The sequence below is a fragment of the Nocardioides sp. Root140 genome (genome assembly GCF_001426745.1).
Lineage (GTDB): Bacteria > Actinomycetota > Actinomycetes > Propionibacteriales > Nocardioidaceae > Nocardioides.
Window position 1 is genome coordinate 1 of the sequence record NZ_LMFI01000002.1, and the last position, 112,708, is coordinate 112,708.

Consider the following 112,708-nt stretch of genomic DNA (forward strand, 5'->3'; position numbering starts at 1 on the left):
GCATGCGAACAACCTGGAGTCGGTGTTGACCTATGAGGGCACCAGTGAGGTGCACCAGTTGATCATCGGCCAGGCCGTCACCGGCGAGTCGGCCTACCGCTGAGCCTCCCCCTTGAGCGTGACCGGACGCCTGGTGTCGACTCGTCGGGCTCCTGTGCCGGTGAGGGGGACACCCTCAGCGCACGACTTCGTCGAGCCACGCGTCGAGCCTGGCCAGCTCGGTCGCGGAGCCGAACATCGGCTCCCGCCCGGGCGGTGGGAGGAATCCGACAGCGTCCATCACCAGCCAGTGGGTGTCCGGAGTGCGGCCGGTCAGCCCGGCGTACGCCTTCATGAACCCACGGGCAGGGGAGGGCCCGAAGGCCATGGCCAGGTTGGTCGCGGCATGGGCCGCGTCGAGCCAGGCCGGGCCGGTCGAGGTCTCCACCCAGTCGACGACGCCCGAGATCGAGCCGTCGGTCCAGAGCAGGTTGCGGTGGCTGAAGTCCCGGTGGAGGAACGTCGGCTCGAACGGCGGTGAACCGGCGGTCAGCAGGTCGAAGGCTCGGCGCCACGAGTCGGGGTGCCGTGTCCACGGTGGGACCACCCACTTCGCCTCCCACGCCCACGACTGGAAGTCGCGGAACGGCTCGGCCGGCCGGAGGTCGTGGATCGTCGCCAGCATCGACGCCATGGCGTCCACCGCGGCAGCGTCGACGCGAGTCGTCGGTGTGCCCGGAACGCGCGTCATCAGGTGAGCCGCGACTCCGGCAGTGAATCCCACCGCGATGCTCGTCGGGGCCGGTACGACGCTCGAGGCGAGGGCGACCTGCGCCGCGCGTTCACGCAGGGTGAGGTCGCTGCCGTGCGTCCGCCACGGCTCCTCCGTCGTCAGGCGCAGGACCGACTCACGACCGGACGAGTCGGTCAGGGCCAGCATGGTCGACGTCATCCCGCCGGCGAGCTGCTCGGCGCGAGCCAGAGGGCACCCCAACGCGTCGGCCGCCCACGCCAGCGCCGCCTCGAGCACCGCCGATGACCTACCGCTGGGCCCGGAACGGGTGCGCGGGGTAGACCCCGAGGATGCGGATCTCGTTGGTGAAGAACTCCAGCTCCTCCAAGGCCCGCGCCAGTGCCGGCTGCTCGGGGTGCCCCTCGACGTCGGCCAGGAAGACGGTGGCGCTGAACTCGCCGTCGACCATGTAGGACTCGAGCTTGGTCATGTTCACCCCGTTCGTGGCGAACCCACCGAGCGCCTTGTAGAGCGCCGCAGGCAGGTTGCGGACCCGGAAGACGAAGGTGGTCACGGTCAGCTCGTCCGAGACCGGGGGTACGACGTACTCGCGCCCGAGCACCACGAAGCGGGTGGTGTTGTGCTCCTCGTCCTCGACGTCGGTGGCCAGCGTCTCGAGGCCGTAGATCTCGCCGGCGAGAGCCGTGGCCAGGGACGCGCGGGTCGGGTCGCCGCTCTCGGCCACCTCGCGTGCGGACCCGGCCGTGTCACCGGCCATCACCGGCTTCACGCCGAGCTCGTGGATGATCCGGCGGCACTGACCGAGTGCGTGGATGTGGCTGTGCACGGTCTTGATCGACTCGCGGGTGGCGCCGGGAACGGCGAGGAGCTGGAAGTGGATCGGCAGGAAGTACTCGCCGACGATGTGCAGCCCCGAGTCCGGGAGCGCGTGGTGGATGTCGGCCACCCGGCCGTTGCTGGAGTTGTCGATCGGGATCATCGCCAGGTCGGCGGCACCCTGCTGGACGGCGTCGAAGGCGTCCTCGAAAGACGCGCAGGGCAGGGGGTCGCCGTCAGGGAAGACGTCGCGTACGGCGATGTCGGAGTTGGCGCCGGGCTCGCCCTGGTAGGCGATCTTCTTCGCAGTCACGCAAGCATCTTCGCAGCCCCGCCCGGGTGAGCGCCTGGGCGTTCACCCTGTGCACCTCTCGTGGCGGCAGCGTCAGGGCCGCGTAACCTGACCCCCGGGTCCGGACGTCCGGATCGTCGTCGCGCAGAGAACGAGGAATCACCAGATGAGCTTTGAGGCACCCGTCGTCACCGTTGCCGGATCCACCGACGTCACCGCCCCCCTCGTGGTGCTGTTGCACGGCCGCGGAGCCGACGAGTCGTCGATCCTCGCGCTCTCCGAGCAGCTGCCCGAAGGCCCGGCGTACGCCGCGGTGCGTGCCCCGATCACCGAGGGCGGCGGCTACGCCTGGTTCGAGAACCGTGGCATCGGCCGGCCCGTCGAGGAGTCGCTGGCCGAGACCATTGCCTGGTTCCGCAAGTGGCTCGACGAGGTTGCTCCCGCCGGACGCCCGGTGATCCCGATCGGCTTCAGCGGTGGCGCGGCCTTCGCCGGCGGCCTCGTGCTCAGCGACCCCGCGCGTTTCGCCGGCGTGGCCGTGCTCAACGGCACGCTGCCGTGGGATGCCGGCCTGCCGGTCGACGTCGCACACCTGGCCGGCCTGCCGGTCTTCCTCGTGCACGGTGAGCAGGACTTCGTGATTCCCGCCGACCTGACCCGGCGCACGTGGGACTACCTGACCGGCGACTCCGGCTCGGCCACCCTGGCCCGCCGCGACCCCGGCGGCCACGTGATCTCCCACGAGACCGTCGCCGAGCTGGCTGACTGGCTGTCGCGCCGCCTGCACCACCTCGAGACCGTCGGCGCGGCACTCGTGGGCCGGGCGGAGACCGTGTCCTGGCCGACCCTGCCCGAGGGCCTTCCGGCGCGGGTCGGCGCGCGCCCGTTGGTGAGCTGGGCCTACCCGCAGCAGCAGTTCTCCGACCAGTCGCCGCACGAGCTCCAGACGGCACTGTTCGACCGGATCACGCGGGCCGAGGGTGTCAGCGTCGGCGAGTCCCAGGTCGCCGTACCCGGTTCGCGCGCCTTCTTCCTGGCCGACGCCGCCGGACCGGCCGAGGCCTTCGTGGTCGCCGAGGACAACGAGTTCGCGCACCTGCACCCGCTCTACGACACGTCCCTGCACCTGACCCTGCCGGCCGACCTCGCCGCCGACGCGATCGCCCAGGGCTGGGCCCAGCCGCACATGCATGCCGGCACCCGCAAGTCGCCCGGGTTCGTGCTGGTCTACGGGCCGCGCACCGAGGCCGAGGTCGAGGTCGTCGCCGGCATCGTCGAGGCCTCGCGCCGCTACGCGCTCGGCTGACCGACTATTCGGTCCGGCGCGCGATCTCCTCGCGCATCTGCTCGTTGACCGCGCGTTCGTACGCCGACACGAGCGCGGCGATGGAGAGCGGCTTGAGCAGCTCCACGGCCTCGGTCAGGTCCTCGTCGCTCGCACCCGACTTGCGGTACGCCGGCCAGAGCACGGTGCGGAAGTGCTCGAGCATGTCGGCCGCGACCGCCTGGGCGTGCCGGGCGTAGATGTCCCCCATGGCGGAGGCGGTTTCGGAGGGGTAGCCGAAGCGAATCAGCCGCAACCCCGCGTCGAGGTGCGCAAGTGCCACGTCGTAGCGCCCCTTGCCGACGGACGTGAGGACGCCGAGCGCACCCAGGCCCTCGAGGTCGTCCGCGGACAACGCGCGCCCGGCATGCTCCTCGAGCTCGGCCATCGTGACTCGCTCGGGATGCTCGGCCATCCATGGCGCGAGCAGAGCGCGATGCAGGCTGACCGTGGCCGGCGGTGCGTCGTCGGGGATCTTGGCGACGTACTTCTCGATCGCGGCGAGCGTGAAGCCGTGGGCCTGGAGCTCGGAGACCAGCTCGAGACGCGCCACGTGGTCGGCGGTGTAGTAGCCCGAACGGCCGCGACGGATCGGCGACGGAACGAGCCCGCGGGTCGTGTAGAAGCGCACGTTGCGCACGCTCATGCCGATGCGCTTGCACAGCTCGTCGAGCGTCATCAACTCCTTGAGGGAATCGACCGACTCGTCCATTCGACACCGTCCTGTTGCCCATGATCCGGATCACAGTGGTCTTCCTTGACCACCATGACAGTAATAGTGTCACAATCAAGGAGTGCGGTGGCTGACTCGCCGCGCACACCATCAGACATCACAGGAATCAGGGACGGTCATGGCTGAAGCATTCGTGTACGACCACATTCGTACGCCGCGCGGCAAGGGCAAGGCGAACGGCTCACTCCACGAGGTGAAGCCGGTCGACCTCGCTGCCGGGCTGCTCAAGGAGGTCCAGGAGCGCAACCCCAACCTGGACCCCAACCGCATCGACGACGTCGTGCTCGGCGTGGTCTCGCCGATCGGTGACCAGGGCGGCGACATCGCCAAGACCGCCGCGCTCAAGGCCGGTCTGCCCGACACCGTGGCCGGCGTACAGCTCAACCGCTTCTGCGCGTCGGGCCTCGAGGCCGTGAACCAGGCTGCCTCCCGCGTGCGCGGCGGTTTCGAAGACCTGATCCTGGCCGGCGGCGTCGAGGCGATGAGCCGGGTGCCGATGGGCTCCGACGGCGGCGCCTGGGCGATGGACCCGTCCACCGCACTCGCCACCGGCTTCGTGCCTCAGGGCATCGGCGCCGACCTGATCGCCACCCTCGAGGGCTGGAACCGCGAGGACGTCGACGCGTTCGCCGCCGAGTCTCAGGCCCGTGCGGCCAAGGCCCAGGCCAACGGCTACTTCGACGGTGCGGTCATCCCGGTCAAGGACATCAACGGCCTGACCGTCCTCGAGAAGGACGAGTTCATCCGCCCCGGCACCACGGTCGAGAGCCTGTCGGGCCTCAAGCCGAGCTTCGCCAGCATCGGTGCGGACGCCGGCTTCGACGACGTCGCGCTCGAGAAGTACCACTGGGTCGAGAAGATCAACCACGTCCACCACGCCGGCAACAGCTCCGGCATCGTCGACGGCGCCTCGCTGATCGCGATCGGCACCGAGCAGGTCGGCAAGGACCTCGGACTCACGCCGCGGGCCCGCATCATCTCCGCCGCCGTCTCGGGCGCAGACCCGACGATCATGCTCACCGGTCCGGCCCCCGCCGCCCGCAAGGCCCTGGCCAAGGCCGGCCTCGAGGCGAAGGACATCGACCTCTTCGAGATCAACGAGGCGTTCGCCGCGGTCGCCATGCGCTTCATGCGCGACATGGGCATCAGCCACGACATCACCAACGTCAACGGTGGCGCGATCGCGATGGGCCACCCGCTCGGTGCGACCGGCGCGATGATCCTCGGCACCCTGATCGACGAGCTCGAGCGCCGCGACAAGAAGCGCGGCCTCGCCACGCTCTGCGTCGGCGGCGGCATGGGCATCGCCACCATCGTCGAACTCGTCTGACCTCGCCACGACTTCCGGAACAGGACCTGAAATGACTGACACCCAGACCCAGAGCGCCGTGCGCTACGAGCGCGACTCAGACGGCATCGTCACGCTCACCCTGGACGACCCGACCGCGGGCGCCAACACGATGAACGACCTCTACAAGGACTCCATGGCCGCGGCCGTCGAGCGCCTGTACGCCGAGGTCGACGACGTCACCGGCGTCGTGATCGCCTCGGCGAAGAAGACCTTCTTCGCCGGTGGCAACCTGAAGAACATGGTCAAGACCACCAAGGACGACGCGGCCGAGATCTTCGCCGCCGCCGAGGAGATCAAGGCCGGTTTGCGCAAGCTCGAGACCTACCCCCGCCCCGTCGTCGCCGCCATCAACGGCGCCGCGCTCGGCGGTGGCCTCGAGATCTGCCTGGCCGCCAACCACCGCATCGCCGTCGACGGCTCCTACAAGATCGGGCTGCCCGAGGCCTCGCTCGGCCTGCTGCCCGGCGGCGGCGGCGTCACCCGCGTCGTCCGCATGCTCGGCATCCAGTCCGGCCTGATGGACGTGCTGCTCCAGGGCCCGCAGTTCAGCCCGGCCGCCGCGAAGGAGAAGGGCCTGGTCGACGAGGTCGTCGCCACCCAGGACGACCTGCTCCCCGCGGCCAGGGCGTGGATCCTGGACAACAAGGAAAACGCCGACGCCGCCTCGAACCCGTGGGACCGTGCCGGCTACAAGATGCCCGGCGGTACGCCGTCCAACCCGAAGCTGGCCGCGTTCCTCCCGGCCTTCCCGGCGCTGCTGCGCAAGCAGCTCAAGGGTGCCGACTACCCGGCCCAGAAGGCGATCCTCTCCGCGGCCGTCGAGGGCGCGCAGGTCGACTTCGAGACCGCGTCGCGCATCGAGTCCCGCTACCTGACGAACCTGATCGTCAACCAGGGCTCGAAGAACATGATCCAGGCCTTCTTCTTCGACCTGCAGGCGATCAACTCCGGTTCGCTGCGCCCCGACGGCTTCGAGCGCTTCAAGGCCACCAAGGTCGGCGTGCTCGGTGCCGGCATGATGGGCGCCGGCATCGCCTACTCCTGTGCCCGTGCCGGCATGGAGGTCGTGCTCAAGGACGTCTCCGACGAGAACGCCGCGAAGGGCAAGGCCTACTCCGAGAAGCTGCTCGACAAGGCGATCGCGCGCGGCAAGTCCACGGAGGAGAAGAAGGCCGAGCTGCTCGGTCGCATCACCGCCACCGCCGACCCGGCCGCGCTCAAGGGCTGCGACCTGGTCATCGAGGCCGTCTTCGAGGACCCGTCGCTCAAGGCCAAGGTGTTCGGCGAGATCATCGAGCACGTCAACCCCGACGCGCTGCTGTGCTCGAACACCTCGACCCTGCCGATCACTGAGCTGGCCGAGGGCATCAGCCGGCCCGCCGACTTCATCGGGCTGCACTTCTTCAGCCCCGTCGACAAGATGCCGCTCGTCGAGATCATCCGCGGCAAGGAGACCTCCGACGAGGCCCTGGCCAAGGCCTACGACGTCGTGCAGCAGATCAAGAAGACCCCGATCGTGGTCAACGACAGCCGTGGTTTCTACACCTCGCGCGTCATCGGCACCCAGATCAACGAGGGCCTGGCCATGCTCGGCGAGGGCGTGCACCCGGTCTCGCTGGAGCGCGCCGCCACGCAGGCCGGCTTCCCGGTCGGCCCGCTGCAGATCAGCGACGAGCTCAACATGGAGCTGATGGTCAAGATCCGCAAGGCGAACGTCGAGGCCGCCGAGAAGGCCGGCATCGACCCGGGCCCGGACCCCGCCGGTGCCGTCATCAACACGATGATCGAGGCCGGTCGTCCCTCGCGCCTCAAGGGTGCCGGCTTCTACGAGTACGTCGACGGCAAGCGCCAGGGCCTCTGGTCCGGTCTCGCCGAGACGTTCCCGGTGGCCGAGGAGCAGATCCCGCTCCAGGACATCAAGGACCGGATGCTCTTCATCGAGGCCCTCGAGACCGCGAAGACCTTCGAGGAGAACGTCATCACCTCGGCGGCCGCCGCCAACATCGGCTCGATCATGGGCATCGGCTTCCCGGCCAACACCGGCGGTGCCGCCCAGTTCATGACCGGCTACCAGGGCGCGGACGGCGAGATCGGCCTGTCCGCGTTCGTCAAGCGTGCCGAGGAGCTGGCCGCGGCGTACGGCGACAAGTTCGCGCCGACGCAGTACCTCAAGGACATGGTGGCGAAGGGCGAGTCCTTCCCCGCCTGACCCGACTGGTAGACCCGCTTGACGACGGCCCGCTGACCCTCGAGGTCGGCGGGCCGTCGTGCATCAGCGGGCCTTGGGTGGGCCCAGCTTCTTGGCGCAGGCGCGGGTCTGCTTGAGGTAGTCGGTGGCGACCGTGGAGTCGTCGCTCTTCAGGGCCGCTGCCACGATCGCGTTGCGCAGCACGTCGTCGTCGATCGCCTCGACGCAGTCGACGTACGCAGTGATGTCCTTGTCGGTCGCCTTCGGGTAGCGGTCGCGGCGGCTCTCGATCTCGCCACGGACGTCGCGGCAGGCGATCACCGCGTCGGCGTACCCACGGGCGACCTCGCGGTCGGTCAGGCCGCCCTGGGCGGTGTTGACGGTGAGGTTCCGCTTCAGCAGACCGCCCTTGATGAGCTTGGCGGTGCCGAGGTCGCTGACCATGCGCTTGCCGAGGCAGATGCCGGCGTCGCGGGCGAAGTCGGTGGGGTTCCTGCCCTGGAACTCGATCGCCAACGCCCGGGCCGCCTTCTCCTCGTCCTTGTCGAGGGTGGTCGGGTCGTCGCCGCCACACCCGGCCACGCCCATCAGGACGGGGCCGAGCAGGAGTACGGCGGCGAACCTGCCGACCGCGAGACGTGAGCGCATAGTGGACATGATGGCAGTCGCGGTACCTTCCCGGCATGGACTTCTCACCGACGCCCCGTGCCGCCGACCTGACCGCGCGAGTGGCCGCGTTCATGCGTGACGAGATCACGCCGATCGAGGGCGACTACCACCGAGAGCTCGCCGACCTGCGACGCACCGGCGACCCGTGGACGCCGCTGCCCGTGCTCAAGGAGCTGCAGGGCAAGGCCCGCGCGCAAGGTCTGTGGAACCTCTTCCTGCCCAAGGAGCACGCGGGGGAGTACGCCGCCCGCTTCGGCACTGACGGCGGCGAAGGGCTGACCAACGTCGACTACGCCCCGATCGCGGAGCTGACCGGGCGCTCCGCGATCGCGCCGCTCGTCTTCAACTGCAATGCGCCCGACACCGGGAACATGGAGGTGCTGCTGCGCTACGGCACCGGCGAGCAGCGTGAGCAGTGGCTCGAGCCGTTGCTCGACGGTCAGATCCGCAGCGCGTTCGGCATGACCGAGCCCGGAGTCGCGTCCTCCGACGCGACCAACATGGAGGCCACCGCGATCGTCGACGGCGACGAGGTCGTCATCAACGGCACCAAGTGGTTCACCACCGGCATCGGCAACCCCGAGTGCAAGATCATCGTGTTCATGGGGCTGACCGACCCCGACGCGGACCGCCACCACCGGCACACGATGGTGCTCGTGCCCCGTGACACCCCAGGCGTGAAGGTCGAGCGGATGCTCTCCACGATGGGCATCCAGGACGAGCCGCTGGGTCATGGCGAGGTGTCGTTCACCGACGTGCGCGTGCCGGTCGGGAACATCATCTCCGGGTCGGGGGAGGCCTTCGGCATCGCGCAGGGCCGGCTCGGCCCTGGCCGGGTGCACCACTGCATGCGCCTGATCGGCCTGGCCGAGGCGTGCCTCGAAGCCGCCTGCCGACGGGGTCTGGCGAGGACCGCGTTCGGCAAGCCGATCGCCAACCTGGGCGGCAACCGCGAGCGCATCGCCGATGCCCGCATCGCCATCGACCAGACCCGGCTGCTGGTGCTCGACGCGGCGTGGAAGCTCGACCAGGGCGGCCCGCTCAACGCGCTCTCGGAGGTCAGTCAGATCAAGGTGGCCGCGCCCAACATGGCGCAGCAGGTCATCGACTTCGCCATGCAGATCCACGGCGGTGCCGGTCTCTCGGACGACTTCATGCTGGCCGCGGCCTGGACCTCGGCCCGTTCGCTGCGCCTGGCCGACGGGCCCGATGAAGTGCACCGCGGCATGGTGGCCCGCCTCGAGCTGGGCAAGTACGCATGAGCGCCGGACCGGGCCGGCGGGTGCTGGTCACCGGGGCTGCTTCGGGGCTCGGCGCCGCGCTCGTCTCGGCGTTTTCCGCCCGGGGGGACCGGGTGCTGGCGACGGATCTCGACGTGCGGGGTCTCGATACAGGCGCAGAGCGCCTTACTCGACCAGCGGAGGGGGTGGAGCGCCTTCCTCGACCAGCGGAGGGGGTGGAGCGCCCTACTCGACCAGCGGAGTTGAAGCTCGACATCACGTCGGACGACGACTGGGCTGCCGCGCTGGCGTGGGTCGAGCGCGAGTGGGGCGGGCTCGACGTGCTGGTCAACAATGCAGGCGTCGCGGGTGGTGGCCGTCTCGACGTCGCCACGATGGACGAGTGGGAGTGGATCACCCGCATCAACCTCTTCGGTGTCGTGCGTGGCACGCGCACGTTCGTGCCGATGTTCAAGGCCCAGCGCTCGGGCCACATCGTCAACGTCGCCTCCCTCGCGGGCCTGGTCCACCCGGCCGGGATGGCGTCGTACAACGCGGTCAAGGCGGCCGTGGTGGCGCTCAGCGAGACCACCGGGCACGAGCTCGCGGCGTACGACGTGCGCTGCTCGGTCGTGTGCCCGTCCTACTTCCGGACCAACCTGATGGACGGCCTGCAGGGCGCCGACACCGCGCTCGGCGCGGTGATGTCACAGCTCGTGGAGAACTCGCCGTTCACCGCCGATGACATCGCGCGGGCCGTGCTCGAGGGGATGGATCGCGGAGAAGATGTCATCATTCCGGACAAAGCGGCCCGAGGTGCGGTGGACCTGAAGCAGAATGACCGCGCGGCGTACGACGCCGTCATGCGCAAGCAGGCCGCCCGACTCGACCAGATGGGATGACGTGACCGACAGCGACGCGGGCAATCCGGCCCGACCCGTTCGTGACGAGGACTCCTTCGACGTGGCAGCCGTCTCCGCATGGTTGCGCGCCCATGCCGCAGACGGGTTCCGCGAGACCGTTGCCGCCGACCCCGAGGTGCGCCAGTTCCCCGGTGGTGCCTCCAACCTCACCTACCTGTTGCGCTACCCCGACCGTGACCTGATCCTGCGGCGGCCCCCGGTCGGTCGCAAGGCGGCCGGCGCCCACGACATGGGCCGCGAGTTCCGGATCCAGTCGGCGCTCGCGCCCGTGTTCCCGCTGGTGCCGGCGATGGTCGGCTTATGCGACGACGAGTCCGTTCTCGGCTCCGACTTCTACGTGATGGACAGGCTCGACGGGACGATCCTGCGGCAGGACTTCCCCGACGACCTGACGCTGGCGCCCGACCAGGTCGCCACGTTGTGCCGGAACGCGGTCGACGTCCTCATCGACCTGCACCGGGTCGACGCCACCCGCCCCGACCTCGCCGCCTTCGGCAAGGGCGAGGGGTACGTCGCACGACAGGTGAGCGGCTGGTCAACGCGGTTCCGGGCAGCCCGCACTGAAGACGTCGGCGACTTCGAGGCCGTGATGGCCTGGCTCGACGAACACCAGCCCGCCGACGTCGGCACCTGCGTGATCCACAACGACTTCCGGTTCGACAACCTCGTGCTCGACGCCGACGACCCGCTCAAGGTGATCGGCATGCTCGACTGGGAGATGGCCACCCTCGGCGACCCGCTGATGGACCTCGGCGGTGCGACGGCGTACTGGGTGGAGGCCGGCGACGACGACTTCTTCCAGATGTTCCGCCGCCAGCCCACCACGGCCCCGGGCATGTGGACCCGCGCCGAGCTGGTCGAGCACTACTGCGCGCAGACGGGCATCGACATGACGCCCGAACGGTGGCGCTTCTACGAGGTGTTCGGGCTGTTCCGGCTCGCGGTGATCGCCCAGCAGATCTACTACCGCTACTTCCACGGCCAGACCACCAATGAGGCCTATGCCGTCTTCGGCGACGCGGCCAGATATCTCGAGCACCGTTGCCAGGAGGTCATGGCCTGATGGGTCAGTTGTTGCTGGTGCGCCACGGACAGGCCTCGTGGGGCACCGAGAACTACGACGTGCTCTCACCCCTGGGCTGGGAGCAGTCGCGGCTGCTCGGCCTCGAGCTCGGCCGGCGCGTCCCGACGCCCGACCTGGTCGTGCACGGTGACATGCGCCGGCACCGGGAGACTGCCGAAGCGGCCATCGAGGCGGCCGGTTGGGGCTCGGTCGAGACCTTCGAGGACGCCGACTGGAACGAGTTCGACCATCTCGGCTTGCTGGCCTCCGAGCCGAGCCCGTCCGGTGATCGTGAGCCCACCCGGGCCGAGTTCCAGGCGTGGTTCGAGATCGCGACCGCACGCTGGACCTCCGGCGAGTTCGACGCGGAGTACAAGGAGTCCTTCCCGGCCTTCGCCGCCCGGGTCGACGAGGCACTGCTGCGCACCATCGACCGGATCGGATCCGGGGGCACCGCCGTGGTCTTCACCTCCGGCGGTCCCGTCTCCCTCGCGGCTTCCGGCCTGCTCGCCGCGGCGGCGCCCGATCTTCCCGCCTCGTCGTACGCCGGCATCTGGGGCCAGCTGAACAAGGTCGTGGTGAACTCCTCGGTGACCAAGGTGGTGGTCGGTGGCCGGGGCGCGACCCTGGTCTCGTTCAACGAGCACTGTCACCTGGAGGGTGACGGGCTCACCTATCGCTGAATCGGTGGCCCTGGATCGGCCTCGCTGAATCGGTTGGGCCGGGCCTCGTCGGGTATAAAAGGCGGGTGTCAGGCGACGGGGAGAAGACGAAGGCCCACGCGAAGCGTGCCGACATCCAGGGACTCCGGGCCATCGCCGTCGGCCTCGTGGTGCTGGCCCACAGCCACTTCCCGTTCTTCGACGGCGGGTTCGTCGGGGTCGACGTATTCTTCGTCCTCTCCGGCTTCCTGATCACCGGCCTGCTGGTCAAGGAGTCCGAACGATCGGGCCGGATCAGCATCCCCGGGTTCTACGCCCGCCGGGCCCGCCGGATCCTGCCGGCCGCCACGATCGTGCTGGTCGCGATCACCGTCTTCACCGCCCTGACCGAGCCGCTGACCCGTCTCAAGGTGGTCGTCGACGACGCCCTCTGGTCGGCGGTCTTCCTGGCCAACTTCCACTTCGCCGACATCGGCACGGACTACTTCGCCAGCCAGGACCCGTCCCCGATGCAGCACTACTGGTCACTGGCGGTCGAGGAGCAGTTCTACCTGGTCTGGCCGCTGCTGCTGATGCTGCTGGTGTTCCTGCGCAGCTCGCGCCGCACCATCTTCGTGGTGCTCGCACTGATCTGGCTGGTGTCGCTGGTCTGGTCGGTCTGGCAGACCAACCAGGCGCCGGTCGACGCCTACTTCTCGTCCGTGGCCCGCGCGTTCGAGCTCGCCACCGGCGCCCTGGTCGCCGTACTCACGCCCGTGCTGAACCGGCTGCGCGACGGACACCGGGTGACGCTCTTCGTGGTCGGCCTGGGGCTCGTGCTGGTCGCCTCGCTGGCGTTCACCGACATCACCCCGTTCCCCGGCTGGCTGGCCCTCGTCCCGGTGCTCGGCACGGCGGCCCTGCTGGCCGCCGGCACCGGCAAGGAGGTCGGCCCGAGCAGGCTCCTCGGGCTGCAGCCGCTGCGCCACATCGGCGACCTGTCCTACTCGATCTACCTGTGGCACTGGCCGGTGCTGATCATCGGCGACAAGCACGTGCCCGAGGGCATCGCCGGCACGGCCGTCCTGCTCGTGCTCACCCTCGTGCTCTCGGAACTCAGCTACTTCTTCGTCGAGCAGCCGTTCCAGCACGGCAAGGTGCGCATGGTGCGGGGCCGCTGGTCGCTGGTGCTGTGGCCGGTCTCGCTGGCCCTGGTCGCCGGCACCGCGATGGCCTCCAACCAGTACAGCGAGGGCGAGCTGGCCAAGAGCCGCGAAGCGGCCCAGCGGTACTACCAGGAGCACCCCGAGGCGCTCCAGGAGGCGAAGCCGCGCAACATCACCAAGGCGCTGCGGCACTCGCTCAAGCTCGCCGACGACGGGGCCCCGCTGCCGCCCGAGCTGGTCAACGGGGACTTGCTCGGCCGCGACATCTGGCAGGAGCCGTTCCCCTGCTACGCCAGCTTCGACGACCCGACCACCAAGCTCTGCCCGGCCGGCGACCTCGACGCCGACAAGACAGTCGTGATGTACGGCGACTCGCACGCAGGCATGTGGATGCCCGCACTCGACGCGATGGGAAGGAAGCAGGGCTTCAAGGTCATCCCGTTGATCAAGGTCGGCTGCGCGCCGTACGACGTGCCCCAGTCCAACAAGGGGGAGGCGTTCCCGAGCTGCCCCGAGTTCCGGGACTGGGCGCGTGGCCAGATCGAGCAGATCCAGCCCGACGGGATCGTGCTGGCACACCGCGGCATGTTGTTCATGGACAGCTCGACGCCCGAGGAGGACTGGGAGTCGGGGGTCCGCGAGACAGTCGAGGACCTCTCCTCGATCACGCCGAACATCAAGGTGCTCGGCGACATCCCGAAGATCCCCTGGGAGCCGCAGGACTGCGTGACCGACGTCGACGCGACGATGGAGTCGTGCACGGCTCCGGCCAAGAGCCTCGAGATCACCTCCAACGCGCTCACCCGCGACGCCCTCGAGGGCACCACCGCCGACTACGTGCCGACCACCGACCTGATCTGCGTCGACGGGCGCTGCCCCTTGGTCGTCGGGGACGTCGTGACCTTCCGCGACAAGGCGCACCTGTCGCTGAGCTGGACCAAGATCATCTCCCCGCGGTTCGCCAAGATGGTCGGCCTGCGGTTCCCCCAGCGCTGATCTGGGGCCCCGTGCCGACTGCGGGTCGTGGCTTTCTGCACGAAATCGTCGGTCACAGGTGGACGGAGAGCGATTTCGTGCAGACTCGGAGCAGGGGAGCTCATCCCGGTCTCTGGGTCCATGGCTGCGCGGCGCGCATTTCGGCGTTGACCTCCGCGAGCACCTCCGCTCTGCGCAGCTCGGCCTCGGCACAGTCAGGCACGGGGCGGGCCTCCCAGCGGCGTTGTCCAGGTGGCAGGAACCTTGCGCGTGAGCGTGCCCGCTGCAGCCGGTCGACCACCAGCCCGGTGTCTCGAAGGTCGGTCCCGGTCACCCGGGTCACCTCGAGTTCCACGCCGCGCATGTCCTCGTCGCGCCGGGTGTCGCGAGTGTGCTGCCGCCGGGATCGGTGGTCGGCGCCGTCGAACTCGATGACCAGGCCGGCTTCCTCGTCGAGCAGGTCGGCCAACCCCAGCAGGCGGCCGGATCGATCGTGGACGGGGCAGTTGACGTGGAGGCGGGGCAGGCCGGCGTCGAGTTCGGCGATCAGGCGCAGCGCCGTCTCTGCCAGAGACCTGGCGCGCTCCCTGGCGTGAAGACACGCGAACCGGGCCCTGGCGATGCGCTTCCAGCCGGGATGCCTGTCGACGTACGTCGACACGCGCTCGATCGAGGTGATGCCGGCCGCGACACAGGTGTCGAGCACGGCCACCGCATCCCGATCAGTCCGCGCCAGGCGCACGGCGTCGAACACGGCCCGCTCGGCCCGTGTCACCGGAATGCCGACCACGCGGGTGACTTCATCAGGAGTGAGGCGTTCACGGCTGATCGTGACCCTCGCGTCGTCGCGGATGTTCCCGGTCGGGCCGATGGCCAGTGGGACCGGAACCTCCGCCAGGCCGTCGGCGCCCAAGCCGTCGAGGAAGTTCGCGCCGTGAAGTCGGCAGGCCGCCCAGCCGGTGGCGGCACCGCCGGGTGGCAGGCGTGCAGACTGTTCGATGATGCGCTGCTCGGGCACGCCGATAGGGGTGTTGGCCGGGACGTAGAGGCCATGAGAGGTGACCCGCCACCTGGGACCACGGGCGGCGCCGGGGGTGGGGCCGGTCAGTCCTTGCGGATCGACCGGGACGGGTGCCACCAAACCCCGCGGCGGGCTGCATCGGACGCTCCACCTGTGCGCGCTCATCCGGCAAGCCTGACGGCTTTGCCGGCCGGCGTGTGGTGCTCATCCACAGGCCCCGAGCAGGAAGGACGACGGTGAGCACCGACGTGTCGGGACAGCCGGATGGTTCTGCACGAAACGGTCGCCTTCCGTGCCGTCAGCAGCGATTTCGTGCAGACGCGGCGCTGACCCAGGTCAGATCATCCGCTTGAGCACCGGCAGGGGTGCGTGCTTCATGACCACGCTCATCGGGGCCCACGGCAGCGGCGGCACGCAGGCGGAGTCCTTCTCCTTCTCGATGGCGTGCACGATCGCCTTCACGCCCTTCTCGGTGGAGACCTGGAGGGGGTTCTTGTGCTCGGCCTTCTCGTTCATCTCCGAGGCGATGAACCCGGGGTAGATCACCGACACCTTGATCGGCTTGCCGTGCAGCTCGGTGCGGAGGCCCTCGGCAAGATGGGCCACCCCGGCCTTCGTGGCGGCGTACGTCGTCATCGCCTTGGGCATGCCGCGCATCGCGGACATCGACGAGATCATCACGAAGTGCCCGGCGTCCTGGGCGCGGAAGATCTCCATCGCCGCCTCGGACTGCGCCAGCGCGGCCACGAAGTTGGTCATCGCCGTCTCGCGGTTGGCGGCGTACCGGCCGGTGCCGAGGGGTGCGCCCTTCCCGAGGCCGGCGTTGATCACGATGCGGTCGATGGTGCCGAAGTCGGCGGCGAACCCACGGAAGACCTCGAAGACCTGGTCGTCGTCCGTCACGTCGAGCTGGCGGATCTCGACCCGGCGGTCCGGGTGCTTCGCGATGATGTCTGCGCGCAGGTCTTCCAGCTTCTCGAGGCGCCGGGCGCACAGGGCGAGGTCGTAGCCGAGGTGGCCGAACTGGCGGGCCATCTCGGCGCCCAGTCCGGAGCTGGCACCGGTGATCAGAATCGTCTTCGTCATGCTTCGAGTGTCGCGTACTGTCTGAAGACATGAGCGGACGCGTGGTGCATTTCGAGATTCCGTACGGCGAGGGCGACCGGGCGCGGGCCTTCTACGCGGAGGCATTCGGCTGGGAGCTGCTCGACATCCCGGAGATGTCCTACACGATGGCGACCACCGGGCCGTCCGGCGAGACCGGACCCACCGAGCCGGGCTTCATCAACGGCGGCATGATGCGCCGCGAGAGCCCGACCGAGGGCCCGGTCGTGGTCATCGACGTGCCCGACATCGAGGCGTCGCTGGCCAAGATCGAGTCCCTCGGCGGCAGCACGGTGCTGGGCAAGCAGGCCGTCGGTGAGATGGGCTTCGCGGCCTACTTCAAGGACGTCGAGGGCAACATCATGGGGCTCTGGCAGTCAGCCTGAGTTCGACCCCGGCGTGACTGTGCAGAGGGCAGTGCCGAACCGTCTCAGCAACTAAAAGTCAGGCTTGACTGTTTGTTGCTCAGGGGTGCATGGTGACTGCATGACCACCACCCGCGTGCCACAGGAGCAGCGAACGCGTGTCATGCGCCAGCGCCTGCTGGAGGCCACCGTCGAGTGCCTGGTCGAGGTCGGCTTCAGCGGCACCTCGACGACCTTGGTTTCTCGTCGGGCGGGCGTGAGTCGGGGTGCGCAGCTGCACCACTTCCCGACGAAGAACGACCTGGTCCTGGCCGCCGTCGAGCACCTCACCGAGAAGCGTGGGCTCGAGCTCGCCGCTGCGGCCGAGGGGCTGCCGCGTGGCGCCCGGCGTACCCGCGCGGTGCTCAGCATGCTGGGTGACCACTTCACCAGCCCCGTGTTCACCGCTGCCCTCGAGCTCTGGGTGGCCGCCCGCACCGACCCCGGCCTGCTCGAATCGGTCGGGCCGCTCGAGCAACGGGTCGGCCGCGAGACGCACCGGCTGACCGTCGAGCTGCTCGGCATCGACGAGTCGGTGCCCGGCAACCGCGAGCTGGTTCAGGCCACCCTCGACCTGGTCCGCGGCCTGGGCCTGGCCGACACGATCTCGGACGACGCCCGCCGGCGTGGTCGCATCCTCGACCGCTGGGCCGACCAGCTCGACACGATCCTCAAGGAGCAGAAGTGAGCGACGTACTTGACGGGGTCCTGGCCGATCTCGAGGCGCAGAGCGCCGAGCTCGACGACCACGTGGCCGGCCTGACCGAGGAGCAGTGGCGCATGCCGACCCCGGCCGCCGGCTGGGACGTCGCGACCCAGATCTCCCACCTGGCATGGACCGATGAGGCGTCCGTCGCTGCCGCGACCGACAAGGCGCGGTGGGACGAGCTCGTGCTCGAGGCCATCGCCGACCCGCAGAACGTGGTCGACAGCGCAGCCCTCGACGGTGCGAAGGTGCCGCCGTCCGAGCTGCTGGGCAGGTGGCGCGCGGGTCGCGCGGCCCTGGGCGCGGCCCTGCGCTCGGTGCCCGAGGGCGAGAAGATCCCCTGGTACGGCCCGCCGATGTCGCCGACCTCGATGGCGACGGCCCGCTTCATGGAGACCTGGGCGCACTCGCTCGACGTGTACGACGCCCTGATCTCGATCGGCTCCATCACCCGGCAGCCCGAGCCCACCGACCGCATCGTGCACGTGGCCCACATCGGCGTGCGCACCCGCAACTTCTCCTTCGCCGCGAACGACCTGACCCCGCCCGCCGAGGAGTTCCGCGTCGAGCTCACCTCGCCGAGCGGCCAGTCCTGGACCTACGGCCCGGCCGAGGCCGCCCAACGGGTCACCGGTTCGGCGATCGACTTCTGCCTGCTGGTCACCCAGCGGGTCAACCGCGCCGACACCGATCTCGTCGCGACCGGCACCGACGCCGACCAGTGGCTCGACGTCGCCCAGTGCTTCGCCGGCCAGCCCGGCGAGGGAAGGAAGGCACGATGATTCGCGTCGGCAACTGCTCCGGCTTCTACGGAGACCGCCTCTCCGCGATGCGGGAGATGCTGGAAGGCGCCGGGGCAGCTGAGAAGCGGCTGGACTACCTGACCGGCGACTACCTCGCCGAGCTGACCATGCTGATCCTCGGCAAGGACACCATGAAGGACCCGTCCCTCGGCTACGCGCGCACGTTCGTGCGCCAGGCCGAGGAGTGCATGGGACTGGCCCTCGAGAGTGGCGTGAAGATCGTCAGCAACGCCGGCGGCCTCAACCCCGCCGGGCTCGCCGCCCGGCTGCGCGAGGTCGCGAGCGGTCTCGGCCTCGACCCGAACATCGCCCACGTCGAGGGTGACGACCTTCGCGGCCGCGACATCGGGATCTCGGAGGGCGCCCTCACCGTCAACGCCTACCTCGGCGGCTTCGGCATCGCCCGCGCCCTCGAGCAGGGCGCCGACATCGTCGTCACCGGCCGGGTCACGGACGCCTCCGTGGTGGTCGGCCCCGGCATCGCGGCCTTCGGCTGGACGCCCGAGTCCTACGACGAGCTGGCCGGCGCGGTCGTCGCCGGACACGTCATCGAATGCGGCACCCAGGCCACCGGCGGCAACTTCTCGGGGTTCCGGTCGTTGCCCCACACCGGCACGCCGCTCGGCTTCCCGATCGCCGAGCTGGAGGCCGACGGCTCGTGCGTGATCACCAAGCACGACGGCACCGGTGGCGCGGTCACCGTCGACACCGTGACCGCGCAGCTGGTCTACGAGATCCAGTCGACGCGCTACCTCAACCCCGACGTGGCCGCCCTCCTCGACACGATCACCCTCACCCAGCAGGACACCGACCGTGTGGCGATCAGCGGCGTCCGCGGCGAGGCCCCTCCGTCGAAGCTGAAGGTCTGCGTCAACGAGCTCGGCGGCTTCCGCAACACCGTCGAGTTCGTGCTCACCGGCCTCGACATCGATGCCAAGGCCGACTGGGTGCGCGACCAGATGACCACCTCGCTCAAGGCGTCACCGCCGGCCGAGGTGGTGTGGTCGCGCACGTCCCACCCCCAGGCGGACGCCGAGACCGAGGAGAGCGCCTCCTGCCTGCTGCGCTGCACCGCCAAGGACCCCTCGGCCGGTCCGGTCGGCAAGCCGTTCACCTCCTCTGCCGTCGAGCTCGCGCTGGCGTCCTACCCCGGCTTCACCATGACCGGCCCTCCCGGTGCGCCCACGCCCTTCGGCGTCTACCGACCGGCGTACGTCGACCGCGCGCTGGTCGAGCACACGGTCGTGCACGCCGACGGCTCGCGTGAGGTGATCGCCGACCCGGTCAAGACCCACGACGTCGAGGTCGAGGGCGGCCAGCGACCCTCGCCGTACCCCGCGCCCTCGGACAACCTGACCCGCCGCATGCCGCTCGGCACCTTCGTCCATGCCCGCTCCGGAGACAAGGGCGGCGATGCCAACCTCGGGCTGTGGATCGCGAACGACGGCTCGCCGAAATATGCAGATCGCGTGACCTGGTTGACGAAACTCATCACCGCCAAGCGCCTGCGCGAGTTGGTGCCGGAGGCCGACGGCCTTGAGATCGAGGTCTTCATGCTGCCCAACCTCGGCGCGGTCAACGTGCTGGTCAAGGGGCTGCTCGGCGACGGCGTCGCCTCGTCCACCCGCTTCGACCCACAGGCCAAGGGGCTGGGCGAATGGGTGCGGTCACGGATGGTCAGCATCGAGGAGGCCCTGCTGTGATGTGGAGCGAGGAGCGCGCGGCGCTCAAGGAGTCGGCCGCCGAGTTCACCCGTCGCGAGATCATGCCGCACCTCCAGGAGTGGGAGGACGCCGGCGAGCTGCCGCGCGACCTGCACCTGGCCGCGGCCAAGCAGGGCGTGCTCGGCGTCGGCTATCCGGAGAGCGCCGGTGGCCAGGGCGGCGACCTGCTCGATGCGTGCGCCCTGCAGGAGGGCCTCATGGAGGCCGGTGCCTCGGGTGGGCTGATGGCCTCGCTGTTCACGCACGGCATCGCGCTGCCCCACATCATCGCCAACGGATCGCCCGACCTCATCGACCGCTTCGCCCGGCCCACCCTGGCCGGTGAGCTGATCGGGTCGCTCGCCGTCACCGAGCCCGGCGGTGGGTCCGACGTCGCCGGCATCACGACCAGGGCCGTGCGCGACGGGGACGACTACGTGATCAACGGCGCGAAGACCTTCATCACCTCGGGAGTGCGTGCCGACTTCGTGACCACCGCCGTACGCACCGGCGACGCGGGCCACGGCGGCATCTCGCTCATCGTCGTCGAGAAGGGCACGCCGGGCTTCACCGTCACCCGTGGCCTGAAGAAGATGGGCTGGCACTGCTCCGACACCGCCGAGTTGTCGTACGTCGACGTGCGCGTGCCGGCGGCCAACCTCGTCGGCGCGGAGAACCAGGGCTTCTACTACATCGCCGAGCAGTTCGTCGTCGAGCGCATCTTCCTGGCGTTGATGGGCTACGGCCACGCGGCACGTTCGCTGGCCCTCGCCGCGGCGTACTGCCGTGAGCGCGAGACCTTCGGCAAGCCGCTCATCTCGCGACAGGTGGTGCGGGCCAAGCTGGTCGAGATGCACCGCCAGGTCGAGGTGGCCCGCACCTACACGCTCGACGTCGCGGCCCGTCACGTCGCCGGAGAAGACGTCATCGCCCAAGCCTGCTTGGCGAAACAGACCGCGGTCGAGACCGCCGTGGACGTCACCAACGAAGCGGTGCAGCTCTTCGGCGGCACCGGCTACATGCACGGGACCGAGGTCGAGCGGCACTACCGCGACGCCAGGCTCCTGCCCATCGGAGGAGGAGCAACCGAAGTGTTGACCGACCTGGCCGCCCGTCTACTGGGCTACGCGTCATGACCGCGGACGTCGCACCGGACCGGCGCGAGACGATGCTGGCGAAGATCGCCGACCTGCACGCCGAGCAGACCAAGGCCGTCGAGGCAGGCGGCAAGTACATCGCCCGCCACAAGGAACGCGGCAAGCTCACCGCCCGCGAACGCGTCGACCTGCTGGTCGACGAGGGCTCGGCCTTCCTCGAGCTGATGCCGCTGGCCGGCTGGGGCAGTGACTTCGCGGTCGGCGCCTCACTGGTCACCGGCATCGGCGTGGTCGAGGGCGTCGAGTGCATGATCGTCGCCAACGACCCCACGGTGAAGGGCGGTGCGTTGAACCCGTGGTCGTTGCGGAAGTCGTTCCGGGCCGGCGAGATCGCCGAGCGCAACCGCCTCCCGATGATCAACCTGACCGAGTCGGGTGGTGCCGACCTGCCGACGCAGAAGGAGATCTTCATCCCCGGGGGCCGCGGCTTCCGCGACCTGACCCGGGCCTCGGCCCGCAAGCAGCCCACGATCTCGGTGGTCTTCGGCAACTCCACCGCCGGCGGTGCCTACGTGCCCGGCATGAGCGACTACGTGATCATGGTCAAGGAGCAGGCCAAGGTCTTCCTGGCCGGCCCGCCCCTGGTGAAGATGGCGACGGGGGAGGAGACCGACGACGAGTCCCTCGGTGGTGCCGAGATGCACTCGCGCATCTCCGGCTCCTCCGACTTCCTGGCCCTCGACGAGCACGACGCCCTGCGCATCGCACGACGCGTGGTGGCCCGGTTGAACTGGAGGAAGGCGGCGTACGCCGACACCGCGTACGCCGAGCCGGACCTCGACCCCGACGACCTGCTCGACCTGATCCCGACCGACCTGAAGGAGCCCTTCGACCCGCGCGAGGCGATCCTGCGCATCGTTGACGGCACGGGTGCCGACAACGCGGTGCCGTTCGACGAGTTCAAGCCGCTCTACGGCTCGTCGCTGTGCGTCGGCTGGGCCCGGCTGCACGGTCGCGAGATCGGCATCCTCGCCAACGCCCGCGGCGTGCTGATGAGCGAGGAGGCCCAGAAGGCAGCGCAGTTCATCCAGCTGGCGAACCAGAAGGACACCCCGCTGCTGTTCCTGCACAACACCACCGGCTACATGGTCGGCAAGGACTACGAGCAGGGCGGCATCATCAAGCACGGCGCCCAGATGATCAACGCGGTCTCGAACTCCAAGGTGCCGCACCTGACGGTGATCATGGGCGCGTCGTACGGCGCCGGGAACTACGGCATGAACGGTCGGGCCTACGACCCGCGGTTCCTCTTCACCTGGCCGAGTGCGAAGTCCGCGGTGATGGGACCCCAGCAGCTGGCCGGGGTGATGGAGATCGTGGCCCGCGAGTCCGCGGAGAAGAAGGGCCAGGTCTTCGACGCCGAAGGTTTCGTGGAGATCAAGAAGATGGTCGAGGGCATGATCGAGGAGCAGTCGATGCCCTACTTCCTCTCCGGCATGGTCTACGACGACGGAGTCATCGACCCCCGCGACACCCGCACCGTGCTGGGCATCTGCCTGTCCGTGATCGACAACCAGCCCATCGAGGGCGAGATGAACTTCGGGGTGTTCCGACTGTGATCAATCGACTGCTCGTGGCCAACCGGGGCGAGATCGCCCGACGCGTGTTCCGCACCTGCCGGGACCTCGGCATCGAGACCGTCGCCGTGCACTCGGACGCCGACGCCGACATGCCGTTCGTGCATGACGCGGATGCCGCCGTACGGCTGCCGGGCAACACGCCCGCCGAGACCTACCTGCGTGGCGACCTGGTCATCGAGGCCGCCCGCAGGGCCGGCGCGGACGCGATCCACCCCGGCTACGGCTTCCTCTCCGAGAACGCCGCCTTCGCCCGACAGGTGACCGAGGCCGGCCTGACCTGGGTCGGCCCCGACCCGTCGTCCATCGAGCAGATGGGCTCGAAGATCGAGTCCAAGAAGCTGATGGAGGCCGCCGGTGTCCCGGTCCTCGGCAACTTCACGCCCGAGACGGCGACCGAGGCTGACCTGCCCCTGCTGGTCAAGGCTTCCGCCGGCGGTGGCGGTCGCGGCATGAGGATCGTCCGCTCGCTCGACGCGCTTCCCGGCGAGATCGAGCGGGCGCAGAGCGAGGCACAGTCGGCGTTCGGCGACGGCACCGTGTTCGTCGAGCCGTACGTCGAGAACGGCCGCCACATCGAGGTCCAGGTGCTCGGCACCCCCGAGCGCGCCCTTGTCTTCGGCGAACGCGACTGCTCGGTGCAGCGTCGTCACCAGAAGGTGATCGAGGAGGCACCGGCCCCGGCGCTTCCCGACGCGACCCGCACCGCGCTGCACGACGCGGCCCGGGCCGCGGCCGAGGCGATCGACTACCGCGGCGCGGGAACCGTGGAGTTCCTCCACGACCCCGCGCGTGACCGGTTCTACTTCCTGGAGATGAACACCCGGCTCCAGGTCGAGCACCCGGTCACCGAAGCGGTCCACGGCGTCGACCTGGTGGCCCTGCAGATCGCGGTCGCCGAGGGCCACTCGCCGGACATCGAGGTCGGCCCGCCGAACGGCCACGCGGTCGAGGTTCGCCTCTACGCCGAGGACCCCGCCCACGACTACCAGCCCCAGAGCGGACGCATCGCCCGTTTCGAGGTGCCCGGGGTGGTGGCCGAGTTCGAGGGGCCGACGTCGTACGGCGTCCGGCTCGACTCGGGCGTCGGCTCGGGCGACGAGATCGGCACCTTCTACGACGCGATGATCGCCAAGGTGATCGTGCACGCGCCGACCCGCGAGCAGGCGTTGCGCCAGCTCGCCGGGACTCTCGCGAAGGCCCGCCTGCACGGGCTGGTCACCAACCGCGACCTGTTGGTCAACCTGCTCCGTGACCCGGTGTTCGCCGGTGCGGAGATGCACACCACCTGGCTGGACACGGCCGACCTGGCCTCCCTGGCGACGGCCTCGGGACGCCCGGGAGCGGTCGAGCTCAGCGGCTTCGCGGCCGCCATCGCGCTTGCGGAGCGGGATCGGGAGGCCCGCCCCGTGCAGCGGCGGATCCCGGCCGGGTTCCGCAACGTCGCGGCACATCCCCAGCGGGCCCTGTTCCACGTCGACGGCAGACCGTCGGACGACGTGTTGGAGATCCGTTGGTTCGGCGGCCGGAGCTATCTGTTCGCGGACCGTGACGACGTGTCCGTGCTCGAGGCGCGGCCCGACGTCGTCCGGCTCGAGGTCGACGGAGTCCAACGCAGGTTGACGATCCACACCGACGGCGACCGGGTCGACGTCGAGTCGTCACTGGGCCACGTGGGGCTCCGACGCAAGCCGCGCTTCACCGACCCGGCCGACCAGGTCGCCGAGGGATCGCTGCTGGCGCCGATGCCGGGCAGCGTGATCTCGCTGAGCGCAGCCATCGGCGACGAGGTCATCGAAGGCCAGACGATCCTCGTCATGGAAGCCATGAAGATGCAGCACACCATCGTCGCGCCGAGCGCCGGCACGATCACCGAGCTGGCCGCCACCACGGGGCAGCAGGTCGAGGCGGGCGCGGTGCTCGCCGTCGTCTCGACCGATGACGTCACCCAGGAGGAGAACGCATGAACCAGGCAGCCCCCACCCAGACCATGTTCAGCGAACCCGAGGAGCGCGTCGCGCTGCGCGAGGCGGTCGCGAAGCTGGCCGGGAAGTACGGTCGTGAGTTCGTCGAGAAGCAGGCCCGCGAGGGCGGCAAGATGACGGACATGTGGCTCGAGATGGGCCGCAACGGATTCCTCGGCGTCAACATCCCCGAGGAGTACGGCGGCGGTGGCGGCGGCATGTCCGACCTCGCGTCCGTGCTCGAGGAGTGCGCCGCGGCCGGTGCCCCCCTGTTGATGATGGTGGTCTCTCCCGCGATCTGCGGGTCGATCATCACCCGCTGCGGCACGGAGGACCAGAAGAAGCAGTGGCTGCCCGGGATCGCCGACGGCTCGCACCTGATGGCGTTCGGCATCACCGAGGCCGACGCCGGCTCCAACTCCCACCAGATCACCACGACGGCCACCCGTGACGGTGACCACTGGGTGATCAACGGACAGAAGACCTTCATCTCCGGGGTCGACGAGGCGCAGTCCGTCCTGATCGTCTCGCGCACGGAGGACGCGAAGACCGGCAAGCTCAAGCCCGCGCTGTTCGTCGTACCCACCGACGCCGAAGGCTTCGAGAAGCAGCCGATCCCGATGTCGTGGCAGGCACCGGAGAAGCAGTTCACGCTGTTCCTCGACAACGTGCGGGTGCCCGCAGACGCGCTGGTCGGTGACGAGGACGGCGGCCTGTGGCAGCTCTTCGCGGGCCTGAACCCCGAGCGGATCATGGGCGGCGCGTTCTCCTGCGGCATGGCCCGCTACGCCCTGGACAAGGCGGTGGCCTACGCCAAGGAGCGCTCGGTCTGGAAGGACCAGGCGATCGGCGCCCACCAGGGCATCGCGCACCCGCTGGCGAAGATCAAGATCGAGCTCGAGCAGGCCAGGCTGCTGTGGCAGAAGGCCGCGGCGCTCTACGACGCCGGCGACGACATGGCCGCCGGGGAGTACGCCAACATGGCCAAGTACGCCGGCGGCGAGGTGGCCTGCAATGCGACCGACGTCGCGGTGCACACCCACGGTGGCAACGGCCTCACCCAGGAGTACGGCCTCGGCAACATGCTGGTCGCTGCCCGGCTCGGGCGGATCGCCCCGGTCTCGCGGGAGATGATCCTCAACTTCGTGGCGATGCACTCCCTGGGCCTGCCGAAGTCCTACTGACCCCCAAAACCCCCACCGTTTCAGGAGAATCACCGTGCAGCGCAACATCTTCGACGCCGATCACGACGCGTTCCGCGACACCGTCCGAGCCTTCCTCGACAAGCACGTCGTCCCTCACCACGAGGAGTGGGAGACCGCCGGCATCGTGCCGCGTGAGCTGTGGGAGCAGGCCGGCGAGCTCGGCCTTCTCGGCTTCATGATGCCGGAGGAGTACGGCGGCGGCGGGGTGCAGGACTTCCGCTACAACGCCATCCTCCAGGAGGAGCTGACCAGGATCGGCGCCAGCGGTGTCGGCTTCGCACTGCACACCGACCTCGTCTCCGGCTACCTTCTCTCCTACGCCAACGACGAGCAGAAGGCGCGCTGGTTCCCGAAGTTCTGCACCGGCGAGACGATCACCGCGATCGCGATGACCGAGCCCGGCGCGGGCTCCGACCTGCAGGGCATGACGACCACCGCCAAGCTGGTCACCAATGACGGCGACCCCTACTACCTGGTCAACGGGTCCAAGACGTTCATCTCCAACGGCATCAACGCCGACCTCGTGGTGGTGGCCTGCAAGACCGACACCGAGGCCGGCGCCCAGGGCATCTCGCTGGTCGTGCTCGAACGCGGCATGGCGGGCTTCGAGCGCGGTCGCAACCTCGACAAGATCGGCCTCAAGGCGCAGGACACCGCCGAGCTGTTCTTCGACAACGTGAAGGTCCCGGTCGCGAACCTGCTGGGCGAAGAGGGCAAGGGCTTCATCTACCTGATGGAGAAGCTCCCGCAGGAGCGCCTCACCTTGTGCGTCGTCGCTGCCGCGGCCTGCCGCTCGGTGATCGACCAGACCGTCGCCTACGTGCAGGAGCGCAAGGCCTTCGGGAAGCCGATCTCGGCGTTCCAGAACACCCGCTTCACGCTGGCCGAGCTCGAGACCGAGGCACGCATCGCCCAGGTGTGGGTCGACCGCTGCATCACCGAGCTCAACGCCGGCACGCTCTCCATCGACGACGCCGCCGCCGGCAAGTGGTGGACCACCGAGCTGCAGAAGAAGACCGTCGACGCCTGCCTCCAGCTGCACGGCGGCTACGGCTACATGAGCGAGTACCCGATCGCCAAGGCGTACCTCGACACCCGCATCCAGACGATCTACGGAGGAACCACGGAGATCATGAAGGAGATCGTCGGCCGCATGATGGGCCTCTGATCGTCCTCCGATGACTCGGGACGTCTGATCGGCTGTCGGCGGCGCATGGCAGGCTTTGTGCCATGGCCAAGAAGGAGCGCCCGCTCGTCCCGACGTGGATGCTCGAACGCCTGCGCGCGATCCTCGACCCGCTCCCGCGGATCCACGAGGAGGACGCGTGGGTGGGCGTGCGCTGGCGGGTCGGCGGCAACACCGTGGTGCACGTCTTCGGCGGCGAGGACCAGCTCTTCCGCATCGTCTTCCGGGGCGAGCCCGACGAGGTCGCGGCGTTCGAGCACCTCGGTGCGCCGTACTTCCGGGCCGGCTGGGGCCGTGACGTGATCGGCATGATCATCGACGAGGACTCCGACTGGACCGAGGTGCGTGAGCTGCTGGTCGACTCCTTCTGCCTGATGGCACCCGACCACCTGGCCGCCCAGGTCGACCGTCCGGGCTGACCTACTTCAGCGGCACGAAACGGTAGTAGCCGTGCCTGGTCACGTCGACGTCGTCCGAGCGCTTCACGACGAGCAGCATCACGCCGGACACCGGGATGACCATGCGCCCGCCGTCGGCCAGCTGTGCGACCAGCTCGTCGGGCAGCGTGGCCGGCTCGGCCGAGACCAGGATGCAGTCGTACGGCGCGTGCCGGGGCAGGCCGAGGACGCCGGGCTCGGCAGGTTCGATGCTCGCCCACGGCTTTGCCGCCCCTTCGAGATTCCGCTGTCCCCATGCGGTGATCGAGGGCACCAGCTCGACTCCCCGCACCCGGCCGGTCGGCCCGGTCAGGTGCGCCAGCAGGGCAGTGGTCCAGCCCGACCCGGCGCCGACGTCGAGCACGTGCTGGCCGCGGCGTACGTCGAGCAGCTCGAGCATCGCCTCCACCGTGCGGGGTTGGGAGTTGGTCTGTCCCTCCCCGATCGGGATCGGTCCGTCGTACGACGCACGCCGGCGCGCCCGGGCCGGCAGGAATCCGGCTCGTGGCACCGCCTCGAACGCCGCAGCCACGGGCTCCATGCCCCGAGTCAACCACGCACTAGAACCGGAGCACCTCGAATGCCGCCCGCCCGGCCAGCGCAATGGCACGCTCTGCTTCGGGCTGCACCCTCGACGGCACCGTCGAGACAGTCAGCGCCGCCACCGCGATGCGGTCCCCGGCCGAGGAGCAGATCGTCCCGGCCTCGTGTCGGAGGTTGAGGAAGGTCCCGGTCTTGCTGTGCACCCGCACCAGGTCGGAGGACAGACCCGAGGCGAGCCTGGCTCCGTTGACCTGGCCTCCGAGGAGTTCGCGCAGTCGTGCGGTCGCGGGCGGCACGCTGACGCGGTCATTCCAGACCTTGTCCATCAGGTCGACCAGTCCACGCGAGGTGCCGCAGGTCGCGGTGCCGCTGTCGAGGGCGGGAAGGACGTGGCCGCCGCCGCCCGTGGTGGCGCGTATCGCGAGCTCGAGGGCCAGCACCGGGTCGTCGGACGAGGCCGCGCTGACCGCGTCGTACAAGGTCCGGATCGGGTGACGCACCTGGATCCCGGTGCAGCCCCACGCGGCCAGCCTGTCGGCGACCGCCGCCGGCGGCGTGATCTCGAAGAGCGCGTCGGCCGCGGCGTTGTCGCTCACGGTCAGCATGAGGAGCACGAGGTCCTCCACGGCCACCGACGTCGGGTGACGGAACGACGAGATCCCGGTGGGGCCGGGAGTCCGGTCCTTCGGGTCCAACGTCACCTGGCGTTCGGCGTCAAGCTCTCCGCAGGCGATCAGGTCGAGGACGACGAGGGCCAGCGGAACCTTGGAGACCGACGCCAGCGGGAACGGCAGGTCGGGCTCGAAGCCCAGCTCCTCACCAGTGTCGAGGTTGCGGGCACTGAACGCGCCCCGCAGTCCGGCTTCCGACCATGCCTGCCTGATCTCGTGGGCCACCTCGACGGCTTCGCCGGAGAACCCGTACGCCGAGCTCGCCGCGCCGCTCACGTGAGTCCCAGGGCATCAGCCAGCGGTTTCTCGAGCACCTCGATGCCGGCCGGCAACGTGGCGTCCGGCTGACTGGTGAACGCGTAGCTCCGCACCAGCTCGAGTCCGCCCAGGGACCGCCACCGCAGGTCGTGCCGGGCCGCCCAACCCGGCGTACAGACGATGACGTCGCCGAGGTCGAGGGCCGCGGTGACGCTCTCGGTCCGACCGGCTCCGATCCGGAGCTGGTGCGGTGCCAGACCGCTGGCCCGTGCCGCACGGACGACGCGGTCGCGGATCCATGGCACGTCGTCCTCGGCATGCAGGTGCAGGACGGGAGCCCGGTCGGCCGGTCCCTGCCGACGCAGCTGGTCGAGGTGCACGCGCCGTCCGCGGATGGCGCCGCCGCTGGTGGCGGCGCCGAGCTCGGCTGTCATCACTCCCTCCCCTGCGGGGCAGGCCGTGAGCGCGACGGTCACCTGGCCGCTCCTGGACGCCGCATGGCGTTCTGACGGATCGAGCTCGACGAAGTCGACGTCCACGCCGGCGCGCTCACCGGCCCTGCGGGCGGTGACCAGGCCGCGCGGATCGGCGTCGCGGGGGAGCCCCACGACCACCTGGGTGTCGTGCCGGCGAGCCAGGTCCTGGAGGTGGTCGGCGCGGGCGATCAGGTCCGCGGCATGGGGCAGGAGCCTGCGGCCCAACGGGGTCAGTTCGACCTCGCGCGACGTACGACGCAGCAGGGCACCGGCGAAGTGCTTCTCGAGCGCCGCGACCCGCCGGCTGACGACCGGTTGCGGGACGCCGCACGCGTCCGCCGCCCGGGTGAAGCTGCGCTCGTCGGCGACCGCCACGAACGCCCTGAGATGAGCCACGAGATCCACCCGGGAACCATAGCGACAACGCATGGATCAGTAGCCGAACCGTCTTGGACACGGGTGGCCGCCGTCCGGTTCCGTGGGGCCACACATCCATCCCGGGAGGCCGCCATGTCTGCATCGAACCCGTCTGCACCGAACCCGTCTGCCATGAATCCGCCACACCGCCGCACCCTGCTCAAGGCGGGTGCGGTTGCCCCCTTCGCCCTGGCCGCGTCGGGCTGGCTGCCCGCGAGTGGTGCCGCGCCTGCCACCACCGCCGGGCGCGGTGACCGGGTGAGCGAGGTGGCCGCCATCGAGCGGCGGTACGACGTGACGGTCGGCCTCTCTGCCACCCACCTCCCCAGCGGCAGGACGATGCAGCACCGGGCGGACGCGCCGGCAGCGATGTGCTCGGTGTTCAAGGCGCTGGCGGCAGCGGCCGTGCTGCGCGACCACGATCGCCGCGGGGAGACCCTGGACCGGCGGGTCTTCTACCCACCTGCCGACGTCCTGATCAGTCACACCCCGGAGACCGGCAGGCACGTCGACGACGGCATGACGATCCGCGAGCTCTGCGACGCCGCCCTGCGCTTCAGTGACAACGCGGCAGGCAACCTGCTGCTGCGTGAGATCGGCGGCCCGCGCGGGCTGACCGCGTTCCTGAGGTCGGTCGGCGACGGCGTCTCCCGGCTGGACCGGTGGGAGACCGAGCTCAACTCGGCCCTGCCCGGAGACCCGCGCGACACCACGACTCCGGCCGCGATCGCGCGGACGTACGCCGGCCTGCTCGTCGGCGACACCCTGTCGCGGCGGGACCGGGCGACCCTGCGCGACTGGATGCTGGCCAACCAGACCTCGGACAACAGGTTCCGGGCCGGACTGCCGGAGGGGTGGATCCTGGCCGACAAGACCGGTGGCGGCGACTACGGCAGCAACAACGACGTCGGTGTGGCCTGGAACCCTCGCGGCGAGCCCGTGGTGATCGCCGCACTGGTGCGCGGGAAGGTCGCCGACGCGGTCACGCCGGACATCGTCCACGCCGAGCTCGCAGCCCTCGTCGCCGACCGTCTCGGCTCCTCCGGCAGCTGATGACCTCGTGCAGCCGATCGTTGGTTGAGGAAGTCGCGCAGCGACTGTCTCGAAACCACCCCGCCCGGCACCCTTCGCTGGTTGGGGAGCCGCGCACCGCACGGTGATGCGCGTACGACGAACCCGCCAGCTCGTCCTCCGCCTGTCGCGAACCGTGTGTTCTTGATGCGCGAACCGTGTGCTTTTGATGCGCGAACACCGGGTCCTTGGTGGCTCGGTGGTTGAGGAAGTCGCTCAGCGTCCGTCTCGGAACCACCCCGCCCGGCACCCTTCGCTGGTTGAGGAAGTCGCTCTGCGACTGTCTCGAGACCACCCACAGAAAATGGTTCGAAGAATCTTCTCCGGGGCCTGTGGACAACGACTTTTTGGGGTGTCGGCTGTCGGTGGTGCCTGATGCAATGGACCCATGATCGAAACCGATGCAGGAGCCCAACCCTTCGAGGTCGACGACCTCGAAGGCGCGGTCCTGCTCGACCTGATCACCGACGCCAAGGACACCGCCTGGCGTGCCGAACGCCGCAAGCTCCGCCTCGCCTACCAGGCGGTCCTGCTCGACCTGATCACCGACGCCAAGGACACCGCCTGGCGTGCCGAACGCCGCAAGCTCCGCCTCGCCTACCAGTTGTGTGTCACCAACCCGGCCGGGCCCGGTGTGGATGCGGCGACGTGGGGTGACGGGATCCCCGGACTGGCCGACTACGACCAAGCGTTGGGTGGTGAAGGGACCCCGTTGGTGGCGGCGTTCGTGACCGAGTCCTGGGCCACCGCCACCGCCGTGTCCTCCTGGACCGCGAAACGGCTGCTGGCGAACACGTTGGACCTGCACCACCGCCTCCCGAAGACCTGGGCTGCGGTCGATGCGTTGGAGCTCGAAGCGTGGCGGGGCTGCAAGATCGCCGAAGACACCCATGACCTCTCCGCCGAGGCGGCCGAGTGGATCGACACCGAACTCGCCCGGTTGGGTAGGTATGGGATCCCGACCATCGAGAAGACGATCAGGTCGGCGATCGCGAAGTTCCACCCCGACAAACTCGACAACAATGAGCCCTCGCCGGTGCCCGGGAAGGACCAGTGGGACGTCACCATCGAGCACGGCGCGGGTGCAGGCAACGGCACCAGCCGGCTGGATGCGATGGGTGACTCGGTGGACCTGGCGAAGTTCCACGACCTCATCAGTGATGAGGCCACCACGATGGGCCGCCTGGGTGACACCGACACGTTGGGGCAACGCAGGGCCAAGGCCCTCGGCGTGATCGCGGATCGGCAGGCCAGCGCCGACCTCCTCGGCCTCATCGGCGACGACAACGGGACCGACGACCATGCCAACAGGAACCGTGACGGCGACGGCAACACGACGGTGCAGGAGCCGGCGAAGGCGACTGCGATGGGTGACTCGCTGGACCTGGCGAAGTTCCACGACCTCATCAGTGATGAGGCCACCACCCTCGGCAAGCTGGGTGACACCGACACCCTCGGGCAACGCAGGGCCAAGGCCCTCGGCGTGATCGCGGATCGGCAGGCCAGCGCCGACCTCCTCGGCCTCATCGGCGACGACAACGGGACCGACGACCATGCCAACAGGAACCGTGACGGCGACGGCAACGGCAACGGTGCAGGAGCCGGTGAAGGCGACGGCAACGGCGATGGAGCCAGTGAAGGCGACGACGCGGGCAGTCACGGTGCGGGCAAGCAGGTCACGCCGCGCAAGTCCTACCTCAAGACCCGGCTCTACATCCACGTGAACCTCGCCGACCTCGCCACCACCGGCACCCACGGCGCCTCCGCAGGCACCGGCGGCCACGAGCCGGCGCCGGGGATGGCGGAGACGAACCTGTTCGGAGCCGTCACCGTCGAGAAGATTCTCGACTGGATCCGTGACCTCGGCCCCGACGCCACGATGACCCCGGTCATCGACCTGAATCACGACTGGGCCGTCGATCAGCACGACCCGCCCGAAGCGATGCGTGAACAGGTCATCACCCGCGACCGGCATTGCGTCTTCCCGCACTGTTCGGTTGATTCACGCCGTTGCGACCTCGACCACATTGAGTCCTACGACGACACCGGGCCACCGGGGCAGACCAGCCCCGACAGGCTCGCCCCGTTGTGCCGGCGACATCACCTCGCCAAGACCCACGGCCGGTGGTCGTACGTCAGGAACAAGGACGGGACCTATACCTGGACCAACCAGTACCGCCGGACCTGGCTGGTCACCACCCACGGGACGATCGAGCTCCCCACCAACTGAACCCCGACACCGCGCGACAGCGGACCTGGCTGGTCACCACCCACGGGACGATCGAGCTCCCCACCAACTGAACCCCGACACCGCGCGACAGCGACTTCATCCGCAGCAACGTCGGGATCAGTACAAGCAGCACCGGCCCCACAGCACCACCAGCGCAAGCCCCGCCACCACAACACGGTGAACGGGGCTACCGCCACGCCCACACCGGCCCACCGCCGTCCTCACCGCCCGCTTGGCCCTATTGCCCTGACCGGGCCTGGTTTCGAGACGGCGCTGACGCGCCTTCTCAACCACCGAGGCGGGCAAGGTTTCGAGATGGTCCCTAGCGGGACCTCCTCAACCATCGAGAAGCGCACGGCGTCGCAAGCACGGCCTTCCGTGGTGGCTGACGGCTCCCGATCTTCGACTGGACGACCTTCAGCCACCATCGAAGCCTTCGCACGCACCAAGCAGGTTTCGAGACGGCGCTGGCGCGCCTCCTCAACCACCGAGATGGCGTTCAGCGGTAACCCCGGGCTCGACGCGTGGCTCATGCCTACGCGGGGCTACCACTGGAGCCGCGCCCGACGACGGGCGTGGTTTCGAGACGGTCCCTGGCGGGACCTCCTCAACCACCGAGGCCGCCCGACGACGGGCGTGGTTTCGAGACGGCGCTGGCGCGCCTCCTCAACCAACCGGGGGACGCGCTGCTGATTCAGGCGGAGGCGATGACGGCGGTGCCGCCGTCCCAGGTGGCCACCAGGGTTGACGATCCGGGCAGTTCGGCGCCGATCTGGGCGGCGAGGTGCACCTGGAGTCCGTCGGGCGAAGCAGCCGGGTTCTCCACCGCGAGGCGGACGGTCGGCTCGCGGGTCTCGACGAGGGTGTCGCCGTCCCAGACCTCGAGGGCGGCCTGTTCCTGCTGGCCGGCCAGTGCCCGCCGGAAGGCGGCAATCGCGACCGGATCGCCGGAGGCGTCGTACACCCAGCGCTGGCCGAGGACCGAGTGCTCCATCGTGGTGATCAGGTGCGCGTCGGCGCCGTCGAGCGGGGCGGCGCGGTAGGTCACGACGACGTGCCGCAGCGGACCGCCGCGGGTGATCAGCAGGCCCTCGATGCCGACCTCACCGTCGGGGTCGTCGAGGCGGTAGTTGCCGACCTGGCTCAACGCATCGGGGCCCTCGAGGCCACCGGAAGCGGGCGTGGCGAGCCATGCGTCGAGGAGCTCCAGCTTGGTCGGAGTGATGGTTGCCCGGTGGATGATCGCCATGGCGGCGAGCCTACCGAGCACGCCGGCCCGGCCGACGCGGCGGCAGGGGGACGAACATCGACGTGCGGGCGACGTAGTCGTCCCAGCTGGGCCGGCCGGCCATGTGCTTCTCGAGCAGGCGGGCGCCGGTCGCGAAGACCAGGAAGTAGGTCATCGCCACGGGGGAGAGGACGGTCAGCACGCCGGGCCATGCCGACGCGGCGACGAGGAAGATGCCCCACCACACGCAGGTGTCGCCGAAGTAGTTCGGGTGCCGGGTCCACGCCCACAGGCCGCGGTCCATCACCGGGCCACGCTCGGGATCACGCTTGTACGCCGCCAGCTGGGCGTCGCCGACCGATTCGAAGAAGACGCCGACCAGCCACAGGACTACGCCGACCGCCACGACCCACGTGACACCGGAGCCGGCGACGGCCGAGACCTGCAGCGGTAACGACACGAACCACAGTGCGATGCCCTGGGTGGCGAAGACCCGGCGCACCGCGACGGCGTACGACTGGCCCTCGAGCATGGCGGCGTAGCGGGCGTCCTCGGGTTGTCCGTGGTTGCGACGGTGCATGTGCCAGGCCAGCCGGAGTCCCCAGAACCCGACGAGCGCGAACAGCAGCCAGCGCCGCCAGTCAGCCCCGTCGCCCAGCACCGCGGCGACCAGGGCGATCAGCACGAACCCGAGGCCCCACGAGGTGTCGACCACCGAGACCTTGCCGAGCCGATGCCCGATCACGGCAGTGACCGCCATCAGCAGGGCCGCCGCCGCGAGGGAGGCGCCGGAGACGAGGACGAACGCAGTCACCACGTGCGGACCGGCGGGATCGTGTGGTCCCGTCCTGGCCGCACGGACAGGATCTGGTCGACGCCCATGCGGCCGTCGCGAAAAGCCATACCCCCGCCGACGAGGTAGAGCCGCCAGACACGGGCGACCTCCTCGCCGACGAGGGCGGTGACCCGGTCGATGTTGGATTCGAACGTCTCGATCCATGCCCCCACCGTGCGCACGTAGTGCTCACGCATGGCGTGCACGTCGCGGACTTCGAGACCCCCGCTCTCGAAGAACGCCACGGTTTCACCGACCGGACGCATGTGCATGTCGGGAGCGATGAACGACTCGATGAACGGGCCGCCTCCCGGATGCTTGCCGGTTCGCGACATCTGCTGGACCAGCACCCTGCCGCCGGGCTTCACTGAACGTCGAAGGACCTCGACGTACGTCGGGTAGTTGCGCTGGCCCACGTGCTCGCCCATCTCGACGGACGCGACCGCGTCGTACTCACCGGTGGCCTCCCGGTAGTCCTGCAGGCGGATCTCGGCGTGGTCCTCCAGGCCGAGGTCACGGATGCGGGCGTCGATGAACTTCTTCTGCTCGGCCGCGATCGTCACGCCGACCACCTTGATGCCGCGCTGCGCGGCGTGCAGGGTCAGCGAACCCCAACCGCAGCCCACGTCGAGCATCGTCATGCCCGGCTTGAGGCCGAGCTTGTCGAGGATCAGCGACAGCTTGTCGCGCTGCGCGTCGGCGAGCGTGTAGTCGGGCTCGTCGGAGCACCAGTAGCCCGAGGAGTAGGCCATCGACGGGTCGAGGATCAGCTCGTAGAAGTCGTTGGAGAGGTCGTAGTGGTGGCTGATCGCCGCGCGGTCGCGCAGCTTGCTGTGCAGCCGCCCGCGGACCCGGGCCTGGGAGGCCGGCGCACGTGGTGGCAGGCGTACGTCGCGCAGCACCTTCACGAGTCCGCTGGCCACGGCAGGGCTGAAGCCCAGGCCGGCGAGCCCGCGTGATCGCGCGACCGACCGCACGTGGGTCAGGGCCGCGTCCAGGTCTCCGTCGACGTCGATCTCGCCGGAGACGTAGGCCTGTGCGGCGCCGAGCTCACCCGGGCGCCAGAAGATGCGGGACAACGCGTCGGGCGAGTGGATGGTGACCTTGGGCGCGTCGGACGGTCCGGCCGATGAGCCGTCCCAGGCCTCGAGCCGCACCGGCAGGCCGCCCCGCAGGACCGGGCGCAGGCCCGCTTCGAGGCGTGCGGCAACGCTCATGAGTCGCTCCTGGTCAGGGTGATCTGTTGTACGTCGAGGTACCCGGAAGCGAACCCGGCACGCGAGTACTCCAGGTAGAAGTGCCACATGCGCTCGAAGACGTCGTCGAACCCGAGGCGTCGTACGACGGGGCTCGACGTGCGGAACGCCTCGTCCCACAGGCGCAGGGTCTCGGCGTAGTGCAGCCCGAACGACAGCCGCTCGGTGACGCGCAGCGAGGTGTGCTCGGTGGTGACCTGCTCGATCGCCTCGGTCGAGGGCAGGAAGCCGCCGGGGAAGACGTACTTGTTGATCCACGTGAAACCACCGCGCGTGGCCAGCATGCGGTCGTGCGGCATGGTGATTGCCTGGATCGCGACCCGGCCACCGGGCGCGAGCAGCGAGTCGATCGTGGAGAAGTAGGTCGGCCAGAACTCGTGGCCGACGGCCTCGATCATCTCCACCGAGCAGACCGCGTCGTAGGTGCCGGTGACCTGGCGGTAGTCGAGCAGGTCGACCTCGACCCGGTCGGCGAACCCGGCCTCGGCGATGCGCTCACGGGCCAGCGCCTGCTGCTCGCTCGACAGGGTCACCGAGCGGACACTGGCGCCACGGCGGGCGGCACGGATCGCCAGCTCGCCCCAGCCGGTGCCGATCTCGAGCACCCGCGAGCCTTCGCGAACCCCGGCCTGGTCGAGGAGCCGCTCGATCTTGGCGCCCTGCGCACCCTCGAGGTCGGTGCGCTCGACGATGCCGGGGGACGCGGCGACCAGGTGGTCGCCGACCCGCTCGACCTGGCTGTCGAACAACGCCGACGAATAGCTCAGCGTCTTGTCGAGGAACGTCGCGAAGAGGTCGTTCGACAGGTCGTAGTGGTGGCTGATGTTGTCGCGGGTCTGGTCCTCGCTGTTGCGGTGGGTGCGGGGCATCCGCGCCATCCAGACCGCGCGCAGGCGCTGCATCCAGTCGGGCACCAGCGTCGCGATCTCGCCGGCCATCCTGGTCAGCAGGGCGTCGAGGTCGGGGGAGTCCCAGGCGCCGGTCATGTAGGCCTCACCGAAGCCGATCAGGCCGTCGTTGCCGACCTTGCGGAAGAACTCGTCGGGCCGGTGCAGCACGATCGTCGGCGCCGACGTGTCGACGGCGCGCACGTTCGGCGTCTCGACGGTGATCCCGAGCCGCTGCGTGGCGTGCGCGAAGATCCGGCGGGCCACGGCTGCCGAGACGGCGGCCCTCGGCCCGGACGGTACGGCGTACAGGCCCGGCCAGCGGTCGGCCTGTGTGGTCTCCTGGCGAGCGTCGGTGATGGTCACTGGACCCCCTCCTGTCGTGGGTGCGTGGGCCTGCGCTGGACGGGGAGTCGTCGCAGCCAGAGGCCGATGCCCTGTGTTCGGATCAACAGTGAGGTCCGGATTGGTGCCAGTGCCGCACGCCACGGTCGCCGCCCGGCGGGCAGCGCGCGGGCGGTCACCGACGCGGTGAACGCGGGCTCGCCGTCGCGCTGCAACGTCACCGAGACCGCGATCCGGTCACCGGGCGGGGTCACCGACACCTCGTAGTGACCCGACGTGTCGTTGAACGGCGAGACGTACATCGCCTTGTCGACGCCTGCGTGACCATGCGCATCAGGTCGTACGACGTACGCATGCCGGTCGCCGTAGGTGTTGTGGACCTCGAGCACCACGCAGGCCTGTGCGCCGCTGGCGTCGTGGCACCAGTAGACGCTGATCGGGTTGAAGCAGTGGCCCAGCGCCCGAGGGTTGGCGAGCATCAGGATGCGCCCGCCGTGGAGGGCGATTCCCTGTGTGGCAAGGAAGTCGTCGACATTCCGGCGCAGCGAGTGGTCGGGCGAACCGAGGTGGTCGCGGGCCTCGAACGACGCGGTCCACCGGGCAGGCGGGAGGTCGTCGAGGTCGACCAGCCAGGCATGGGAGGCGTTGTCGAACGCGTGCTCCACCGGCCCTCGGCGAACGTGCCGCACGGAGGTCTCGTAGACGCGACCGGCTTCCACCGCGGCGGGAGTGACGGACCACGCGAAGCCCAGCCGCTCGGCGGCGCGGGCACCCGAGGCCGCGCCGTCCTCGTGGAATCCCCAGCCGTGGTAGGCGCCGGCGAAGGCGAGACGGTCGGTGTCGAGCTCGGGCAACCGGCGTTGCGCGGCCACCGACGACGGCGTGTAGAGCGGGTGCTCGTACTCCATCGTCTCGATCACCGTGGCCGGGTCGACCAGGTCGGCGCCACCCAGTGTGACGAGGTAGGGCCGGTCGGTGGGCAGCCGCTGGAGCCGGGTCAGGTCGTAGGTCACGGTGACCTCGCCGGTGCTGGCCTCCGGGCGGAGGAAGTTCCACGACGCCCGCGCGCGGCGTGCCTTGGGCAGGAGTGACGCGTCGGTGTGCAGGCGCGCGGTGTTGCGCGAGTAGGGGATCGCGCCGAGCACCTCGCGCTGCGCGGGTGTCGGGTCGGCCAGCATGGTCAGCGCCTGGGCGGGGTGCGTCGCGATGACGACCGCGTCGAACCTGGTCACCTCACCGTTGCCGTCCGTGACCTCGACGCCGTCGGCAGTCTCGAGGACGGAGGTGACCTTCGTGCCGAGGCGTACGTCGGGGAGCTGGGCGGCCACCCTGGCGACGTACTCCCGCGAGCCACCGGTGACGGTGCGCCACTGCGGCGAGCCGAAGACACCGAGCATGCCGTGGTGCTGGAGGAACGCGAAGAGGTAGCGGGCCGGGTAGTCGAGGGACGACTCGGGGTCGCACGACCACACCGCGGCGACCAGCGGCTCCATGAAGTGCCGGGTGAAGTACGCCGAGAAGCCGCCGTCCGCGAGGAAGTCGCGCAGGGTCTGGTCCTCGGCAGCCTCACCCGAGCCCGAGGAGGCCAGAAGTGCGCGGGCCCGGCGGTGGAAGCGGGGGACCTCGACCAGCATCCGCAGGTACGCCGGCCGCCCCAGGTTCGCGAACGTCGGGAACAGCCCACGCGCACCGAGCGCACCGGCGTACTCCAACCCGGTGGCGACGTCGCGCACCGACATCGACATGTCGGAGGCCTGGGTCTCGACGCCGAGCTCGGCGAAGAGCCGGAGCAGGGTCGGGTAGGTGCGCTCGTTGTGCACGATGAACCCGGTGTCGATGGCCAGGCCGTCGACCTCGTGGGTGTCGGCATGGCCGCCGAGCCGGTCGTCGGCCTCGAACAGCGTGACGTGCGCCGTGCGGGAAATGGCGTACCCGGCGGTGAGGCCGGCAACGCCACTTCCCACAACGGCGACCCTCCGGGTCACGCTCCCTCGAAGGCGAACAGGGCCACCGGGTCGGAGGTCGGTGCGGGTGATCCGCCGGCCGGCTCGACCGTGATGCCTGCGCCGGTCGCCGTACGTGCGTCTCCGTCGAGGAGCACCTCGGCGTCACCGCCGTTCATCAGCCCGGCCGGCAGCATGTCGCCCGAGGGGGCCTGGAGCCAGAGCTGGTAGACCTTGCCGGCCGGTGCCTCGGGCATGTCGTCGGCGAGCAGCACGGCCTGGCCGCGCGACGCCGAACGCACGATGCGTGCGGTCGAGCCGTCGGGCAGGTCGGCCGAGATCGTCGCGGCGTCGGAGGCCTGCGTCACCTGGGCGGTGGCGCTGAGCTGGGTGGTCTCGTCGTCCCACGGCTGGGTGATCACGACTGCGCCGCCACCGATCACCGCAACTGCGGCTGCCGCTGCGACCAGCGACGGAAACCAGCGGCGACGTGAGGGCCGCTCCTCGTCGACGTGACGGCCGGGCACCTCGGGAGGCAGCGGGCGGACCGTGGCCACCTCGGCCATGATGCGGTCCTTGAGCGCGGGCGGGGGAGGCGTGGCGACGGCTGCGGCGAGCACGGCCGCGGTCTCCTGGAGACCGGCCACCTCGGCGCGGCAGTCCGCGCAGGTCGCCAGGTGCTTCTCGAACAGGTGTCGTTCGATGTCGTCCAGGGCGTCGACGGCGTAGGCGCCGGACAGTGCGTGGATGTCGCTCATCACTGGTTCACCCCCAATGCGTCACGGAGACGGATGAGTCCGTCGCGGATACGAGTCTTGGCCGTGCCGATCGGAACGTCCAGCATCGAAGCCACCTCCGTATGTGTGTAACCGCCGAAGAAGGCGAGTTCGAGGGCTTCTCGCTGGATCTCGGTCAGCGACTGCATGGCTCGGCGTACGCGGGTCGCCTCGAGGGCGGTGGCGGCGGCTTCTGCGGTGGAGTCGTGCGGGACCGTCTCGGACTGGTCGTGGTAGTTGTTGTCGCGGCGGTGGGCCGCCTCGGCCGAACGGACCCGGTCCACCGCACGGCGGTGGGCGATCGTCATCAGCCATGAGAGGGCGCTGCCGCGGTCGGCGTCGAAGCGGGCCGACGTGCGCCACACCTCGAGGTAGGTCTCCTGGGTGACTTCCTCGGCCTGCGCCGGGTCGCGGACGACCCTCAGCACGAGGCCGTGGACCCGAGCCGCCGTCGCGTCGTACAACGCGGAGAAGGCGGACTCGTCACCCCGGGCGGCCCTGCGGAACAGGTCAGCCAGGGCGGGCGCACCCGCCCCCTCCGACGACGAGTCGCCGGAGGGAACGGATGCAATGCCTGTCACGTGATCCATTGTGTCGTGTCCTGGTTTCCCAGGATCAGGAAGCCGGCATCAGCACGGAGTCGACGACGTAGACCGTGGCGTTGGCGGTGGGGATGTTGCCGCACAGGACGGCCGCGTTCTCGCCACCGACGGTGAAGTCCTCACCCGAGCCCTTGACCATGATCGTGTCGCCGGCGAGCGTCTTGTGCTTCCCGGCGAGCTCGTCCGGGCCGAGCTGGCCCGCGATGACGTGGTGGGTCAGGATCTTGGTCAGCGTGGCCTTGTCGGCGAGGACGCCCTTGAGGGTGTCCGCGGGGATCTTGGCGAACGCGTCGTTGGTCGGGGCGAAGACGGTCAGCGCCTCGGCCGAGTTGAGGGTGTCGCCGAGACCGGCCTCACCGACGGCGGTCACGAGGGTCTCGAGCAGCGGGTTGGCGCTGGCCGCCGTGGCGACCGGCTCGGTGGCCATGCCGTTGAACGAACCGGCACCGCTCGTGGGGATCTTGGCGCAGCCCGCACCGAAGGTCTCGGCACCGGCGTCGTCGGCCATGTCGTCGGACGGGGCGGACGACTCGGTCTGGCTGGGAGTGTCCTCGGCGGTGGTCTTGTCGTCACCGCCGTTGTCGTCGGAACCACAGGCGGCGAGCGACACCGACAGGGCAAGGGCAGCTGCGGCGATACCGGTCTGGCGGATGATGGAGCGCTTCATGGGAGTGCCTTTCTGGGTTCTGGTGCTGTCGGGTGTTGATTCGCTGCCGTCGGCCGACCGGATTGGTCGGTGACGGAAGTTTTTTCGAGCCGGAGCTGCCTCAGGCCGGTCGTCACTCGACGGTGACGACGATTTCCTGGACGCCGCTGGAGCCCTCGGGGAACGGGGTCGCACGCGCCGCGGTCTGGACCTCACCGTCGAGCGAGGTGGCCCGGACGGCGAGCATGTGCTGGCCGGGGCTGGCGTCCCAGGGGAGGTACCACTGACGCCAGTAGTCGATGCCGGCATCCGGCCCGAGTGTCGCCTCCTGCCACGCATTCCCGTCGATTCGCACCTCGACCTTGTTGATGCCGACGCGCTGCGCCCAGGCCACCCCGCCGATCACGGTCTGGCCGTCCTTGATGGTGGCCAGCGGCTTCGGGGTGTCGATCCGCGAGGAGATCTTGATCGGGGCGTCGGTGGCCCAGTCACGGTCCGTCCAGTACGCCGAGTCGTCGTCGTACGTCGTGAGCGTGAGGCGGGTCAGCCACTTGGTGGCGCCGACGAATCCGTAGAGGCCGGGCGTGATCAGGCGCGCGGGGAAGCCGTGCTCGGCCGGCAGGGGCTCGCCGTTCATGCCGATCGCGACCATCGCGTCGCGTCCGTCGCGAGCCACCTCGAGGGGTGTGCTGATGGTGAAGCCGTCGACCGCGGTGCTCAGGATCTGGTCGGCCTTGCTGCCGACCCCGGCCCGGTCGAGCAGGTCGGTGAGGGGTACGCCGAGCCAGCGCGCGGCGCCGATGTAGCGACCGCCGACCTCGTTGGAGACGCAGGTCATCGTGATGTCGCGCTCGATCAACGGCATCGCGGCCAGCTCGTCGAAGGTGAGGCTGAAGGAGCTGTCGACGTCGCCGTCGATCGTCAGCTTCCAGTCGTCGACCGGCACCACGGGCAGGGTCAGGTTGATGTCGACCCGGTAGAAGCGGTCGGTGGAGGTCTGGAAGTTGGAGATGCCCGAGTAGACGTTCTCGAGACCCGCCGGCAGCGGCGCGATCGGCTTGGCTGCGGGCGGCAGGTTCACGTTCCCGATGCGGGTCCGGTAGGCGATGATCTTCTCGCCGGCCCAGCCCATGGTCGCCGAGGCGGCCGCGACGAGGCCCGTCGTGATCAGCAGGGTGCGTCGGGAGGCGCGGGGAGCGGCCGTCGGTGCGGACTTCGACTTCGACTTCGACCTGGGCTTGCGCCGCGCGATCGGCTCGAGATTCGACATCACGTCGAACGGGCCGGTCCCACCGGCCGGGGAGGGGCCCACAGGCCCGCCCGCGGAGTGTGTGGGCGCCGGGTCTTCCTCCGCCGCTGCCTGCGCCGGTTCGTCCGCCGGTTCTCGTGAACCGTTGAGCAGTCGCACCAGCAGCACCAGGACCACCAAGCCGACCACGGCGGCAACCAACGACGGCACCACGTCGCTCGCCGTGGCCAGCGGTCTGGTGACTGCAGCGGCTCCCGCGAGCGCGACGAGGGCGATCAGCAGCCCCGCCCCGACGGGGAACCAGCGGCGTGCCAGCAAGCCGGCGACGGCGGCGAGCAGGAGCGTCACCGCCATCACGCTGGCCAGCAGGATCGGCTTGTCCTTGGTGCCGAACTCGCGGACGGCGTACTCCTTGAGCGGAGTCGGCGTCAGGTCGATCACCGTGGACCCGACCGCGAGCACCGGTGAGGACGCCGGCTTGAGAAGTGACGCGATCAGGTGGCCTGCCGCCATCCCGCAGAGTGTGGCGAGCACACCTGCCAGGGCGAACGGCGAGCCGGAGCGCAGGGCATTCCAGAGTCGCTTCATGGGTGTGCTTCGGAGCGGCCGCCCGATCGGATGGGTTTCGGACGGCACTGGTGCAGGGACGGCGAAGGAGGTTCACTGGTCGGATGACCTCTGAAGGCATGCGGGTCCAGGTGGCGGAGTCGTGGCATCGCTCCGCCGCGGCCGGCGTACGCGCTGAAGAGCCCGAGGCCCCGATCACGCTCGCCGAGGACACCCTGCGCGGGCACCGCGAGGCGCACCCGTTGGCGCACGTCTTCCCGCTGCTCGACGACGTGCTCGGCCAGGCCGCCCGCGACTGTGACGCGGTGATGGCGGTCTCCGACGCGTCGGCCCAGCTGCTCTGGGTGTGCGGCCACCCGCAGGTGCTCCGCAAGGCCGAGAAGATCGGTTTCGTCGAGGGGTCCAACTGGGACGAGCGGTTCGCCGGCACCAACGCACCCGGCATGGCCCTGGCCCTGGGCCAGCCGATCAGCATCATCGGCTCCGAGCACTTCCGGCACTCGGTGCGCCAGTGGAGCTGTGCCGCCTCGCCGATCCACGACCCCACCACGGGCGAGCTGCTGGGTGTCCTCGACATCACCGGTGGCGACCAGATCGTCGTGCCCCAGACCATGGCGATGGTGCGGGCCGCGGCGCGGATGGCCGAGACCGAGCTGGCGCACCTCAAGCTCACCGCCTCCGCGCAGCCCGCCGAGGTACGCCGGCAGGCGGGGTTCGGCATCTCCATCCAAGGGCTGGGCCGCCACGAAGCGCTGCTCGACATCGACGACGGCTCCGGACGGCACTCGACCCTGCGCCTCTCCCCGCGGCACAGCGAGCTGGTGCTTCTGCTCGCGTCGGCGCCGCGTGGCCTTTCGGGCGACGAGCTGGCGGTGCTGCTCTACGAGGAGGACAACTCCGGGTCCACGCTGCGGGCAGAGCTCAACCGGCTGCGCAACCTGCTCGGCGACGACCTCCTGGCCAGCCGCCCCTACCGGTTGGTCGCCGACGTGTCGGGCGACTGGCTGGCGGTCGAGGCGCGCATCGTCAACGGTGACGTGGCCGGCGCCGTGCGCGCCTATCGCGGCCCGTTGCTGCCGCGCTCGACCGCGCCTGGCGTGGTCCGGCTGCGCGAGGCGATCGACTCGACGGTGCGACAAGGGGTGCTGCGGTCCGGCGTACCCGACCTGATGTCGACGTGGACCCGGTCGTCGTGGGGCACCGACGACTACGACATGTGGGTGGCCCAGCGCGACGCCGTCGGCCCGAGGTCACCTTTGCTGCCCCTGATCAACGGCCAGATCGAGCGACTGGACCGCGAGCTCGCCTGAGAGTTCGGCCTGAGAGCTCGGCCTGAGAGTTCGGCCTGAGCGCAACGTCCGTGCAACGTGCGGCTCCCTACGTTGTGAGCGGCGTCACCTTCCGACGCCCCTTCTCGACACTTTCTGGGAGTCACGACATGACTGTTCACGCCGCACCCGGCACCGACGGATCCTCCATCGAGGTCAAGAGCCGCTACGGCCACTTCATCGGTGGCGAATGGGTCGACCCGATCAAGGGCGCCTACTTCGAGAACATCTCGCCGGTCAACGGCAAGCCGTTCACCGAGATCGCCCGTGGCACCGCCGAGGACATCGACGCCGCACTCGACTCTGCCTGGAACGCCGCCGACGCCTGGGGTCGTACGTCGACCACCGAGCGGTCCAACATCCTGCTCAAGATCGCCGACCGCATGGAGCAGAACCTCCAGGACCTGGCCGTCATCGAGACCTGGGACAACGGCAAGGCGGTCCGCGAGACCCTCAACGCCGACATGCCGCTGGCGATCGACCACTTCCGCTACTTCGCCGGTGCCCTGCGTGCCCAGGAGGGCGGCATCTCCGAGATCGACGAGAACACCGTCGCCTACCACTTCCACGAGCCGCTGGGCGTGGTCGGCCAGATCATCCCCTGGAACTTCCCGATCCTGATGGCCGTGTGGAAGCTGGCGCCGGCCCTGGCCGCCGGCAACTGTGTGGTCCTCAAGCCGGCCGAGCAGACCCCGTGGTCGATCCTCAAGCTGATGGAGCTGATCGGCGACCTGCTGCCGGCCGGTGTGCTCAACGTGGTCAACGGCTTCGGTGTCGAGGCCGGAAAGCCGCTGGCGTCGTCGCCGCGGATCCGCAAGATCGCCTTCACCGGCGAGACCACCACCGGCCGCCTGATCATGCAGTACGCCACCGAGAACATCATCCCGGTGACCCTCGAGCTCGGCGGCAAGAGCCCCAACATCTTCTTCGACGACGTGGCCAACGAGAAGGACGCGTTCTACGACAAGGCGCTCGAGGGCTTCACGATGTTCGCGCTCAACCAGGGCGAGGTCTGCACCTGCCCGTCGCGCGCCCTCGTGCAGCGGTCGATGTACAGCGACTTCGTGGCCGACGCGATCGTCCGCGTCGAGGCGATCAAGCAGGGCAACCCGCTCGACGAGACGACGATGATGGGCGCCCAGGCCAGCAACGACCAGCTCGAGAAGATCCTCAGCTACATCGACATCGGCACCAAGGAGGGCGCGAAGGTGCTCACCGGTGGCGGCCGCAACGTGCTCGAGGGCGACCTCGCCGAGGGCTACTACGTGCAGCCGACGGTCTTCGAGGGCGACAACTCGATGCGCATCTTCCAGGAGGAGATCTTCGGACCGGTGGTCTCGCTGACCGGGTTCGACGACGAGGCCGACGCCCTCAAGATCGCCAACGACACCCTCTACGGCCTCGGTGCCGGACTGTGGACGCGTGACGGTTCGCGGGCGTTCCGCGCCGGCAAGGCCATCGAGGCCGGCCGCGTGTGGACCAACTGCTACCACGCCTACCCGGCCCACGCCGCGTTCGGCGGCTACAAGCAGTCGGGCATCGGTCGCGAGAACCACAAGATGATGCTCGACCACTACCAGCAGACCAAGAACCTCCTGGTCTCCTACAGCCCCGACAAGCTGGGCTTCTTCTAAGTGGAACGCGTCGCCGTCACCGAGGAGGCTGCGGAGCTGATCCGCAGCCTCACCGGGACGCACGGGCCGGTGATGTTCCACCAGTCCGGCGGCTGCTGCGACGGCTCGTCGCCGATGTGCTACCCGCAGGGCGAGTTCCGCACGGGGGACTCCGACATCCATCTCGGGGACCTCGACGTGGGTCTCGAGCGGGCGGTGCCGGTGTGGATGAGCAGGTCGCAGTTCGAGTACTGGTCGCACACGCACCTCACCATCGACGTGGTGAAGGGTCGTGGCGCCGGTTTCTCGCTGGAGGCGCCCGAAGGTAGGCGCTTCCTGATCCGCTCGCGGCTCATGGAGGAATGAAGCACCGACCTCAAGTATCTTGACGTCAAGAGAACTCCCAGTGTTCAATGGTGGCTGAGGGCTGTCCCGGGGCCCACCCACAGCCCCCAGCCACCATTGAAGGGGAGCAATGCAGGGAGTCCTTGCCGGATTCGCCACGATCATCGTGGTGATCGGACTCGGTGCCCTGCTGGCGCACCTCAAGGTCCTCGACCTCGCCTCGCAGGTGGTGCTGTCGCGGCTGGCGTTCTTCGTGGCCAGCCCTGCCCTGATGGTCACGGTGCTGGCCGACACCGACGTGACCGAGGTCTTCTCGCGCAACCTCGCGGCCACCGCGGTCGGGGTGCTCGTCGCGTCCGCGGTGTACGTCGTCGCGGCCCGGCTGGTCTTCCGCCGAGACCTCGCCGACACCGTGGTGGGCGCGCTCTGTGCGGCGTACGTCAATGCCGGGAACCTGGGCCTGCCGATCGCGGCGTACGTCATCGGCGACGTGGCGCTGGTGGCGCCGACGCTGCTGATGCAGCTGCTGGTCCTCCAGCCGCTGGCTCTCGCCGTGCTCGACCAGGCCACCTCGCCCCAGCCTCCTTCGGCGTGGCGGTTGATCTCCCGGCCGCTGCGCACGCCCCTGACCGTCGGGTCGCTGATCGGGCTGGCCGTGTCGCTGGCCGGCGTCGAGCTTCCGGCCCCGATCCACGACCCGCTCGACCTGGTCGGCGGCATGGCGGTGCCCGCGATGCTGCTGGCGTACGGCGTCTCGCTGCGGCTCGGCCCGTTGCCCGGGCGCGGGGCAGCACCGGCCGAGCTGGGGCTCATCTCGGTGCTCAAGCTGGTCGTGCAACCCGTCACGGCGTACGCCGCCGGCCGCTTCCTGTTCGGCCTCGACTCCGAGGCGCTGCTCGCCGTGACCGTGCTCTCCGCGCTGCCGACCGCGCAGAACATCTTCGTGCACGCCACCCGCTACGACCGCGGAGTGATCGTGGCCCGCGACGCGATCTTCGTCAGCACGATGCTGGCCGTGCCGGTGATGTTCGTGATCGTCGCGCTGCTCGCCTGATCCCCGAGTTCGGGGGATGGCAGGATGGCGCGCATGACCGAGCTCGTGAAGTACGCCGCCGCCGGGGGCATCGCGACCCTCACCTTCGACTCGCCCCACAACCGCAACGCGCTCTCGCGCCAGCTGGTGACCGAGCTGTACGCCGGGCTCGAGCGGGCCGAGGCCGACGACGACGTGAAGGTCGTCGTGATCGGCGCCGAGGGCAAGGTCTTCTGCTCGGGCGCCGACCTCTCCGAGGCCGCTGAGGGCTCGATGGAGGAAGGCGCCAAGGGCATCGTCGACCTGCAGCGCCGCATCGTGGCATTCGCCAAGCCCGTGGTGACTCGCGTGTACGGCGCGGTGCGCGCCGGCGGCATCGGCATCGTGGCCGCGTCCGACATCGCCATCTCTGCCGACGACGCGACGTTCGCACTCACCGAGGTGAAGCTGGCCCTGGCGCCGGCCGCCATCTCGTTGACCGTGCTGCCCCGGATGACCTCGCGGGCCGGTGCCTACGCGTGCCTGACGGGCGCGAAGTTCACCGGCGCCGAAGCCGCTGAGTGGGGCCTGGTCACTCGCGCCGTACCCGCCGACGAGCTCGACGACGCCGTCGCCGCCGTGTGCGCCGAGCTGGCCACGGGTGCGGCCCAGGGTCTGCGCGAGACCAAGGCACTGCTGGCCCGCGACCTGCTCGACCGCATGGACGCCCGGGGCGACGACCTCGCCGCGCTGTCCGGCCGCCTCTTCGGTTCGGATGCGGCCCGCGAGGCGATGCTGGCCTTCCTGAGCAGGAAGAAGTAGCCGACCGCTGGATACGCTGGAGGCATGAGCCTCCCCGACGCACGCACGTCCTCCACTGCGGAGACCCCGCGGTGGGTGCGGGCCGCCACGGTCATCGGCAGCTTCGTCGCGCTGCTCTACGTGATCGAGTTCGTCGACACGCTGATGGGCAACCGGCTCGACGCCGAGGGAGTGCAACCCCGTGAGACCGACGGGCTTCTCGGCATCGTCTTCGCCCCGCTGCTGCACGGCGGCTGGGACCACCTGATCGCGAACACCGTCCCGACGCTGGTGCTGGGCTTCCTGATCCTGCTGTCCGGCACCCGCACGTGGCTCGGCGTCACCGCGATCGTGTGGGTCGTCGGCGGGGTCGGCACCTGGCTGACCGGCCAGGACAACTCGGTGCACATAGGCGCCTCGGTCCTGGTCTTCGGCTGGCTGGTCTACCTGCTGGTGCGTGGCTTCTTTGCCCGCAAGGCCGGACAGATCGCCCTCGGCGTGCTCATCCTGCTGATGTACGGCGGCGTGCTGTGGGGCGTGCTTCCGGGTCAGCCCGGCATCTCGTGGCAGGGACACCTGTTCGGCGCGATCGGCGGTGGGCTGGCCGCCTGGCTCCTCGCCGAGCGCAAGGGCGCCGAGCGGCAGCGCGACCTGCTTGCCTGACGCAGGTCGGGCGCAGAGCGCGGTGGGTCAGCGCGTGTAGAGCGCCTTGACCCGGTCGTCCCGCAGCCACAGGCCGCCCCAGACCAGGACCGCCATCGCGAAGGCGAAGACGGAGCCGAAGACCGCCTGGTCGTCGAGGTAGATGTTGACCGCGATCGCGCCGCCGAGGTAGCCGGTGATCAACACGGCGCCGAGGACCGCGGTGCGCGGGACCAGATGGACGATCAAGGCGATGCCGAGCGAGATGCCCAGCGGATAGCTGAACCACTCGGGGGCGCCGTACTTCTCGTTCCAGTCCTGCGCGGTCTGCACGTTGAGCAGGTGGCTGATCGAGTCGACGGCGAGGAAGAGACCGACCAGGCCGCTGATCACGTAGCTGACGGTGCGCTTCGTGCTCCTCGTGGTGGCGGTGGCGGTGGTGGTGGTCTCGGGGGCGAAGGTCGTGGTGCTCATGGCGGTTTCTCCTGAAGTGGTGGGTGGGTCGATGCCCATTGAGACCACGCAGGTTTCGGGAATTCATCGCTGGCCGATCTGGTTTTCCGCTGGCAGGCGCGGCCCGGTAGTCTTGCCTGCTTGGTTCTTGTGCATCTTCGAGGGGTGGTCCTGCGTTGTCCGATGACGTTGCCGAGCGGGAAGTCGCTGCGGAACAGGCGTTCGTCGACCGGGTGTACGACCAGCTCGAGGAGTCGACGGCGGCGGCCCAGCAACTGGCCCGCGAGGGCCACGAGCGCGGTCGCCTGGGTCACGAGGGTGGCCTGGTCGAGCGCGACGCCATGGTCTTCCAGGCCGCGAAGCGGATGGCCCAGCTCGACGCGGCCCACGAGGGCCTGGTCTTCGGCCGTCTCGACATGCGCCCCGAGCTCGATCCCGAGCCCCGCTACGTGGGCCGCATCGGTCTGCGCGACGCCAACCGCGACTCGCTGCTGATCGACTGGCGCGCCCCCGCCGCCGCGGTGTTCTACCAGGCGACGGCGGCCGAGCCGCACTCCGTCGTACGACGCCGGGTGCTGCGCGCGACCGGCCCGAAGGTGGTCGGTGTCGAGGACGAGCTCCTCGACGACCAGGCCGGGACCGACCTGCCCATCGTCGGCGAGGGCGCCCTGATGGCGCAGCTCTCCCGCGCCCGTGACCGGTCGATGCACTCCATCGTGGCCACCATCCAGGCAGAGCAGGACAAGGCGATCCGGGCCCCCTCGAAGGGCGTCGTCGAGATCTCCGGCGGTCCGGGCACCGGCAAGACGGTCGTCGCCCTGCACCGTGCCGCGTTCCTGCTCTACACCGACCGTCGCCGCTACGAGGGCGGCGGTGTGCTGATCGTCGGTCCGTCCGGCGTGTTCATGCGCTACATCGAGCGGGTGCTGCCGTCCCTCGGCGAGACCGCCGTGGCGCTCCGCTCGCTCGGCGAGGTCGTCGACGGCGTCCGCGCCACCCGTCACGACGAGCCGGCCGTCGCCGACGTGAAGGGCTCGATCCGCATGGCCGAGGTCGTACGCCGGGCCGCGCGCCAGGCCGTCCCGGGTGCGCCCCGCGACTTCCGGATCTTCTACCGCGACGACACGATCGTGCTCGACCGCCAGCTGCTCGGCCGACTGCGTCGCCAGCTGCTCAACCAGGGCCACCGCAACCGCCAGATGCCGCGGGTGGCGATGACCCTGCTCGACGCGATGTGGCGTCAGGTCCGCGGTGAGCGTGGCCGTGAGCGGGGTCGCGACTCGTTCAACGACGAGATGCTCGGCGACGACCAGTTCCTCGAGTTCGCCCTGCAGTGGTGGCCGCCGCTCGACGCCGCGCAGGTCATGTCGTGGCTGCGTGACCCCGACTTCCTGGCCCGCGTCTCCGACGGCGTGCTCGGCCAGGAGGAGCAGGCCCTGCTCAACAAGCACTGGTCCGAGACGCTCACCATCGAGGACATCCCGCTGCTCGACGAGGCCCGCTACGAGCTGGGCGACCTGCCCGAGAAGTCCAAGGACGGCGACGAGTTCTCCGACCACCTCGGCGGCGACCTCCAGGAGCTGACCACCGCCTCCGAGCGTGAGTTCGCCACCGGGCCGTCGTGGAAGCCGCCGACGAACCGCATCGAGGACGACCCCTTCGCCCACGTGCTGATCGACGAGGCACAGGACCTCACCCCGATGCAGTGGCGCATGGTCGGCCGCCGTGGCCGCGCTGCGTCGTGGACCATCGTCGGCGACCCGGCACAGTCGTCGTGGCCGGTGCCGTCGGAGTCCGACGCTGCTCGCCGTACGGCGCTCGAGGGCAAGCAGGTGCACCGGTTCCACCTGTCGACCAACTACCGCAACTCGTCCGAGATCTACGAGTTCGCCGCGGCGTACGCCTCCCGCGTCGGCCTCGACGCCGACCTGCCCACCGCAGTCCGCTCGACCGGCATCCCGCCCACGGTGCTCGGTCCGGTCGACGACCTCGAGGTGTCGGTGCGCAGAGAGGTGGCTCGCCTCTCCGGCGAGGTCTCGGGCACCGTCGGCATCGTGGTGCCGGTGGCCCGTCGCGCCGAGGTCAACGCGTGGCTGGCGTCCTGGCCAGAGTTCGCCGGCGACGCGCCCTCCGCCGCATCGCCCGGCGTCACGCCGAGCGGTGACGACCGCATCGTCGTGCTGACCGGCCTCGACACGAAGGGCCTGGAGTTCGACGGCATCGTCGTCGTGCGCCCCCAGGAGATCGAGGACGAGTCCCAGACCGGCCGGGCCGTGCTCTACGTCGTCCTCACCCGCGCCACCCAGCTGCTCTCCACCGTCAGCTGAGCGAAGGCGTTAGGGTCAGGCGGCATGAGCGAGCAGCCGCCGTACCCGCCCAGCGACCCGAACCAGCCCGGTTGGGGGCAGCCGCCGCCGGCCGGTCCTCCAGGCTGGGGCCAGCAGCCGCCCGGCTGGGGCCAGCAGCCTCCCGGTCCGCCGCCGGGCGGGCGGGGCTTCGCGGCAACCGAGGCGATCGGCTACGGCTGGAAGGCCTTCACCACCCACACCGGGGCGCTGCTCGGGGCCGCGCTGATCGTGCTGCTCGTACCAATCGCCATCCAGGTGGTGAGCGCACTGACCACGGGTGGGCAGACGTTCTCGTTCACCGCCGACTCCTCCGGGGGAGGCTTCGAGTTCGACTTCCACCCGATGGCACTGGTGCTCAACCTGCTCGGCAGCATCATCAGCCTGATCCTGTCTGCGGCGATGGTGCGCCTCGCGCTCGACGTGGTCGACGGCCAGCAGGTCAGTGTCGGCGCCATGTTCTCCCGCTTCGACCTGGTGCAGGTGCTGATCGCCGCCGTCGTTCTCTCGATCGCCACGACCATCGGCCTGGCGCTGTGTGTCCTGCCCGGCCTGGTCGTGCTGTTCCTGACGTTCCTGACCAACTACTTCATCGTCGGCAAGGGGCAGGACGCGTTCACCGCGATCAGGTCCAGCGTCTCGCTCACCACGGCCAACGTGGGTGAGCTGCTCCTGTTGGCGCTGCTCTGCTTCCTGTGCATGCTCGGTGGTGCCGTCGCCTGCGGCGTCGGGCTCCTGGTGGCCCTCCCGGTGATCACGGTCGCGACTGCGTTCGCCTTCCGCGCACTGCAGGGGGAGCCGGTCCGCCCGCTCTGACCGTGGTCGGTCAGTGGGCCACGCCGTACAGCCGGTCGCCGGCGTCGCCGAGGCCGGGCACGATGTAGCCCTTCTCGTTGAGCTTCTCGTCCATCGCGGCGGTGACGATGGTGACCGGGACCTCGAGGTCGGCCAGCTCCTGCTCCAGCCGGGCGCAGCCCTCCGGCGCGACCAGCAGGCAGATCGCGGTGATGTGGTCGGCGCCGCGGTCGACCAGGAAGCGGATCGCCGCGGCGAGTGTGCCGCCGGTGGCCAGCATCGGGTCGAGCACGTAGCACTGGCGCCCGGAGAGGTCCTCGGGCAGGCGCTCGGCGTACGTCGACGCCTCGAGCGTCTCCTCGTTGCGGATCATGCCGAGGAAGCCGACCTCGGCCGTGGGCAGCAGGCGGACCATGCCGTCGAGCATGCCGAGCCCGGCGCGCAGGATCGGCACGACGAGCGGCTTCGGGGAGGCCAGCTTCACGCCGGTCGCGGGCGCGACGGGAGTGGTGATGGTGACGTCGTCGACGCGCACGTCGCGGGTCGCCTCGTAGGCGAGCAGCGTCACCAGCTCGTCGGCCAGCCGGCGGAATGTCGGGCTGTCGGTGTCCTGGTCGCGGAGGGTGGTCAGCTTGTGGGCCACCAGCGGGTGGTCGACGACGTGGGTACGCATGGAGAAAACCTAGTCCAGTCCGCGTGACGTTTGGGAAAACAGGCTTGGAACCACCCCCAACCTCTGTCACTCTGGACATCGGAGTGCGGTTCACGAGCTGGAGGGACAGCCATGGTTGACGAGTTCGACGTCGACTTCGCCCTGGCCGCATACCGTGAAGAAGGCGTCTGGCAGCTCCAGGAGCTGGTCGATCCGGTGCTCGAGGACCTCGAGACGCTGTCCGGTGCCCTCCGGCGTTTTCCCGGTGACGGCGGCGCCATCGCACTGATCGGCTTCGACGAGGACGTCTTCCTGATCGTCCGGGTCACCGGGCCGACCGTGCGCGTGCTGCTCTCCGACATCACCGCCGTCGACGAGTGGGACCTCGCCCGCACCGTGATCGAGCACCTCGCCCTGCCCTACCCGGAGGAGGACGACGAGTCCGCCCCGGCCGGCGACCTCGACATCCTCGGCGACCTGGGCATGCACGCGATGGACATGGGCGTGCTCATCGACGACTACGACCTCTACCCCGACGAGATGCTCTCCGACGTGGCCGGCCGGCTCGGCTTCGGCCCCGCGTTCGACGACGCCGTCGACCTGACGACTGCGTGAGCGTTCCTTGATCGCCAGCAGGTACGACGAGGCGATGGGCCTTGCCCTGGACGAGGCACGTGCCGCCCTGACCACCGACGACGTACCCATCGGCGCCGTCGTGCTCGACCCGTCCGGCGCGGTGATCGGCCGCGGCCGCAACACCCGTGAGGCCGAGGGCGACCCGACCGGCCACGCCGAGGTGGTCGCGATCCGCCGGGCCGCGCAGGCAGTCGGCGAGTGGCGGCTCACCGGCTGCACGCTCGTGGTCACGCTCGAGCCGTGCACCATGTGCGCCGGCGCGATCGTGCTGTCCCGGCTCGAGCGCCTGGTCTTCGGGGCGTACGACGCCAAGGCCGGCGCCGTCGGTTCGCTCTGGGACGTCGTGCGCGACCGGCGGCTGAACCACCGGCCCGAGGTGCTGGCCGGGGTCAGGGCCGACGAGTCCGCCGCCCTCCTCGACTCCTTCTTCCGCAACGCGCGAACCGTGGATGATTGATGCGCGCGCCGTGGGTTCTTGACGCCGTCAGGTGTTGATGCCTCCGCGCAGTGCAGCAGCGGTGAAGGCGTCCGCCGGCAGGAACGCCTCGACGGTGAACTCGGCGACCGAGATGTCGACCGCGGTGCCGAAGGTGGTGACGGTGCTGATGAAGGACAGCTCGCCGGCGTCGGTGCGCAGCCGCATGGGTACGGCGATGCGACCGTCGGGTGATGCGTGGGACAGGCCGCCGGGGTAGTCCATGAGCTCGTCGTGCAGGGCCTTCGTGCTCGGCGACCCGGTCACCGCGAACTCCCGCGCCAGCCGGTCGATCAGGTGACCGCGCCACTCCGACAGGTTGACGATGCGTGAGCTCATCCCGTCGGGGTGCAGGCTCAACCGCAAGACGTTGAGCGGTGGTTCGAGCAGCTCCGGAGCGACGTCGGCGATCAGCGGACCCACCGCGTTGTTGGCCTGCACCAGATTCCAGTCGCGGTCCACGACCAGCGCCGGGAACGGCTCGTAGCCGGTCAGGATCAGGTCCAGCGCCTCACGGATCGCGGTCATGTCGTCGTCCTCCAGCGTGCGTTCGTCGTACGCCGGGGCGTAGCCGGCCGCGAGCAGCAGGGTGTTGCGCTCGCGCAGCGGGACCTCGAGCTGGTCGGCGATCCGGAGCACCATGTCGCGACTCGGCCGGGACCGCCCGGTCTCGACGAAGCTGAGGTGCCGGGTCGAGATGCCCGACTCGTTGGAGAGCTCCAGCTGGCTGCGCCGGCGGCGCTGCCGCCAGTCCTTGAGCAGTACGCCGACTCCGCCGGTCTCCGGACGCGTTTCGGTGATCGTCATGCGCCCATTGTGTCGGCCGGGGGTAGCCGGCTCCATTACCTCCGACGTCATCGACAAGCCTCGCCGCGCGCTTCACGGTTGATGCCATGACCACTCGAACCGAAACCCAGCCCCTGTCCACCTCGACCGCCCGCCGGTCCCCGATCGCCAGGCTGCTGCTGCTCGACGCCGGCGTCTCCGGCCTCAACGCGGTCGCCTACCTCGCCGGCGCCACGCTGCTCGACGACGTGCTCGGCCCGTCCGTGCCGACCCTCGAGCTGCTCGGTGCGTTCCTCCTCGTCTGGGCCGGCGCGCTGGCCTGGATCGCCACCCGTGACCCCGTGCCGGCCGGCCTCGCCCGCGAGGTCGTGATCGGCAACCTCGTGTGGGTCGCAGGCTCGGTCGCAGTCGCCTTCGGGCTCCTGTCCCTGACCGGGATCGGCCTGGCCTGGTGCCTGATGCAGGCCGTGGTCGTGGCCGGCTTCGGGGCGGCCCAGTACGTCGTCCTGCGAGGCCGGGCGTGAGCGCACCCGCCGACCTGGTCGCGCTGATGCCCTTCGCCGAGGCCACGGGCGTGGTCCTCGACTCCGCCGACGCAGATCGCGTGGTCGGGCACCTTGACTGGGCCGAGAACCGGTGCACCGCCGGCGGCGCCCTGCACGGTGGCGCGCTGATCACGTTGGCCGACAGCGTCGGTGCGGTGTGCGCGTTCCTCGGGCTGCCTCCCGGCGCCGGTACGGCGACCACGTCCACGACCACGCAACTGATGCGGGCCGTGCACGGCGGAACGGTCACGGCGACCGCCCGACCACTGCACCGGGGCCGCACCCAGGTCGTCGTACAGACCGAGCTGCGGGACGCCGACGGGCGCCTCGTGGCGGTCACCGTCCAGGCGCAGGCCGTGCTGGCGGCGTCCTGATTTCGGCCTCGGGCCGCCGATCTAGTAATCTCTCCGGCGGTGGCGTGTCCGAGCGGCCGAAGGTGCATCACTCGAAATGATGTGTGGGGTCAAACCCACCGTGGGTTCAAATCCCACCGCCACCGCCAGTTGATCTCAGCAGAGATCCGAAGGATCCGAACCCTCGCCGGGTTCGGATCCTTCGCATTTCCGGACTGATGGCCTGGCGTCCCCGCTACTGTGAGGTGCATGGGGATCTACGTGGCTATCGGAATCGGTGTCCTGGTCATCGCTGCACTCGCCGCGGTCTGGGTCTTCGAGGGGCGCCAGAAGAAGCCCGGCTGGAACCTCGACAAGGGCGGCAGCTCGGCGGGCAACTACTCCGCCCTCGAGGCACAGGCGTCCGCCACCCGCAACGGCAGGGGTGGCAGAGGCGGCCTCTGAGTCTCACTCGGTCCGGTCGAGCACGTTGAACGGGTAGTCGATGTTGCCCAGGTGCCACAGGCCGTCGTCCAGCGAGATCTCGTAGCGAGCCTTCTTCAGCGTCGCGACCGACAACCGGGCCGAGCCGGACCCGTCGGTGCGCAGCGTCCGTGCGATGACCTCCTTGCCGTTCTCGGTGCGGATCAACGCTTTCACCGTGCGGTCGGCTCCCCACCCCGAAAGGCGTACGACGTCTCCGTCCGCCTGCCACGTGGGCTGGTAGTCCGCGATCGACGTGACGCTCACCATCGCGGTCGACGTACCCTCGCTCGGCACTCCCTCGTCGATCACCTGCACGACGTACAGGCCGTCGGTGAGCCCGTCGGTCGGGCAGGAGAACTTCTCGTCGTCGTAGGAGCAGGCCTGCTCTCCCTGGTCGCGGTGCCCGGCGTACTTGTGGTCCTTCACCACCGGCGAGCCCGCCGACACGATGGTCACGCGGATCTTGCCGTCCGGGTAGATCACCCGGCCCTTCACCGCATCGCCGGGCGCAACTGTCGTGTCGGTGACCTCGGTGCCGAGCGGGGTGTCGGTGGTGCAGCCGGTTGCGGCGAGGAGAAGGAAGGCCGCCGCGGCACCGGCGAGGAGTCGTGTCGTCATGCCCTCCATGCTGGCCGACCCGGAGATCCGACGCATGCGCCCGCGTACTCATCCGGCCGGCCACTCCTGCTGCGCGGGATCCGCCGGCCACGCCCGGTCGGGCGCGACTACGGTGCCGAGCACGCACCCTCGGTCAGGAGAGCTGCATGACCCCGCTCGTCTTCTTCTCGTTCGTCTCCCTCGGGCAGGCCGGTGCCGCTGAGCACCGGGCCTACAACGAGTGGCACCAGCTCGACCACCGGCCGGAGAACCTGGCCCTGCCCGGAGTCGCCTGGGGGGATCGGTGGTCCCGCCCCGACGAGTTCAAGGCGGTGTCGAGCGCCAGCGACGAGCACGCCGGCACCGACTACGTGGCGATGTACTGGTTCCGCGATCCGGTGTCCGAGTCGGTGCGTGCCTGGGACCAGCTGGGTGCCGACTCGTTCCAGTGGGGTCGGGGGCCGATCATCCCCGGTGTCTCCAGGTCCCTGCTGGCGTTCTTCCGGCCGGTGCGCGGCTACGTCAATCCGGGCTCGCTGGTCGCTGCCGACGTCCTCCCCTTCCGTCCGGTGCGGGGCATGCACGTGCAGCTCGTGAAGCATGCCGAGCCGATGTCGCTGGCCGTGCACGAACGGCACACCTTCGCCGACCGTGTCGAGATGCCCCGGCTGACCGGTCTCGACGGCGTGGCCGGCGGCTGGACCTTCAGCTTCGACCGCCACCAGCAGCACAGCACGCTGACCTTCGGCGCGGACAAGCAGGACGCCCGCGGATCGATGCGGTTGCGGCTCCTCTACCTGGACGGCGATCCACTCGAGACCACGGACCGCATCGCCCGGGCCGAGAGCGAGCTCGCCGAGCACGAGATCGCCGGGCACGACGCCCCGGGCACGGAGATCCTCCTCGACACACCGGTCAGGACGATCATCCCGTGGCAGGACTGGTGAATCTCACCTTCCGGTCGGCAGCGCTCCCGACGCGATCGGCAGGTCGACGTACGACGCCGCCACGGCGTTGCGTTGTACGTCGTACACGCCGCCCAGCGCGCTGAGCAGCCGGCCCGGCGAGGTCAGCAGGTGCGGGGTGTCGCCGCTCTGCACCAGCAGCCGCAGCCGGTGGCCGGCGGGCAGCGTCGAGAAGACCGGCCTGATCTCGATGTCGTAGCGGGTCACCCTGCCGACCGGCACCGGCTGCTCGGCCGCCTCGGTGTGCGGGTGGTAGGGGAGTGCGTAGGAGCCGCCGCGGGAGGCCCAGCTGCGACCCTGCGTGATCGCGCGCGCCGAGCCGAGCAGCGCCCCGGCCGAGAGGTCGGTGACCGAGCCGTCCGGCGCTACGTCCTGGAGCGTCACCACGAACATGGTCTGCGGGCGGTTCGCCCTGACCCGGAGGGTGAGGCCGACCGGGCCGGCGAGACGGGTGTCCCGGGTCAGCGGTGCCGTGTCGTAGGAGAGATCGCCGGGCTGTGGCGCGGTCAGCTCCTTCACCTTCGAGCACTGGGCGTAGAGGTCGCGGGCCAGCCCCGCGGTCCACTGCACGATCGCCCGCTGGCAGGCCAGCGAGACCGGCTTGTAGAGCATGCGGTCGGAGCCGGTGGCCGCGGTGGGTGCCGCTGTGCCGAGTGACTTGTTCCCCTGCAGGTGCAGGCGTTCGTAGGTTGTGGCCTCCGACGGATACCGCGCCACGGAGTACGACGCACCGTCCGGCTCCTGCACGTGGAACGGTGTCTTCGTGTCGGTGATGCCGTTGTCGACGCCCTTGAGCCAGTGGTCGAACCAGGCCAGCTCGATCGCGTCGAGGTCGACGGTGCTGCCCTGGTTGCCGTGGTCCCAGGGGCCGGTGAGCAGCTGGTAGCGGCTGGTGACCGGCTGCGTGCGGTTCATCGGCGCGTGGACGGACCGGCCGGCCCACGCGTTCTGGAGGCCGCTGTAGAGCAGCGGTTCGCCGCGCTGGAACACGTCGTACTGCCCGCCGACCACGTACGCCGGCACGCCGTTCGCGACGACCTTGTCGAGCACGTTCTGCGGAGCGCGCTCCTGCCAGTAGGGGCCGTCGTACACGCGACCGTTCTCGAGCAGCGCGTTCAGGCCGGTGGTGAGCTCGAACGGAATCCCTGCCAGGCCGTGCTGCAGCGAGAGCCTGAGCGCGTCGAGTGGATCGGAGGCGCGTTCGGCGAACGGGGTCAGCGTGCGCAGGCCGAAGTAGCCGGCGATCAGGCCCAGGCTGGAGGTCATGTTGACCAGGCCACCGGCCACGAACAGGTCGCGGTAGGGATCGGACGCGGTGGCGATCGGGAAGATCGCCTTGAGCGGCGAGTTCTTCCCGACCGCCGCTGCGGTGAAGACCTGGTCGATGCCGAGGTAGGAGCCGCCGAGCAGCCCGACCTTGCCGTTGCTGCCCTCCACCGCGGCCGACCAGCGCACGAGCTCGGCGCCGTCGAGGGCCTCGCTCCTGCCGAACAGCATCGACTGGCCCTCGGACCCGCCGGTCCCGGCGACGTCGACGATGACGCCGATGTAGCCGCGCTTGACGAGGTAGGGGTTCATCGCGCCCAACCCCGAGTTGCCGACACCCTTGCCGTACGGCGTCTGGACCAGGATCACCGGGAACGTCCCCTGTGCGCGCTCGGTGGTCCCCTTGGTCGCCGGTCGGTGGATGTCGGCCCGCAGCACGCGCCCGTCGCGCATGGTGATCGGCACGTCGCGCTCGACGACCACGTCGTACTTCTCGGCCTGCTCGGCACCCGTGCCCGCACCGACGTGCGTTCGTACGACGACCCGGTCGTCGGCCGATGCCGTGGCGGGTGCCAGCATCGTCAGTCCGAGCAGCAGCGCGACGAGCACGCTCTTGAGAGATCGGGTCATCGGTGTCCTCCGGTGCGGCCGGGAAGTAAACTTGGACGAACGTACAATTTTTCTGTCCACGGGACAACGAGAAAGGTGACGGGGTGAGATGACGGCCCCCACGAAGGCCTCCTCGAAGGCGCGGCTCAGCCAGGAGCGCAGCCGGGTGCGCCGCGAGCAGCTGCTCGACGCCACCATCGCGCTCTTTGCCGAGGGCGGTGCGCGCGCGGTCACCCATCGCGCCGTGGCCGCCCGGGCCGAGCTGCCCCCGGCCACGCCCGGCTACTACTTCGACTCGGTGGGCGACCTGCTCACCACCGCGCTGACCCGGCACGTCGAGACGTGGATCGAGGACATGACCGCGATGGCCGACCTGTCCCTGGGCCTCGAGATCGACCTCGACGACGCCCGCGGACTGGTCTCGATGGCGTTCGGCGAGCGGAGCCTCGACACCGTCCACCTCCAGCTCTCGACGTTCCTGGCGGTCAGCGCCGACCCCGACCTCCAGCCGCTGGCGGCCCGGGCCCTGGACGCGGTCGAGAGTCTGGCCGCACGCATGCTGGCCACGGTGGGAGTCACCGACGCCCAGGCGGTCGCCGAGTCCCTCGTGCACCTGATGATCGGCTCGGCGGCCACGCGGCTGACCGGCCGGCACGACGACGAGCACACCGCCGACGTGCTCTTCGACGCCGTACGACGCCTGGTGGCGACGGCCACGATGGACCCGCAGGCGATCACGGACGCCCTGCCCAGGGCGAATCGGCCCGCCGACTAGGCTCGCGGGCGTGACCACCGTCGAAGCACAGCCATGGTTCAAGTCCCCCGACGACGCCCTGAAGCGGCTGGAGGCGACCGGCTACCTGGCCGACCCGGCGACCACGACGACCGCGTTCCTGGCCGGCGAGCTCGGCAAGCCGCTGCTGATCGAGGGCCCGGCCGGGGTCGGCAAGACCGAGCTCGCGAAGGCGGTGGCGGCCGCGACCGGCGCCGAGCTGATCAGGCTGCAGTGCTACGAGGGGCTCGACGAGGCCCGCGCGCTCTATGAGTGGAACTACAAGAAGCAGCTGCTGCGCATCCAGGCCACCGGGCCGGACCAGGCGTGGGAGCAGACCCACGACGACATCTTCACCGACGAGTTCCTGCTCAGTCGGCCGTTGCTGACCGCGATCCGCCGCGAGGAGCCGACCGTCCTGCTGATCGACGAGGTCGACAAGACCGATGTTGAGGTCGAAGGCCTGTTGCTCGAGGTGCTCTCCGACTTCCAGGTCACGATCCCCGAGCTCGGCACCGTCGAGGCGGTACGCCGACCATTCGTGGTGCTCACCTCCAACGCCACCCGCGAGCTGTCCGAAGCAGTCAAGCGACGCTGCCTCTACCTGCACCTCGACTACCCGGATGCCCAACGGGAGCAGGAGATTCTCCTCTCCCGGGTGCCCGGTCTCGACGACAGGCTGGCCCACGAGCTGGTCGCCGTGGTGGCCCGGCTGCGCGAGCTCGAGCTCAAGAAGGCGCCGTCGATCGCGGAGTCGATCGACTGGGCCCGCACCCTCATCGCGCTCCAGATCAAGAACCTCGACCCGGCGGCGATCAGCAGCACGCTCGGCGTCGTGCTCAAGCACGTCTCCGACCACGACCGCGCAGTGCGCGAGCTCAAGCTGAGAGGTTAGGACTAACCCATGGGCGGACTCCTGGACCGGCACGTCGAGTTCATCGAGGCGTTGCGCGCCGCGGGGATCCCGGTGTCGCTGGCCGAGGACATCGACGCGGCGCGGGCGGCAACGGCTCTCTCGTGGTCGGGGCGGGACCAGGTCCGGACGGCGTACGCCGCGACGCTGGTCAAGCGGTCCGGTCACCGGGCCCCGTTCGACGCACTCTTCGACCTCTACTTCCCAGCCCTGACTGGCGAAACTCGCGCGCGCGGCCTCGACGAAGAGGTGGAGGGCGAGGATGCACCGGACGGGAGCATGCCGAACGACACCGGCAAGGCACTGAGCAGCTTCCGCGACGAGCTGGCCGACGCGATGATCGGGGCCCAACCCGACGGCCAGCCCGACGCCCTGCGCGACCTGGCCATCGAGGCCGTCGGCACGTTCGGTGCGATGCGCGGACGCGCGCCCGGCCTGTCGTCGTGGAGCGCCTACCAGGCGTTGAAGCGGGTGGCTCCCGACGAGCTCGTCGACCAGATCGTCGCCGGACTCCTGATGCAGGGCGACGACACCCGCACCGCCCGACGCCGGGCCGCCAGCCGGGTGCAGCAGTTCACCGCCCTGGTCGAGCAGGACGCGCTGCGCCGCATCGCCGAGGAGAAGGGCGCCCAGCACGTCGCCGACACGACGGTCCGCCCGACGATCGACAACCTGCCGTTCCTCAGCGCTCGCCGTACCGACCTGGAGGCGATGCGCCGGGAGATCCAGCCCCTGGCGCGCAGGCTGGCCACCCGGCTGACGAAGGAGCAGCACGCCAAGCGTCGCGGCCCGCTCGACTTCCGGCGTACGGTCCGGGCCTCGATCTCGACCGGCGGGGTGCCCCTCACCACGCACCACCGGCCCAAGCGGCCGCACCGCACAGAACTGGTGGTGCTGTGCGACGTCAGCGGTTCGGTGGCCAACTTCGCGCAGTTCACCCTGCTACTGGTCTTCGCACTGCGCGACCAGTTCACCAAGGTGCGCGCGTTCACGTTCATCGACCACGTCCACGAGGTCACCCACCACTTCAAGCCGGGCGCCGACGTGGTCGACGTGATGGCCGACCTGGCCGCGGCGACCAGTCACGCCGCCCTGTGGGGCCGCACCAACTACGGGCGCGCGTTCACCAAGTTCGTCGAGGAGCACGCCGACGCGCTCGGCCCGAAGACCTCACTGCTGGTGCTCGGTGACGCCCGCTCCAACTACAGCGACCTCCAGCTCGACGGCTTCAAGGCGATGGTCGCGCAGTGTCGCAACGCGTGGTGGCTCAACCCCGAGCACGCCCGCAACTGGGGGACCGGCGACTCCGCCGCGCCGCAGTACGCCGAGCTGGTCTCGATGGTCGAGTGCCGCAACCTCGCCCAGCTCGGCGAGTTCGTGCACGACATCGTCTGACGAACCGTGCCTTCTTGATGCGCCAACCGTGGATTCTTGATGTTCGAACACCGGGTCATTGACGGATCGCATCAAGAACCCACGGTTCGAAGCACAAGAAGCCGGTGTTCGCGCATCAAAAGGGCGGGGTTGGTGATCAGCCGGCGAGGAAGCCCAGCTCGTGGATCCGCTGGATCGCGGCCTTCAGCTCGGGGTGCGTGGCGGTGTCGGCGGCCCGGCCTCCGGCGACGTACGCCGACGCGCCGGTCTGGAGTCCGCCGTCGAAGACCACGGTCAACCGGTTGGTGACCCGGGCGTTGATCAGCGATCCCAACAGTGCGACCGGGTCGGCGCGGTCCTCGAGGGACAGCACCGTGGTCGGCTCCGGGATGTGGGTGACCTGGGCGTTGGGGGCGCCGGCGGTGATGACCTGGTCGACCACGAACTTGTCTGAGCCGGCTGCCGCGGCGATCTCGGCGGCGGCGACGCCACCCTGGGCGTGGCCGACGACCATCACCCGGGCGCCGGGCTCGTCACCGACGGCGGCCTCGAGGGCGTTGATCACCGAGGAGACCCGGCCGGCGACGTCGCTGCCGACGAGCTGCAGGTTGCCGGGCGTGCGCTGGGCGTGGCTCGGCAGGTAGGCGATGAACCGGCCGCCGGGCAGGCGCTGTACCAGCAGATCGCCCTCGACCTGGCTGAGTGAGGTCATCAGCTCCTCGATGGAGGACGGGGCCGGCAGGGTGGATGCGTCGCCGGCAGAAGCAGGTGCCGCCTCCTCCTCACGGAATCCGCCGGCGATGTCGCGCAGGGCGGAGGTGAAGTCGTCGGCGAAGTCGGGGGCACCGACCGCGCGCAGGCCACCGTGGGTGACTGCCGGGCCCTCGTCGCCGCCGAGCACGGCCGCGGTGAGCAGCGAGCGCATCTGCAGGCCCTCGATCAGGCCACCGCCACCACTGACGAAGTGGTCCATCAGCTCGGGGTTCTGGTCGGCCAGCTCGTTGAGGTAGGCCGCGAGGCCTTCGCGGTCGAGGGCGTCGGTCTCGATGAGGCCGGCCGAGAAGATCGCGCCGCCGAGCGCCACCTCGGGCGCCAGGTAGCCCACCGCGCGGGCCGCGATCGAGCCGAGCGTCTTGTACGCCGCCAGCTGGAGGTCGTCGATCCAGCGGTAGGTCAGCACCGTGGCGCGCACGATCAGTGCATCGGCGTCGAGCTCGACGGAGCGGACCATGAGCCCGGTCTTGCCGGTGGTCGCCCCGATGATGTCCTGCTCGGCCTGGGTGAAGGTGGCCTTGGAGAGTTCCTCGGACTCGGCGACCGCCTCGTCGGCGAGGATCTCGGCGCCCAGGGTGGCGCGTTCGCGCATCTCGTCGCCGGAGGAGTCGAAGAGGTCGGCCAGACGCATCATCTGGTCGTACTTGTCCTGGGCGGCTGCGGCCTGTGCCTGCTGCTGCTCGCTCATGCGGTCACCTCCGCGAGGATCGGGCCGAGGGTGGCGGCCAGTTCGGTGGCATCGACTCGACGGACCTCGACGCGGTTGGCGCCGTCGACCTGGTGGGATCGCAGGACGTGCCAGCCGTCGGCCAGCAACACCCATGACACGACACCGACGGCCTCGCCGCCGGCGTCGATGTCGGCGACCAGTCCGCGGAGCCGACCCTGGGTCTCGGTGACCAGCGAGCTGATCACCGACGAGACGGTGGCGTCGGGTACGGCGTCTCCGGCGGCATCGCGCACGTCACCGGCGTGGTGGGCCACGATCGTGCCGAGCAGGTCGGCCCGGCCCGAACGGACGGCCTCGCCGCCCGCGTCGAGCAGCTCGTAGGGCAGGTCGATCGCGGCGGGCACGGTGGAGTCGGTGAGCACGTGGTCGTCGGGAAGCCCGGCGACGCGGCCGAGCTCGGCCGGCCAGTGCTGCGCCTCGAACCACGCGAGCTCGAAGACGACGCCGTCGGTGGTGGCCAGGGTGGCCACGGCTCCGCCGCGCTGGCGGTGCCAGGCCCGGGCTCGGACGCCGCTGATGTTGACGTCGAGGTCGAGGGCGACGGCCGGGGTGGCCAGCAGGCCGAGGGCGCCGACGACGCCCGCATCGGCGGTGCCGTCGACCAGGAGGCCACGCTTCTCGAGGCCCTCGGCGGGGTCGTGCAGGGTGGCCAGGGCCTCGACGTACGACTGGTCCTCTGCGGCACCACGCGACTGGCCGAGTCGGCTCTCGAACGCGTTGGCGGCGGTGCTGGGTGTCGGGTCCTCGGGAGCGAAGGGCAGGGGCGCTCCGCCGGCGGCCTCGGCCAGGAACTCGAGCTCGGGCCGGGTCAGGGCGAGCCGGCGGGGCAGGCCTTCGAGGGTCCCCTCGGCCACCGGGCCGGGAGTGGTCAGGTCAATGGTCGCCATGTCTCAGAGTCCCGGAAGGTTGACGGTCAGCCAGTCCTTGTGGCCCGGGGCGGGCGGCACGAACTGGTCGAGGGTGCGGTCGACGTCGGTCGCGTCGATGGTGACGCCGGCCGGAGTGTCCTGGGCCTGTTGTGCGGCGATGCGGGTGCGGGCGTCGGCGACCAGCGAGTGGGCCTTGCGCTCGATGCCGTCGATGGAGTCCTTGAGGCGCTCGACCTCGGCGACGTGCCGGGTGAGTGACTCGGCCGCGGTCTCGTGCTGTGCGGCACAGTCGCGGAGGTGGGCGGCCCGGTCGTGGATGCGGGCCCGCATGTCGGCGGCCGCCCTGCCCTCCCAGTTGATGGACTCGATCTGTGCGATCAGTCGGTCGGCCATCGCACGGATGTCAGTGCACTGCTCTCGCAGTTGGGATGCGCGCTTGCGCATGGCGGCAGAGTCGCCGTACATGGATCACCTCTCAAGTTGCCGGGTGTGTACCCCCGTATGAGCGGTTCAAACCACTCAACCGAACTTCTCTTCCCCGAGTGGTCAAGCCCTAAACCTTCTCCCGCGCCGAGAGTAGCCGAGGCTCAGCCGAGGTACGTCGCCAGACGGTCGAGTCCGGTCGCGATTTCACCGGAGGACCCGGCGAAGCTGAACCGGATCGTGCGGTTCCCCTTCTCGGTGTCGAAGTCGACGCCGGGGGCCACGGCGACGCCCGTCGCGTCGAGCAGGTCCAGGCACCAGGCCATCGAGTCGTCGGTGAGGTGGCCGATGTCGGCGTACGCGTAGAACGCGCCGTCTGCCGGCGCCAGCTCAGTGATCCCGAGTCGCGGAAGTCCCTCGAGCAGCATCGCCCGGTTGTGCGCGTAGCGTCGGACGTGGCCGTCGAGCTCGTCGTACGCCGCCTCGGTGAAGGCCGCGATCGCCGCGTGCTGGGCGATCGCCGGAGGGCAGATCGTGAAGTTTCCGGTGAGTACGTCGACGGGCCGGCGCAGACGCTCGGGCACCAGCATCCAGCCGATCCGCCACCCGGTCATGGAGAAGTACTTCGAGAACGAGGAGAACACGATCGCCTCGCGCGAGGTCTCCCAGGCGCTGCGGCTCAGCGGTTCCTCGGCGTACTCGATGCCGTGGTAGATCTCGTCGCTGACCAGCTGCACCGCATGGGTCTCGCACCAGGTGGCCAGGGCGGCCAGCTCCTCCGGTAGCAGCATCGTGCCGGTCGGGTTGGCCGGGCTGGCCACCACGAGGCCCTTGATGTCGTCGAGCTGCTCGAGCTGGGCCACAGTGGGCTGGAAGCGGGTCTCGGCGCCGCAGTCGAGCTCGACCACCTCGCAGCCCAGGGCGCGGAGCACGTTGCGGTAGCAGGCGTAGCCGGGCCGGGCCATCGCCACCCGGTCGCCCGGCTCGAACGCGGCGAGGAAGGCCAGCAGGAAGCCGCCGCTGGAGCCGGTGGTGACGACCACGTCGTCGCGGTGCACGTCGATGCCGTGCATGCGCTGGTGGTGTCCGGCGATCGCTTCGCGGAGGTCGGGGATCCCGGTGGCCACGGTGTAGCCCAACGGGTCGCCGCTGCCGAGCAGCCGGATCGCCTCGGCCAGCACCGGTGCGGGGGCGCCGCTGCTGGGTTGGCCGGCGACGAAGTTGACCATGTCGCCGTGGCTGCGCTGGCGCTCACCTGACGCAGCCAGCAGGTCCATCACGTGGAACGGCGGGACGTTGGCGCGGCTGGCGACGGTGTAGCGGTCGGTCATGGGCCCCAGTGTGGCGTGCGCGTCCGCGGGCGCATCAAGAACCCGGTGTTCGCGCGTCAAGAACCCGGTGTTCGCGCGTCAAGAACCCACGGTTCGCGCATCAGGAAGGCACGGGTTGTGCGGCGTGGCGGCCGGCCCGGCGTCCGAAGTAGGAGCCCTCCCCGAGCTGGGTCCCGGAGGCGTAGCCCTTGGCGTCCTGGGCGATGTTGGACGCGCAGGCGCCGGCGGCGTACAACCCGGTGATCGGCGCGCCGCCCTCGCGCAGCACCCGGCCGTCGACGTCGGTGACCAGGCCGCCCATCGTGAAGCCGGCATAGAGCGCCGTGCCGAGGGTGAGGTCGAAGGCGCCCCACGGGCCGGTGTCCTGCGGCTCCAGCCATTCGGGCTGCTTGTGGAAGTCGGGGTCCTCGCCGCGCGCCGCGTTCTCGTTGTACGCCGCCAGGGTGGCGGTCAGCGACCCGACCGGCAGGCCGAGGGCGGTCTCCATCTCCTCGACGGTCTCCCAACCGTCGATGAACGGCGCCAGCGGGAAGGCGGGGTGCTCGATGTGCGCGCTGTCCACGATGAGGTACGCCGCGTGGTCGGGCTGGTCCATCACGAACGCCGAGGTGCGGGAGTGGTAGGAGTCCTCGGCGACGAAGCGCCGGCCCTCCTTGTTGACCACGATGCCCGTGACCAGCCGCGACGGCGGGTAGAACGGCGCGGTGATGAACGCCTCCTCCATGAAGGCGGTCGCGGCGCCCACCGACTCCCCGAGCCGGATGCCCAGCCCGTCGTCGTACGTCGTCCCGAGCACGAAGGGCTTCTCGGCCAGGTTGGGGGTGAACTTCGCGACCATGTCCTTGTTCATCACGAAGCCGCCGGCGGCCAGCACGACCGACCGGGTCCGGATCAGACCGGTCTCGGTGAACCTCCGCCAGCGGACGCCGACCACGTCGCCGGCCCCTTCTCCGGTCGAACCGCTGGTGACCAGCGCGTTCGCACCGGTCTCGTAGCGCACGTCGACGCCCTCGTCGGCGAGCCGGTCGCGCAGCAGGTCCATCACCAGCCGGGTGCCCTCGGTGTCACCGGCGACCGGGACCTTGTGCCCGCGTGGCGCGGGGGCCGCCTGGTCGACGAAGGGGTGGACCTTCTCGTTGCCGGTGTACATCAGCCCCTCGGTGCCGGGCTGGATGACGGCCTTCTTGTCGTGGAAGGACCGCTCGAAGGAGAAGCCCAGCGCCTCGAGCCAGGTGAAGTGCTCGACGCTCTCCTCGCAGTAGGCGCGGATCTTGGCGGCGCCGGGCTCGCGGGAGACGGCGGTCAGGTAGTCGACCATCGCCTCGACGGAGTCGGGGTGGCCGGTGGCCTCCTGGACCGGCGTACCACCGCCGAGGTAGAACGCGCCGCCGCTCATGGCCGACGTGCCGCCGTGCACCGCGGACCGCTCGAGGAGTACGACGCGAGCGCCCGAGCGAGCCGCCTCGAGGGCCGCGCACCCGCCGGCGATGCCGAAGCCGACGACCACCACGTCGCAGTCCTCGTGCTCGGTGAGGCTCGCAGCGTCGAGGACCTCGGGCAGGTCGGTTCCACTCATGCCGAGCAGGTTAGGCGAAAACTAGAACAAGTTCCAGATTTTGTCCACGATAGGATTCAGGCCCGCTCCCGAACTGCGAGGTGCCCTTGACCTTCGACGCCCACCAGCTCGATCAATTCCTGTTGCTGGGCTCGATCGTCACCCTGGCCGCGATCCTCGCGGTGCGCCTCTCCAGCCGGGCCGGGCTGCCCAGCCTGTTGATCTACCTGCTGATGGGCGTCGCCCTCGGGGAGGCCGGCGTCGGCATCGCCTTCGAGGACGCCGCGATGGCCCACGCCATCGGGTTCGGGGCGCTCGCGCTGATCCTTGCCGAGGGTGGCATCAGCACCAAGTGGTCCGAGATCCGGCCGGTGATCGGCCTGGGCGCCTCGCTGGCCACCCTCGGCGTGGTCGTCAGCGTCGCGGTGATGGCGGTCGCCGGCCACTTCCTGCTCGGACTCCCGTGGGAGCTGGCCATCCTCCTCGGCGCGGTGTGCTCGCCGACCGACGCCGCGGCCGTCTTCTCGGTGCTCCGCGTGGTGCCGCTCCCTCGACGGATCACCGGAACTCTCGAGGCCGAGTCCGGCCTGAACGACGCCCCGACCGTGGTGCTCGTCGCACTGATCTCCAGCGGAGCGCTGGCCGAGGACTCGATCTTCGAGATCGCCGGCGTCATCGTGTACGAGCTCGTGGCCGGTGTCGGGATCGGCCTCGCCGTCGGCTTCGGCGGGGCCTGGATCATGCGCCGCATCGCGTTGCCGTCCTCCGGCCTCTACCCGCTGGCGATCCTCTCGCTGGCCACCGGTGCGTACGCCGTCGCGGCAGCCGCGCACGCCTCCGGATTCGCCGCGATCTACGTGGCCGCGCTGGTCCTCGGCAACACCGAGCTGCCCCACCGCGCGGCCACCAAGTCCTTCACCGAGGGCATCGGCTGGATGGCCCAGATCGGCCTGTTCGTGATGCTCGGGCTGCTGCTCTCCCCGGGGCGCATCACCGCGCAGACCGTCGGGTTCGCGCTGGTCGCCGGCATCGTCCTCACCGTGGTCGCCCGCCCGATCTCGGTGCTGGTCAGCTCGGTGGTGCGCCCGATGCCGTGGCGCGACCTCACCTTCATCTCGTGGGCCGGCCTGCGCGGGGCGGTGCCGATCGTGCTCACCACGATCCCGCTCGCCGAGGGCGTCGACGACTCCCAGCAGCTCTTCGACATCGTCTTCATCATGGTCATCGTCTTCACGGTGGTGACCGGCCCGACGCTCCCGTTGCTGGCCCGGGTGCTGCACGTCGCCCGCCGGTCCGAGCCGCGCGACCTCGACGTCGAGGCCGCGCCCCTCGAACGCATCGCCGCCGACCTGCTGCAGGTCACCATCAGCCCGGTCTCACGCATGCACGGGGTCGAGGTGGGTGAGCTGCGGTTGCCCCAGGGCGCTTCGGTCGCGCTGGTCATCCGCGACGGGGAGTCGCGGGTGCCGGAACGACGTACGGTCCTGCGACGCGGTGACGAGCTGCTCGTGGTGACCCCGCGCCGGCTGCGTGCGCGCACCGACGAACGGCTTCGCGAGGTCTCGCGCGGTGGACGGCTCGCCCAGTGGCTCGGCCAGGACCACGACCGCGGCGAACCCGACGACTGACGTCAGTCGACCGGGGGACGACACACGACGGTGTCCTTGGTGACGGGGACGGACTTCTTGGCGCGCTTGCTGAGCTTGGTGTACTTGTCGCCGACCACCACGACGATGCCGATGCCGAGCATGTCCTTGCCGGTGACGACGGGGGTGCCGGGTCCGAACTGTGACGCGACCAGGCGCGCGGCCGGGTTGTTCCTGGCGTCGGCGCGGACCTCCACACGGTCGACCTTGGCCGAGCTGGCGTTGCCGCTGGAGCCGGTGCCGAACCCGCGCAGGATCAGCTTCTCCATGGTCTGGCTGGCCAGACCCGACGTGCGCCCCGCGTTGTAGACGCTCACCGTGATGTCGCCCGGCCGCACCTTGGTGCCGGCCTTGAGGGTGTGGTCCTCGCAGGCCGGTTTCTCGTCGGCGACGATCGAGTCGGGCAGGCCGCGGGTCAACTGGGAGAACCCGAAGACCGCCATGAGCACGCAGATGACACCGAGCACGGCCAGGGTCACGGTCGAGGTCTGGCGCTCGCCCATCAGTCCTCCAACACGTGCACGCGGGCGTGCAGCACGTTGCGTTGCTGGAGCGCTGCCCGCAGGGCGCGGTGCAGGCCGTCCTCGAGGTAGAGCTCGCGGCGCCAGTAGACGACGTGGGCGAAGAGGTCGCCGTAGAACGTGCCGTCCTCGTCGAGCAGGGAGCCCAGGTGGAGGGTGTCCTTGGTGGTGATCAGCTCGTCGAGGCGCACCTGTCGCGGCGCCACCTGCGACCAGCCACGGGAGTCGAGCCCGTGGTCGGGGTAGGGGCGGCTGTCACCCACGCGCTTGAAGATCACGCGGCCGACTATAACGAGACCGCCCCACGTTCACGGCTTCGGCGGTGCCCGGGAGGCCGGGGACCGGAATCACGTGGCGGACTCTCGGGACAGACCGCACAATGGATTCCGTGCCGTCGACCAATGCCCTGATCGCGTTCGTGATCGCCTCGATCCTGTTCATCCAGGTGCCGGGGCCCAGCCTGCTGTTCACGATCGGCCGCGCGCTCACCGTCGGCCGCCGTGAGGCGCTGCTGTCAGTGCTCGGCAACGCGCTCGGGCTGATCGCCCAGGTGCTCGGGGTCGCCCTCGGTCTCGGGGCGCTGGTCGCCGCGTCGGCCGCGGCGTACACCCTGCTCAAGCTCGTGGGTGCGGCGTACGTCGTCTACCTCGGCGTCCAGGCGATCCGGCACCGGGCCGACGCTCGCCGGGCGATGGAGTCATCCGAGGAGGTGCGCGCGTCGGGCTCGACGCTCGGCTCGGTGTGGACCGGCTTCCTCGTGGGCGCCACCAACCCGAAGTCGATCGTCTTCTTCGCGGCGTTCCTGCCGCAGTTCGTCGACCCGACGGCCCCCGCAGCTCCGCAGCTGCTCCTGCTCGGCGCCGTCTTCGGGGTCCTGGCGGTCTGCTCCGACTCCTGCTGGGCGCTGGCCGCCAGCCGGGCCCGCGACTGGTTCGCCCGCAAGCCGCAGCGGCTCGACCGCCTCGGTGTCACGGGCGGCGTGATGATGGTCGGGCTGGGCGCCGGGCTCGCCGCGACCGGCAACACCACGCACTGAGCCGCTCAGCCGCCGCCGTACGGCACGGTGATGATCTCCATGCTGTGCCCGTCGGGGTCGAGCCAGTAGAGGCCCTTGCCGCCGTCGTTGGTGTTGATCTCGCCCTCGACCCGGTGGAACGGGTCGGCCCAGTAGGTCAGGCCCCGCGCGACGATCCGCTGGCGGATCGGCTCGAACGAGGCGTCGTCGACCAGGAACGCGTAGTGCTGCGGATGCGGCGTGCCGTGGTCGTCGGCGTAGTCGAGGGACACGTCGTTGTCGATCTGCACCACCACGAACGGGCCGTACGTCGTGGGCTCGGGCAGGTCGAGGATCTCGACGAGGTGCCGTGAGGACGCTGCCTTGTCGGTGCAGTGGACGATGGTGTGGTTCAAGCTGATGCTCATCTGTCTTCGCCTCCGGTTCCATCCTGCGCCGGGTCGCCGCCCGATCGCCACCTGATATCCGGGACGGCCTGCCGGGGCACGACCTAGTCTTCGGTCATGAGCGAGACGCCCGCAGCTCCTGAGGCCAGTCCGATCGTCGACGCGGTGCGTCCCGGCTATGCGTTCGAGGGCCCCGCCCTCGAGCTCGGCGGGTTGATGCTGAACGCCACCGACCTCTCCGACGTGCACATCCGCATCCCGCTCGCCATGGTCAACCGGCACGGCCTGGTCGCCGGCGCCACCGGCACCGGCAAGACCAAGACCCTGCAGCTGCTGGCCGAGCAGCTCAGCGCCAACGGGGTGCCGGTCTTCGCAGCCGACATCAAGGGAGACCTCTCGGGTCTCAGCGTGCCCGGCGAAGGTGGCGAGAAGATCAGCTCCCGTGCGGCGAGCGTCGGCCAGCAGTGGACCGCCACGGCCTTCCCGGTCGAGTTCTTCGCCCTCGGTGGCGAGGGCACCGGCTCTCCGCTGCGGGTCACGATGAGCGCCTTCGGGCCGCTGCTGCTCTCGAAGGTGCTCGGCCTCAACGCCACCCAGGAGTCGTCGCTCGGCCTGGTCTTCCACTACGCCGACAAGGCCGGGCTTCCCTTGCTGGACCTGGCCGACCTGCGCGCCGTCGTACAACACCTGACCAGCGACGAGGGCAAGCCCGAGCTGAAGGAGCTCGGCGGGCTCTCGTCGTCCACCGCGGGGGTGATCCTGCGCGAGCTGATCGGCTTCCAGGACCAGGGCGCCGACGCGTTCTTCGGCGAGCCCGAGTTCGAGTCCAGTGACTTCTTGCGTACGACGTCCGAGGGCAAGGGCGTCATCTCTCTTGTCGAGCTGCCGAACCTGCAGGACCGTCCGGCGGTCTTCTCCACCTTCCTGATGTGGCTGCTGGCCGACCTGTTCCACGACCTGCCCGAGGTCGGCGACGTCGACAAGCCGAAGCTGGTCTTCTTCTTCGACGAGGCGCACCTGCTCTTCAAGGACGCCTCCCCGGACTTCCTCGACCAGATCGCCCAGACCGTGCGGCTGATCCGCTCCAAGGGCGTCGGCGTCTTCTTCGTGACCCAGAGCCCGACCGACGTGCCCGACGAGGTGCTGGCCCAGCTCGGCTCGCGCGTGCAGCACCAGCTGCGGGCCCACACGCCCAACGACGCCAAGGCGCTCAAGGCCACCGTCAACACCTACCCCAACTCGGCGTACGACGACCTCGGTGAGGTGATCACCTCGCTCGGCATCGGCGAGGCGGTCGTGACGGTGATGAACGAGCGTGGCGCCCCGACACCGGTGGCGTGGACCCGCCTGCGCGCACCCGAGTCGCTGATGGGCACGGCCGACGCCACGGCGATGGACGCGGCGGTCAAGGCGTCGCCGCTGTTCGCGAAGTACTCCGCCACCGTCGATCGTGAGTCGGCTCGCGAGATCCTCGCCGCCAAGCTCGACGCGGGTGCCGCGCAGGCCGAGGCCGAGGCGGCGGCGAAGGCCGGCGCCGAGGAGCAGACGGCCCTCCAGAAGGAGGCCGACCGGCTGGCGAAGGAGTCGCGCAAGCGGACCACGAGCCGGTCATCGACAAGGAGGGAGAAGAGCACCGTCGAGGAGGTGCTCGGCAACACCGCGGTCAAGCAGGTGCTGCGCACCGCGGCGCGTGAGTTCGTGCGCGGCATGTTCGGGGCAGGCCGCCGCCGATGACCCGTCGCGAACTCTGATCGACCTGTCGCCAGTTCTGATCGACCTGTCGTGAGTTCTGGTCGACCTGTCGCCAGTTTCCGCACGGCGCAGAAACTGGCGACGGGTCGACCGAAACTGGCGACAGGTCAACTCGTGGGGTCGGTCCAGGCGAGCTGAACGGCCTCGACGCCCTGGTCGCGTGTGATCAGGCGACCCCGGCCCGGCGGCGAGGGCGTGGGCCGCAGGTTGCCGAGCAGGGCGCCCTCCTCGGGGTTGCCGGACAGCATGATGCCCGGCATGGCCAGGTCACGGAGGGTCTGGATGACCGGGTCGTACATCGCCCGTGAGGCGCCACCGGAGCGACGGGTGACGATGAGGTGGAAGCCGGTGTCACGGGCCTGGGCCAGCAGCGGGGCCAGCGCGTGCACCGGTGATCCCTGCTGGGTGGCGACCAGGTCGTAGTCGTCGACCAGCACGTAGGCGTCGGCGCCGGTCCACCACGACCGGTTGCGCAGCTGGTCGGGCGTCACGTCGGGCCCGGGCAACCGGTTGGTGAGGTAGGCCGCGAGGTCCTTGAGCGCGGGCGTCGCCTGGGTCGCGCTGGTGAGGTAGTCGAGGTTGTAGTCCTCGGGGATCTCGCCGAGCAGCGAGCGCCGGTAGTCGACCGCGATGATCTGGGCCTCCCTGGGCGACTTCGTGCGCACGATCTCCTGCACGATCGACCGGAGCAGCGCGCTCTTGCCCGACTGGCCGTCGCCGAGCACCAGCAGGTGCGGCTCGGTGTCGGGGTCGAGCATGACCGGGGCCAGCTCCTTCTCGTTGACGCCGAGCAGCAGCGAGCGCGCGGCGGAGTCCCCGGCCTGCTCGCGCAGCTGGTCCAGGGTGATCTTCGACGGCAGCAGGCGCACCTTCGGCCCGGCCGGTCCGCGCCAGGCCGCGGTCGAGCGACGGACCAGCGACTCGATCCCGTCGCCGAGCGTGGTTCCGTCGGCGACGCCGTCGATGCGGGGCAGGGCGCCGAGGAAGTGCAGCTTGCCCGTCAACAGGCCACGCCCGGGGCGTGAGGCGGGCACCAGCTGGGCCGCCTTGCGGTCGATCTCGGAGTCGAGCGGGTCGCCCAGGCGCAGCTCGAGCCGGGTGCCGAAGATGTCGCGCAGCGCCGCCCGGAAGTCGGCCCAGCGTCCGGCCGCGACGAGGAGGTGCACGCCGAACGTGAGCCCGCGTTGGGCCAGCGCCTGGAGCTCCAGCTCGATGTCGTCGAAGTCGGAGCGCAGGGTGCTCCACCCGTCGACGACCAGGAACACGTCGCCGTACCCGTCGTCGGCGCGGCCCTGGGCACGTCGGCTGCGGTAGGTCTCGATCGAGTCGATGCCCTGCTCGCGGAACCAGGCCTCGCGCCGGTCGACGACGCCCTTCACCTCGGCCACGATGCGGCGTACGACGTCGGGCTCGGAACGGGTGCCGATGCCTGCGACGTGGGGCAGGTCGGTGAGCGGGGCAAAGCTGCCGCCGCCGAAGTCGAGGACGAAGAACTGGCTCTCGAGCGGCGTGGTGGTCAACGCGAGGCTGGTCACCATCGTGCGGAGCAGGGTGCTCTTGCCGCTGCGGGGGCCGCCGACGACGGCCGCGTGGCCGGCCGCGCCGGTGAGGCTGACCGTCATCGTGTCGCGGCGCTGCTCACGGGGGCGGTCGACGGTGCCGATCGGGATGGTCAGGCCACCCACGGAGCGCCACAACCGGCTGGTCAGCCCGAGGTCCGGGTGCTCGGTGAGGTCGCCCATCAGCTGGTCGAGGGTGTCGGGGACGTCGAGCGGCGGCAGCCAGACCTGGTGGGCAGGCTTGCCCTCGCCGACCATCTTGTCGACGGCGATGTCGAGCAGGGAGTCCTGCTCGCCCTGTGGGGGCATCGGAGCCGGGCTCGCCTCGACGTCGTCGTCGGCCGGCTCGAGTGACTGCACCTCGGCGATCGTGAACGGGAGAATGCCGCGCAGGTTGCCGCCCTCGTCGCGGCGGATCCGGGCCCGCCCGGACGGTGCACCTGACACGTAGGCGGCCTTGAACCGCAACAGGGTCGACTGGTCGGGCTTGAGGTAGCCGAGGCCGGGCACGGCGGGCAGCTCATAGGCGTCGGGTACGCCGAGCACCGTGCGCGACTCCACGGCCGAGAACGTGCGCAGGCCGACCCGGTAGGAGAGGTGCGACTCGAGCCCGCGCAGCCGACCCTCCTCGAGTCGCTGGCTGGCCAGCAGCAGGTGGAGGCCCAGGGAACGACCGAGCCGTCCGACCGCGACGAACAGGTCGATGAACTCGGGCTTGGCCGTGAGCAGCTCGGAGAACTCGTCGACCACGATGAACAGGGACGGCATCGCGGGAAGGTCCTCACCGGCCGCGCGCGCCTTCTCGTAGTCGCGGATCGAGGCGAAGTTGCCGGCGGCGCGCAGGATCTCCTGGCGCCGTACCATCTCGCCGGAGAGTGCGTCCTGCATGCGGTCGACGAGGGTGAGCTCCTCGGCCAGGTTGGTGATCACCGCCGAGACGTGCGGCATGCCGGACATGCCGGCGAAGGTCGCGCCGCCCTTGAAGTCCACCAGCACCATGTTGAGCTGCTCGGGGGAGTGGGTCATCGCGAGACCGAGCACGAGCGTGCGCAGGAACTCGGACTTGCCCGAGCCGGTGGCGCCGATGACCAGACCGTGGGGACCCATGCCCTGCTGGGCGGACTCCTTGAGGTCGAGGTGCACGGGCGACCCGTTGTCCATGACGCCGATCGGCACACGGAGCCGGTCGCGGGCGGGACGCTGGCGCCACGAGGCACGGGTGTCGAACGAGAAGACGTCGCCGAGGCCGAGCAGGTCCATGAAGTCGGTCGGGCCGGCGGACTCGGTGCCGCCCTCGGCGCCGATCGCGACCCTGTTGAGCGGGGCCAGTCGACGGGCGAAGGCCTCCGCGGTGGCGAGGTCCATCTGGTCGGCGAGACCGGCCATCGGGTCGGCCCGCACCCGCAGCGCGTTGATCGGGAGCCGGCCGCCGACGGCAGGTCGGGCGGCGAAGTCGAGGCGCAGCCGGGTCGGGTCGTCGAGCTCGTCCCAGCGCTCGGGGAGGTCGATCAGGGTGACGCCGTGCAGCCCGTCGGGCGGGATGACGTGGTTGCCGGGTGGCAGGAGGGCCCCGTCGATGACGAGCACGATGTGGGGTGTGGACACCCCCTCGTCGGCGCCGAAGCGGGGACGCTCGGAGAGGTCCGGCGGAAGCATGGAGCCGAGGTCGTCGAGGGAGGTCGTGACCATGCGGCGGGGGCCGACGGCGTCACCCTGCTGGCTGCTCAACGAGTGGGGGAGCCACTTCAGCCAGTCCCACTCGGCCAGGCGGTGGGCGCTGCAGAGCACGGCGACGATCAGGTGGTCGGGGCTGTGGAAGGCGGTCGCGGAGCAGATCATCGCCCGGGCGAGGGCCCGTGCCGCCGGCGCCGGTCCGGTCAACTCGATGCGGTCGAACGCGGCCAGGTCGACGGAGGCCGGGAGGTTCGGCTGCACCCGGTGTACGGCGAGGAGTCGGTGCAGTGCGGACGCCGCTGCCGGGTCGACCTGCTCGATGGGTGCGCTCTCGGGCGGCACGAGCTCGAGGCAGAGAGGCTGGGAGGAGAGTCCGTAGCGGACGTGGAGGAAACGGTCGTCGGAGGGCGTGTGCTCCCACAGGCGGAGCCGGTCCTCGGCGATCGACGGCAGGGCCGACGGGTCGGGGTGGTGCCAGTTCAACGCCGCGCGCTGCTTGTCGGCTGCGTCTCGGGCCACCTCGCGGACTCCCGCCAGGTAGCGGAGGTACTCGGTCCGCGACCCGCCGACCTTCTGCTGGCGCTGTTTCCGCTGCCGGTCGATCTGGAGGACGATGAAGCCGAGGGTGGCGAAGAGGAACAGGCCACCGGCGACCAGCCGCTTGCTTCCCCCGCCGTCGTCGCCGCTCATCGTGGCCAGCACCAGGATCGAACCGACGCTGCCCAGCAGCGGGATCGCCATCATCATGGCGTTGCCGGCGCCCTCGTGGGGCTCCAGCTCCGGCGGGGCCTGGAGCGCGACCTTCCCGGTGGGCACCTCCGGCGGGTCGAGCCGGTGTCCACTGCGGAGCGTCGTCACGGCGGCATCCCCCCGAAAAGTCTGATTGAAGAACGTGTGGTTGAGAAAGCGTGGCTCGGTCTCGACGATCCTAGAGGCAATGACTGACGGGTACGGGACGTCGAGCGCTCGTACTACCCTTCCGGCAACAGCCGAAGGGAGTGCGTCGTGTCGGAAGCGGACGTCGCGGACACCGTGGCCATGACGGTGCACGGACCCTCCGGTGCCGTGGACCTCGTGGTCCCCAACGCGGCCTCGGCCGGCGACGTGGCGCGGGAGTACGCCGTGCAGTGCGGGCTCCAGCACGCGCCGGCCCTGTTCACCACCACCGGAACGGCCCTGGCTCCGACCACTCCGATCGCCCTTGCCGGCCTGCGGTCCGGGGCGATGCTGGTGGCCCTCGACGGTCCCCTGCCCACCGGTCCGACCACTCGTCACCCGTCACCGGTCGACGACTCCAGCCTGGCCACGCCGGGTCGGTCGGTGCTCCCTGTCCTCCTGGCCACGCTCGCCGCGGGCCTGGCCGGACTGCTTGCCGCGCACACCGAGTCCGATGGCCTGCGTGAGGCGACCCTCGTGCTGCTCGCCGCCACGGCCGCGGTCGGCGTACTGCCGCTCGGGCGGTTCGTCGACCAGCGCGCGGTGGCCGCGCCGGCCTTCGGTGCCGCCGCGGCGTGGGTCCCGGCCTGGGACCCGTCGCCGTCGACCCTTCCGTTGACCTTCGGCATCGCCGGCCTCGGCGCCGCCGTCACGGCCGCCGTGGGATGCGCCGGCGGTGCCGGCCCGGCCGTCGTGCAGCAGGTCTGGATCGCCAGCGGGGTCGGCGTCTTCGCAGTCTCCGGAAGCTGTGTCCTGGCCGGCTTCGACCCGCAGGTCGCCTGGGCCGCACTGCTCGTGGTCGCCCTGCTCGCCACCCGGTCGGTGGCCGGCCTGGCCGTGAACGTTCCCGACCAGGTGCTCCTCGACCTGGACCGCCTCGCGGTCTCGGCCTGGTCGGCCCGCGACAAGGCCCTTGCCGGGCGCGGCAGCCTGATGATCAAGCAGCCGGCAGTCGTGGCGATCCTCGCTCGTGGCGCCCGCGTCGTCGATGCGTCGGCCGCCGCGATCCTGGTGGTGACGGTGTTCGCCGCGCCGAACCTGCTGCGCTCGGCGACGTACGACGTCGACCGGCCGGGCGCCCGGTGCCTGGTCCTCTTCGCCGGAGCCGGCCTGTTGCTGGCCGCCCGCAGCTTCCGGCACCCGCGGGCCCGGGGGCTCCTGCGTTGCGCCGGCCTCTTCGCCTGGGCCGTGCTCGTGCTCGACGTCGCGACCACGCTGTCGCACCGCTCGCTCCTGTACGTCGCGCTGGCCTGCCTGGTCCTCGGTCTCGGCACGCTGCTGGCTGCGGTGGCGACCGGCCGCGGCTGGCGCTCGGCGCGATGGGCCCGCCGTGCGGAATGGGCCGAGACGGTCGTCGGCGTCCTGGCGATCGGCTCCCTGGTGGTGGCCAGCGGTCTGGTCAGGATCGTCTGGGAGATCCCCTTCACGCGCTGAAATCGGGCGTTCTCAGGCGTGGCCTGTGGACAACCCACATTCGCCGTTTTCCGGGTGGGGGCCCGGGCAGACCTTCCCCGTCGGCACCCGCACCGGGTCGCCGGAAGACGGAAGGAATCCCGATGAGCACACCCGGATCCGGGTACAAGACAACAGACGTGGTCCTCGCCGAGGCGGCCCACGACGTCGAGGGCACCAAGCTCGACCTGCAGGGCATCATCTCCGAGCTGCGCAGTCGCCTCGACGCCCTGAACGGCTCGTGGCAGGGCCGCGGTGGCACCGCGTTCCAGGGTGCGATCCAGGCCTGGCAGCACACCGCTGACCGAGTGGTGGGGGCGATGGGCAACTTCCACGCCAGCCTGACCGGCACCGAGGCCACCTACACCGAGACCGAAGACATCGTGGCCAGCGGCCTCAACCGCTACCAAGACGGCAAGCTTTGAGCTGCCGACCCGACGGAGGAGATGAGACATGGGCGAGAACATTGCAGTCGGATACGAGGCACTCGACGGTGCCGCGGCCTACATCAAGAACCGCGCGATCGACATCGAGGAGAAGCTCGACGCGATGGAGCGGCGGATGCTGGGCCGGGCCGACCAGTGGACCGGTGACGCGTCGCTGGCCTTCAACGAGGCGCGCACCGCGTGGGATGCCGCGATGAACGACATGAAGGAGGTGCTCCAGGACGTCGGCCTGACCGTCGGGCTGTCCAACTCCGAGTACCAGGCCGCCGAGGCCCGCAACGCGCGGCGCTTCCGAGGAGCCTGAGCGCGCTCGGAGTCAGGTGCCGGGGCGGACGTTCCGACGACGGTAGGCTGCACCCGCGGCCCGTCCGCGTACGCCGATCAGCCCGCTCCGAGCACAGAACTGGGGAGAGAGGATGTCCCAAGCCGCGACTCCCGCGAGCACGTCCGGCCTGGTCCGGGTCACGGTCGCCTCCGGCACCCGCCGCGTCGACCTGGTGCTGCCCGGGTCCATCCCGGTGGCGGAGCTCGTGCCCGAGCTGGCCCGCAGCGTGGGACTCCTCGACTCCTCGACCGTGCACGGCGGCTACCGCGTCGTCACCGGTGACGGTCGCGAGCTGGTCAACGACGCCGGCCTGACCATGCAGGGTGTCGAGGACGGCGGCCTGCTGACGGTCGCGGCCGGTGTCGACGATGCGCCGCCACGGGTCTACGACGACGTGGTCGAGGCGATGGCCGATGCCGTCGAACGCGACCTCGAGCCGTGGCAGCCCGCAGCCGGTCGGCGGACCGCCCTGGTGGCCTCGGCCCTGCTGCTCGCCGTCGGCGGCCTCGCCGTCCTGATGCAGCGGGGCTCCGACGTCGCCGCCGCCGCGGCCGGCATCATCTCCGCACTCCTCGTGGTCGGCGCGATCGTGCTCAGCCACGCGCAGCGCGAACGTGAGGCCGCGGTCTGCCTGGCCTGGATGGGTGCGGCGTACGGCGCCGTGGCGGGCCTGATGCTGGTGCCCGACGCGAGCCTGCTCGGCACGCCGCTGGCCGCGGCCGGTCTCGGTGCCCTGGTCGCCGGAGGCGTCGCCCTGGTCGGCCTGGCCGAGGGGCGCGCACTGGTCATCCCGACCGTCGTGGTGGGCAGCGTGTTCGCGGTGGTGGGGCTCGTCTCCGAGGCCGCCGACCTGGACGCCGCGAAGGCGTTCACGATCGTGCTCGCCCTGGTCGTGATGGCCGGCAGCGTGCTGCCGTGGCTGGCCCTCGGTGTCACGCGCACCCGTGTGCAGCAGCTCTACTCCGAGGCCGACATCACCCGCGACCCCACCTCGATCGACCCCGAGACGGTGCGCGACGACGCCCGGCTCGGCCACGAGATCCTGCTCGCCGTCACCGCGGCGGTCGGGGCACTCCTCGTGCTGTGTGCCCCGCTGGCCGTCTCGCTCGGCCTCGCCGGCACGCTGCTCGCCGTGGCAGCGTCCGCCGTGGTGATGCTGCGCACCCGTCAGTACCTCTCCGGCACCGAGGTGCTCGCCGGGCTGGTCGCCGGCACCCTCGGCCTGGTCTCGACCGCTGCGGCGACGCTGGTGCTGCACCCCGACTGGCGAGCGACCGAGGCCGTGGTGCTTGCCGCCGGTGCCGCCGTACTCCTGGCCAGCACGCTGGTCCCGTCGTCGGCATCGGTGCGCCGTGGCCGACTGGGCGACCTGGCCGAGGTTGCTGCGCTGCTGTCGTTGATCCCCCTGCTGGTCCTGGCCAGCGGCCTGTTCGAGCAGCTGCGCGGGTGATGCGCGGTGTCCACCAAGCGTGACCTGGTTGAGGCACACGCCTTCAGCCGCCGGCGCCTCGTCACCGCCTTCGTCAGCGGCGTCCCGGGTGGGCGCGAGGTCGAACCGGTCCGCCAGTCCCGGGTGGTGATCGGCGGACTGGCCCTCGGCGTCCTGCTGGTCGCCGGCGCGGCACTGGCCGCCATCCTGGGCGGCGGCCGCTCGCCGTCCGACTGGCTCGACCCCGGCGTGGTGATCTCCAAGGAGGAGGGCAGTCGCTACGTCGTCCTCACCGAGGGCGGGGACCTCCACCCGGTCCTGAACCCGGTCTCCGCCAAGCTGCTGATCGGCGACTCCGAGCCCAAGGTGGTCCGGCAGGAGCTGATCAACGACCAGCCGCTGGCCGCCCAGATCGGCATCTACGGTGCCCCCGACGGAGTGCCCGACCCCGACTTCCTGCGCTCGACCAACTGGACCGCGTGCACCACTCCCGAGGCGGCCAGCCAGCTGCACATCGGCGACCACCCCACCGCGACCCCGACGCCGGGCGAGGCGATGGTGGCCGTCGTGCGCACCGGCAGGTCCCGCGAGACCCTCTATCTCGTGGCGCCCTCGGCGGAGGCAGAGAACGGCTACTTCCGTTATGAGCTCGGCGCCCGCTCGGTGGCCGGCCCGTTGCTCGGCGACCTCGGTCTGGTCGGTGCCGAGTTCGCGGTCTCGACCCGCTGGATCAACCTGTTCCCTGAGGCCCCGGCCCTGACCCGGGCCAGCTTCGGGCTCCCGTCCGGTTCGCCCCGGATCACCTACGACGTCGGGGCCGGGGCGCGCAGGCTGAAGGTCGGCGACCTGGCCCGCAACCCCAGCTCTGGCCAGGTGTACCTCCTCGGCCCCGACGAGCCGTTGCTGCTCACCGAGTTCTCCGAGCGGGTCTACGGTGCAGTGTCCGATGTCGGCGAGCCCGCGGACATCGAGGGACTCTCCGGGGCGACCCCCGACGATCTGGCCGACTGGCCGGCCACGCTGCCCACCCCGCTCCAGGCCGACGAGGCGTGTGCGCTGCTCGAGTCCGATGCCGGAGAGCCGGCCCGGGTCCTGCTGGCCAGCGATCCCTCCGAGGACGAGAGCGCCGAGGCACTCGACCCCGGCATGGAGAACGTGTCGGTCGAGCCGTCCTACGGCGCCTACGTCAACGTCGGCCAGTTCGGTGACGCCACCGGCGGGTCGCCGGTGCTGATCGACATGAACGCCACCCGCTACCGCCTCGGCGGTGAGGCGGGGCTGGCGGCGAAGATGTTCGGGTACGCCGACTACGACCCGCCCACGGTCCCCGATGCGTGGACCGAGGGGTTCGACTGCGGCCCGGAGCTGTCACAGGAGGCGGCCCGACGGGCTCCGGATCCCCGCGGCATGGCGCGATGCGACGGCTGAGCCTGCTCGCCACGGCCCTGCTCGCGTCGTCCGTGGTGCTCGCGCCCGTGCCGGCGTACGCCGACAGCACGGTGTGCACCACGTCGTCCCCGGGCGACGACGCGCGTTCCACCGATGTCAGCCCGCGTGACGACGAGGAGAACGCCGCCCTCCGGTCGCTGCGCCTCGACGACGTGCACGAGCTGGCCACCGGCGCCGGCGTGGGCGTCGCGGTCATCGACTCCGGCGTGCAGTCCGGCACGGACCTGGTGGCCCGCGAAGGCGCGTCCTTCGCAGGCAAGGGTGCGGTCAAGGACGGGCACGGCACGATCGTGGCCGGCCTGATCGCCGGACGCGGCGACGCCACCGGCCTGGCGCCCGACGCCGACATCGTCTCGGTGCGGGTCAGCTCCTCCGAGCCCGAGCCCGACGACCCCCGGTCAGGGTCGGTGTCGCCCGACGCCGTCGCCTCGGCGATCGAGTGGGTGGTGGCCCACCCCGGCAACGTCCGGGTGATCAACCTGTCGCTCGGTTTCACGTCCCCACACCCCGCGATCACGTCCGCGCTCGACAAGGCGGTCGAGGCGGGCTTCGTCGTCGTGGCCGCGGCCGGCAACCGACCTTCGGTCGACGGCGAGACGCAGACCGACGAGGGCGCGCCGGGCTCGGTGCTCGACGAGGTGCTGTTCCCGGCGAGTCTCGACGAGGTGATCGCGGTGACCGCCCGCGACGCGAGCCTGGCGATGACTGCCGAGTCGGTGCTGACCGGGCCCGAGATCGACGTCTCCGCGCCCGTCGTCGGCCTGCGGTCGGTGATGCTCGACGGCATCGTCTGCGACATCTCCGAGACCGCGTCGAGCTGGGCGGCCGCCGAGGTGTCGGGTCTGGCGGCGCTGATCCTGCAACGCGACCCCGACCTCACTCCGGCCCAGGTCAAGACCCGCATCGAGGTCACCGCGCAGGGCGGCTACCGCGACAGTGCCCTCGACGGGCACGGCATGATCCAGCCGCACGAGGCGCTGACCGCCGTGCTCGACGTCGCGGCCGACGGATCCCTTCGCGGTGCCGGCGACCGTGAGCGGCTGGCGTACCAGGCCCCGCGGCCGCGGGCACAGCACGACGACTTCGCCGAGGGACGCGATCGCGTGCTGTGGTGGGGGATCGGCGCCGGCGGACTGCTGGGGCTGGCCCTGCTGCTGCGCCCGTTGACCGCCCGCCGCCCCTGACCCGCGCCTCACCCCGCATGTAACGCGCCGTCCATGACACTTCGCTCCCGACCGGCAGGGGGCAAAGTGTCAACAGGGGCGCACAAGTGCAAGAACGCCCGGACTGCGAGCAGTCCGGGCGTCCAGGTGGCGGAGGTAGGGGGATTCGAACCCCCGAGGGCGTTAACCCAACCCGCTTTCCAAGCGAGCGCCATAGGCCACTAGGCGATACCTCCGCGGAGGAGATTACCGGTGACTCACGATGGGGAGAAATCCGGCCGACGTGTGCGGCCGCTTTGGCCCTCGCGGAGGCGCTGACCTAGACTCTCCGCAACCCCCCGCGTGGCGGCATCTCGCTGAACTCCCCCAGGGCCGGAAGGCAGCAAGGGCAGGTGAGCTCTGTCGGGTGCGCGGGGGGCCTTTTCGTTCCCGGGCCCGCCCCGACTCGTCGACGCCGCCTATCCTCACCGGATGGACTTCCGACGACGCGGCCTCTCGCTCCTGCTCGTCGGAGCGCTCGGCTTGGCGCTGTCGTCCTGCTCGGACGACGGTGACGCCTCGTCGGAGTCGCCCACCGGCTCTGCTCGGGCGTCGAGCACGCCGCCGCCGGACGCCGTACGCACCGAGGACCTGCCCGCCACGACGGCACCCACGGAGAACCTCGTGCCGAGCGACCTCGCCTCGATCGTCGACGACTACAACGCCAAGGCCAAGCGTCGCCTCGACCACCTGCGCGGGGCCGACGTCAGCTGGCCGCAGTGTCCTGAGGGCGTCGGCATCCCCGAGAAGCGCGGGCAGGGCCAGCCGATGCCGCTCGAGACCGCGCAGTTCGTCATCATCGGCCTCACCAACAGCCCGTCGTTCACCCGCAACCCGTGCCTGGCCGACCAGGTCGCCTGGGTCCGGGACCGCAAGCTGCTCGCGGCGGCGTACGCGATCGTCAGCTACCCCGACGCAGCCACCCTCGAGAAGCTCTCTGACGAGGGGCCGTACGACGGCAGCACCCGCCTCGGCGCCCTGAAGAACGTCGGGTACCAGTCCGCGCTGTTCAACCTCGTCACGATGTCCGACGCCGGCCTCGAGAGCCCGATCGTGTGGCTCGACGTGGAGCCGGTGCCGCTCTTCGAGTGGAGCAACGACAAGCAGGCCAACGCGGCAGTCGTCGAAGGAGCAGTGCGCGGGTACGGCGACCGCGGGGTGCGCGTCGGCTTCTACTCACTTCCGTCGATGTGGAGCAGGATCGTCGGTGACCTGGCCTTCGACGCTCCCGAGTGGCGGCCCGCAGGGATCACCTCGGAGTCCGCCGCACGCGCCCGGTGCGGGGCGGAATGGTCCTTCCAGGGCGGCGACGCGGTGTTCGGGCAATGGGTCCAGGACAGCCGCGACGTCAACGTGACCTGCCCCGGCGTACGCCTCCAACCCGACCGCTGGTTCCACAAGTTCTGACCCCGGACCGAGCCGGCCGAGCAGTCCGCCTTTCGGCTGTCGGGGCAGGTGGTTAGGGTTCACAACGTGGAAGCACCCCTCGCCCTCTATCGCCGCTACCGGCCCGAGACGTTCGCCGAGGTCATCGGCCAGGAGCACGTCACCGAGCCGCTGCGCGCTGCCCTCGCGAACAACCGGGTCAACCACGCCTATCTGTTCTCCGGTCCACGGGGGTGCGGCAAGACCACGTCGGCACGCATCCTGGCCCGCGCACTGAACTGCGAGAAGGCCCCGATCGCCGACCCGTGCGGCGAGTGCGACTCGTGTCGCGACCTGGCTCGCGGTGGCCCCGGGTCCATCGACGTGATCGAGATCGACGCCGCCTCCCACGGTGGTGTCGACGACGCCCGTGACCTGCGCGAGAAGGCGTTCTTCGCCCCGGTGAAGAGCCGCTACAAGGTCTACATCATCGACGAGGCCCACATGGTCTCCCCGCAGGGCTTCAACGCCCTGCTGAAGCTGGTCGAGGAGCCGCCGCCCCACCTGCGGTTCATCTTCGCCACCACCGAGCCCGAGAAGGTCATCCCGACCATCCGCTCGCGCACCCACCACTACCCGTTCCGGCTGATCCCGCCGCGCCTGCTCTCGGCGTACCTCGGCGAGCTCTGCGAGAAGGAGGGTGTCTCGATCGAGCCCGCCGCGCTGCCGCTGGTCGTGCGCGCCGGCGCCGGGTCGGCTCGAGACACCATGTCGGTGCTCGACCAGCTGCTCGGCGGCGCCGGGCCCGAGGGTGTCACCCACGCGCTGGCCACCGGCCTGCTCGGCTACACGCCCGACTCCCTGCTCGACGAGGTGATCGACGCCTTCTCCGCCGGTGACGGTGCCTCCGTCTTCGGCGTCGTCGACAAGGTGATCGAGACCGGCCAGGACCCGCGCCGATTCACCGAGGACCTCCTGCGCCGGCTGCGCGACCTGGTGATCATCGCGGCGGTGCCCGACGCGTCCACGACCGGCCTGATCGACGTCCCCGAGGACGCCGCCGAGCGCCTCACCGCCCAGGCCAGCCGGTACGGCGTCGCGGGGCTCAGCCGGGCGGCCGACCTGTTCGCCACCGGCCTGACCGAGATGCGCGGCGCCACCGCGCCCCGACTCCTGCTCGAGCTGATCTGCGCCCGCGTGCTGCTGCCCGGGGCCGACCACTCGACCGACGGGCTCATGGCGCGACTCGACCGTCTCGAGCGGCGCGTCGACATCACGGGTGGCGTGCCTGCCGGTCCTGCGCCCGTGCAGTCCTCCGGGGCTTCCGGCGATGCGCCTGCCGCGCGCGCCGCGACGCCGCAGCCGGCCTCCGGGGCTCCCGGCGAAGCAGCCGCCGCCGCCAACATCGCGACGACCCAGCCGGCCACTCCGCCGTCCGGCCCTGCGGCCCGCGACCAGCAGCGGGCGCCTGTCCTTTCCGAGCCCACGCCTGAGACTTCCGCGCCGGCGCCGGCAGCGTCGGCTCCCGTCGTGCCGGAGCCGACCCCCGAATCCGTTGCCCCGGCCGCTCCGTCTGTGGCGCCCGAGCCCGCTGCGCCGGAGCCCGCTGCGCCGGAGCCCGCTGCGCCCGAGCCGCCTTCGGCCGCGCCGGCGGCGCCGAGCGGCGGGCTCAGCCTGGGTGACGTACGCCGGCTGTGGCCCGACGTGGTCGAGGCGGCCAAGCTCAAGCGGCGCGTCACCTGGATCCACCTCACTCAGAACTCGCAGGTCGTGGCGGTCGACGGCAAGACGCTGACGCTCGGGTTCACCAACTCCGGTGCCCGGGAGTCGTTCGTCAACGGTGGCAGCGACGAGATCGTCCGCCAGGCGGCGATCGACGTGATCGGCACCGACTGGCGCATCGAGGCGATCGTCGACCCGGGTGCCCAGGCGCAGGGGGCAGGGCCAGCCGCCCCACAGGCCCCGTCGCGCACGGACCCCGCGCCCGAGCAGCAGCAGGCAGCCAGTCAGCCGCAGGGCGACCCGTTCGGTGGCGACGCGGCGCAGGCAGCACCGGATGCGCCGCCGCCGTGGGCCGACCCGTCGACGCCGGTGCCCGAAGCCGGCCCGCCCCCGGAGGCCGCGGAGGCCCCGACAGCCGAGGCCGTGTCCCCGAGCGCGGTGGCAGCCGCCCGGGAGGCCATCCAGCCGACCCGTTCGGGTGCCGCGGAGCCCAAGGCCGCACCCGACCACGGGGCCGCGGACGCCGACGTCAGCCGCGACGACCCCGACATCGACAGCTCCGGGCTGTCGGCCGCCGAGCTCCTCCAGCGAGAGCTCGGCGCGAAGATCATCCAAGAGATCAAGAACGACTGAGGCGAGAGGCACGACGATGACCGAGAACCCGTTCGGATCCGAGCAGTTCGGCCAAGGTGGCTTCGACATGAACGCGCTGCTCCAGCAGGCCCAGCAGATGCAGGAGCAGCTGATGAGCGCGCAGGCCCGCCTGGGCGAGACCGAGGTCGAGGGCACGGTCGCCGGGGGAGCGGTCACCGTGAAGCTCAGCGGCACCGGTGACCTGCTCGGTGTCGCCATCACCGCCGGCAACTTCGCGGGCGACGACGCCGACGACCTCACCGACCTGGGCGACCTCATCGTGGCCGCCTGGCGCGACGCGAAGGCGAAGGCCGACGCGCTGGCCGCCGAGACCCTCGGCCCGCTGGCCGGCGGCGGCATGGGCGGCGCCGGTGGTGGCGGGGACTCCCTGCCCGGCTTGGGGTTCTGAGTTGTACGAAGGAATCGTCCAGGACCTGATCGACGAGCTCGGTCAGCTCCCCGGAGTGGGCCCGAAGAGCGCCCAGCGCATCGCGTTCCACCTGCTGCAGGCCGACCCGGTCGACGTACGCCGCCTCGCCGACGTGCTGATCCAGGTCAAGGCGAAGGTGAAGTTCTGCTCGGTCTGCTTCAACGTCTCCGAGGACGACCAGTGCCGCATCTGCCGCGACCCGCGACGTGACCCGTCGGTGCTGTGCGTGGTCGAGGAGTACAAAGACGTCGTCGCGATCGAGCGGACCCGCGAGTTCCGGGGCCGCTACCACGTGCTCGGCGGGGCGATCTCGCCGATCGACGGCATCGGGCCTGAGCAGCTGCGCATCCGTGAGCTCATGGTGCGACTGGCCGACGGCACGGTCACCGAGGTCATTCTCGCGACCGATCCGAACCTCGAGGGCGAGGCCACTGCGACGTTCCTCACCCGCAATCTCAAGCCGATGGGGTTGCGCGTGACGCGTTTGGCGAGTGGACTGCCTGTGGGCGGAGATCTCGAGTACGCCGACGAGGTGACACTCGGGCGGGCCTTCGCCGGGAGGAGATCAGCCGATGACTGACCAGACCGTGGACCCCCAGCTGGAGGAGTTCGCCCAACAGATTTCCGACCAGGTCGAGAGCTTCCTGGTCGCACTGCAGGCCATCACCCGTGACGCCGACGGCAGCCGGGCGATCTCGCTCCTGCTGCTCGAGGTGTCCCAGGTGCTTCTGGCCGGCGCGCGACTCGGCGTGCAGTCCGACTTCACGCCGGCCGAGGAGTTCCAGCCCGACGCCGGGCCCGACCCCGACCTCGACGGCATGCGGCTGCGCCTGGCCCGCATGCTCGACGGCGTCGACATGTACGCCGAGGTCTTCGACACCTACGGCGAGCCTGAGATCGTCACCTCGATGCTCTCCGACGACCTGACCAGCGTCGCCTCGTCGCTGGCCCACGGCCTGCGGCACTACAAGGCCGGCCGGGTCGACGAAGCCCTCTGGTGGTGGCAGTTCTCCTACGTCTCGACGTGGGGCAGCGAGGCCTCCGGCGTACTCCGCGCGCTGCAGTCGATCGTGACGCACGACCGGCTCGACATCGACTTCGAGATCGAGCAGGAGCAGGTCGCCGCCGCTGATGAGATGCTGGAAGGTGCCGAGCCCGAGCCCCGGTAGAATTCAGGCAGCGTGGCCGAGCAGCGTCGCCGGCCCAGTTGTGTCATCACACCGTGAGGAAGATTTCGTGGGCATTGTCGTGCAGAAGTACGGCGGCTCCTCCGTGGCTGACGCGGCCGGCATCAAGCGGGTCGCCCAGCGCATCGTCGCCACCCGCAAGGCCGGCAACGATGTTGTCGTCGTGGTCTCCGCCATGGGCGACAGCACCGATGAGCTGCGAGACCTGGCCGAACAGGTCACCCCGTTGCCGCCCCCGCGCGAGCTCGACATGCTGCTGACCGCTGGTGAGCGCATCTCGATGGCGTTGGTGGCGATGGCGATCGCGCAGCTGGGCCACAAGGCGCAGTCGTTCACCGGCTCGCAGGCCGGGGTCATCACCGACTCCGCGCACGGCAAGGCCAAGATCATCGACATCACGCCCGGACGCATCGAGAACGCCATCAAGAGCGGCGCGATCGCGATCGTGGCCGGCTTCCAGGGCGTCTCGCAGGACACCAAGGACATCACCACGCTCGGACGCGGCGCCTCCGACACCACCGCCGTCGCGCTGGCCGCGGCGCTGGGTGCCGACGTGTGCGAGATCTACAGCGACGTCGACGGCGTCTTCACCGCCGACCCGCGCATCGTCCCGGCGGCTCGCAAGCTCGACCGCGTCTCCACCGAGGAGATGCTCGAGATGGCCGCCTCCGGCGCCAAGATCCTCCACCTGCGGTGCGTGGAGTACGCCCGCCGCTACAACATGCCGATCCACGTCCGGTCCTCCTTCTCCGAGAAGGAAGGCACCTGGATCATTCCCGACATCGAAGGCGAGACCCCCATGGAACAGGCGATCATTTCCGGCGTCGCCCACGATCGAAGCGAAGCCAAGATCACCATCGTCGGTGTCCCCGACAAGGTGGGCGAGGCGGCTCGCATCTTCGAGACCCTGGCCGAGGCCGAGGTCAACCTCGACATGGTCGTCCAGAACGTCTCGGCCGCCGCGACGGTCCGCACCGACATCTCCTTCACCCTGCCCCGCGAGGACGGCCAGGCCGCGATGAGCGCGCTGGCCCGCATCCAGGGCGAGGTCGGCTACGAGGAGCTGCTGTACGACGACCAGATCGGCAAGGTCTCGCTGATCGGCGCCGGCATGCGCTCGCACCCGGGCATCACCGCGAAGTTCTTCGCGTCGCTGGCGACCGCGGGCGTCAACATCGAGATGATCTCCACCTCCGAGATCCGCATCTCCGTGATCGTCGACGAGGCCCAGGTCGACACCGCCGTACAAGCCACGCACACCGCCTTCGACCTCGACTCCGAAGAGGTCGAGGCCGTCGTCTACGGAGGAACCGGCCGATGACTTCACCCCACGCCTCCCGCCCCGTGCGTCTCGGCATCGTCGGCGCCACCGGCCAGGTCGGTGACGCCATGCGTCGCATCCTCGCCGAGCGCGACTTCCCGCTCGAGTCGATCCGGTTCCTCGCCTCGGCCCGCTCGGCCGGCACCACGCTGCCGTGGGGCGACGGCGAGATCACCGTCGAGGACGCCTCGACCGCCGACATCTCCGACCTCGACATCGCGATCTTCTCCGCCGGCGGCTCGACGTCGAAGGCGCTGGCCCCGAAGTACGCCGAGGCCGGCGTGATCGTGGTCGACAACTCGTCGGCCTGGCGGATGGACCCCGACGTACCGCTCGTGGTCTCCGAGGTGAACCCGGAGGCGATCGGCGAGGCCCGCAAGGGCATCATCGCCAACCCGAACTGCACCACGATGGCCGCAATGCCCGTGCTCAAGCCGTTGCACGAGGAGGCCGGGCTCCAGCGGCTCATCGTCTCGACCTACCAGGCCGTCTCCGGCTCCGGTCTCGCCGGCGTCGAGGAGCTGGCCGGGCAGGTCGAGGCCGCCGGCGACGCCCGCAGCCTGGCCACCGACGGTTCGTCGGTGGAGTTCCCCGAGCCGGTGAAGTACGCCCGCACCATCGCCTACAACGTGGTCGCGCTGGCCGGCTCGATCGTCGACGACGGGCTGAACGAGACCGACGAGGAGCAGAAGCTCCGCAACGAGTCCCGCAAGATCCTCGGCCTGCCCGACCTGCGGGTCTCGGGCATCTGCGTGCGGGTGCCGGTCTTCTCCGGCCACTCGCTGGCGATCAACGCCGAGTTCGAGCGGCCGCTGCCGGTCAAGCGCGCCGAGGAGCTCCTCGCCGACGCCCCCGGCGTCGAGCTGTCCGAGATCCCGAACCCGCTCGAGGCCGCCGGCCAGGACCCGTCGTACGTCGGGCGCCTGCGCAACGACCCCGGCGTCGACGACGAGCGTGGCCTGGCGTTGTTCATCAGCAACGACAACCTGCGCAAGGGTGCCGCCCTGAACGCCGTGCAGATCGCCGAACTGGTCGCCGCCACCCTCTGATCGCTCCGCGGCCAGCTGCCCCGCGCCCTGCCCCGTGTAACGCGGGGTTACGGTCGCTCCACACGCGTTGTGACGCGTGGGGAGCGACCACAGCACCGCACAAGTCGCGCGGCTACTCCGGTGTGCCGTGGTCCTCGATGAACAGCGAGGTCAGCCACTGCGAGACCACGAAGGTGACCACCGCGACGGCCGGGATGACCACGACCATCCACGGCGAGAAGATCACCCGGATCAGGAACAGCAGCGCGATCACGGCGACGAGGCCGACGGCCAGGAAGCTGGTGCTGCCGGGGTCGGCGACCTTCCATGCGCCGAGCAGGGCGCTGCCGATCACCACGAGCAGGATCATGATCGCGATCAGCAGGAAGAAGCCGGGCGTGCCACAGCTGCTGGTGCCCTTGACCGCCTCGCAGCCCTGGACGGCCAGGTAGGTCATCGCGACGGCGAGGGCACCGATCACCAGGCCGGTGATCGCGGCGGCGACCCGTCCCGGAAGTGCCGGCAGGGTGAACGTACGCCGCTCGCGGGGCGCGCGACGCCTGGCCGCAACAGCTGATTCGTCCTCGTCGTCTTCGTCGTCCGTGAGGTCCTCGTCCGTGACGTCGCCAGCGGGTTCGGGCGACGGCATGGCGGCGGCCGGCTCGGTCACCTCGTCGGTGAAGAGCGGCCGGTCGTCGATGTCGTCGTCCGCCACCGACGCCTGGGCGGGAGCGGCGGGCTCGGCTGCTGGCGCCGGTGCAGCTGTTGCGGGCGACTCCTGCACGGGTGGGGCCGGCTGCGGGTCGACCGTGTCGAGGTCCTCGAGCACCGCGGTGTGGGACGTGTCGTCGGCGTCCGGCGTACTGCCCAGGACGACGGTGGGCTCCGAGTCCGGTTCAGTGGAGGGCTCGGTGACGGTGGTCTCGGGCGCGGTGGCGTCGACAACGGCCGGCGCGGGTGACTCCGGCTCAGCGACGGCTTCCGCGACCGGTTCCTCGGCCACCTCGGGCGTCTCCGTGACGGGCTCCGGGGACTCGTCCGCGGGCGTCGCGCTGTCCGCGGGGGGCTCGCTCGCCTCCGAAGGCTTCCGGCCGCGTACGACGGCGTCCAGCTCCTCCTGGGTCGGCGTGAGCGAGTCGTCCGGCGCAGGCTCCTGCTTGCCCTTCTTGCGCCGGAAGAGATTGCCGAGTGAGGGCATCTCCAGTGAGGGGCCGTCCCCAAGATCCTTGTCAGCCATGGAGCGCAGTCTGCCAGAGGTGCAACGTGTCCTACCTGGCATCCGGGTGTTGGGCGCACAGGTGTGCACCGGAGCAGGTTCGTCTTGTGCGCCTCTGTTGACGCTGTGCACCCAGCCGGCAGGGTGCACAGCGTCATGGACAGCGCGTTACACGACGGAGAGGGTCGGAAATGCGTGATGGCCGGACCATGGAGGTCCGGCCATCTACAGGGTCGGGCTGACAGGATTTGAACCTGCGGCCTCTTCGTCCCGAACGAAGCGCGCTACCAAGCTGCGCCACAGCCCGATCGCGGAACGTGCCCGCGAACGGACGCGAGCATACCCGAGGGCAACCGGCCCCCTGAAATCGGTGCCCGGGGACGAGACCGATGTACCGAAGAACGGGCAATCCGCCGGAATGGAGCGGGCCGTCGGGCGTGCGCGGCGTGCGCCGAGCGCGTTGTGCCCGTTCTTCGGGACGGCCCTACGGAACTGGCGACAGGTCGACCCGAACTGGCGACAGGTCGACCGGAACTGGCGACAGGTCGATCAGTTCTCGCGACAGGTCAGGGTGAGGAGGGTGGCCTCGGGGCGACAGGCGAAGCGGATCCGCGTGTAGGGGTTGGTGCCCACACCGGCCGAGACGTGCAGCCAGGCCGAGCCCGGATCATCGGGCGCCGACTCCGCCGGGTGCCGGTGCAGGCCCTTGGCGCGGGCGTTGTCGAGATCGCAGTTGGTGGTCAGTGCCCCCTTGAACGGCAGGCACACCTGCCCGCCGTGCGTGTGGCCCGCGATGATCGCGTCGTACCCGTCGGCGGCGAACTGGTCGAGCACCCGCAGGTACGGCGCGTGCGCGACCGCCAGGCGTACGTCGGCCCCCGCTGGTGCCGGTCCGGACACGGCCGGGAGGTCGTCGTACGAGAGGTGGGGGTCGTCGACACCGGCGAAGGCGAGCGCGGTGTCGCCGATGGTGAGCGAGCCGGTCGTGTTCGTCAGGCCCGTCCAGCCGGCCTCCTCGAAGCCCCGCTGCAGGTCCTTCCACGGCAACTGGGGCGAGTCGACGGCGCGAGTGCCGTCGTCGGGCATGAGGTACCTGAACGGGTTGCGCGGAGCCGGCTCGAAGTAGTCGTTGGACCCGAAGACGTAGACGCCCGGCGCCTCGAGGAGCGGTTCGAGCGTGGAGAGCACCACGGGTACGGCGTCACGGTGGGCCAGGTTGTCACCGGTGTTGATCACCAGATCGGGCTGGAGCGCGGCCAGCCGGCGTACCCAGTCCTGCTTGCGTGACTGGTCAGGGGTCATGTGGATGTCGGAGAGGTGCAGCACCCGCAGCGACCGTTGCCCGGCCGGAAGGATCGGCAGCTCCACCCGCCGGAGCGTGTAGGCACGGGCCTCCGTGGCGGCATACCCGAGCGTGGCGACGCCGGCGAGCACGCCGAGGCCGAGAATGCGGGTGAACGACATCCCTCAAGGCTGCCACAATGGTCCTCATGAGTGCTCTCAAGGACCGCATGCGCAGTGACCTGACCACGGCCATCAAGGCCCGGGACGAGGTGCGCTCCTCCACTCTCCGGATGCTGCTCACCGCGATCACGAACGCCGAGGTGGCCGGCAAGACCCAGGTGGAGCTGTCCGACGACGACATCATCGGCGTGCTGTCCACCGAGGCCAAGAAGCGGCGCGAGGCCGCGACCGCCTTCGACGACGGCGGCCGGGCCGAGATGGCCGACAAGGAGCGGGCCGAGCTCGTGGTGATCGGCGACTACCTGCCGGCCCAGCTGAGCGAGTCCGAGATCGCCGACCTCGTCACCGCCGCCGTCGAGAAGACCGGCGCCGCCGGCGAGGGCATGCGCGCGATGGGCAAGGTCATGGGCATCGTCTCGCCGCAGGTGAAGGGCAAGGCGGACGGCGGCCTGGTGGCGGCCGAGGTACGCCGCCAGCTCGGCGCCTGAGTTCCACGCGGGCGCCCTGTCGCTCGCGTCAGTGAGCCCGGTGAGTCAGCGACCGCGGCCGCGCCCGGGCTTCTTCTTTTTCTTCTTGGGCGGGTCCTGCTTCGGCGGGACGTACGGCGAGCCGTCGGAGACGTAGATCGTCACCACGTCGCCGGAGGACTGCTGGCCACCCGACCCGGGGTCGGTGTAGGCGACGGTGCCCTGGTTGTAGCTGGAGTCGACCTGGCCGCTGGCCACGATCACCTTGAAACCGAGGTCCTCGAGAGTCGCTTTGGCGTCGTCGACGTTCATGCCACCGGTCGGCGGGATGTCGACGAGCACGCCGGAGATCTCGGTCGAGGACGGCGGGGTGAACGTCTCGTCGTCGAGCCACTGCTCGATGACGTGCATGGCGTCGCCCCACATCGGGCCTGCCGTGCCGGAGCCGGACGCAGAGTAGAGGGTGCTGCCGCCGATGGTCTTGCCGATCAGGGAGTCGGGGCCGCCGTCCTCCTTGACGCCGGCGATCATCGACGCACCGGCCAGGTTGGGCGTGTAGCCGACGAACCACACCGAGTTGGCACTGTTCGTCGTACCGGTCTTGCCGGCCGACTGCTGGCCGAGGGCGAGACCGTTGATGGCACCGAAGCCGTCGCCTTCCTGCACGCCGCGCAGGACGTCGTTGACGGCGTCGGCGACCGCGCTGGGCAGCACCTGCGTGCACTTGCGCGGGTAGTCCTTGAGCAGGGTGCCGTTGGCGTCCTCGATCTTGGTGACCGGTCGCGCGTCACAGTGCAGGCCGCGGGCGGCGAACGTCGCGTAGGCCTCGGCCATCTCGAGCGGGGTGGCGTCGGCAACGCCGAGGGTGAAGGTCGGCACTCGCTCGGCCGAACCGGAGCTGCTGTCGACCGGGTTGGTCAGGTTGACGCCCATCTGCTTGGCCAGGCGGTACGGCGTGCAGATGCCGGTGAGCTGTTCAAGGGCCATGTAGAAGGTGTTCACGGACTCGCGCGTGCCGGTGTAGAGGTTCTTCGGACCGGAGGTCGTGGAGTTCGGGATGGAGAAGCTGCCGTAGCCGTAGGGCTGGCCGTCACAGTTCTTGTAGTCGGCCTCCTGGAACGTGCGTTCCTTGGGCGAGTCGATCGTGGTGTTGAGGGAGATCTTCTGCCGGATCGCATCGGCGAGCACGAACGCCTTGAACGTCGAGCCGGCCTGGAAGCCCCGGGCGCCGCCCTCTTCCTTGGGCACCGCATAGTTGATGGACGTCTCGCCCATCTTCTCCTTGAGCCCCAGGGGCCTGGACTGGGAGATCGCCTTGACGTTGCCGGTCCGGGGCTGGATCAGGGCCAGGGACCCGATGGCCGACTCGTTCTGGCGCACGTGGTTGCGCACCGACGCGTCGGCGGCGTCCTGGAACCGGAGGTCGAGGGACGTGCGGATGGTCAGGCCGCCGGACTTCAGCAGGGTGAGGCGGTCCTCGGGGGTCTTGCCCAACGCGGGGTCACGCGTGAGGTAGTTGACCACGTAGTCGCAGTAGATCGGTGCCCGCGCCAGCAGGCAGCCGTTGCGGCTGGACGTGATCTTGAGACGCAGGCCCTGGGACTTGATCTTCTCGGCCCGCTCCTCGCTGATCACCTTCAGCTGGGCCATGCGGTCGAGCACGACGTTGCGACGCGAGAGCGCCTTGTCGGGGAACGTGATCGGGTCGTAGCCGACCGGGTTCTTCACCAGCCCGGCCAGGGTGGCCGCCTCGCGGAGGTTCAGCTTGCGGGCGTCCTTGCTGAAGTAGTGCTTGGCCGCCGCCTGTACGCCGTACACGCCGTCACCGAAGTAGGCGATGTTGAGGTAGCGCTCGAGGATCCAGTCCTTGGAGTAGTTCTCCTCGAAGGCGATCGCGTAGCGCAGCTCGCGCAGCTTGCGGGCGATCGTCTCGGCCTGGGCGGCCTTGCGCTCGTCGTCGTCCTTGGCCTGGCTGATCAGGGTCAGCTTGACCATCTGCTGGGTGATCGAGGAGCCACCCTGGCGGGTCGAGCCCGAGGCCTGGTTGGTGATGAACGCGCGCAGCGTGCCCTTCACGTCGAGGGCGCCGTGCTGGTAGAAGCGGTAGTCCTCGATCGAGACGATCGCCTGGCGCATGACCTTGGCCATCTGGCGCAGCGGCACGTTCACCCGGTTCTCGTCGTACAGGGTGGCGATCGTGGTGCCGTCGCTGGCGAGGATGCGGGACGACTGGGCCAGCGCCTCGGTCTCGAGCTCGTCGGGCAGCTCCTGCAGGGAGTCCGAGACGTTGCCCGCGGTGAGCCCGGCGACCGCGGCGAACGGGATGGCCAGCCCGGCGGCGACGACTCCCAGGATCACCGAGACAGCGAGCATCGAGCCGAGGTGGGAGAGCACGGAAACCGGGCGGGAGCGGCCGTCATCGGGGGCGGACATGCACCTCAGGATACGTGACAGGGCCATATCACCCGCATTGGTGCGGGTTGGCGACTAGTCCTTTCTGACTAGACGAAGTGGCCAACTCGTGTCTGTTTCAACCACCGATCATTGCCTACCTTTACTTGTGGGGATTGGCCCGTGGTGAGTTTCAGATTGGAGCTCATCCATCTCGGTTTGGATGTGGGGACATCATGTGGGTTGAAGACTGGGCGCCGGCAGCGGCGTGTCGACAGGCGCAGCCGGACGAACTCTTCGTCCGTGGTGCGGAGCAGAACAAGGCCAAGCAGGTCTGCGCGGGTTGTCCCGTGCGCACCGAGTGCCTGGCCGAAGCGCTGGACAACCAGATCGAGTGGGGTGTGTGGGGAGGCATGACCGAGCGCGAGCGCCGGGCACTGCTTCGTCGTAGCCCCGCCGCGTCCTGGCGCAGCGTGCTGGAAGCCGCCAAGGCCGGCCACTCGGGCGCACTCGTCTGAGCGACTGACCACTGGGGTCGACCCGGTCCTGACTGACTACTTCGGACGTCAGGCCGCCGGGCCGGCCAGCAGCGAGCCGATTCGACGGAGCCCGTCGAGGTCGTGCACGTCGGTGGCCAGTGCCGGGACGACCGCCGTGGCGACCCTGGGGTTGGCCGCGGCGAACCTGGCCCGCAACCCGGTCTCACGCTCGACGATCCGCACCCGGTCGGCGTGCAGCCGCAACAGGCCTGCCGTGACTTCGGCCCCGCCGTCACGTCTGGCGAGCCGCTCGACGGCGGCCATCGCCTCGTCGGCGCTGAGCTCGCTCTCCGGCCTGATGCCGGCCCGGTTGACCACCAACCCGGCGAGCGGCATGTTCTCCCCGCTGAGCCGGTCGACGAAGTACGCCGCCTCGCGCAGCGCGTCGGGCTCCGGAGCCGCGATGACAAGGAACGCCGTACCTTCGGCCTGCAACAGCTCATAGGTCTTCTGGGCCCGCTGGCGGAAGCCGCCGAAGAGGGTGTCGAACGCGGCGACGAACATCTGGAGGTCCTGGAGCACGGTCGCCCCGAGGATCTTGGTCAACGCGTTCGTGATCAACCCGAAGCCGGCGGTCATGATGCGTGCCGGGCCCCGCGCCGGCGCCAGCAGCAGCCGAATGAACTTGCCGTCGAGGAAGCTGCTCAGCCGCTCGGGAGCGTCGAGGAAGTCCAGCGCCGAACGCGACGGGGGCGTGTCGACGACGATCAGGTCGTAGGCCCCCGACTGCTTCGCGTCGCGGTAGAGCTGCCCGAGCTTCTCCATCGCCATGTATTCCTGGGTGCCCGCGAACGAGCTGGACAACGCGATGTAGAAGGGGTTCTCCAGGATCTGCTTCGCCTTCTCGGGGCTGGCCTGGCTCTCGACCACCTCGTCGAAGGTGCGCTTCATGTCGAGCATCATCGCGTCGAGCGACCCGGTGCCATCGGCGACGCCGGCCACCGGCCGGGGCGTGTTGTCGAGGGCCTCGATGCCCATCGACTGCGCCAGCCGTCGGGCCGGGTCGATGGTGAGTACGACGACCTTGCGGCCACGCTCGGCCGCCCGCAGTGCGAGGGATGCCGACGTGGTGGTCTTGCCGACCCCGCCGGACCCGCAGCACACGATGATCTCGGTGGCCGGGTTGTCGAGCAGTGCGTCGATGTCGAGGGTCGGGGCGACCTCGCCCGTCGAGGCCAGCGGGCCGACCCGCGTGCGTTGCCGGCTCATGCCATCCCTTGCTCTCGCAGCGTCGCGGCCAGTTGGTAGAGGCCGCCCATGTCGACTCCGGACGGGAGTCGGGGCAGCTCGTAGATGGGGACGCCGATCTCATGGACCAGGGCCCGTTGGCTCTCCTCGAGGGCGCGCCGCTCGGCGTGGTCGTGGGCCTCGGTGAGCAGCCCGTCGACGAGCACCTTGTCGACCTCGACGCCGGCCGAGCGGAGGTCCGCCTCGATGCCGTCACGGTCGAGGGTGCCGTTGCGGGCCGCGTCGAGCTGCTCCGCGCTCAGGTCGCGTGGCCGGACCAGGTTCACGATCACCCCGCCGACGGGGAGCTTGGCCTGATGCAGCTCGCCCACGCCGTCGGCGGTCTCCTGGACCGGCATCTCCTCGAGCACGGTGACCAGGTGGATGGCGGTGCGGGGAGAGCGGAAGAGCGTCATCACGGTGTCGGCCTGCTTCTTGATCGGCCCGGCCTTGGCCAGCCCGGCCAGCTCGCCGTTGACGTTGAGGAACTGGGCGATCCGGCCGGTCGGAGGAGCGTCGAGCACGATCGCGTCGTACTGCTGGCCGGCCTTGCTGGAGGTGCCCTTCTTGCGGCCGTCCTTGGCGGCCTCGAAGACCTTGCCGGTGAGCAGTACGTCGCGTACGCCGGGGGCGACCGTGGTGGCGAAGTCGATGACGCCGAAGCGGTCGAGCGCCCGCCCGGCACGACCGAGCTTGTAGTACATCGCGAGGTATTCGAGTAGGGCGGACTCGGCGTCGATGTGCAGGGCGTAGACCTCGCCGGCGCTGCCCTCGGAACCGGGGAGCCCCGACGCGATGCGGCGCTCCTCGTAGGGCAGGGGCGAGACGTCGAACATCTGGGCGATGCCCTGGCGACCCTCGACCTCGCAGAGCAGCACGCTCTTGCCACGGCTGGCCAGGGCAAGTGCCAGTGCAGCGGCGACCGTCGACTTGCCGGTTCCGCCCTTGCCGGTGACGACGTGCAGCTGGACCTTCGGCCAGTCGGTGGTGCTCACGGGACGAGAGCCTAACCGGGCGGTCGGACTACTGGGAACGGAACCGGCGGATGCGACGCGACAGGTCATGGGCCTCCTGGAGCAGGAGCCGGCCGAGCTCGGGACGCCGGTCGTCGGCGAACCGGTGGTCGATCCCGGTCAGGCTCAGCGCCCACTGGGGTGACTCGTCGGAGTCGAAGACCGCGGCACCTATGCCCCAGCTGCCGCGCACGATCAGCCCGGGGTTGAACGCGTAGCCCTGGCGCTGCGTCTCGGCGATGCGTTGCTCCACCGCCTTGCGGGCGTGGGTGGCGCCGTACCGCTCGGTGAGGTCGTGGTCGTCGAGGTACTCGGTGATCTCCCGCTCCGGCAGGTAGGACAGGATCACCTGGCCGGCCGAGGCGACGCCGAGCGGGAACCGGATGCCCTCGTGCAGCACGTGGGAGCGGATCGGGAAGCTGCCGTCCTCGCGGACCAGGCAGATCGTCTCGTCGCCGCGCCGGGCCGAGAAGAACGCGCTCTCGCCGGTGGCCTCGCTCAGCCTGCGCAGGCTGGCGCCGGCCAGGTGGCTGACGTCGTAGCGTGCGGCCGCGGCGCTGCCGAGCAGGAACGTCTCGGGCCCGAGCTGCCACAGGCCGGCCGGCGTCCGGTCGACCAGACCCTCCTGCTGCAGCGCGACCAGCAACCGGTGGGCGGTCGGCCGGGCGAGATCGGCGGCGACCCCCGCAGCGGTGGTCGTGACACCGTCGGGCTCGTGCTGGGAGACCGCACGCAGCACCCGCCCGATGCGCGCGACCACCTGGTGTGAGGCCTGCATGGGACGACGATACTGCGCGTTCACCCAGTGAACGCATCCGCTCGAATGTGTGCGTCGTACGAGAGATCCGCGTCCATCTCCCGACCGGACGTTGACGCCGTCCCCCGGGTGCGGCAGAACAGGGGGTGGGCCTTCCGGATCGGTGGGCACGTCGAGGAGGAGGAGACCTTCGTGGACAAGGTGATGGCCAACGCCGCCGAGGCGGTCGCCGACATCGGCTCGGGGGCGACCCTGGCCGTGGGCGGCTTCGGACTGTGCGGCATCCCGTCGGTGCTGATCGACGCCCTGCTGACCCAGGGGGCCGACGAGCTCGAGGCGGTCTCGAACAACTGCGGCGTCGACGACTGGGGTCTCGGCCGGCTGCTGATGGCCCGACGCCTGCGCCGGATGATCGCGTCGTACGTCGGGGAGAACAAGGAGTTCGCCCGGCAGTACCTCTCCGGTGAGCTCGAGGTCGAGCTCACGCCGCAGGGCACCCTGGCCGAGCGCATGCGCGCCGGCGGCTCGGGCATCCCGGGCTTCTACACCGCCACCGGCGTCGGCACCCAGGTCGCGGACGGCGGCCTCCCCTGGAGGTACGACGACGCCGGCAACGTCGTGGTGGCCTCGCCGCCCAAGGAGGTGCGCAGCTTCGGGGGTCGTGACTTCGTGCTCGAGGAGGCGATCGTCGCCGACTTCGGGCTGGTCCGGGCCTGGAAGGGCGACCGGCACGGCAATCTCGTCTTCCGCGACTCCGCCCGCAACTTCAACCCGCTCGCTGCGATGTGCGGTCGCCTCACGATCGCCGAGGTCGAGGAGCTCGTCGAGCCGGGCGAGCTGAACCCCAACGACGTGCACACCCCCGGGGTCTACGTGCAGCGCGTGGTCGCGCTGACTCCCGAGCAGGCTGCCGACAAGCGGATCGAGAAGAGGACTGTCTCTGCTCCGTTGGTTGAGGAGGTTGCGCAGCAACCATCTCGAAACCAGGAAGGACACTGACATGGCATGGACACGCGAGCAGATGGCGGCCCGGGCGGCCGGGGAGCTGAGCGACGGCTCCTACGTCAACCTCGGGATCGGCCTGCCGACCCTGGTGCCGAACTACGTGCCCGAGGGCACCGAGCTGGTGCTGCAGTCCGAGAACGGCATCCTCGGCGTCGGGCCCTACCCGACCGAGGAGAACGTCGACGCCGACCTGATCAACGCCGGCAAGGAGACCGTCACGCTCAACCGTGGCGCGTCGTTCTTCGACTCCGCCACCTCGTTCGGGATGATCCGCGGCGGCAAGATCGACGCCGCGATCCTCGGTGCGATGCAGGTGTCGGTGAAGGGTGACATCGCCAACTGGATGATCCCCGGCAAGATGGTCAAGGGCATGGGCGGCGCGATGGACCTCGTGCACGGCGCCAAGAAGGTGATCGTGCTGATGGAGCACGTGGCCCGCGACGGCTCCTACAAGATCGTCAACGAGTGCTCGCTGCCCTACACCGGCCTCGGCGTCGTACAACGCATCATCACCGACCTCGGCGTCATGGACATCCTCCCGGCAGCCGAGGGAGGCGGGCTGAAGCTGGTCGAGCTGGCTCCCGGCGTGACCGAGGACGAGATCCGCGAGAAGACCGAGCCCGAGCTGCTCTGACCTGCTCGTCGGTCGAGTGGCCTTCTCGGTGGTCGAGTGGCGAGCGCTGCCCTCGGTGGTCGAGTGGCGAGCGCTGCCCTCGGTGGTCGAGTAGCGAGCGCCAGCGAGCGTATCGAGGCCAGGGCCAGTTGCCGAAGGTCTCGATACGCCGCTCGTTCCTCGCGGCTACTCGACCAGCGAGAGGCACTCGACCGACGAGGAGGGCGCGCTCACTCCATCGTCAGGCCCGCGGCCGGCGTCACCCGTGCCGCGCGGCGGGCAGGCAGCACACAGGCCAGGAGCCCGGCTGCAGCGGACACGAGTACGACGATCGCGAGCTGGCCCAGCGGCAGGGTCATGGACGCGTTCTCGACGTACTTCGCCAGCATGGTCTGGACGCCGACCCAGGCGAAGCCGATGCCCAGGGTGGTGCCGAGCAGGGTCGCCACCACGGAGAGCAGCACCGCCTCGGTGGCCAGGGTGGCCCGCAACTGGCGACGGGTCAGGCCGAGGGCCCGCAGCAGGGCGTTCTCGCGTCCTCGTTCGAGCACCGAGAGACCGAGCGTGTTGGCGATGCCGATCAGCGCGATGACCACGGCGATGCCGAGCAGGCCGACGATCGCGCCGGTCATCACGTCGAGCTGGAGGTCGACGAAGGCCCACTTGCCCAGGGTCGAGACCACGTCGGCGTCGGAGGCCGCGGCCACGGCGGACAGGTCGCCGCTGAAGTCCTCGGCGTCGGTGTCGAGATCGGCCCGCACCCAGATCGCCTGCGTGGACGGTGCCGCGTCGAGCCCGGCCAGCGTCTGCGGGGCGACGACGGCGACGTTGCCCCAGTCCTCCCCGGCGTTCACCCGCAGGGTCTCCGTGCGCTCGCCGACGGTGACCGTGACCGTGCGTGGCACGTTGCCGTTCTCCAGTGCGTCGATCGGCAGGTAGATCTCCCCGGCGCGGGGCGCGGCGAAGTCCGGCGTGCTCCGCATCAGCCCGGCAGCGTCCGGGCCGGGGGCGACGACCCGCATCCGGCCGATCCCGCGGTCGAGGGTGCCGACCGTTCCGGGGACCTCCACGGCACTCTCGACGGCGGGCAGGTCGCGCACGCCGGTGAGCACCTCCGGTGCCAGTCCGGCCCCCGTGGTCGCCGAGACGGTGGCGTCGAGGGGATGGTCGGTGGCCATCTCGTCGTCGATGATGCTGCGTCCACTGGCCAGCCCGGTCAGGACGGCGGTCGTGAGGGTGACCCCGACGAGCAACGAGGCGGTCGTGGCCGCCGTACGCCGTGGGTTGCGGACTGCGTTGGAGGTGGCCAGTCGTCCGGGCGGGCCCATGACGCGGGCGGTGAGCGATCCGGCGACCCGGATCAGGGCGGGAACGATCGTCGGCCCGAGCAGGACCACCCCGAAGAACGTGGTGCCTCCGCCCACCACCATCAGTGGGACCGCGGCTCCGGCGATGGCCGCGGCCATCGCCAGCACCCCGGCGGCGACGACGAGGATGCCGAACCCGATGCGGAGACGGCCGGCCGTCGTGCGTACGTCGACACCGGTGTCCGGACGAAGTGCGGCGAGCGGGCTGACCCGGGTGACCCGGCGGGTGGGAAGCCAGGACGCCATGACCGTGACGGCGGTGCCGACAAGGAAGGCGCCGGCGAACCAGACGGGGGAGAAGGACGCCTCGCCCAGTCGAGCGCTCGGGGCGAGGTCACGGATCAGTGCGACCAGGCCGAGTCCGAGTCCAGCGCCGGCCACCAGGCCGACCAGGGCGGAGACGACACCGAGCGCGAGGGCCTCGAGGCGGATCGAGCGAAGCACCTGCCGCCGGGTGGCGCCGACGCAGCGCAGCAGGGCGAAGTCGCGGGTCCGCTGCGCGAACAGGATCGAGAACGTGTTGGCGATGACCATCACCGAGGTGCCGATGGCGATCGCCGCGAAGAGCAGCAGGATGAACGCGATGACGTCGACGCCGTTGGTGGCCGCCTTCTGCTGGTCGGCCACGAAGTCGTCGGTGGTCTGCACGGTCGCGTCCGGGTAGGCGCTCTCGAGGGCCCGGATCTGCTCGTCCGCGGAGCCGGCGCCGTTCCAGGCGACGCTGTTGATCATGCTCTGGTCGAGCCACCGGTCCTGGGCGTCCTGGGTGAGGTAGACCGCGGACCAGACCATCGACGACGGGCTGTCGACGCTGCCGACGACCTTCACGTCGAGGGCCTGCTTGCCGGTTCCGATGGTGAGGGTGTCGCCGATCCCGACGTCATTGGCCTTGGCCGCGTTCGCGTCGACGACTGCCTCGTGGTCGGTGGAGGGGAAGCGGCCGTCGACCAGCTCCTGCCAACGCATCGCGTTGTCGCGGGGGAGGGCGCCGACGTCGGCGCCGTCGGTGATCTCGGTGCCGTCGCGTGACACGGAGAGCCACGCCCAGCCCAGCACGGAGGCCGAGGCGCCCTCCTTCTCGGCGCGGTCCAGCAGTCGGGCCGCGTCGGGGCCGTCGATCCCGGAGACCACCACGTCGGCATGTGCGAACGGCGCGTCGAGGCCCGAGGTCAGGCCGTCGCGGGCCGCGGAGGAGAGCGCGTTGGTGACGATGATGAAGGTGACCCCGATGACCACGGCCAGGCTCGCGGCGACGTACCGCCGGGTGTGCCGCCGCATCGAGGCGAGCAGGACGGTGCGCATCACGCCGCCCGGTGGCGCAGCGCCGCGACGAGCTCGTCGCGGGTGGGCGTGGTGAGGTGGGTGCGGATGGCGCCGTCGGCGATGACGAGTACGTCGTCGGCATAGGCGGCCGCGTCCAGCTCGTGGGTGACCATGACGACGGTCTGGCCGAGCTCGCGCACCGAGTGGCGCAGGAAGTCGAGGACCTCGGCGCTCGCGGTCGAGTCGAGGTTGCCGGTCGGCTCGTCGGCGAAGACGATCGCGGGCTGGGCGACCAGGGCGCGGGCGATCGCCACGCGCTGCTGCTGTCCGCCGGAGAGCTGGCTGGGGAGGTGGCCGGTGCGGTCGGCGAGTCCGAGCACGTCGACGACCATCTCGAACCTGGCCCGCTCCTCGCGCCCGACCTTGCGACCGGCGAGCTCCAGCGGGAGCAGGATGTTCTGGCCAGCGGTCAGCATCGGCAGCAGGTTGAACGACTGGAAGACGAAGCCGACGTGGTCGCGCCGGAACTTCGTCAGCGCGGTGTCGTCGAGCGACTCCAACGTCACGCCCGCCACCTCGACCGTGCCGGGGGTCGGCTGGTCGAGCCCGGCCAGGCAGTGCATCAGTGTCGACTTCCCGGAGCCCGAGGGGCCCATGATCGCGGTGAACCGGCCGGCCGGGAGGTCGAGGTCGACACCGCGAAGCGCATGCACCTCGGCGTGGGTTCCGACGCCGTAGGTCTTGGTCAGGCCGCGGGCAGTCGCGGCGGTTCGGAGGGCGTTGGGGGCGGTGGTCTCGATCATGACCCCCACGCTAGGAATTCTGCGGCTCCCGAACGTCAGGCCGGCGGTGGAACCCGTCGTACGACCTGGGGATGACGCGGGCGTTCGTCGTACGACCCGTGGGGTGCCGCGCCCGCCACCGGGGCTGCTCACCGGCCCTAGGTGGTCCGGCCCGGTCGGACCGAGTGGGCCCCGGTACTGCGTCCGGTCGGACCGAGTGGGCCCCGGGACTGCGTCCGGTCGGACCGAGTGGGCCCCGGTACTGCGTCCGGTCGGACCGAGTGGGCCCCGGTACTGCGTCCGATCGGACCGAGTAGGCCCCGGTACTGCGTCCGGTCGGACCGAGTGGGCCCCGGTACTCGGCCCGACCGGGCCGGAGTCCCGAGTGCCGGCCCGGTCCTGTTCCAGCGCCGGTGCTTCCGGGCGCTGGTCACGCCCCGGGCCTCAGCCGACCAGGCCGGACTCGTAGGCAAGCACGACGAGCTGCACGCGGTCGCGGGAGCCGGTCTTGGCCAGGACCCGGCCGACGTGCGTCTTCACCGTCGCCTCGGCGACCACCAGGTCGGCGGCGATCTCGGTGTTGGAGAGCCCGCGCCCGATCAGGGTGAGGACTTCGTGCTCGCGCTCGGTGAGCACGGCGAGGCGGGAGTCGCGCGAGCGTTCAGCGCCGGGCTCGGGCAGCGTCGAGGCGAAGTGGTCGAGCAGCCGCCGGGTGGTGCTCGGGGCGACGACGGAGTCGCCGGAGTGCACCGAGCGGATGGCGTCGAGCAGGTCGGCCGGCCGGGCGTCCTTCAGCAGGAACGCGGCCGCGCCGGCCTTGATCGCGGCGAACGTGTATTCGTCGAGGTCGAAGGTGGTCAGCACGATCACCCGTGGCGAGTCGGGCCGAGCGGCCAGGAGCCTAGTGGCCTCGACGCCGTCCATGCGCGGCATCCGGACGTCCATGAGCACGACGTCCGCCGCGGTCACCGCCAGCTTCTCGCTGGCCTCGGCGCCGTCGCCGGCCTGGCCGACGACCGACATGTCGTCCTGGGACTCGACCAGCATCTGGAAACCGGCGCGGACCATCTCCTGGTCGTCGACGAGGAAGACCCGGATCATGTGGGAATCCTTGCAGAGACAGCGAATCCGCCACCATCGGCCGGGGCCGCGGTCAGGGTCCCCCCGTGCACCGTGACCCGTTCGCGCATGCCCAGCAGGCCGAGCCCCTTGCCGTCGGAACGCGCCGCGGCTCCGCGGCCGTCGTCGATCACGTCGAGGCGCAGCTCGCCGTTTCGATGGGCCAGGTCGAGCCGGACGTGCGCGACCCCGGCGTGCTTGCGCACGTTCGTCAGTGCCTCCTGCGCGATGCGGTAGACGGTCAGGCCCACGCCTTCGGGGACCTCGGGCATCGGGTCGGGCAGGTGGGCCACGAGGTCCATGCCACTGGCGCGGGTCTCCTCGACGAGGTGGAGCAGGTCGACCAGGCCGGGCTGCGGGGCGGTGCCGGATCCGCCGTCGGAGCGCAGCAGACCCAGCATGCGGCGCATCTCCGTGAGCGCGTCACGCCCGGTCTCAGAGATCGTCTGGAGCGCCGTGGTCGCAGCGCCAGGGTCCTTGGCGGAGGCGTAGCGGGCACCGTCGGCCTGCACCACGATCACCGAGAGGCCGTGCGCCACGACGTCGTGCATCTCGCGGGCGATGCGGGCGCGTTCGTCCTGTGCGGCCAGCTGCGCCTGCTGGACGGCCTCGCGCTCGAGTCGTTCGCCGCGCTCGACCAACGAGGCGACGTACGCCGCCCGGGTGCGACCGAGGGTGCCGAGGGCCCAGGCTGCCGCGACGATGGCGGCGATGGACAGGAAGTACGCCGTGTAGGCGGTGGGCGTCCCGGCGGTGGGGTAGGGGCTCAGCCAGTCGTACGACGACACGCCCGCACCGATCACGCCGACCGCCAACACGGCGAATCCCCAACGTGCACTGGCGAAACGCGCCACCGAGTAGACCGCGACCGGGAAGGCGACCTGGCCCCAGATCGGCTCGTCGAGCACCACCGCCTGCAGCAGCGACGCCGCCACCACCACCGTGGCCGAGGCGACCGGATGGTGCCGGCGCCAGAACAGGGGCACGAACTGGATCAGGCACAACAGGCCGACCGCGGGATCGAAGCCGCCGAGCAGGGTGCCGGCGACGGCGGTGAAGACGAGGAACCCGGCCAGCGAGGCGTCGAGGACGCGCTGTCCGCGCTCGTCGAGTCGCCACGGCTGCCGCATGGCCAGAGACTATGCGGCGCCAGCCCGTCGTACGTCAGACCGTGGTCTGATCCTCGGTGGCGTCGGGCGGGCGGTGTGTGCACAACTACGCTGACGGCGTGCCGCACGCGATCCGACCCGACGAGCTCGTCGCGATGGTGCGCGACCAGATCGCCGCCGCGGCCGACCCGGAGAAGGCGCCGGCCATGCAGGCCTACATGAAGTCGACGATGCCCTACCGCGGCGTGACCTCGCAGCCACTCACCCGCCTGTGTCGCGAGGTGTACGCCGACTGGGTGCTGCCCGACGAGGAGTCGTGGCGTGAAGCCGTCCTGGCGCTCTGGGACGACGCGGAGTTCCGTGAGGAGCGGTACGCCGCGACGACGCTGGCCGGCCACCGGCTCTACCGCGAGCACCGGCAGCCCTGCACGATGGGCCTGTGGCGGCACCTGGTCGTGACGGGCGCGTGGTGGGACCACGTCGACGACGTCGCGACCCACCGGGTCCGTGAGCTCCTGGAGCGCTTCCCGGACACGGTCACGCCCACACTGCGTGACTGGGCCGTCGACGACGACCTGTGGCTGCGGCGTACGGCGATCATCTGCCAGGTCGGCCTGCGCGAGCGCATCGACCGCGAGCTCCTCACGCACGCGATCGACGCCAACCTCGACGGCTCCACGCGCACCAGCCCGCCGGAGTCGCCGTACGGCCGGGAGTTCTTCGTGCGCAAGGCGATCGGGTGGGCGCTCCGCGACTATTTCCGAACCGACCCGGACTGGGTGCGCGCGTTCGTCACCGAGCGCGAGGGCCGGCTCTCGGGGCTGTCGCGGCGCGAGGCCCTCAAGCATGCGTGACAGGGCTGCTCGATGACGTCGGGCGGGCGCGAGTAGGGTGCCGAGCATGACGAAGTGGGAATACCAGGTGGCGCCGATTCCGCTCCACAACGAGGCCCTGATGCTGAACAACTTCGGCCAGGACGGCTGGGAGCTGGTTCAGCTGCAGACCAGCGCGCAGGGCGGCACCGTCGCCTTCTTCAAGAGGCCGATCGCATGAGCGCCGTAGAGGACCGCCTCGCCGAACTGGGCCTGGCCGTTCCGGAGGTGGCCAAGCCGGTCGCCGCCTACGTGCCCGCCGTGCGCTCCGGCAACCACATCTTCACCTCGGGCCAGCTGCCGATGCAGTCCGGTGAGCTGATGGTCACCGGCAAGGTCGGCGGCGAGGTCTCCGAGGAGGAGGCGCTCGCCTGCGCCCAGCAGTGCGCGCTGAACGCGATCGCCGCGGTGAAGTCCGAGATCGGCGACCTCGACCAGGTCAAGCGCATCGTGAAGGTCGTCGCGTTCATCGCCTCGACGCCCGACTTCACCGGGCAGCCGCGGGTGGCCAACGGTGCCTCCGAGCTGTTCGGCAAGGTCTTCGGCGACGCGGGTGTGCACGCGCGCTCGGCGGTCGGCGTACCCGTCCTGCCGCTGGACGCACCGGTCGAGGTCGAAGTCATCGTCGAGGTCTGATCCGTGGATCCCACACGCACCCTGCCGCCCGGCTTCCTCGAGCAGGCCCGGGAGTTCATGGACGGCACTCGTGAGCCGGCTGCGCCGCGGTCGGCCTCGACGGTCGTGCTGCTGCGCGACGGCGACGGTCGCCCCGGCGGCCTGGAGTCCTACCTGCTGCGCCGTCACGTCGGCATGAAGTTCGCCGCCGGCATGAGCGTCTTCCCCGGCGGCGGCGTCGACCCGCGCGACTCGGAGGTCGACCCCTCGCTGTGGGCCGGGCCCTCCCCGGAGGAGTGGGCCTCACGCATGGGCTGCACGCCGGTCGAGGCGCGCGAGCTGGTCTGTGCCGCCGTGCGCGAGACGTTCGAGGAGTCCGGCGTCCTCCTCGCCGGCACCGCCGACACCGTCGTCGCCGACACCACCGGCGACGACTGGGAGCGCGACCGGGCGGCGCTCGAGGCGCACGAGCTGGCCTTCTCCGACTTCCTGACCGCGCGCGGACTCGTGCTGCGCACCGACCTGCTCGCGGTGCTCGGCGGCTGGCTGACCCCGGTGTTCGAGCCCAAGCGGTTCCTCACCTGGTTCTTCGTGGCCGCGCTGCCCGAGGGACAGGTCACCCGCGACGTCTCCACGGAGTCCGACAAGGTGGCCTGGTTCAGCGTGCGTGACGCGCTCCGGCTGGCCGACGACGGGCAGATGATGCTGATGCCGCCGACCTACGCGACCCTCTGCGACATGTACGACGCCACGTCGCCGGCCGCGGCGCTGGAGCACGCGACGTCGGTGCCGTTCGAGATGATCACGCCCACGTTCAACCCGGAGACGAACCGCCTCGAGAGCAACGACCGCATCGTGCAGCTGGGCACCCGGGTCGGCGAGGCACTCGCCCGATGAGCTGGTCGCGTTGAGCTGGGCCGGCGGGTCGTTCGGCGAGCGGGCGGAGTGCGTGCTCGCTCCCAACGCGAACATGATGACGCTCGACGGCACCAACACCTGGGTGCTGCGCGAGCCCGACGCCCGGCGCTCGGTGGTCATCGACCCCGGGCCGTCGATCATGAGCCACCTCGACGCCATCGAGGCCGCCTCCGGGCCGGTGGCCGCCGTACTCCTCACCCATCACCACCACGACCACTCCGAGGCCGCGCGCGAGTTCGCCGAGCGCATGGGGTGCGGGGTGCGCGCGCTCGACCCGGCGTACCAGCTGGGCAGTGAGGGCCTGGGCGACGGAGACGTGGTCGCCGTCGACGGGCTCGAGGTGCACGTGGTCGCCACCCCCGGCCACACCGCCGACTCGCTCTCCTTCCTGGTGCCGGCCGAAGGCGCGGTGCTCACCGGCGACACCGTGCTCGGCCGCGGTACGACGGTCGTGGCACACCCCGACGGGCAGCTCGGCGCCTACCTCGACTCCCTCGACAGACTGCATCGGCTGGCCGCAGAGCACTCGATCACCTCGATCTGGCCCGGACACGGGCCGGTGATCGACGACGCCCTCGCGGCGCTCGACTTCTACCTCGCCCACCGGCGCGAACGGCTGGCGCAGGTCGAGGCCGCCGTCGCCGCGCTCGAGGCGCGGCCCCATCCCGAGGGCGTGGCTGCCGACGACGTGCCCCGCCAGGTCGTCGAGATCGTCTACGCCGACGTCGACCCGGTCCTGTGGGGGGCCGCCGAGCTGAGCGTCCGCGCCCAGCTCGCCTACCTCGCCGCGACCTGAAGGACGCGAACGTCAGGGAGTATCGGTAGGGTGGGTTCTGGTGAGCCGGGAAGTCTGGTCGGCCCGTCGCGCGCAACTGCCGGCGGAAGCTCTGCAACCGACTCCTGAACGAGGACCATGTCCAAGCTCACCCGCCTGAGGTTCCTGCCCGACCCGACCACCCGCGAAGACACCTTCGTCGGCGACTTCCTGCGTCGCGAGACGGTCGGCGGAGCGGTCGCCCTCATCGCCGCCCTTGTCGCCGTGGTCTGGGCCAACTCGACGTTCGGCGACGGCTACGAACACCTTCGAGCGTTCGAGATCGGTCCGCTCAACGTCGAGCAGTGGGCGGCCGACGGTGCCCTGACGCTCTTCTTCTTCGTCACCGGGCTCGAGCTCAAGCGCGAGTTCCTGATCGGCTCGCTCAGCAAGATCTCCGACGCCATCGTCCCGGTCGTGGCGGCCGCCTGCGGGGTCGCCGTACCGGCGCTGATCTACACCATCGTCAACGTCGTGGGCGACGGGCACCGCGGCGGTTGGGCGATCCCGTCGGCCACCGACATCGCGTTCGCCCTTGCCGTGCTGGCGATCGTCGGTTCGTCGCTGCCCGGACAGCTGCGCGCCTTCCTGCTGACCCTCGCGGTCGTCGACGACCTGATCGTCATCGTGATCATCGCCGCCTTCTACGCCCACGGCTTCGACTTCGGGGCCCTCGTGCTCGCGGTCCTGTGCTGCGCCGCGTACGCCGCACTCCAGTACCTGCGCGTGCCCAACGTCCTGGTCTACCTTCCGTTCGCCGTGGGAGCCTGGTGGTTCACCCACGAGAGCGGCATCCACGCCACCATCGCCGGTGTGGTGCTCGGCCTCCTGACCCGCGTGCGCACCGACAACGCCGAGGACAGCAGCCCGGCAGAGCGGATTGAGCACGTGCTC

At 70.3% G+C, this 112,708-nt stretch carries 105 protein-coding genes, 3 tRNA genes and 1 other RNA gene (1 of these 109 cut by a window edge); 65 read left to right on the top strand and 44 right to left on the bottom strand.

The window, feature by feature from the left end; all coding sequences use genetic code 11:
* Positions 1–175: 175 nt before the first annotated feature.
* Both ASD30_RS07590 and ASD30_RS07595 read right to left on the bottom strand, forming a co-directional pair.
* Positions 176–1,009, bottom strand: a complete 834-nt coding sequence (locus ASD30_RS07590; protein ID WP_056679525.1) for a phosphotransferase family protein — start codon at positions 1,007–1,009, stop codon at positions 176–178.
* Between the two features lie 10 nt (positions 1,010–1,019).
* Positions 1,020–1,862: a prephenate dehydratase gene (locus ASD30_RS07595; protein ID WP_056679527.1), complete on the bottom strand. Its 843-nt coding sequence runs from the start codon at positions 1,860–1,862 to the stop codon at positions 1,020–1,022.
* A gap of 145 nt (positions 1,863–2,007) precedes the next feature.
* Between ASD30_RS07595 and ASD30_RS07600 the strand changes: the two genes are divergently transcribed.
* Positions 2,008–3,147, top strand: a complete 1,140-nt coding sequence (locus tag ASD30_RS07600; RefSeq protein ID WP_056679534.1) for a luciferase domain-containing protein — start codon at positions 2,008–2,010, stop codon at positions 3,145–3,147.
* 4 nt (positions 3,148–3,151) lie between these two features.
* Here ASD30_RS07600 and ASD30_RS07605 read toward each other — a convergent pair whose 3' ends face one another.
* Positions 3,152–3,877, bottom strand: a complete 726-nt coding sequence (locus ASD30_RS07605; RefSeq protein WP_056679537.1) for a MerR family transcriptional regulator — start codon at positions 3,875–3,877, stop codon at positions 3,152–3,154.
* Between the two features lie 139 nt (positions 3,878–4,016).
* Between ASD30_RS07605 and ASD30_RS07610 the strand changes: the two genes are divergently transcribed.
* Together ASD30_RS07610 and ASD30_RS07615 are read left to right on the top strand one after the other, a co-directional pair.
* Complete coding sequence (locus ASD30_RS07610) at positions 4,017–5,228, top strand: acetyl-CoA C-acetyltransferase (RefSeq protein WP_056679539.1); 1,212 nt, start codon at positions 4,017–4,019, stop codon at positions 5,226–5,228.
* A gap of 31 nt (positions 5,229–5,259) precedes the next feature.
* On the top strand, positions 5,260–7,458 hold the full coding sequence (locus ASD30_RS07615; RefSeq protein WP_056679545.1) for a 3-hydroxyacyl-CoA dehydrogenase NAD-binding domain-containing protein: 2,199 nt from the start codon (positions 5,260–5,262) through the stop codon (positions 7,456–7,458).
* 63 nt (positions 7,459–7,521) lie between these two features.
* Here the strand turns inward: ASD30_RS07615 and ASD30_RS07620 are convergent, their stop codons facing one another.
* On the bottom strand, positions 7,522–8,085 hold the full coding sequence (locus tag ASD30_RS07620; RefSeq protein WP_056679548.1) for a hypothetical protein: 564 nt from the start codon (positions 8,083–8,085) through the stop codon (positions 7,522–7,524).
* A 35-nt stretch (positions 8,086–8,120) separates the two neighbouring features.
* Here ASD30_RS07620 and ASD30_RS07625 point away from each other — a divergent pair, with 35 nt between their 5' ends.
* The 5 genes from ASD30_RS07625 (at position 8,121) to ASD30_RS07645 (ending at position 14,115) form a co-directional block, all read left to right on the top strand.
* The gene (locus ASD30_RS07625) at positions 8,121–9,368 is read left to right on the top strand and encodes an acyl-CoA dehydrogenase family protein (RefSeq protein ID WP_056679551.1); all 1,248 of its coding nucleotides are present in this window, start codon (positions 8,121–8,123) and stop codon (positions 9,366–9,368) included.
* Entirely contained in the window at positions 9,365–10,228 is an 864-nt protein-coding gene (locus ASD30_RS07630; protein WP_056679554.1) for an SDR family NAD(P)-dependent oxidoreductase, read from the top strand. The genes ASD30_RS07625 and ASD30_RS07630 overlap by 4 nt, the downstream gene beginning before the upstream one ends.
* Before the next feature lies 1 nt (position 10,229).
* Entirely contained in the window at positions 10,230–11,312 is a 1,083-nt protein-coding gene (locus ASD30_RS07635) for a phosphotransferase family protein (RefSeq protein ID WP_056679557.1), read from the top strand.
* Positions 11,312–11,995 (top strand): histidine phosphatase family protein, encoded by a 684-nt coding sequence (locus tag ASD30_RS07640; protein WP_056679560.1) that lies wholly within the window; start codon positions 11,312–11,314, stop codon positions 11,993–11,995. The genes ASD30_RS07635 and ASD30_RS07640 overlap by 1 nt, the downstream gene beginning before the upstream one ends.
* Before the next feature lie 65 nt (positions 11,996–12,060).
* Positions 12,061–14,115, top strand: coding sequence for an acyltransferase family protein (locus tag ASD30_RS07645; protein ID WP_056679563.1), 2,055 nt, complete (start codon positions 12,061–12,063; stop codon positions 14,113–14,115).
* A 100-nt stretch (positions 14,116–14,215) separates the two neighbouring features.
* Here ASD30_RS07645 and ASD30_RS07650 read toward each other — a convergent pair whose 3' ends face one another.
* Entirely contained in the window at positions 14,216–15,280 is a 1,065-nt protein-coding gene (locus tag ASD30_RS07650) for a hypothetical protein (protein ID WP_156393549.1), read from the bottom strand.
* Positions 15,281–15,451: 171 nt separating this feature from the next.
* Positions 15,452–16,201 (bottom strand): SDR family oxidoreductase, encoded by a 750-nt coding sequence (locus ASD30_RS07655; protein ID WP_056679569.1) that lies wholly within the window; start codon positions 16,199–16,201, stop codon positions 15,452–15,454.
* A gap of 29 nt (positions 16,202–16,230) precedes the next feature.
* Between ASD30_RS07655 and ASD30_RS07660 the strand changes: the two genes are divergently transcribed.
* The 10 genes from ASD30_RS07660 to ASD30_RS07705 all read left to right on the top strand — a co-directional run bounded on the left by ASD30_RS07660 (position 16,231) and on the right by ASD30_RS07705 (position 27,343).
* Positions 16,231–16,605: a VOC family protein gene (locus ASD30_RS07660; protein ID WP_056679571.1), complete on the top strand. Its 375-nt coding sequence runs from the start codon at positions 16,231–16,233 to the stop codon at positions 16,603–16,605.
* A gap of 100 nt (positions 16,606–16,705) precedes the next feature.
* On the top strand, positions 16,706–17,311 hold the full coding sequence (locus ASD30_RS07665) for a TetR/AcrR family transcriptional regulator (protein ID WP_056679574.1): 606 nt from the start codon (positions 16,706–16,708) through the stop codon (positions 17,309–17,311).
* Positions 17,308–18,111: a TIGR03084 family metal-binding protein gene (locus tag ASD30_RS07670; protein ID WP_056679577.1), complete on the top strand. Its 804-nt coding sequence runs from the start codon at positions 17,308–17,310 to the stop codon at positions 18,109–18,111. The genes ASD30_RS07665 and ASD30_RS07670 overlap by 4 nt, the downstream gene beginning before the upstream one ends.
* Positions 18,108–19,835 (top strand): acyclic terpene utilization AtuA family protein, encoded by a 1,728-nt coding sequence (locus tag ASD30_RS07675; RefSeq protein WP_056679580.1) that lies wholly within the window; start codon positions 18,108–18,110, stop codon positions 19,833–19,835. The genes ASD30_RS07670 and ASD30_RS07675 overlap by 4 nt, the downstream gene beginning before the upstream one ends.
* Positions 19,835–20,971 (top strand): acyl-CoA dehydrogenase family protein, encoded by a 1,137-nt coding sequence (locus ASD30_RS07680; RefSeq protein WP_056679583.1) that lies wholly within the window; start codon positions 19,835–19,837, stop codon positions 20,969–20,971. The genes ASD30_RS07675 and ASD30_RS07680 overlap by 1 nt, the downstream gene beginning before the upstream one ends.
* Positions 20,968–22,551, top strand: coding sequence for an acyl-CoA carboxylase subunit beta (locus ASD30_RS07685; protein ID WP_056679586.1), 1,584 nt, complete (start codon positions 20,968–20,970; stop codon positions 22,549–22,551). The genes ASD30_RS07680 and ASD30_RS07685 overlap by 4 nt, the downstream gene beginning before the upstream one ends.
* Positions 22,548–24,536, top strand: coding sequence for an acetyl/propionyl/methylcrotonyl-CoA carboxylase subunit alpha (locus ASD30_RS07690; protein WP_056679589.1), 1,989 nt, complete (start codon positions 22,548–22,550; stop codon positions 24,534–24,536). The genes ASD30_RS07685 and ASD30_RS07690 overlap by 4 nt, the downstream gene beginning before the upstream one ends.
* Entirely contained in the window at positions 24,533–25,717 is a 1,185-nt protein-coding gene (locus ASD30_RS07695) for an acyl-CoA dehydrogenase family protein (protein WP_235532535.1), read from the top strand. Before ASD30_RS07690 ends, ASD30_RS07695 begins: the two co-directional genes overlap by 4 nt.
* A gap of 34 nt (positions 25,718–25,751) precedes the next feature.
* Positions 25,752–26,906 carry an acyl-CoA dehydrogenase family protein gene (locus tag ASD30_RS07700; RefSeq protein ID WP_056679592.1) on the top strand — a complete coding sequence of 385 codons (1,155 nt, stop codon included), beginning with the start codon at positions 25,752–25,754 and terminating at the stop codon, positions 26,904–26,906.
* A gap of 62 nt (positions 26,907–26,968) precedes the next feature.
* Positions 26,969–27,343 (top strand): MmcQ/YjbR family DNA-binding protein, encoded by a 375-nt coding sequence (locus ASD30_RS07705; protein WP_056679594.1) that lies wholly within the window; start codon positions 26,969–26,971, stop codon positions 27,341–27,343.
* Position 27,344: 1 nt separating this feature from the next.
* Here ASD30_RS07705 and ASD30_RS07710 read toward each other — a convergent pair whose 3' ends face one another.
* The 3 genes from ASD30_RS07710 to ASD30_RS07720 are packed head-to-tail and all read right to left on the bottom strand — an operon-like array spanning position 27,345 to position 29,705.
* Positions 27,345–27,902, bottom strand: a complete 558-nt coding sequence (locus tag ASD30_RS07710; RefSeq protein ID WP_056679597.1) for a protein-L-isoaspartate O-methyltransferase family protein — start codon at positions 27,900–27,902, stop codon at positions 27,345–27,347.
* 19 nt (positions 27,903–27,921) lie between these two features.
* A complete protein-coding gene (locus ASD30_RS07715; protein WP_056679600.1) occupies positions 27,922–28,851 on the bottom strand; it encodes a serine hydrolase in 930 nt (309 codons plus the stop codon).
* Positions 28,848–29,705, bottom strand: a complete 858-nt coding sequence (locus tag ASD30_RS07720; RefSeq protein WP_162254253.1) for a LysR family transcriptional regulator — start codon at positions 29,703–29,705, stop codon at positions 28,848–28,850. The genes ASD30_RS07715 and ASD30_RS07720 overlap by 4 nt, the downstream gene beginning before the upstream one ends.
* 153 nt (positions 29,706–29,858) lie before the next feature.
* On the opposite strand from ASD30_RS07720, the gene bla reads away from it, so the two are divergent.
* Together bla and ASD30_RS07730 are read left to right on the top strand one after the other, a co-directional pair.
* Entirely contained in the window at positions 29,859–30,779 is a 921-nt protein-coding gene (bla, locus tag ASD30_RS07725) for a class A beta-lactamase (protein ID WP_056679605.1), read from the top strand.
* 406 nt (positions 30,780–31,185) lie between these two features.
* A complete protein-coding gene (locus tag ASD30_RS07730; RefSeq protein ID WP_056679608.1) occupies positions 31,186–33,027 on the top strand; it encodes an HNH endonuclease signature motif containing protein in 1,842 nt (613 codons plus the stop codon).
* A gap of 694 nt (positions 33,028–33,721) precedes the next feature.
* Here ASD30_RS07730 and ASD30_RS07735 read toward each other — a convergent pair.
* The 9 genes from ASD30_RS07735 to ASD30_RS07775 form a co-directional block, all read right to left on the bottom strand.
* Positions 33,722–34,276 (bottom strand): maltokinase N-terminal cap-like domain-containing protein, encoded by a 555-nt coding sequence (locus tag ASD30_RS07735; RefSeq protein WP_056679914.1) that lies wholly within the window; start codon positions 34,274–34,276, stop codon positions 33,722–33,724.
* A 10-nt stretch (positions 34,277–34,286) separates the two neighbouring features.
* On the bottom strand, positions 34,287–35,069 hold the full coding sequence (locus ASD30_RS07740) for a DUF1295 domain-containing protein (protein ID WP_200951107.1): 783 nt from the start codon (positions 35,067–35,069) through the stop codon (positions 34,287–34,289).
* Entirely contained in the window at positions 35,066–36,307 is a 1,242-nt protein-coding gene (locus ASD30_RS07745; RefSeq protein ID WP_056679613.1) for an SAM-dependent methyltransferase, read from the bottom strand. The genes ASD30_RS07740 and ASD30_RS07745 overlap by 4 nt, the downstream gene beginning before the upstream one ends.
* Complete coding sequence (locus ASD30_RS07750; protein ID WP_056679616.1) at positions 36,304–37,599, bottom strand: class I SAM-dependent methyltransferase; 1,296 nt, start codon at positions 37,597–37,599, stop codon at positions 36,304–36,306. The genes ASD30_RS07745 and ASD30_RS07750 overlap by 4 nt, the downstream gene beginning before the upstream one ends.
* Complete coding sequence (locus ASD30_RS07755) at positions 37,596–39,542, bottom strand: FAD-dependent oxidoreductase (protein WP_235532536.1); 1,947 nt, start codon at positions 39,540–39,542, stop codon at positions 37,596–37,598. The genes ASD30_RS07750 and ASD30_RS07755 overlap by 4 nt, the downstream gene beginning before the upstream one ends.
* Before the next feature lie 17 nt (positions 39,543–39,559).
* The gene (locus tag ASD30_RS07760) at positions 39,560–40,279 is read right to left on the bottom strand and encodes an anti-sigma factor (RefSeq protein ID WP_056679622.1); all 720 of its coding nucleotides are present in this window, start codon (positions 40,277–40,279) and stop codon (positions 39,560–39,562) included.
* Positions 40,279–40,887, bottom strand: coding sequence for an ECF RNA polymerase sigma factor SigK (gene sigK / locus ASD30_RS07765; RefSeq protein ID WP_056679625.1), 609 nt, complete (start codon positions 40,885–40,887; stop codon positions 40,279–40,281). Before sigK ends, ASD30_RS07760 begins: the two co-directional genes overlap by 1 nt.
* Before the next feature lie 25 nt (positions 40,888–40,912).
* Positions 40,913–41,566 carry a fasciclin domain-containing protein gene (locus ASD30_RS07770; RefSeq protein WP_056679629.1) on the bottom strand — a complete coding sequence of 218 codons (654 nt, stop codon included), beginning with the start codon at positions 41,564–41,566 and terminating at the stop codon, positions 40,913–40,915.
* A gap of 112 nt (positions 41,567–41,678) precedes the next feature.
* Positions 41,679–43,382 (bottom strand): molybdopterin-dependent oxidoreductase, encoded by a 1,704-nt coding sequence (locus tag ASD30_RS07775; RefSeq protein ID WP_056679632.1) that lies wholly within the window; start codon positions 43,380–43,382, stop codon positions 41,679–41,681.
* 83 nt (positions 43,383–43,465) lie between these two features.
* On the opposite strand from ASD30_RS07775, the gene ASD30_RS07780 reads away from it, so the two are divergent.
* From ASD30_RS07780 to ASD30_RS07805, 6 genes are all read left to right on the top strand, one after another.
* Positions 43,466–44,671, top strand: coding sequence for a helix-turn-helix domain-containing protein (locus ASD30_RS07780; RefSeq protein ID WP_056679635.1), 1,206 nt, complete (start codon positions 43,466–43,468; stop codon positions 44,669–44,671).
* A gap of 128 nt (positions 44,672–44,799) precedes the next feature.
* On the top strand, positions 44,800–46,323 hold the full coding sequence (gene exaC, locus ASD30_RS07785) for an acetaldehyde dehydrogenase ExaC (RefSeq protein ID WP_056679638.1): 1,524 nt from the start codon (positions 44,800–44,802) through the stop codon (positions 46,321–46,323).
* Positions 46,324–46,668 carry a DUF779 domain-containing protein gene (locus ASD30_RS07790; protein ID WP_056679641.1) on the top strand — a complete coding sequence of 115 codons (345 nt, stop codon included), beginning with the start codon at positions 46,324–46,326 and terminating at the stop codon, positions 46,666–46,668.
* A gap of 109 nt (positions 46,669–46,777) precedes the next feature.
* Entirely contained in the window at positions 46,778–47,701 is a 924-nt protein-coding gene (locus ASD30_RS07795; RefSeq protein ID WP_056679643.1) for an AEC family transporter, read from the top strand.
* Between the two features lie 33 nt (positions 47,702–47,734).
* Positions 47,735–48,481, top strand: coding sequence for an enoyl-CoA hydratase-related protein (locus ASD30_RS07800; RefSeq protein ID WP_082563675.1), 747 nt, complete (start codon positions 47,735–47,737; stop codon positions 48,479–48,481).
* A 24-nt stretch (positions 48,482–48,505) separates the two neighbouring features.
* Positions 48,506–49,123 (top strand): rhomboid family intramembrane serine protease, encoded by a 618-nt coding sequence (locus ASD30_RS07805; protein WP_056679648.1) that lies wholly within the window; start codon positions 48,506–48,508, stop codon positions 49,121–49,123.
* Positions 49,124–49,150: 27 nt separating this feature from the next.
* Here the strand turns inward: ASD30_RS07805 and ASD30_RS07810 are convergent, their stop codons facing one another.
* A complete protein-coding gene (locus tag ASD30_RS07810; RefSeq protein ID WP_082563676.1) occupies positions 49,151–49,576 on the bottom strand; it encodes a DoxX family protein in 426 nt (141 codons plus the stop codon).
* 155 nt (positions 49,577–49,731) lie between these two features.
* Here ASD30_RS07810 and ASD30_RS07815 point away from each other — a divergent pair, with 155 nt between their 5' ends.
* A complete protein-coding gene (locus ASD30_RS07815) occupies positions 49,732–51,882 on the top strand; it encodes a HelD family protein (RefSeq protein ID WP_056679653.1) in 2,151 nt (716 codons plus the stop codon).
* Between the two features lie 24 nt (positions 51,883–51,906).
* Positions 51,907–52,716, top strand: coding sequence for a hypothetical protein (locus ASD30_RS07820; protein WP_056679655.1), 810 nt, complete (start codon positions 51,907–51,909; stop codon positions 52,714–52,716).
* A gap of 10 nt (positions 52,717–52,726) precedes the next feature.
* On the opposite strand, the gene upp is transcribed toward ASD30_RS07820, so the two are convergent.
* A complete protein-coding gene (upp, locus tag ASD30_RS07825) occupies positions 52,727–53,368 on the bottom strand; it encodes a uracil phosphoribosyltransferase (protein ID WP_056679657.1) in 642 nt (213 codons plus the stop codon).
* 111 nt (positions 53,369–53,479) lie between these two features.
* Between upp and ASD30_RS07830 the strand changes: the two genes are divergently transcribed.
* Together ASD30_RS07830 and ASD30_RS07835 are read left to right on the top strand one after the other, a co-directional pair.
* Entirely contained in the window at positions 53,480–53,962 is a 483-nt protein-coding gene (locus ASD30_RS07830) for a tRNA adenosine deaminase-associated protein (protein ID WP_056679659.1), read from the top strand.
* A 34-nt stretch (positions 53,963–53,996) separates the two neighbouring features.
* A complete protein-coding gene (locus ASD30_RS07835) occupies positions 53,997–54,440 on the top strand; it encodes a nucleoside deaminase (RefSeq protein ID WP_056679920.1) in 444 nt (147 codons plus the stop codon).
* A gap of 27 nt (positions 54,441–54,467) precedes the next feature.
* On the opposite strand, the gene ASD30_RS07840 is transcribed toward ASD30_RS07835, so the two are convergent.
* Positions 54,468–55,265 (bottom strand): helix-turn-helix domain-containing protein, encoded by a 798-nt coding sequence (locus ASD30_RS07840; protein WP_200951108.1) that lies wholly within the window; start codon positions 55,263–55,265, stop codon positions 54,468–54,470.
* 86 nt (positions 55,266–55,351) lie between these two features.
* Here ASD30_RS07840 and ASD30_RS07845 point away from each other — a divergent pair, with 86 nt between their 5' ends.
* The 4 genes from ASD30_RS07845 (at position 55,352) to ASD30_RS07860 (ending at position 56,586) form a co-directional block, all read left to right on the top strand.
* Positions 55,352–55,768 (top strand): hypothetical protein, encoded by a 417-nt coding sequence (locus ASD30_RS07845; RefSeq protein WP_056679662.1) that lies wholly within the window; start codon positions 55,352–55,354, stop codon positions 55,766–55,768.
* Positions 55,765–56,163, top strand: coding sequence for a PaaI family thioesterase (locus tag ASD30_RS07850; RefSeq protein ID WP_235529977.1), 399 nt, complete (start codon positions 55,765–55,767; stop codon positions 56,161–56,163). The genes ASD30_RS07845 and ASD30_RS07850 overlap by 4 nt, the downstream gene beginning before the upstream one ends.
* Before the next feature lie 38 nt (positions 56,164–56,201).
* Positions 56,202–56,291: transfer RNA gene (locus ASD30_RS07855), tRNA-Ser, on the top strand.
* 100 nt (positions 56,292–56,391) lie between these two features.
* Positions 56,392–56,586, top strand: coding sequence for a hypothetical protein (locus tag ASD30_RS07860; protein WP_056679665.1), 195 nt, complete (start codon positions 56,392–56,394; stop codon positions 56,584–56,586).
* A 3-nt stretch (positions 56,587–56,589) separates the two neighbouring features.
* On the opposite strand, the gene ASD30_RS07865 is transcribed toward ASD30_RS07860, so the two are convergent.
* Positions 56,590–57,225 carry a hypothetical protein gene (locus ASD30_RS07865; protein ID WP_156393550.1) on the bottom strand — a complete coding sequence of 212 codons (636 nt, stop codon included), beginning with the start codon at positions 57,223–57,225 and terminating at the stop codon, positions 56,590–56,592.
* Between the two features lie 146 nt (positions 57,226–57,371).
* On the opposite strand from ASD30_RS07865, the gene ASD30_RS07870 reads away from it, so the two are divergent.
* Positions 57,372–58,151, top strand: coding sequence for a hypothetical protein (locus ASD30_RS07870; protein WP_056679671.1), 780 nt, complete (start codon positions 57,372–57,374; stop codon positions 58,149–58,151).
* Positions 58,152–58,154: 3 nt separating this feature from the next.
* Here ASD30_RS07870 and ASD30_RS07875 read toward each other — a convergent pair whose 3' ends face one another.
* Entirely contained in the window at positions 58,155–60,065 is a 1,911-nt protein-coding gene (locus ASD30_RS07875) for a CocE/NonD family hydrolase (RefSeq protein WP_056679674.1), read from the bottom strand.
* An 88-nt stretch (positions 60,066–60,153) separates the two neighbouring features.
* On the opposite strand from ASD30_RS07875, the gene ASD30_RS07880 reads away from it, so the two are divergent.
* Genes ASD30_RS07880 through ASD30_RS07890 form a run of 3 tightly spaced genes read left to right on the top strand, consistent with a single transcriptional unit; the run spans position 60,154 to position 63,124 of the window.
* Complete coding sequence (locus ASD30_RS07880; protein ID WP_056679677.1) at positions 60,154–60,819, top strand: TetR/AcrR family transcriptional regulator; 666 nt, start codon at positions 60,154–60,156, stop codon at positions 60,817–60,819.
* 10 nt (positions 60,820–60,829) lie between these two features.
* Positions 60,830–61,711: an AAA family ATPase gene (locus ASD30_RS07885; protein WP_056679680.1), complete on the top strand. Its 882-nt coding sequence runs from the start codon at positions 60,830–60,832 to the stop codon at positions 61,709–61,711.
* Between the two features lie 9 nt (positions 61,712–61,720).
* Entirely contained in the window at positions 61,721–63,124 is a 1,404-nt protein-coding gene (locus tag ASD30_RS07890; protein ID WP_056679683.1) for a vWA domain-containing protein, read from the top strand.
* Between the two features lie 136 nt (positions 63,125–63,260).
* Here ASD30_RS07890 and ASD30_RS07895 read toward each other — a convergent pair whose 3' ends face one another.
* The 5 genes from ASD30_RS07895 to ASD30_RS07915 form a co-directional block, all read right to left on the bottom strand.
* The gene (locus ASD30_RS07895; protein WP_056679686.1) at positions 63,261–64,565 is read right to left on the bottom strand and encodes a hypothetical protein; all 1,305 of its coding nucleotides are present in this window, start codon (positions 64,563–64,565) and stop codon (positions 63,261–63,263) included.
* The gene (locus ASD30_RS07900) at positions 64,562–65,494 is read right to left on the bottom strand and encodes a hypothetical protein (protein WP_056679689.1); all 933 of its coding nucleotides are present in this window, start codon (positions 65,492–65,494) and stop codon (positions 64,562–64,564) included. The genes ASD30_RS07895 and ASD30_RS07900 overlap by 4 nt, the downstream gene beginning before the upstream one ends.
* A gap of 3 nt (positions 65,495–65,497) precedes the next feature.
* Entirely contained in the window at positions 65,498–65,920 is a 423-nt protein-coding gene (locus ASD30_RS07905) for a hypothetical protein (RefSeq protein WP_156388556.1), read from the bottom strand.
* Positions 65,921–66,063: 143 nt separating this feature from the next.
* Positions 66,064–67,230 (bottom strand): pyridoxal phosphate-dependent aminotransferase, encoded by a 1,167-nt coding sequence (locus ASD30_RS07910; RefSeq protein ID WP_056679693.1) that lies wholly within the window; start codon positions 67,228–67,230, stop codon positions 66,064–66,066.
* A 100-nt stretch (positions 67,231–67,330) separates the two neighbouring features.
* Positions 67,331–68,806, bottom strand: a complete 1,476-nt coding sequence (locus ASD30_RS07915; RefSeq protein WP_056679696.1) for an FAD-binding protein — start codon at positions 68,804–68,806, stop codon at positions 67,331–67,333.
* Positions 68,807–68,892: 86 nt separating this feature from the next.
* On the opposite strand from ASD30_RS07915, the gene ASD30_RS07920 reads away from it, so the two are divergent.
* Positions 68,893–70,413, top strand: a complete 1,521-nt coding sequence (locus ASD30_RS07920) for a potassium/proton antiporter (RefSeq protein ID WP_056679699.1) — start codon at positions 68,893–68,895, stop codon at positions 70,411–70,413.
* A gap of 2 nt (positions 70,414–70,415) precedes the next feature.
* Here ASD30_RS07920 and ASD30_RS07925 read toward each other — a convergent pair whose 3' ends face one another.
* Positions 70,416–70,934, bottom strand: coding sequence for a LytR C-terminal domain-containing protein (locus tag ASD30_RS07925; protein ID WP_056679702.1), 519 nt, complete (start codon positions 70,932–70,934; stop codon positions 70,416–70,418).
* Complete coding sequence (locus tag ASD30_RS07930) at positions 70,934–71,230, bottom strand: type II toxin-antitoxin system VapB family antitoxin (RefSeq protein ID WP_056679706.1); 297 nt, start codon at positions 71,228–71,230, stop codon at positions 70,934–70,936. Before ASD30_RS07930 ends, ASD30_RS07925 begins: the two co-directional genes overlap by 1 nt.
* 101 nt (positions 71,231–71,331) lie before the next feature.
* Here ASD30_RS07930 and ASD30_RS07935 point away from each other — a divergent pair, with 101 nt between their 5' ends.
* Positions 71,332–71,988: a LysE family translocator gene (locus ASD30_RS07935; RefSeq protein WP_056679709.1), complete on the top strand. Its 657-nt coding sequence runs from the start codon at positions 71,332–71,334 to the stop codon at positions 71,986–71,988.
* Between the two features lie 5 nt (positions 71,989–71,993).
* Here ASD30_RS07935 and ASD30_RS07940 read toward each other — a convergent pair whose 3' ends face one another.
* On the bottom strand, positions 71,994–72,374 hold the full coding sequence (locus ASD30_RS07940; protein ID WP_056679712.1) for a VOC family protein: 381 nt from the start codon (positions 72,372–72,374) through the stop codon (positions 71,994–71,996).
* Between the two features lie 96 nt (positions 72,375–72,470).
* Between ASD30_RS07940 and ASD30_RS07945 the strand changes: the two genes are divergently transcribed.
* On the top strand, positions 72,471–74,087 hold the full coding sequence (locus tag ASD30_RS07945; RefSeq protein ID WP_056679714.1) for a helicase HerA-like domain-containing protein: 1,617 nt from the start codon (positions 72,471–72,473) through the stop codon (positions 74,085–74,087).
* Between the two features lie 125 nt (positions 74,088–74,212).
* Here the strand turns inward: ASD30_RS07945 and eccCa are convergent, their stop codons facing one another.
* A complete protein-coding gene (gene eccCa / locus ASD30_RS07950; protein ID WP_056679717.1) occupies positions 74,213–78,196 on the bottom strand; it encodes a type VII secretion protein EccCa in 3,984 nt (1,327 codons plus the stop codon).
* Positions 78,197–78,343: 147 nt separating this feature from the next.
* Here eccCa and ASD30_RS26855 point away from each other — a divergent pair, with 147 nt between their 5' ends.
* The 6 genes from ASD30_RS26855 (at position 78,344) to ASD30_RS07980 (ending at position 84,559) form a co-directional block, all read left to right on the top strand.
* Positions 78,344–79,708, top strand: coding sequence for a hypothetical protein (locus ASD30_RS26855; protein ID WP_056679720.1), 1,365 nt, complete (start codon positions 78,344–78,346; stop codon positions 79,706–79,708).
* Between the two features lie 122 nt (positions 79,709–79,830).
* Complete coding sequence (locus tag ASD30_RS26860; RefSeq protein ID WP_162250924.1) at positions 79,831–80,151, top strand: WXG100 family type VII secretion target; 321 nt, start codon at positions 79,831–79,833, stop codon at positions 80,149–80,151.
* A gap of 28 nt (positions 80,152–80,179) precedes the next feature.
* Positions 80,180–80,476 carry a WXG100 family type VII secretion target gene (locus ASD30_RS07965; RefSeq protein ID WP_056679725.1) on the top strand — a complete coding sequence of 99 codons (297 nt, stop codon included), beginning with the start codon at positions 80,180–80,182 and terminating at the stop codon, positions 80,474–80,476.
* 112 nt (positions 80,477–80,588) lie between these two features.
* Complete coding sequence (gene eccD, locus ASD30_RS07970; RefSeq protein ID WP_056679728.1) at positions 80,589–81,947, top strand: type VII secretion integral membrane protein EccD; 1,359 nt, start codon at positions 80,589–80,591, stop codon at positions 81,945–81,947.
* A gap of 6 nt (positions 81,948–81,953) precedes the next feature.
* The gene (locus ASD30_RS07975; RefSeq protein ID WP_056679731.1) at positions 81,954–83,354 is read left to right on the top strand and encodes a type VII secretion protein EccB; all 1,401 of its coding nucleotides are present in this window, start codon (positions 81,954–81,956) and stop codon (positions 83,352–83,354) included.
* Positions 83,342–84,559 (top strand): S8 family serine peptidase, encoded by a 1,218-nt coding sequence (locus ASD30_RS07980; protein WP_056679733.1) that lies wholly within the window; start codon positions 83,342–83,344, stop codon positions 84,557–84,559. The genes ASD30_RS07975 and ASD30_RS07980 overlap by 13 nt, the downstream gene beginning before the upstream one ends.
* 127 nt (positions 84,560–84,686) lie before the next feature.
* On the opposite strand, the gene ASD30_RS07985 is transcribed toward ASD30_RS07980, so the two are convergent.
* A tRNA-Ser gene (locus tag ASD30_RS07985) sits at positions 84,687–84,774 on the bottom strand.
* Between the two features lie 96 nt (positions 84,775–84,870).
* Here ASD30_RS07985 and ffs point away from each other — a divergent pair.
* The 8 genes from ffs (at position 84,871) to ASD30_RS08020 (ending at position 92,284) form a co-directional block, all read left to right on the top strand.
* Positions 84,871–84,961, top strand: an RNA gene (gene ffs, locus ASD30_RS25980) — signal recognition particle sRNA small type.
* A 48-nt stretch (positions 84,962–85,009) separates the two neighbouring features.
* On the top strand, positions 85,010–85,984 hold the full coding sequence (locus tag ASD30_RS07990) for a hypothetical protein (RefSeq protein WP_056679736.1): 975 nt from the start codon (positions 85,010–85,012) through the stop codon (positions 85,982–85,984).
* Between the two features lie 36 nt (positions 85,985–86,020).
* Positions 86,021–88,297 (top strand): DNA polymerase III subunit gamma and tau, encoded by a 2,277-nt coding sequence (locus tag ASD30_RS07995; RefSeq protein WP_414858566.1) that lies wholly within the window; start codon positions 86,021–86,023, stop codon positions 88,295–88,297.
* A 16-nt stretch (positions 88,298–88,313) separates the two neighbouring features.
* Positions 88,314–88,706, top strand: coding sequence for a YbaB/EbfC family nucleoid-associated protein (locus ASD30_RS08000; RefSeq protein WP_056679742.1), 393 nt, complete (start codon positions 88,314–88,316; stop codon positions 88,704–88,706).
* 1 nt (position 88,707) lies between these two features.
* Positions 88,708–89,307 carry a recombination mediator RecR gene (recR, locus tag ASD30_RS08005; RefSeq protein WP_056679745.1) on the top strand — a complete coding sequence of 200 codons (600 nt, stop codon included), beginning with the start codon at positions 88,708–88,710 and terminating at the stop codon, positions 89,305–89,307.
* Positions 89,300–89,896, top strand: coding sequence for a DUF5063 domain-containing protein (locus ASD30_RS08010; RefSeq protein WP_056679748.1), 597 nt, complete (start codon positions 89,300–89,302; stop codon positions 89,894–89,896). The genes recR and ASD30_RS08010 overlap by 8 nt, the downstream gene beginning before the upstream one ends.
* Positions 89,897–89,963: 67 nt before the next feature.
* Positions 89,964–91,235 (top strand): aspartate kinase, encoded by a 1,272-nt coding sequence (locus ASD30_RS08015; protein ID WP_056679751.1) that lies wholly within the window; start codon positions 89,964–89,966, stop codon positions 91,233–91,235.
* A complete protein-coding gene (locus ASD30_RS08020; RefSeq protein ID WP_082563678.1) occupies positions 91,232–92,284 on the top strand; it encodes an aspartate-semialdehyde dehydrogenase in 1,053 nt (350 codons plus the stop codon). Before ASD30_RS08015 ends, ASD30_RS08020 begins: the two co-directional genes overlap by 4 nt.
* Before the next feature lie 112 nt (positions 92,285–92,396).
* Here ASD30_RS08020 and ASD30_RS08025 read toward each other — a convergent pair whose 3' ends face one another.
* From ASD30_RS08025 to ASD30_RS08035, 3 genes are all read right to left on the bottom strand, one after another.
* Complete coding sequence (locus ASD30_RS08025) at positions 92,397–93,500, bottom strand: hypothetical protein (protein ID WP_056679756.1); 1,104 nt, start codon at positions 93,498–93,500, stop codon at positions 92,397–92,399.
* A gap of 212 nt (positions 93,501–93,712) precedes the next feature.
* Positions 93,713–93,786 (bottom strand) — tRNA-Pro (locus ASD30_RS08030).
* Positions 93,787–94,028: 242 nt separating this feature from the next.
* Positions 94,029–94,943: a metallophosphoesterase gene (locus ASD30_RS08035; protein ID WP_056679759.1), complete on the bottom strand. Its 915-nt coding sequence runs from the start codon at positions 94,941–94,943 to the stop codon at positions 94,029–94,031.
* A gap of 26 nt (positions 94,944–94,969) precedes the next feature.
* Between ASD30_RS08035 and ASD30_RS08040 the strand changes: the two genes are divergently transcribed.
* Entirely contained in the window at positions 94,970–95,431 is a 462-nt protein-coding gene (locus ASD30_RS08040) for a GatB/YqeY domain-containing protein (protein ID WP_056679929.1), read from the top strand.
* 45 nt (positions 95,432–95,476) lie between these two features.
* Here the strand turns inward: ASD30_RS08040 and ASD30_RS08045 are convergent, their stop codons facing one another.
* The gene (locus ASD30_RS08045) at positions 95,477–97,843 is read right to left on the bottom strand and encodes a penicillin-binding protein (RefSeq protein ID WP_156388554.1); all 2,367 of its coding nucleotides are present in this window, start codon (positions 97,841–97,843) and stop codon (positions 95,477–95,479) included.
* A 194-nt stretch (positions 97,844–98,037) separates the two neighbouring features.
* Here ASD30_RS08045 and ASD30_RS08050 point away from each other — a divergent pair, with 194 nt between their 5' ends.
* Entirely contained in the window at positions 98,038–98,319 is a 282-nt protein-coding gene (locus ASD30_RS08050; protein WP_200949888.1) for a WhiB family transcriptional regulator, read from the top strand.
* Positions 98,320–98,367: 48 nt separating this feature from the next.
* Here ASD30_RS08050 and ASD30_RS08055 read toward each other — a convergent pair whose 3' ends face one another.
* Genes ASD30_RS08055 through ASD30_RS08065 form a run of 3 tightly spaced genes read right to left on the bottom strand, consistent with a single transcriptional unit; the run spans position 98,368 to position 101,358 of the window.
* Positions 98,368–99,549, bottom strand: a complete 1,182-nt coding sequence (locus ASD30_RS08055; RefSeq protein ID WP_056679762.1) for an ArsA family ATPase — start codon at positions 99,547–99,549, stop codon at positions 98,368–98,370.
* Complete coding sequence (locus ASD30_RS08060; RefSeq protein WP_056679765.1) at positions 99,546–100,562, bottom strand: ArsA-related P-loop ATPase; 1,017 nt, start codon at positions 100,560–100,562, stop codon at positions 99,546–99,548. Before ASD30_RS08060 ends, ASD30_RS08055 begins: the two co-directional genes overlap by 4 nt.
* A 28-nt stretch (positions 100,563–100,590) precedes the next feature.
* Complete coding sequence (locus ASD30_RS08065; protein WP_056679768.1) at positions 100,591–101,358, bottom strand: IclR family transcriptional regulator; 768 nt, start codon at positions 101,356–101,358, stop codon at positions 100,591–100,593.
* A 171-nt stretch (positions 101,359–101,529) separates the two neighbouring features.
* On the opposite strand from ASD30_RS08065, the gene ASD30_RS08070 reads away from it, so the two are divergent.
* Both ASD30_RS08070 and ASD30_RS08075 read left to right on the top strand, forming a co-directional pair.
* A complete protein-coding gene (locus tag ASD30_RS08070; RefSeq protein ID WP_056679937.1) occupies positions 101,530–102,336 on the top strand; it encodes a CoA transferase subunit A in 807 nt (268 codons plus the stop codon).
* Position 102,337: 1 nt separating this feature from the next.
* Positions 102,338–102,976, top strand: coding sequence for a 3-oxoacid CoA-transferase subunit B (locus ASD30_RS08075; protein WP_056679771.1), 639 nt, complete (start codon positions 102,338–102,340; stop codon positions 102,974–102,976).
* Positions 102,977–103,185: 209 nt separating this feature from the next.
* Here ASD30_RS08075 and ASD30_RS08080 read toward each other — a convergent pair whose 3' ends face one another.
* From ASD30_RS08080 to ASD30_RS08095, 4 genes are all read right to left on the bottom strand, one after another.
* A complete protein-coding gene (locus tag ASD30_RS08080; protein ID WP_056679773.1) occupies positions 103,186–105,624 on the bottom strand; it encodes an ABC transporter permease in 2,439 nt (812 codons plus the stop codon).
* A complete protein-coding gene (locus ASD30_RS08085) occupies positions 105,624–106,388 on the bottom strand; it encodes an ABC transporter ATP-binding protein (RefSeq protein WP_056679776.1) in 765 nt (254 codons plus the stop codon). Before ASD30_RS08085 ends, ASD30_RS08080 begins: the two co-directional genes overlap by 1 nt.
* A gap of 423 nt (positions 106,389–106,811) precedes the next feature.
* Entirely contained in the window at positions 106,812–107,468 is a 657-nt protein-coding gene (locus ASD30_RS08090; RefSeq protein ID WP_056679779.1) for a response regulator, read from the bottom strand.
* Positions 107,465–108,616 (bottom strand): sensor histidine kinase, encoded by a 1,152-nt coding sequence (locus ASD30_RS08095; protein WP_056679782.1) that lies wholly within the window; start codon positions 108,614–108,616, stop codon positions 107,465–107,467. The genes ASD30_RS08090 and ASD30_RS08095 overlap by 4 nt, the downstream gene beginning before the upstream one ends.
* 98 nt (positions 108,617–108,714) lie before the next feature.
* Between ASD30_RS08095 and ASD30_RS08100 the strand changes: the two genes are divergently transcribed.
* The 6 genes from ASD30_RS08100 to nhaA form a co-directional block, all read left to right on the top strand.
* Complete coding sequence (locus tag ASD30_RS08100; protein WP_235532537.1) at positions 108,715–109,449, top strand: DNA alkylation repair protein; 735 nt, start codon at positions 108,715–108,717, stop codon at positions 109,447–109,449.
* A 46-nt stretch (positions 109,450–109,495) separates the two neighbouring features.
* The gene (locus tag ASD30_RS26865; RefSeq protein WP_162250925.1) at positions 109,496–109,648 is read left to right on the top strand and encodes a DUF4177 domain-containing protein; all 153 of its coding nucleotides are present in this window, start codon (positions 109,496–109,498) and stop codon (positions 109,646–109,648) included.
* The gene (locus ASD30_RS08105) at positions 109,645–110,103 is read left to right on the top strand and encodes a RidA family protein (protein ID WP_056679785.1); all 459 of its coding nucleotides are present in this window, start codon (positions 109,645–109,647) and stop codon (positions 110,101–110,103) included. The genes ASD30_RS26865 and ASD30_RS08105 overlap by 4 nt, the downstream gene beginning before the upstream one ends.
* Positions 110,104–110,106: 3 nt before the next feature.
* On the top strand, positions 110,107–110,979 hold the full coding sequence (locus tag ASD30_RS08110) for an NUDIX hydrolase (RefSeq protein ID WP_056679788.1): 873 nt from the start codon (positions 110,107–110,109) through the stop codon (positions 110,977–110,979).
* Between the two features lie 10 nt (positions 110,980–110,989).
* Positions 110,990–111,796 carry an MBL fold metallo-hydrolase gene (locus tag ASD30_RS08115; protein ID WP_321163494.1) on the top strand — a complete coding sequence of 269 codons (807 nt, stop codon included), beginning with the start codon at positions 110,990–110,992 and terminating at the stop codon, positions 111,794–111,796.
* Between the two features lie 117 nt (positions 111,797–111,913).
* A protein-coding gene (nhaA, locus tag ASD30_RS08120) for a Na+/H+ antiporter NhaA (RefSeq protein ID WP_056679794.1) crosses the window boundary here: on the top strand, positions 111,914–112,708 show its 5' portion. It continues 420 nt past the right edge of the window; 795 of the gene's 1,215 nt are visible here — the first part of the coding sequence; its start codon is at positions 111,914–111,916; its stop codon lies off the right edge, out of view.

Excerpts from the sequence above, each read along its gene's own strand:
- ASD30_RS07805 (WP_056679648.1), top strand. The coding sequence starts at position 48,506 with ATGAGCCTCCCCGACGCACGCACGTCCTCCACTGCGGAGACCCCGCGG.
- ASD30_RS08025 (WP_056679756.1), bottom strand. The coding sequence starts at position 93,500 with ATGGCTGACAAGGATCTTGGGGACGGCCCCTCACTGGAGATGCCCTCA.
- ASD30_RS07830 (WP_056679659.1), top strand. The coding sequence starts at position 53,480 with ATGGTTGACGAGTTCGACGTCGACTTCGCCCTGGCCGCATACCGTGAA.
- ASD30_RS07760 (WP_056679622.1), bottom strand. The coding sequence starts at position 40,279 with ATGAGCGACATCCACGCACTGTCCGGCGCCTACGCCGTCGACGCCCTG.
- ASD30_RS08105 (WP_056679785.1), top strand. The coding sequence starts at position 109,645 with ATGAGCGCCGTAGAGGACCGCCTCGCCGAACTGGGCCTGGCCGTTCCG.
- ASD30_RS07730 (WP_056679608.1), top strand. The coding sequence starts at position 31,186 with ATGATCGAAACCGATGCAGGAGCCCAACCCTTCGAGGTCGACGACCTC.
- ASD30_RS07615 (WP_056679545.1), top strand. The coding sequence starts at position 5,260 with ATGACTGACACCCAGACCCAGAGCGCCGTGCGCTACGAGCGCGACTCA.
- ASD30_RS07745 (WP_056679613.1), bottom strand. The coding sequence starts at position 36,307 with ATGAGCGTTGCCGCACGCCTCGAAGCGGGCCTGCGCCCGGTCCTGCGG.
- ASD30_RS07795 (WP_056679643.1), top strand. The coding sequence starts at position 46,778 with ATGCAGGGAGTCCTTGCCGGATTCGCCACGATCATCGTGGTGATCGGA.
- ASD30_RS08080 (WP_056679773.1), bottom strand. The coding sequence starts at position 105,624 with ATGCGCACCGTCCTGCTCGCCTCGATGCGGCGGCACACCCGGCGGTAC.
- ASD30_RS08035 (WP_056679759.1), bottom strand. The coding sequence starts at position 94,943 with ATGTCGTTCACCCGCATTCTCGGCCTCGGCGTGCTCGCCGGCGTCGCC.
- ASD30_RS07710 (WP_056679597.1), bottom strand. The coding sequence starts at position 27,902 with ATGGAGCCCGTGGCTGCGGCGTTCGAGGCGGTGCCACGAGCCGGATTC.
- ASD30_RS07980 (WP_056679733.1), top strand. The coding sequence starts at position 83,342 with ATGCGACGGCTGAGCCTGCTCGCCACGGCCCTGCTCGCGTCGTCCGTG.
- ASD30_RS07875 (WP_056679674.1), bottom strand. The coding sequence starts at position 60,065 with ATGACCCGATCTCTCAAGAGCGTGCTCGTCGCGCTGCTGCTCGGACTG.
- ASD30_RS07695 (WP_235532535.1), top strand. The coding sequence starts at position 24,533 with ATGAACCAGGCAGCCCCCACCCAGACCATGTTCAGCGAACCCGAGGAG.
- ASD30_RS08090 (WP_056679779.1), bottom strand. The coding sequence starts at position 107,468 with ATGATCCGGGTCTTCCTCGTCGACGACCAGGAGATGGTCCGCGCCGGT.
- ASD30_RS07600 (WP_056679534.1), top strand. The coding sequence starts at position 2,008 with ATGAGCTTTGAGGCACCCGTCGTCACCGTTGCCGGATCCACCGACGTC.
- ASD30_RS07945 (WP_056679714.1), top strand. The coding sequence starts at position 72,471 with ATGAGCGAGACGCCCGCAGCTCCTGAGGCCAGTCCGATCGTCGACGCG.
- bla (WP_056679605.1), top strand. The coding sequence starts at position 29,859 with ATGAATCCGCCACACCGCCGCACCCTGCTCAAGGCGGGTGCGGTTGCC.
- exaC (WP_056679638.1), top strand. The coding sequence starts at position 44,800 with ATGACTGTTCACGCCGCACCCGGCACCGACGGATCCTCCATCGAGGTC.
- ASD30_RS07965 (WP_056679725.1), top strand. The coding sequence starts at position 80,180 with ATGGGCGAGAACATTGCAGTCGGATACGAGGCACTCGACGGTGCCGCG.
- ASD30_RS07910 (WP_056679693.1), bottom strand. The coding sequence starts at position 67,230 with ATGACCGACCGCTACACCGTCGCCAGCCGCGCCAACGTCCCGCCGTTC.
- ASD30_RS08045 (WP_156388554.1), bottom strand. The coding sequence starts at position 97,843 with ATGTCCGCCCCCGATGACGGCCGCTCCCGCCCGGTTTCCGTGCTCTCC.
- ASD30_RS08095 (WP_056679782.1), bottom strand. The coding sequence starts at position 108,616 with ATGCGGCAGCCGTGGCGACTCGACGAGCGCGGACAGCGCGTCCTCGAC.
- ASD30_RS07900 (WP_056679689.1), bottom strand. The coding sequence starts at position 65,494 with ATGGCGACCATTGACCTGACCACTCCCGGCCCGGTGGCCGAGGGGACC.
- ASD30_RS07775 (WP_056679632.1), bottom strand. The coding sequence starts at position 43,382 with ATGAAGCGACTCTGGAATGCCCTGCGCTCCGGCTCGCCGTTCGCCCTG.
- ASD30_RS07800 (WP_082563675.1), top strand. The coding sequence starts at position 47,735 with ATGACCGAGCTCGTGAAGTACGCCGCCGCCGGGGGCATCGCGACCCTC.
- sigK (WP_056679625.1), bottom strand. The coding sequence starts at position 40,887 with ATGGATCACGTGACAGGCATTGCATCCGTTCCCTCCGGCGACTCGTCG.
- ASD30_RS07880 (WP_056679677.1), top strand. The coding sequence starts at position 60,154 with ATGACGGCCCCCACGAAGGCCTCCTCGAAGGCGCGGCTCAGCCAGGAG.
- ASD30_RS07630 (WP_056679554.1), top strand. The coding sequence starts at position 9,365 with ATGAGCGCCGGACCGGGCCGGCGGGTGCTGGTCACCGGGGCTGCTTCG.
- ASD30_RS07990 (WP_056679736.1), top strand. The coding sequence starts at position 85,010 with ATGGACTTCCGACGACGCGGCCTCTCGCTCCTGCTCGTCGGAGCGCTC.
- ASD30_RS08050 (WP_200949888.1), top strand. The coding sequence starts at position 98,038 with ATGTGGGTTGAAGACTGGGCGCCGGCAGCGGCGTGTCGACAGGCGCAG.
- ASD30_RS07865 (WP_156393550.1), bottom strand. The coding sequence starts at position 57,225 with ATGACGACACGACTCCTCGCCGGTGCCGCGGCGGCCTTCCTTCTCCTC.
- ASD30_RS07905 (WP_156388556.1), bottom strand. The coding sequence starts at position 65,920 with ATGCGCAAGCGCGCATCCCAACTGCGAGAGCAGTGCACTGACATCCGT.
- ASD30_RS07890 (WP_056679683.1), top strand. The coding sequence starts at position 61,721 with ATGGGCGGACTCCTGGACCGGCACGTCGAGTTCATCGAGGCGTTGCGC.
- ASD30_RS08085 (WP_056679776.1), bottom strand. The coding sequence starts at position 106,388 with ATGATCGAGACCACCGCCCCCAACGCCCTCCGAACCGCCGCGACTGCC.
- ASD30_RS07605 (WP_056679537.1), bottom strand. The coding sequence starts at position 3,877 with ATGGACGAGTCGGTCGATTCCCTCAAGGAGTTGATGACGCTCGACGAG.
- ASD30_RS08065 (WP_056679768.1), bottom strand. The coding sequence starts at position 101,358 with ATGCAGGCCTCACACCAGGTGGTCGCGCGCATCGGGCGGGTGCTGCGT.
- ASD30_RS07780 (WP_056679635.1), top strand. The coding sequence starts at position 43,466 with ATGACCTCTGAAGGCATGCGGGTCCAGGTGGCGGAGTCGTGGCATCGC.
- ASD30_RS07735 (WP_056679914.1), bottom strand. The coding sequence starts at position 34,276 with ATGGCGATCATCCACCGGGCAACCATCACTCCGACCAAGCTGGAGCTC.
- eccD (WP_056679728.1), top strand. The coding sequence starts at position 80,589 with ATGTCCCAAGCCGCGACTCCCGCGAGCACGTCCGGCCTGGTCCGGGTC.
- ASD30_RS26860 (WP_162250924.1), top strand. The coding sequence starts at position 79,831 with ATGAGCACACCCGGATCCGGGTACAAGACAACAGACGTGGTCCTCGCC.
- ASD30_RS07705 (WP_056679594.1), top strand. The coding sequence starts at position 26,969 with ATGGCCAAGAAGGAGCGCCCGCTCGTCCCGACGTGGATGCTCGAACGC.
- ASD30_RS07820 (WP_056679655.1), top strand. The coding sequence starts at position 51,907 with ATGAGCGAGCAGCCGCCGTACCCGCCCAGCGACCCGAACCAGCCCGGT.
- ASD30_RS07835 (WP_056679920.1), top strand. The coding sequence starts at position 53,997 with ATGGGCCTTGCCCTGGACGAGGCACGTGCCGCCCTGACCACCGACGAC.
- ASD30_RS07660 (WP_056679571.1), top strand. The coding sequence starts at position 16,231 with ATGAGCGGACGCGTGGTGCATTTCGAGATTCCGTACGGCGAGGGCGAC.
- ASD30_RS07620 (WP_056679548.1), bottom strand. The coding sequence starts at position 8,085 with ATGCGCTCACGTCTCGCGGTCGGCAGGTTCGCCGCCGTACTCCTGCTC.
- ASD30_RS07675 (WP_056679580.1), top strand. The coding sequence starts at position 18,108 with ATGATTCGCGTCGGCAACTGCTCCGGCTTCTACGGAGACCGCCTCTCC.
- ASD30_RS07840 (WP_200951108.1), bottom strand. The coding sequence starts at position 55,265 with ATGACGATCACCGAAACGCGTCCGGAGACCGGCGGAGTCGGCGTACTG.
- ASD30_RS08075 (WP_056679771.1), top strand. The coding sequence starts at position 102,338 with ATGGCATGGACACGCGAGCAGATGGCGGCCCGGGCGGCCGGGGAGCTG.
- ASD30_RS07925 (WP_056679702.1), bottom strand. The coding sequence starts at position 70,934 with ATGGGCGAGCGCCAGACCTCGACCGTGACCCTGGCCGTGCTCGGTGTC.
- ASD30_RS07915 (WP_056679696.1), bottom strand. The coding sequence starts at position 68,806 with ATGAGTGGAACCGACCTGCCCGAGGTCCTCGACGCTGCGAGCCTCACC.
- ASD30_RS07870 (WP_056679671.1), top strand. The coding sequence starts at position 57,372 with ATGACCCCGCTCGTCTTCTTCTCGTTCGTCTCCCTCGGGCAGGCCGGT.
- ASD30_RS07895 (WP_056679686.1), bottom strand. The coding sequence starts at position 64,565 with ATGAGCGAGCAGCAGCAGGCACAGGCCGCAGCCGCCCAGGACAAGTAC.
- ASD30_RS07640 (WP_056679560.1), top strand. The coding sequence starts at position 11,312 with ATGGGTCAGTTGTTGCTGGTGCGCCACGGACAGGCCTCGTGGGGCACC.
- ASD30_RS07680 (WP_056679583.1), top strand. The coding sequence starts at position 19,835 with ATGTGGAGCGAGGAGCGCGCGGCGCTCAAGGAGTCGGCCGCCGAGTTC.
- ASD30_RS07625 (WP_056679551.1), top strand. The coding sequence starts at position 8,121 with ATGGACTTCTCACCGACGCCCCGTGCCGCCGACCTGACCGCGCGAGTG.
- ASD30_RS08010 (WP_056679748.1), top strand. The coding sequence starts at position 89,300 with ATGACTGACCAGACCGTGGACCCCCAGCTGGAGGAGTTCGCCCAACAG.
- ASD30_RS08000 (WP_056679742.1), top strand. The coding sequence starts at position 88,314 with ATGACCGAGAACCCGTTCGGATCCGAGCAGTTCGGCCAAGGTGGCTTC.
- ASD30_RS07845 (WP_056679662.1), top strand. The coding sequence starts at position 55,352 with ATGACCACTCGAACCGAAACCCAGCCCCTGTCCACCTCGACCGCCCGC.
- ASD30_RS07650 (WP_156393549.1), bottom strand. The coding sequence starts at position 15,280 with ATGAGCGCGCACAGGTGGAGCGTCCGATGCAGCCCGCCGCGGGGTTTG.
- ASD30_RS07685 (WP_056679586.1), top strand. The coding sequence starts at position 20,968 with ATGACCGCGGACGTCGCACCGGACCGGCGCGAGACGATGCTGGCGAAG.
- ASD30_RS07770 (WP_056679629.1), bottom strand. The coding sequence starts at position 41,566 with ATGAAGCGCTCCATCATCCGCCAGACCGGTATCGCCGCAGCTGCCCTT.
- ASD30_RS26865 (WP_162250925.1), top strand. The coding sequence starts at position 109,496 with ATGACGAAGTGGGAATACCAGGTGGCGCCGATTCCGCTCCACAACGAG.
- ASD30_RS07860 (WP_056679665.1), top strand. The coding sequence starts at position 56,392 with ATGGGGATCTACGTGGCTATCGGAATCGGTGTCCTGGTCATCGCTGCA.
- ASD30_RS07940 (WP_056679712.1), bottom strand. The coding sequence starts at position 72,374 with ATGAGCATCAGCTTGAACCACACCATCGTCCACTGCACCGACAAGGCA.
- ASD30_RS08040 (WP_056679929.1), top strand. The coding sequence starts at position 94,970 with ATGAGTGCTCTCAAGGACCGCATGCGCAGTGACCTGACCACGGCCATC.
- ASD30_RS07935 (WP_056679709.1), top strand. The coding sequence starts at position 71,332 with ATGGATTCCGTGCCGTCGACCAATGCCCTGATCGCGTTCGTGATCGCC.
- ASD30_RS07655 (WP_056679569.1), bottom strand. The coding sequence starts at position 16,201 with ATGACGAAGACGATTCTGATCACCGGTGCCAGCTCCGGACTGGGCGCC.
- ASD30_RS07610 (WP_056679539.1), top strand. The coding sequence starts at position 4,017 with ATGGCTGAAGCATTCGTGTACGACCACATTCGTACGCCGCGCGGCAAG.
- ASD30_RS07810 (WP_082563676.1), bottom strand. The coding sequence starts at position 49,576 with ATGAGCACCACGACCTTCGCCCCCGAGACCACCACCACCGCCACCGCC.
- upp (WP_056679657.1), bottom strand. The coding sequence starts at position 53,368 with ATGCGTACCCACGTCGTCGACCACCCGCTGGTGGCCCACAAGCTGACC.
- ASD30_RS08020 (WP_082563678.1), top strand. The coding sequence starts at position 91,232 with ATGACTTCACCCCACGCCTCCCGCCCCGTGCGTCTCGGCATCGTCGGC.
- ASD30_RS07665 (WP_056679574.1), top strand. The coding sequence starts at position 16,706 with ATGACCACCACCCGCGTGCCACAGGAGCAGCGAACGCGTGTCATGCGC.
- ASD30_RS08055 (WP_056679762.1), bottom strand. The coding sequence starts at position 99,549 with ATGAGCCGGCAACGCACGCGGGTCGGCCCGCTGGCCTCGACGGGCGAG.